A 115,343-nucleotide genomic window follows, 5' to 3' on the forward strand; every position below is an offset into this window, starting at 1 on the left:
AAGCGATTAAAGGTATTATCCTTAACGTCCTTAGCCGCGTAATTGATGTTGAGAAAATAAACCCATTAGTGCTTACATTGGGTATTTGCACGTTTATCGTTATTACGCTGGTTATTTGGGTTTCGTTCCGTGTTTCAGTGCTGGTATTCTTCCAGTTAGGCAGTCCGCTATATGGAATTGTGTCGTGTATTATTCCGTTTTTCTTGATCTATAAAGTGACGCAACTGGAAAAACTGCGCGGGCTAAAAACCTGGCTAATCCTGATCTACGGGATTTTGCTGTGCCTGTCACCACTGTTAAAACTGATTGAATAATCCGATTACAGCGCCGTCAATGTCTGGCGGCGCTTAACTCACACTCTCAAGCTGGTAGCTACGAATTTTGTTCAATACCGTGGTATGCGATACGCCCAGCGCCTTAGCAATATGCCGCGACGACACATTCTCTTCCACCATCTGCTCAATTATCTGACGCTCAGCGCACTGGACCTGTTCTTTAAACGGACGTTGGGTGTGGCGCAATTCGCCTGCCGACAGATTCGCCATCCCCAGCTCCTCCTGGGTAATAACATCAGATTCGGCCATCAGCATCAGACGAATAATCGTGTTTTCCAGCTCGCGTACGTTACCCGGCCAACTGTGCTGATGCAAAGCGTCAAAACAGGCTTTATCCAGAATAATTCGCCGTTGGAACTCCTTCGCGTATTTCTGCACAAAGTGGCGGATCAGCAGACTGATATCCTGTGGGCGCTCGCGTAAAGGTGGAATGGTGAGTGAAAGTACGTTGATGCGGTAATAGAGATCGGCGCGCAGCAGACGTTGCTCCACCATCTCTTCCAGATTCGCGTTAGTCGCCACAATAATACGCGCATTAACCGGAATGGTTTGCGCCCCGCCAACGCGACGGATCCCCCCATCCTGAAGGACACGCAACAATTTGGCCTGTAAGCTCAGCGACATTTCACCAAACTCATCCAGAAAAAGGGTGCCTTTATCAGCCATTTCAAACAACCCTTTTTTGCCTTTACAGTCCGCGCCACTGAAGGCCCCTTTTTCATAGCCAAAAAATTCACTTTCCATCAGCGACTCGGGAAGTGCTGAACAGTTAACCGGAATAAACGGATAAAAACGCCGTGGCCCGGAATTATGGATGGCCCGGGCAAGCAGTTCTTTACCGGTTCCGGTTTCACCACGCACCAAAACGGTATATTTGCTATCCGCTATTCTGATCGCTTTTTCTATCAGCAGTTGCATGCTCTGGCTGCTGCAAATAATGTCAGAAAAATAACGCGGACGTTCCGGTTCAGACATCGACAGTTCGGTTATCTCTTCGCACAGATAAGCAACGTTAATAATATCAGCACGCTGGCTTAAGCAGGATTGTACGCAGGAAATATCCTGCAACTGGCGACACCAGGATTTAATCAGAATGCGTCCAGGCGTAACTTTCATGGAGATGATATTGATATCACAGCAGGAAAATTCCTTCAGGACATCCTCAACCATCGACAGACGGTCAATTGTTTTAATATCCCAGCGTATCGTGACCACATTTGCTCCTGGTAGTTAGCAACTGCGAAGTAGATATTTCTGTGACAAAAGCCAACCTGACTACATTCTAAACACTATGGAATAATGTTCTGCCAATGGACTCACATTGTGGGAGTAAAAACGAATTATAAAAAAACCGGAGCACAAGGCTCCGGTTATTGGGTCATAACCCACGTTTATTGCTGCGGATTTTCATCCTGGTCAACGGCAAAGCACGCAACCAGTTGGCCGCCGTAGTCTTTCAGCTGTGGCTGGAGTTGGGTACAAGGGCCAAAGCGACGACGGCAACGGGCGTTAAACGCACAGCCCGGTGGCGGATTCAGCGGGCTTGGCAGCTCGCCAGTCAGCTTAATACGCTCACGGCGGTCATCCGGGTTCAGGCGTGGTGTCGCAGAAAGCAGCGCCTGCGTATACGGATGGCGCGGATTATTGAAGATCTGATCCTTGGTGCCCTTCTCCACACAACGACCCAGATACATCACCATCACTTCATCCGCAATATGTTCCACTACCGACAGATCGTGCGAGATAAAGACGTAAGACAGCCCCAGTTCCTGCTGCAGATCCATCATCAGGTTCAACACCTGCGCGCGCACGGATACATCCAGCGCGGAAACGGGTTCGTCGGCAATCACTACGTCCGGGTCAAGCATCAGGCCACGGGCAATCGCAATACGCTGACGCTGGCCACCGGAGAACATATGTGGATAGCGGTCGTAGTGCTCGGTTTTCAGACCCACTTTCGCCATCATCGCCAGCGCTTTTTCACGGCGCTGCTCTTTGCTGAGTGTGGAGTTGATCAGCAACGGCTCTTCCAGAATCTGCCCCACTTTTTTACGCGGGTTCAGCGAGCCATACGGGTTCTGGAACACAATCTGGATTTTCTGTCGACGCAGTTTCTGCGCCTGTGGGTCGTGCTTGAGCAGATCCTGTCCCTGGTAATACAGTTCACCGCCGGTCGGGACTTCAATCATCGTCAGCAGGCGTCCAAGTGTGGATTTCCCGCAGCCCGACTCACCGACTACCGCCAGTGTTTTACCGCGCTCTAAGGTAAACGAAACGCCGTCCAGCGCTTTCACCAGGCGTTCCGGGGCAAACATCCCCTTCTTCACCGGATAGTGTTTTTTCAGATCAATGGCCTGCAACAGCGGCTGTGGCAAAGCGGCCTTTTGCGTACTCATAGCCCAGGCCTCCCGGCATCATCAAGTGGGTAGTGACATTTCGACTGACGACCGCCTTCCAGCTGGTTCAGTTCGGGCTCAACGCTGCGACATTTGTCGGTTGCATAGGGGCAGCGAGGATTCAACAGACAACCGTTCGGGCGGTCATATTTCCCCGGAACCACACCCGGCAACGATGCCAGACGCGCTTTATCCTGAGCAAACTCCGGCAATGCACGCAACAACGCCTGGGTATACGGATGACGCGGCGCGCGGAAAATGTCGTGCGCGGCTCCGGTTTCCACCACCTGACCGGCATACATCACGATAATTTTATGCGCAGCCTCCGCCACCAGCGCCAGATCATGAGTGATCAGAACCAGCGCCATGTTCTCTTTCTGTTGCAGTTCCAACAGCAGTTCAATGATCTGTGCCTGAATGGTCACGTCCAGCGCCGTTGTCGGTTCGTCGGCAATTAGCAGCTTCGGACGACAGGCAATCGCCATCGCGATCATCACACGCTGGCTCATCCCACCAGACAGCTGGTGCGGATACACATCCAGACGCGAGGCCGGGTCAGGGATACCCACCAGCGTTAGCAGGTCAATTGCCCGCTGAACACGCGTTTTTTTATTTCCGCCCTGGTGCACCTTAATGGCTTCCATGATCTGGTAACCGACGGTGTAGCACGGGTTGAGGCTGGTCATCGGGTCCTGGAAGATCATTGCCACTTCCGCGCCTACCAACTGACGACGCTCTTTCTCAGAGATACGTTTCAGATCGCGACCGTTAAACTCCAGATTTTCAGCCATCACGCGGCCGGGGTAGTCAATCAGCCCCATAATCGCCAGCGAACTGACCGATTTACCGGAGCCGGATTCGCCCACAATGCCAACCACTTCACCCTGATTCACACTGTAACTAATACGGTCTACGGCGCGGAATTCGGAACCAACATCGCCGAAGTGCACCGATAATTTATCTACATTTAATAACGCCATCTCGAACCTCTTACTGCTTCAGTTTGGGATCGAGCGCGTCACGCAGACCGTCACCCATCAGGTTAAATGCCAGCACCGTCAGCAGGATCGCCAGACCCGGGAAGGTCACGACCCACCAGGCACTCTGCGCAAACTGCAACACGTCGGAGAGCATGGTTCCCCATTCCGGTGTTGGTGGTTGCGCACCCATACCCAGGAAGCCAAGCGCGGCCATATCGAGAATAGCGTTAGAGAAACCAAGCGACGCCTGAACGATCAGCGGCGCAAGACAGTTAGGAAGAATATTAACGAACATCTGACGCATCGCACCTGCACCCGCTACACGGGAAGCGGTAACGTAATCACGGTTAACTTCCACCAGGACTGCGGCACGCGTCAGACGGACATAGTGCGGCAATGCCACGAACGTCAGCGCCAGCGCGGCGTTACCAATAGAAGGACCAAATACGGCAACCAGCACCAGAGCCAGCAACAGGCTCGGCAGCGCCAGCATAATATCGACCACACGCATGATGACGTTATCGACGATACCGCCAAAGTAACCGGCAACCAGACCGAGCACCACGCCCATCAACAGGGACAGTACCACCACCAGGCAACCGACCAGCAGCGATAAACGCGCGCCATACATCAGACGCGACAGCACATCGCGGCCTACATCGTCAGTACCGAACAGATGCGCCATTGTGCCGCCTTCCTGCCACGCAGGTGGGGCCAACAGCGTATCGCGGAACTGATCAGCGGGATTGTACGGTGCGAGGACGTTGGCAAAGACCGCAATCAGGATCATCACCACCACATACACCAGCCCGACAACCGCGCCTTTGTTGCGTTTAAAATAGTGCCAGAACTCCTGCAACGGGGTCATCGGCACCGGTGCAGCAATAACTTTATTTTCAGTAACCTGTGACATGATGGCCCCTTACTTCTTATGCCGAATACGCGGGTTCACCACGCCGTACAGTAGGTCTACCAGCAGGTTGACGAGAATAATCATCGTCGCCACCAGTAATACCCCGCCCTGCACTACCGGATAATCACGGCGTTGCAGCGCATCAATCAGCCAGCGCCCCAGACCCGGCCACGAGAAGATGGTTTCGGTCAGGATCGCCCCCGCCAGCAGCGTACCGACCTGAAGACCAATAACGGTCACAACAGGCAGCATGGCGTTGCGCAGAGCATGAATGATGATGACGCGCATACGGGTCAACCCTTTGGCGCGCGCAGTACGAATGTAGTCTTCGCCCAGCACTTCCAACATCGATGAACGGGTCATACGCACAATCACCGCCAGGGGAATGGTGCCAAGCACCATCGCCGGCAGGATCATATGCACCAGCGCATCAATGAAATTGCCCTCTTCACCCCAGATGGCGGTGTCGATCAGCATAAATCCGGTCAGTGGATTGGAATCATCAAGGAACACCATGTCGCTCACGCGCCCGGAAACCGGCGTCAGATTCCACTGCACAGAAACCAACATGATCAGCATCATGCCCCACCAGAAGATAGGCATTGAGTAACCGGTCAGCGCCAGGCCAACGGCGGTGTGATCAAAAATAGAACCGCGCTTAACGGCGGCCAGTACACCGACTGGAATACCGACTGCAGTGGCGAAAATCATGGCGCAGACACCGAGTTCCAGCGTCGCTTTAAAGCGAGGCACGAACTCTTCCCACACCGGTAAGCGGCTTTTCAGCGAGATACCGAGATCACCATGCATAACCCCCCAAATATAATGGAGGTACTGCTGCCACATCGGCTTATCCAGACCAAGTTCAGCCAGCAATTGAGCGTGACGCTCAGGGGAGATCCCACGTTCACCCGCCATGATCATGACCGGATCGCCGGGGATCATATGGACGAAGGCAAAGGTGAGAAGAGTGATACCGATAAACGTGGGGATGACGAGTCCCAAACGTCGGAGAATGAACTGCAACATAACCCGGATTCTCTCTAATGACGCGCAGCCTGGTGACAGTGCGTCTGTATTGCTCACAAATCTTATCCCACGCAAACTGCATCGCGGGTAAAGCATTACGCCGGATGGCGCTGCGCTTATCCGGCCTACACAATACCGGGGCGCAGCGCTTCCTTAATTGCTTTTAATTATTCGACAGAAACGTTTTCGAAGTGGTGTTTGCCTAATGGATCAACCACATAGCCTTTGACTTCTTTACGCACTGGCTCGTACACGGTGGAGTGAGCAATGATCAGCGCAGGTGCCTGATCATGCATCACAACCTGAGCCTGTTTGTAGAGCTCAATACGCTTGTTGTGGTCATCGGTTGCACGTGCCGGCTGAATCAGATCTTCAAACGGCTTGTAGCACCAGCGGGAGTAGTTAGAGCCATCTTTCGCCGCAGCACAGCTAAACAGCGTGGCGAAGAAGTTATCCGGATCCCCGTTATCACCGGTCCAGCCCATCATTACAGCCTGATGTTCACCAGACTTGGCACGCTTGAGGTACTCACCCCATTCGTAGGTAACAATCTTGGCCTGAACACCAATTTTCGCCCAGTCAGCCTGGATCATTTCAGCCATACGGCGCGCGTTCGGGTTATACGGACGCTGTACCGGCATTGCCCACAGCTCAACGGTAAAGCCTTTATCCTGACCGGCTTCTTTCAGCAGTGCTTTCGCTTTCTCAGGATCGTAGTTGTAATCTTTAACGTCGTCGTTATAGCCCCACATGGTCGGTGGGATCAGGTTCTTCGCGGCAACCCCAGCTCCCTGATAAACAGCCTTGATGATCGCTTCTTTGTTCACCGCATAGGTCAACGCCTGACGAACTTTCACGTCATCAAACGGTTTCTTCTCGGTGTTGAAAGAGAGATAGCCAACGTTCAGACCGGCCTGCTCCATCAGATTGATATTTTTGTCCTGCTTCATGCGCGCGATGTCTGCCGGATTCGGATACGGCATCACCTGGCATTCATTCTTCTGCAACTTGGCATAACGCACGGAAGCGTCAGGCGTAATGGAGAAGACCAGACGGTCAATCTGCGGCTTGGTGCCCCAGAAGCCGTCGAACGCTTTATACAGAATACGAGAATCTTTCTGGTACTGTTGCAGCTGGAACGGGCCAGTACCGATTGGGTTCAGGTCAACTTTCTCCGGCGAACCAGCTTTCAGCATGTTGTCCGCATATTCTTTAGAAAGAATAGAGGCGAAGTCCATGGCCAGGTCAGCCAGGAACGGTGCTTCCGGACGGGTCAGTACGAACTGGACGGTTTTATCGTCGACCTTTTTCACTTCGCTGATCAGGTCTGGCAGACCCATCCCTTCGAAGTATTCGTAGCTGCCGCCAGAAACTTTATGGTACGGGTTCTGCGCATTTTTCTGACGATCGAAAGAGAACACCACGTCATCAGCGTTGAAATCACGCGTCGGCTTGAATTCTTTATTGTCCTGCCACTTCACGCCAGGGCGAAGGTGGAAGGTATAGGTTTTACCGTCTTCGCTGATTTCCCACTTCTCAGCAAGGCCGGGGATCACTTCGGTTGTACCGGTTTTGAATTCAACCAGCCGGTTATAGATCGGTACGGAGCTGGCATCATAGGTAGTGCCAGAGGTGAAAAGCTGTGGGTTAAAGCCTTCAGGAGATCCTTCTGAACAATAAACCAGGGTTTTAGCCTGTACGCTTGCGGCAACGGTCATAGCCACCAGGCTCAGACCAAGCTTCAGCATCCCTGACTTCTTCAAGGAAATACTCATTCTTCTGCTCCAAATGTGATGTTTGTTGTTTTACCCTTTGCAGTGGGTTTACACCGCCTGGCCTTTTTTGTTTTTTACCCGGCCGGGTCGGCGTTAAGAGGATGGGGATTCCGTTCACATAAGCGACTGAGTTGCAGTGCGGATTCTCCATGAAATGCCCCTCATACCCTACAATCTGTCAACAGAATGTGAAAACGTCAATACAGGTAACCGTGATTTACACCAACGGTGAGAATTGGCAAACAAAGATTAAAAAAAGTGCAGGCGGGTATTTTCAGCAGGGAAATTTGTGCTACGCGCACTATGCCAGAATAAATATCTTCATATTCAGAAACATTTGGTGATTAACATTTATGCAAATTATGAAAATTTTCTCAACACATGCTGCATATCTGAGCGATTAATACCATGAACGTTAAAACGCACAGCGGAAAATGCTGGGTTCAGCCATAAGTAACGCAAAAAAAGATTCAAGCAAATATAAAAAAAGGCAATGGAATATGTCACAGAATCGTTAACAGTCAGTGGGAAGTGATGCACAATTTTTGCAGATAAAATGAAGATCAAACGTGGGGTCGGAAAAACACAAAAAGCATCCTGCCAGCGCTTCGCCTGTAGGCCGGATAAGGCGCTTGTGCCGCCCTCCGGCGATGCCGACACCCACGCGCTTTAATTGCCTGATGACGCTGCGCTTATCAGGCCTACAAATCTTCGTCGGCTATAAAGCAAAAAACCCGCTCAAAGAGCGGGCTTTTCTAATTTGGTTGGTGATAGAGGATTACTCGCCACTTCGTGGCTCGCCCTGCGGGCCGTTGCTGACGCAACGTTCTCTCGCTCCGCTCGAGTCGAACCTCTTGCCCCCGGAGGTTCTCATCCTCATTAGCTATGATGCAAAAAACCCTGCTCGTTGAGCAGGGTTTTAAATTTGGTCGGTGATAGAGGATTACTCGCCACTTCGTGGCTCGCCCTGCGGGCCGTTGCTGACGCAACGTTCTCTCGCTCCGCTCGAGTCGAACCTCTTACCCCCGGAGGTTCTCATCCTCATTAGCTATGATGCAAAAAACCCTGCTCGTTGAGCAGGGTTTTAAATTTGGTCGGTGATAGAGGATTCGAACCTCCGACCCCTTCGTCCCGAACGAAGTGCGCTACCAGGCTGCGCCAATCACCGAATGCGGGGCGCATCTTACTGCTCAGGTGCGCGCCCGTCAATCCCTTAGTATCAAAATGCCATTCGATCGGCGAGAAAGTCAGCAGCCCATTACCGGGCTACAACCTTCTTGTCGTCCGGAATATGACACCAGTTGTTATTCTCATTTATACCGCCGTTTGGCGAGGTATATCCAAGGCAACCGAGAATGGTGTCGTACAGTTCAACATGGCGACGCGGAACCTTCATATCAGCCTCCTGCTTAAGGTGGGCGAAGGCTTTTGCATGATCGGGATCTTCCAGATACTTATCAGACATCCACACCAACATTGGAACGCGGAACTGCTCTGGCGGTGCCATTTTACGTGGCGTACCGTGCAGGTGTTCACGCTCGTTGATCGACTCACCGTGATCGGCAGCATAGAACACGATCGCTTTCTTATCGCGCATCTGGTCAAACACTTTGGTGATAAAGTGGTCAACATAGGTCACCGAGTTATCAAATGAGTTAATCATCTGCGCTTTCGAACAACCGCTATCAACATTGACACATTCCGGCTTCCACTGGGCATACTCACGGGTATAGCGCTGCGTGTAGTTAAAGTGCGAACCTTTGGTATGCAGGATAATCAGGTGCTTACCAGTATCGTCCGGTTTGATTGATTGCTGCATCTCAGAAATCAGCAGCATATCGTCAACCGTTTTGCCACGGTTACGCTGCTCAGCGCCAATCTGCTCACGATATGCAATGTTTTCCGCCATGGTGTTGCTGTAGAACCACATCTCACTTTGCATCGCGTAGAGATCGGCATTAAAACCTAGCTGGCTGAGTACGGAAAAGACGTTTTGTTCTTTCAGTGTACGCTGCGGGTTTTCCTCTGCTCCGCCTTCACGAACAAACATACAGCGTAGCGAAAGTTTGGTTGCCGTATCACACGAATATCCGCGGAAAGCGGCCAGGTTTTTTTCCTGAGCCAGCCTTGGCGTGGTATTTCTCTCGTAGCCAAAAATACCCATATGATCCCAACGGGTCGTTTCACCGATAATAAACACGACGTAGGTATCATCAATATTTCTGGGGGCGACGTAGGTAAATTTCTTCGCCGGATTCATCAGCGACTTGTTATCTGAAGACTCATCAACCTGCGCCCAGGCATACAGACCCAGCGCGGACAACCAGTTTGAAGGCAAATATGAATTTGCCACTACGCCACCGTAGCTGGGCAAATCAATACCCGTTTCCCGTTCAACCGATTTCTGCTGTATTCCAAGTAACCGAATCGGCGCCCACACCATCAAGCCAGCCAACAGAACAACAGCCACGCTACGCCATCTCATACCTGGCGTACGTATTTGTTTTAACAGAGTATAGCGGCAGCGGTTACTCCAGATAAGCAGCAGTGGCAAGATGCTGACCGAGACAAGCCACACAATAAAATGCCAGCCCACAACTTCCTTTGATAAATCAATATCGGTTGTCATGACCGAGGCAATAATGCCGTAGCCAATGACCACATTCAGGAAGGTCATGTAATAGCTGGCACCAGCGGAACACAGCACCACAAAGGTAGCCAGTACACGCCAGGCCCGCCGACCAAACAGAGACAGAAGACGAAGTAAAAAGAAGGTCACCAGCACGGTGCCGGCTAATTCAACAACCGCAGAGATTCCTTTCAGCGCGGTAAATTCCTGCACATAGCTGCCGAAGCGGCGATAAAAAACTGCGCAGTTCATAAACAGACCGATATAGAGCGCAAGCAAGAAGCTAAGCTTTTGCTGCGTCATCGATTTAATGTATCTCATGCAAAAAAACCCTGGGGATCGGGATAAAAACACCCTGTGAAGTGGTCAATCGAACCAAACAGGGAAAAATGCGACAACAGCAGAGATGAAATGTCTACGGGCGCGGCTAAGTAGACCACAGGAGGGGAGAAAAGTGCTTATGGAGAATGCAAACGGCGCATATATTTTTGTAAATATATGCGCCGTGTATAAATCAGACAAAGAGTAAAATCAGGCGTGTGCCTCAGTAAATACACTACGCTGCGGCTGGCGAATGGTCGTGGACAGCGCAAGCGAGATGATTAACAGCGCAAAGATAACGCAGAAGGTCACATAGAAACCGCCGAACAGCGAGGCGATAATTGACCCGCAGATGCTGCCAATCCCGAAGCCCAGGTAGATAACCCCATAGTTTTTCGCCAGGTTATTCAGGCCGAAGAACTCACTCACCAGTGACGGGAAGACCGTAATGGTGCCACCGAAGTTGAAGGCGACACAGGCAATGGCTGCGAAGAATGTCACTTCATTCAGCGGAGCAAAAAGCAGCGCCGCCATACCCACCAGCGAAACAACCTGACCAATGGTGATAACGCGAATACGGGACATTTTGTCGGACAGAATACCCAGAACCAGACGACCTGACAGGTTCGCGATAGAAATAACGGTTACCGCATTCGCCGCTGTCGCCACATCCATTTTTGCCAGGCTTTGGGCGATATCTTTCGCTACACCAATCACGTAAAGCCCGCTCATACACGCTGTCAGGAACATCACTGCCAGCATCCAGTACTGTGGTTTACGCATGGATTGTGCCAGCGTGTAGTCGTTCTCTACCACGCCATTTACGGCTTTAACTTCCTGGTTTGGCGCATCTTTCATCAGCGTGGAGCCAAAGACAATCATCACCAGTACAATCGCGCCCCAAATCATAAAGGTCTTTTCCAGACCCACAGTGCTCAGCAGTTGGCTGTCGATAAATTTAAAACCGAGGCTACCCAGGCCGTAAGAACCGATCGCAAAGGCGGAAATCAGCCCTTTACGCTCAGGGAACCATTTCACGCAGTTGGACAGGGTTAACAGGTATCCAGCACCGTCAGCCAGGCCAACCAGTACACCGGCACTTAGCCACAGCATAATCAGGCTGTCAGAATGCGCGGTTAAGAAGAAGCCCACACCCAGTAAGATACCGGATGCCATGGTGACACGTTTCACGCCGAAACGTTCCTGAAGCTTCCCGGCGATGGAAGAAGAGATCGCCAGACCCAGACTCAGCAAACCAAAGGAAAATGCAACCTGACTAACCGGTGCATCGAGTTTTGAAGAGAGTGCGCCATTGAACAGGCTCCAGGTATAAACAGAACCTAATGCAAATTGGGTAATGATGGTGCCGATCAGTGTCAGCCACCGGGTACGCTGATAATCAGAAGTTTTCATGGCAGTCTTCCTGCATAAACAAAATGGGAAATTCTCTGCCAACAACCATACCGAAACGCTTTTATGACCTGGGGAAAACGGCATGAAATGCCATCAGGACGGAATGAAATGCCTGGATTGCGGAATGAATGACGAGACAAAAAGTCGGGTTACTGAATTTTATTGCAGGAGTTAGTGCACGCTATCGCTGGAATGCGTGTGATTATTGATCCCAATATGTAACACAGATGTTTTAGCCAGGCTTTTTTTCGTTAAAATTTGGCACTCACTCCCATGGTGTACAGATAATCGCTGTTATTCGTACTGTTTTCTGCCTGAGAAAGTGCCGCATAGGCCGCCATATGCTGATTCAGCAGCATATCTGCACCGACTGTGACATCGACCCAGTTACCATCCTGACTCGCCGCCGCCATACGATTGAGACCCGATTGCGCCTTCCAGATATTCTCGCCAAATTGCTGGTTATAACTGATTTGCGCCCATGGCCGCACATCACCAAACTGCGAGTCGACCCGCCAGCCCAGGGTACTGACGCTGGCATGCCACATCGGATCGGTCAGCGTTAGCGAAGTCACAGTGTCGCCAAATTCGTTGTAGGTAGATGTGGTTGAACCATCATAATGCAGGGCTGCGACGGGCCCCGTCGTCACCTTACGGGAAAGGGGGAAATTCCAGCCCACACTCATACCGCTGATCACATCCAGAGCCGTTTGGTCCGCAAGATTCACCACCGGCCCCGCCACGTTCTGGGTGGAGCGAATGCGCTCTTCCAGGATGTCGTTATAACGTGGTTGGTGATCGCTGTCCCATGTATAACGTTCCGACGTATGACCGGACAGCGCATCAACGATATATTCTTGTTGCCAGCCATATGCCGTATTGGCAAACAGCGCACAGACGATGACGTTCGCCAGGATTAACCTCTGACGACCACTACTGTTTCTTATAATCATCAACACGACTCCAGAAAAGAGCCGAATTCGGCGATATTATTGTCATTGTTTAAAGGATATCGGGCACATGAGACCCTGTATTAAATATTGTCTTTTTAGCGGGCGCGTCAAGGCGGGCCGAATGAAATTTTTACGCCAGTAAAAACAGCGAGGAAGAGTATGCAGCGTTGCGGCTGGGTCAGTCAGGATCCACTATACATTGCCTATCATGACAAGGAATGGGGCGTCCCGGAAACCGACGGTAAAAAGCTGTTCGAAATGATCTGCCTTGAAGGCCAGCAGGCTGGGCTGTCGTGGATAACGGTGCTGAAGAAACGGGAAAACTATCGCCAGGCATTCCACCACTTCGATCCTGCAACCGTTGCGGCGATGACCGAAGAGGATGTAGAAAGGCTGGTACTGGATGCCGGTATTATCCGCCATCGAGGAAAGATCCAGGCCATTATCGGCAACGCCCGTGCCTGGCTGGCAATGGAGCAAAACGGCGAGCCGTTTAGCGAGTTCGTCTGGTCATTCGTCAATAACCAACCACAGTTAACCCGTGCCGCCAGTCTGAGCGATATCCCGACTTCAACACCCGCTTCTGACGCACTTTCTAAAGCGTTAAAAAAACGTGGATTTAAGTTTGTTGGCACCACCATCTGTTACTCCTTTATGCAGGCATGCGGCCTGGTCAACGACCATGTCATCGGCTGCATGTGCTACCCGGGAGAACAACATGATTCGTGAATCCAACGCTGACGATCTGGCACCCATTCTGGCACTGTGGATGGAAAGCACCATTTTTGCCCATCCTTTTATCGAAGAACGCTACTGGCGCGAGAGTGAGCCTATCGTACGTGATGTCTACCTGCCCGCTGCGCAAACCTGGGTGTGGGAAGAAAACGGTGCACTCAAAGGTTTTGCCAGCGTGATGGAAGAGCGCTTTTTAGGCGCGCTGTTTGTAGAGCCTGCCGCCATCAGAAGCGGCATCGGCAAAGCGCTGGTGCAACATGTGCAGCAGCGCTTTTCGTGGCTCAGCCTGGAGGTCTACCAGAAGAATCAATCAGCGGTAAACTTCTACCACGCACTGGGCTTTCGCATTGAAGACAGCGCATGGCAGGAAGAGACTCACCATCCAACCTGGATTATGGGCTGGCAGGTGGATCAAACGCGGTAAGAGTCAGCGTGGGCCCACTGTACTTCTCCAGCCACGCCAGCGCGGTATTGCCCGCACAGCCGTTCCCCAGCTTCGAGCTGGGGAGATCTTTTGTCAGCACGTTAACAGCACCATTTTTACAAATACCGTCGGCGGCCGGGTCCAAATCAGGCCAGGCCCCCTCGTGAATACAAATCACGCCAGGTTTGATCCCTGTCGTCACGACAGCACCTGCCAGGATATGCCCGCGGTGGTTCCACACCCTGACCGTATCGCCATCTACAATCCCCCGCGCTTGTGCATCCTGCGGGTGAATCGTCACCGGCTCCCGATCCGCCACCGCATACTGTTCGCGTAACGCACTGTAGTTGAGCTGGCTGTGCAAACGGTGAGCCGGATGGGCGGAGAGCACCTGCAGTTGGTCAGGTTCGGCATTGCCGAACCACTCGTCAGGCTCCAGCCACATCGGGTGTCCTGCACAATCCGCATAGCCGTAACCTGCAATTTTTGCAGAATAGATTTCAATTTTTCCACTGTCCGTTTTCAGCGGATGCGCCTGTGGATCGCGGCGAAAATCAGCAAAACGGATGAACTGCGTATTTGCGGCGTTTTCCGGCATTTCAATCAATGCATTCTTTTGCCAGAACTCAGCAAAGGGCGGCAGTGTAACCTGCTGGCTGGCACCACGCTGAGCGGCAATGTCGTAAAAAGTTTCCAGCCACGCCAGTTCGCTTTTCCCCTCAGTGAATCGGGTATACCCGCCCTGTTCCCAGCGCTCGCTAAGCTCGGCAAAAACATCAAAATCGTTGCGCGCTTCAGCCTGTGGCGGCACGACCTGCTTCATCGGCACCAGATGCTGGTTGCTGTAGTCTCCGGTCATGGTCAAATCGTTACGTTCAAAAGAGGTCGTCGCGGGTAACACGATATCGGCATGCTTCGCCGCAGCGGTCCAGAAACACTCCGAGATAACCACCAGCTCCGGCTTTTGCCAGGCACGGATCAAACGATTGGTATCCTGGTGATGCGTAAAGTTTGCGCCCCCGGCCCACCAGAGCATGCGGATGTCCGGGAAATGGCGATCCATACCGTTGTGCTGATAGAAACCGCCGGGGTTTTCCAGCGCCTCAACGATACGCGCCACCGGGATTTTATCCACCGCGTCAGTGCCGCCTTTGAGGCTCCCTTGCATCGAAGCCAGTACCGCCGCACGACGCGTCGGGTTCCCACCGTTCGCAAAATGATACGACAGTCCAAAACCACCACCGGGCGTGCCAATTTGACCAAGCATGGCGGCCAGCGTGACGATCATCCAGTGTTTTTGCTCGCCATACTGCTGACGCTGCATACCCCAACCGGCCATCAGCATGGTGGTATTTTGGTGAAATATTGCCGCAAGCTCGCGTATTTTCGCTGCCGGAATACCACAAATTTCCGCAGCCCATTCTGCCGTTTTCGCTATCCCATCGGATTCACCCAGCAGGTAGTCGGCGAACGCATCATATCCGGTTGTACAACGGGCGAGAAAATCCTCGTCGTGCCAGTCGTTTTCCACCAGCGTGTGCGCAATCCCCAACATCAGCGCAACATCAGTCCCCATATGCGGGGCGATCCATTCCATCTTATCGCCAAAGAACGCCACGCTTTCCGATCGCATTGGATCGATGCAGATCAGTCGCTTACCGCTATCCCGCAGCGCTTCAAAGTAAGCAATACCCTGCTCGTCAGAAGCATTCCAGGCAATTTTCAGCGTATTCAGCGGGTTAGCACTCCACAGCACCACCACATCGCTATGCTCCAGCACCATTGGCCAGCTGGTCTGCTGCTGGTAAACTTCGTTGCCACCTACCACATACGGCATGATGGCCTGTGCAGCCCCCGTAGAATAATCCCCCAGGTGCCCGGTATAACCCCCCGCCAGCGCCATATAGCGCTGCAGCAGGGTCGCCGCTTTGTGTAATACACCGTTCGACCGCCAGCCGTACGAGCCGGCAAAAATCGCGGCAGGACCGTAACTGTCACGGATGCGTTTATGCTGCACATCGATAAGATTCAGTGCATCGTCCCAGCTAACACGAACAAACTCATCCTGCCCGCGCACGCCTTGCGGATTATCCGGCGAGGCAAGGAATCCTTTACGCACCATGGGAAAACGTACCCGTGTTTTACTGTGTACCTGATCGCGTACCACGGTTTGCAACGAGTTGGGTTGTGAGGTGGGTAATGCCCCCCGGGATGAAAAAACAGTCTCGCCATCGGTTTCGACAAGAATGGGCCCCCAGTGTGCAGCAGTTAACACCGGGTAATGTGCAGGTGAATTAGCCAAGATGGCGCTCCTGAATGCGATGTGACGGCTTATTGTTATGCCGTTCAATGTTACTTACAAATTTCAGAGTCTTCCCTGGAATTTTCTTCATGTTCACACGTCATAATCAACCGCCACGGTCGCTGTGGTAAAGAAGAAAAAAGTCATTAAGGAATTAAGATGAAGAAACGTGTATTTGTTATTGCTGCCATCGTGAGCGGCGCCCTGGCGGTATCTGGCTGCACAACAAACCCTTACACCGGCGAGCGAGAAGCAGGGAAATCCGGCATCGGCGCGGGTATCGGTTCTCTGGTTGGTGCGGGTATTGGCGCACTCTCGTCTTCGAAGAAAGATCGCGGCAAAGGTGCGCTGATTGGTGCAGCGGCAGGTGCGGCTGTAGGTGGCGGTATCGGTTATTACATGGATGTGCAGGAAGCAAAACTGCGCGAGAAAATGCAGGGGACAGGGGTAAGCGTAACGCGTAGTGGTGATAACATCATTCTGAACATGCCAAACAATGTCACCTTCGACAGCAGCAGCGCCAACCTGAAACCGGCAGGCGCAAACACGCTGACCGGCGTGGCAATGGTACTGAAAGAGTACAATAAAACAGCCGTGAACGTGTTGGGCTTCACCGACAGCACTGGCAGCCAGGATTTGAACATGCGTCTGTCACAGCAGCGTGCCGACTCCGTCGCCAGTGCATTGATTACCCAGGGCGTAGCAGCGAACCGCATTCGCACTCAGGGTATGGGCCCGGCGAACCCCATCGCCAGCAACAGCACGGCTGAAGGTAAAGCGCAGAACCGTCGCGTAGAGATCACCCTAAGCCCGATTCAGTAACATTTTGTGCCGAATGGAGACAAACCGTCTCCATCCCGTAGGCCCGGTAAGCAACCACGCCGCCGGGCACATCGCCGGATGGCGGCTTCGCCTTACCCGGCCTACGTTATGAAGCACTTGCCATCGTTGATTTTCACGTTAAGGTGTTCACACTAAATCCAGGGAAATCAGCGATGAGCAAATCAACACGGGCAACCATCAGCGATGTAGCAAAGGCCGCAAAAACCGGCAAGACCAGCATTTCACGTTATCTCAACGGTGAAAAGCATCTGCTATCCGACGCGCTGTTAGCCCGCATTGAAAAAGCCATTGCCGAACTCGACTACCGTCCCAGCCTGATGGCCAGAGGCCTGAAGCATGGGCGTACCCGCCTGATTGGCCTGATTATCGCGGATATAACCAACCCCTACTCCGTCAACGTGTTAAGCGGTATTGAAGCCGCCTGCCGTGACAAAGGTTTTACCCCGCTGGTCTGTAACACGAACAACGAAGTGGATCAGGAGCTGCATTATCTCGACTTGCTGCGCAGCTACCAGGTCGAAGGGATCGTGGTGAATGCCGTCGGGATGCGTGAAGAAGGGTTGAACCGTCTGCAACAGTCTGCACTGCCAATGGTACTGATTGACCGTAAGATCCCGGATTTCGCCTGCGATATGGTCGGGCTGGATAATACCCAGGCCGCGACCGTCGCCACCGAACACCTGCTTGAACAAGGTTTTGAAGCCATTCTGTTCCTTAGCGAGCCGCTGGGGATGGTGAATACTCGCCGCGAGCGCCTGAGCGCCTTTCGCGCAACGCTCGCACAATACCCTGGTGTCATCGCACAAAATGCGGAAGTCCCGCTAACGGACAATACGCAACTTGATGACACACTGCGTCAGTTTCACCAACAGCATCGTGGGATGCGCAAAGCCGTTATCTCTGCCAATGGCGCCCTGACGTTGCAGGTTGCCCGTGCGTTAAAGCGTATTGGCCTCAACTGGGGCAGTGACATCGGTCTGCTCGGGTTTGACGAGCTGGAATGGGCCGAGCTGGCTGGCGTCGGTATCACCACGCTAAAACAACCCACCTGGCAGATTGGCTACACCGCCGTCGAGCAGGTAGTACGCCGAATCGATGGCGACTCAGACACAATCCAGGAACAGGTTTTTTCCGGCGAACTGATCGTTCGTGGCTCAACCGCTCGCTAAATTTCCTTCGTGATGGTGATCATAAATTCAACATCACAAGCTTTTCTTTGGAACCGGTTCCATCTAGCGTTATAGCAAGAACGCTAGTTTTGGAGTTTCCATGAAAAGAAAAATTATGGTGGTCACAGCCGCTTACGGTTACGACCAGGTACGCGCCGCAGGCGGGCAAACGGCCCTGCTGCCCATCATTGCCGAAGCCGGTGCTGACGGGGTTGAAATCCGCCGCGAGATGCTGACCGACGCTGAGCTAAAAACACTGCCAACACTGGCCTCTGCCATTGAAATTTTCGGTCTGCTGGCATGCTACTCCGCCCCCGAACCGCTGTTCACCGAAGACGGAAACCTTAATCCTCGCCTTCCGGAACTACTCCTGGAAGCGCAAGCCCTGCAAGCACTGTGGTTAAAAGTTTCCCTCGGTCATTTCGCCCATAGCGAACAGTTCGACGTGTTGCGCGAATGGCTGGACAACAGCGGAATGGAACTGGTTGTCGAAAACGATCAAACGTCCTGTGGACGCCTGCAACCAATGAAGCGCTTTAACGATGCCTGTCAGGCATTCAACCTGCCCATTTCTCTGACCTTCGATATGGGTAACTGGCTGTGGGTAGGTGATTCTCCGGAAGAGGCTGCACAGCAGTTGGCCTCAAGCGTTGGATATATCCATGTGAAAGCCGCCACACCACATCGTGACAGTTACCGTGCCGTACCGCCTGATCACGCAGAACCACGCTGGCTGGCGTTGCTAGACACGTTGCCCGCAGATGTTCTGCGCGGTATTGAATTCCCCCTGGAAGGGCAAGACTTAACGGCGGTTACCCGTCACTACGTCGCTCTGTTACGCAAGGAGTAACACATGAAAAAATCACTGGACGTTGTCACCATTGGTGAAGCGATGGCGATGTTTGTCGCCACGCAAACCGGTGATTTGGCAGACGTGGAGCAGTTTATTAAACGCGTTGCAGGCGCTGAACTGAATGTGGCAACCGGCCTTGCTCGCCTGGGTCTGAACGTAGGCTGGGTAAGCCGCGTGGGTAACGACAGTTTTGGCCGTTTTATTATTAAGTCGCTGGAGAAAGAAGGGATTGATGCGCAGGGAGTCACTCTGGACGGGCGCTACGCTACCGGCTTTCAGCTTAAATCTAAAGCCGAAAATGGAACCGATCCCATAGTGGAATATTTCCGCAAAGGTTCTGCTGCCAGCCATCTCAGCGTTGAGGATTATCACGATGAGTATTTCTCCAGCGCACGCCACCTGCACCTGAGCGGCGTTGCGGCTGCGCTGTCTGCCAGTTCATATGAACTACTGGCACACACCGCCCGCACCATGAAAGCCCTGGGCAGGACCATTTCGTTCGATCCAAATTTGCGTCCGGTACTGTGGAAAAGCGAAGGCGAGATGGTGGAAAAACTCAACCGACTGGCATTCCAGGCTGACTGGGTACTGCCGGGGTTAAAAGAGGGCATGATTTTAACCGGACAACAGACACCAGAAGCCATTGCCGACTTTTATCTGCGTCATGGCGTGAAGGCCGTCATCGTGAAGACCGGGGCTGATGGGGCCTGGTACAAAGCAGCTAGCGGCGAGCAGGGCTGCGTCGCGCCGGTAAAAGTCGACAACGTGGTCGATACCGTCGGTGCAGGTGATGGCTTTGCCGTCGGCGTTATCAGCGCACTGCTGGAAGGCCGAACGCTGCATCAGGCAGTGACCCGGGGCAATAAAATTGGCGCTCTGGCCATTCAGGTCCAGGGCGACAGCGAAGGATTACCCACACGTGAACAATTAGGGGAATAAACCCCGGCCCACTCTGTACCCTACATACAGAGGCGGCGTAACAGCATAACCAGAGGGCAGTCTATGAATAGCTCAACCAATGCAGCAAAACGCTGGTGGTACATCATGCCAATCGTGTTTATCACGTACAGCCTGGCGTATCTCGACCGCGCAAACTTCAGCTTCGCTTCCGCAGCCGGTATCAACGAGGACCTCGGTATTACCAAAGGGATCTCCTCTCTGCTGGGGGCTCTGTTTTTTCTCGGCTATTTCTTCTTCCAGATCCCTGGAGCAATCTACGCCGAACGCCGCAGCGTACGTAAACTGATTTTTATCTGCCTGATTCTGTGGGGCGCCTGCGCGTCACTGACCGGGATGGTCAGCAACATCCCTATGCTGGCCGCCATTCGCTTTATTCTTGGCGTCGTTGAAGCCGCGGTCATGCCCGCAATGCTGATTTATATCAGTAACTGGTTTACGAAGTCCGAGCGTTCGCGTGCTAATACCTTCCTGATCCTCGGTAACCCCGTCACCGTCCTGTGGATGTCCGTCGTGTCCGGATACCTGATTCAGGCGCTGGGCTGGCGTGAAATGTTCATCATTGAAGGTTTTCCGGCCATCATCTGGGCGTTCTGCTGGTGGGTACTGGTAAAAGATAAACCGTCGCAGGTAGGCTGGTTGTCGGAATCCGAAAAAGCCGCGCTGCAGGCCCAGTTAGAAAAAGAACAGCAGGGTATCAAAGCCGTGCGTAACTACGGCGAAGCGTTCCGTTCACGTAACGTGATTCTGCTGTGCATGCAGTACTTTGCCTGGAGTATTGGCGTCTACGGTTTTGTCCTGTGGTTGCCGTCAATTATCCGCAGCGGCGGTGCGAACCTGGGTATGGTAGAGGTCGGTTGGCTTTCGTCCGTTCCGTATCTGGCCGCAACGGCTGCGATGATCCTGGTTTCATGGGCTTCCGATAAACTGCAAAACCGTAAGCTGTTTGTCTGGCCACTGCTGCTGATTGCCGCTTTCGCCTTTATTGGCTCCTGGGCCGTTGGCGCAGACCACTTCTGGATTTCTTACACACTGCTGGTTATCGCCGGCGCGGCCATGTACGCCCCGTATGGTCCCTTCTTCGCCATCATTCCTGAGATGTTGCCGCGCAACGTAGCCGGGGGAGCAATGGCATTGATCAACAGCATGGGCGCATTAGGCTCATTCTTTGGTTCCTGGTTTGTCGGCTACCTCAATGGCACCACCGGCAGCCCGTCCGCCTCATACATTTTTATGGGGGTAGCGCTTTTTGTCTCAGTATGGCTAACTTTGATCGTTAAGCCTGCTAATAATCAACAGCTACCTATTGGCGCACGCCACGCTTAAATTTTAACTTACGGAGATTCGCATGAAGCCGTCCATTATTCTCTATAAAGCGTTACCTGACGATTTACTGCATCGCCTGGAAGAGCATTTTACTGTCACTCAGGTGCCTAACCTGCGTTCGGAAACCGTCGCACAGTACTCGCAGGCCTTCGCCAGTGCGGAAGGCCTGCTGGGCTCCAGTGAAGCCGTCAATACCGCCCTGCTGGAGAAAATGCCCAAACTGCGTGCGACCTCCACCATTTCCGTAGGCTATGACAATTTCGATGTTGAGGCCTTAAACGCACGTAAGGTGCTGCTGATGCACACGCCAACGGTGCTGACAGAAACCGTGGCGGACACGGTAATGGCGCTGGTGTTAAGTACGGCGCGACGCGTGGTGGACGTCGCTGAACGCGTGAAGGCAGGCGAATGGACAAAAAGCATCGGGGCCGACTGGTTTGGTACCGATGTTCACCATAAGACGTTGGGCATTGTCGGCATGGGACGCATTGGGCTGGCGCTGGCACAACGCGCGCATTTCGGCTTTAGCATGCCGATTCTCTACAATGCACGTCGTCACCATCAGGAAGCGGAAGAACGTTTCAACGCGCGCTACTGCGATCTGGATACACTGTTGCAGGAATCGGACTTTGTTTGCCTGATTCTGCCGTTAACAGACGAAACCCACCATCTGTTCAGTACCGAACAGTTTGCCAAAATGAAGTCTTCTGCCATTTTCATTAACGCCGGGCGTGGCCCGGTGGTGGATGAAAACGCACTGATCGCCGCTCTGCAAAGCGGGGAGATTCATGCCGCGGGCCTGGATGTGTTTGAACAAGAGCCGTTGCCGTCAGACTCACCGCTGCTGTCACTGCCGAATGTGGTGGCGTTACCGCATATTGGTTCTGCCACGCATGAAACACGCTATAACATGGCGGCTTGTGCTGTGGATAACTTAATTGACGCACTGCAGGGAAACGTTGAGAAGAACTGCGTGAATCCGCAAGTGGCCAAATAACACAAAAGGCCGGGTAGCATTGTGCTCACCCGGCCTTTAATGTGTCTTACCGTACGACTATTACTGCGCGGCATTCACCGCAGCAGTCCATGCCTGATTAAATGCCTGATGCTGAGCCGCCAGTGGGCCAATCAGCGTATTGTACTGACTGGCCTGTTGTGAGGTTGGGAACTGGATGCCGTTCGCAACAAAGCTCACCTGCGTATCCTGCTGCGCGATAAAATCGCCTACCTGCACCAACTGCTGCGTGAAAACTTGCGCGGCTGGGATCAGCGGCTGTAACGCCTCTGCCGGTGCGGTCACGACTTTGCTGTAAACCTGATCAAAGACAGGTTTCAGGTCATCACCCTGCTTCAGCGCGCCATGGGCAGCATCTGCCTGTAGCTTCGCATTCTGCAACTGTTGTCCTAACACGCCCAGCGCGCCATTTGCCTGACGCAGCGGTTCACGCTGAGTCATATAATCCTGAGGAACACGGATTGCGTTTACGCTATCAACCACCGGGCGCAGACCGGAGTCCATTGCCTGATTAACCTGCTGTGAATAGCCATAAAGAATCGCGTAATCGGACACAAACGGGCCAAACTGTTTTTTCTGATCGGCAGTAAGCGTCGGTAAACGCTCTCCGCTACGCATTGCAGTATTCTGCAGAAAATCGATAAACGCTTTGCGTTGATCGCCTTCTTTATCAAAACACCCACTCAGGCCAACTACCATTAAGAGCGCCAAAACAGGCGCAAACCAGCGAGAGCAGGACTTACCTGTCGCCATTTTAATACTCCTTTCACCCAAAAATGCGCACAACGACACCCGCGTGCCTGACGTTGACAAGGATAGTCCAGGTCAGCCCCGCAAGATACCCTTTCCGCGTAATCTTGTTGGGGAAAATAACGGTTTCCGCCGCCCTGTGTTTTGCTCAACAATGCTCCATTCACATAGCGGCGCTCTATTTTAGTCATCTTTACAATTGGAATTGTTCGATCGGAGATCCCGACCTTTATCAGTTCGTTAGCCAACTAAAGGTTGTCACCCGCGATTCGCTGAAACGAATCCACAACGCATACCTTAAATTCGTCTTCATTTTTTCCGACTACGCTTAATGAGCTTCGATGAAATTCACGATCCCGCTGTGTGATTTATAGGAGTTCTCAATGGAATACAAAGATCCTATGTTTGAACTGCTAAGCAGTCTGGAGCAGATTGTTTTTAAAGATGTATCGCAGACAGTTACTCAGACGCAAAAAACCAACCCTTTCGCTGAATTTGAACAACTACGACGAGGGACAGGTTTAAAAACAGATGATTTCGCCCGGGTGATGGGCGTGACGGTTGCGATGGTTCATGAATGGGAGTCTAAACGGGTGAAGCCATCCAGTACCGAATTGAAGTTGATGCGCCTGATTCAGGCAGACCCACGATTAAGTAAGCAGTTGATGGATTAGGTTATTTTCAAGTTTGATATAAGAGCGGTCCTGCAGAAGGGCCGTTCCTCCACTACTGATATCCACAAAAAAGAAAATAGTAGTTGCATCCATCTGCGTAAAATGAGTTAATGCGCTCAACGGTTTGACGTACAGACCATTACAGCAGTTTAGTAAGGCAAGTCCCTTCAAGAGTTATCGTTGATACCCTTCGTAGTGAGCATTTCCTTTACTGTTAAAAAATCTGTAAAGCACGCCATATCGCCGAAAGGCACACTTATTTTTTAAAAGGTAATACACTATGTCCGGTAAAATGACTGGTATCGTAAAATGGTTCAACGCTGACAAAGGCTTCGGCTTCATCACTCCTGACGATGGCTCTAAAGACGTGTTCGTACACTTCTCTGCTATCCAGAACGATGGCTACAAATCCCTGGACGAAGGTCAGAAAGTTTCCTTCACCATCGAAAGCGGCGCTAAAGGCCCGGCAGCTGGTAACGTAACCAGCCTATAAGCTTAAAAAGCTCAGAATTCAGGATCCCTGCCAAACGGCGGGGATTTTTTTTATTTGTTCTCAACGCCCCTCCCCCGAACGTGTCTTTGCATTACTTTACCCATCACACCTTTGACCTTTCCCTAAGGGCAAGCTTTATAGTGAGCGAGTTTATATTCCACAATTTTCACAAGGAATTGAAGCTATGTCGAAATCCTCACGGCTGTTATTTTTAGGTTTGCTCACAACCGGTACCGCCTTCGCGGCAACACCGGAAGCCAATTTTCTGGCTGAACACGGACTCAGCGGGAAATCCGTCGAGCAAATAGTCGAGACCATTGACCAATCACCTCAGAGCCGCCCGCTGCCTTACTCAGCCTCTGTCACCAGTACCGCGCTGAAACTGTCTTCGGGCGACCAGGTGTATACGATGCCGCTCGGCGATAAGTTTTATCTGTCGTTTGCCCCCTATGAGTGGCAAACGCACCCTTGCTTCAACCACAGCCTTTCCGGTTGTCAGGGAGAAATGCCTGGGAAAAAATTCAACGTCAAAGTGACGGATAGCAAAGGGGATGTGGTTGTACAAAAAGAGATGAAAAGTGGTCAAAATGGCTTCGTCGGGGTTTGGCTACCGCGCAATATGACAGGCACCATCGCGGTAAGCTACAACGGTAAAACAGCAAAGTATCCCATTAAGACGATGGAAGATAGCCAGACCTGCCTGACAAAATTACAACTGCGCTGACAGCATAAAAAAATGCCGGATAAGGCGGAGCCACCATCCGGCATTTTCTAAGTCAGCTCAGAACCGTTACTGCAGCAGCGAAATATCCGCAACGCGCAGGAACAGCTCGCGCAGTTTTTCGAGCATAGAAAGACGGTTAATACGCAGGTCTTTATCCTCTACGTTCACCATCACTTTCTCGAAGAACGCATCGACCGGCGCACGCAGCTCAGCTAATTCAACCAGCGCTTCCTGATAGTTCCCCGCGGCGAAGACAGGCTCCAGCTTGTCACGCAGCACAACCACCTGCATCGCCAGCGCAATTTCTTCTGGCTCTTTCAGCGTTGCCGCATTGACACGCTCATTCAGCGTTTCTTCGGACTTCGCCAGAATATTCGATACACGCTTGTTCGCGGCAGCCAGTGCAGAAGCGGCTTCCAGTGTACGGAAGTGCGAGACCGCCTTCATACGCGCGTCGAAATCAGCCGGACGAGTCGGACGACGCGCCAGCACGGCCTGAATGGTATCTACGGTATAGCCTTCATCCTGATACCAGGCGCGGAAGCGTCCCAGCATGAAGTCGATAACGTCATCCACCACGTTGGCGTTGGTCAGCTTGTCGCCATACAGACGTACCGCTTCTTCCGTCAGCGTTTGCAGATCCAGATTCAGGTTCTTCTCAACGATGATACGCAGCACACCCAGCGCGGCACGACGCAGTGCAAACGGGTCTTTGTCACCTTTCGGATGCTGACCGATACCGAAGATACCCGCCAGGGTGTCCATCTTATCGGCAATCGCAACCGCACAGGCAACCGGGTTAGACGGCAGGTCATCACCGGCGAAGCGCGGCTGATACTGCTCATTCAACGCGACGGCCACATCTTCCGCTTCGCCATCATGACGCGCGTAGTGCATACCCATTACGCCCTGAGTGTCAGTGAACTCGAAGACCATGTTGGTCATCAGGTCGCACTTGGACAGCAGGCCAGCACGCGTTGCATGGTTAACATCAGCGCCAATCTGTTCGGCAATCCAGCCTGCCAGCGCCTGAATACGGTCAGTCTTGTCACGCAGCGTACCCAGCTGTTGTTGGAACAGCACGGTTTGCAGGCGCGGCAGATTGTCTTCCAGACGTTTTTTGCGGTCAGTATTGAAGAAGAACTCGGCATCTGCCAGACGCGGACGAACGACTTTCTCGTTACCAGAGATAATTTGCTGCGGATCTTTCGATTCGATGTTGGCAACGAAGATAAAGTTCGGCAGCAGTTTGCCGTCGTTGGCATACACCGGGAAGTATTTCTGGTCACCCTTCATGGTGTAAACCAGCGCTTCAGACGGCACCGCGAGGAATTTCTCTTCGAATTTAGCGGTCAGCACCACCGGCCATTCCACCAGCGAGGTGACTTCTTCCAGCAAGCTTTCGCTTAAGTCAGCGTTACCGCCGATCTTACGTGCAGCCTCTTCAGCATCGGCTTTGATTTTGGCTTTACGCTCAGCGTAATCCGCGATCACTTTGCCACGCTGGCGCAGGATTTCTGGGTACTGATCGGCAGTATCAATAGTGAATTCAGGCTCGCCCATAAAGCGATGACCACGGATCACGCGATCGGACTGAATCCCCAGAATCGTTGCCGGAATCACTTTGTCGCCCAACAGCAGAGTCACAGTGTGAACCGGACGCACGAAGTGGACGTCAGACGCCCCCCAGCGCATCAGTTTCGGGATCGGCAGCTTCGCCAGCGAAGTCGCAATCATGTTCGGCAGCAGCGTTTCTGCGCTTTCGCCTTTCACATGTGCACGGTACAGCAGCCATTCACCTTTGTCAGTGGTCAGACGTTCCGCCTGATCGACGGTGATGCCGCAACCACGCGCCCAACCTTCTGCCGCTTTGCTCGGCTTGCCTTCCGCGTCAAACGCCTGAGCAATAGCCGGGCCGCGTTTTTCAACTTCACGGTCCGGTTGAGATTCAGCAAGGGCAGCGACTTTCAGCGCCAGACGACGCGGAGCAGCAAACCACTCTACGTTGCCGTGTGCGAGGCCAGCGTTGTCCAGCTCCGCAGTGAAGTTCGCAGCAAAGGACTCAGCCAGGCTGCGCAGTGCTTTTGGTGGCAGCTCTTCAGTGCCAATTTCCACCAGAAAAGTTTTCTCAGACATGGCCGCCTCTTATTTGTCTTTGTTGCACATCGGGAAGCCAAGGGCCTCACGGGAAGCGTAGTAAGCTTCTGCCACTGCTTTGGTCAGGGTGCGAATACGCAGAATATAGCGCTGACGCTCGGTGACGGAGATGGCTTTACGCGCATCCAGCAGGTTGAAGCTATGGGCGGCTTTCAGAATACGTTCGTAAGCAGGCAGCGGCAGCGGGTTTTCCAGCGCCAGCAGCTGCTGGGCTTCTTTCTCGTACTGCTCGAAGCAGGTGAACAGGAAGTCCACATCGGCGTATTCAAAGTTGTAAGTCGATTGCTCAACTTCGTTCTGATGGAATACGTCACCGTAGGTTGTTTTGCCCAGCGGGCCGTCGCTCCAGACCAGGTCGTATACGCTGTCTACGCCCTGAATGTACATCGCCAGACGTTCCAGACCGTAGGTGATTTCCCCGGTAACTGGCTTACATTCCAGACCACCCACCTGCTGGAAGTAGGTGAACTGCGTCACTTCCATGCCGTTCAGCCACACTTCCCAACCGAGACCCCAGGCACCCAGCGTCGGGTTTTCCCAGTTATCTTCCACGAAACGGATATCGTGAATGGTCGGGTCCATACCCAGCTCTTTCAGAGAACCCAGGTACAATTCCTGAATATTGTCCGGTGACGGCTTAATCACTACCTGGAACTGATAGTAGTGCTGTAAGCGGTTCGGGTTTTCGCCATAGCGCCCGTCGGTCGGACGACGAGAAGGCTGCACATAAGCAGTCGCCATCGGTTCCGGCCCCAGCGCACGCAGGCAGGTCATTGGGTGAGATGTTCCCGCGCCGACTTCCATGTCCAATGGTTGAACGATGGTACAGCCCTGGCGAGCCCAGTAATCCTGTAAGGTCAGGATCAAGCCCTGGAAGGTCCTGGTATCAAACTTTTGCATATTATTTCGTGCTGGATACGTGTGGATTTAAAGGAAGCGATCAGTATACCCGCTGGCTGCAAGATATACAGTACGAAACGGGAAAAAGGGGGAACTTAGCGCATGGAAAGGTGCAAAAACTGCCCGTCTGCGTCAAATGAGCAGACAAAACTCTCTTTACGGAAGGTAGAACCGCGCATCTCATAGCTACCCTGGAATTGCTCAAGACCAGTGATAGCAATTTTCTGGGCACCCGTATTATAAAGCTCCGATGCTTCACTTTTGCACAATGACTCCATATCCAGCGAACGCGTGGCAGTAATTTTGACCTTTTGCGCTTTCTGTACAGGTGCTGACGATTGTGAATCGGCGCACCCCGCCAGCAGCGTGAGGATTGCTGGAAAGAAATACTTCATCATCATTTTATTACCGCCTGGTTTGCTGGTCAGTCTTATTATTAGTGTCTGGAAACAGATCCTATTGTGAGAATCTCCCCACACCATCACAAGCTTTAGCGTAATAACTCGGATTAATCCAGTGAGCGACGTTCGCAAATACCAGTCAGACTTTTTTTAATGAAAACAGAGGAACTGATGCAGCCCAAAATTTTCTGGATTGATAACTTACGCGGGATAGCCTGTTTAATGGTTGTGATGATTCACACCACGACCTGGTACATCACCAATGCGCAAAGCGTCAGCCCGGTAACCTGGGATCTTGCCAATGTGCTAAATTCAGCTTCTCGCGTTAGCGTCCCGCTGTTTTTTATGATCTCGGGTTATCTCTTTTTTGGCGAACGCAGCGCCAGACCGCGACATTTCATCCGCATTGCGTTGTGCATTCTGTTTTACAGCACCGTGGCTCTGGCTTACATCCTGCTGTTCACCTCGATCAACGCTGAGCTATCGTTGAAAAACCTGCTGCAAAAACCGGTGTTCTACCACCTGTGGTTTTTCTTCGCTATTACCGTTATCTACCTGGTATCCCCATTGATTCAGGTGAAAAATGTCAGCGGAAAAATGCTGCTGGCATTGATGGTCGTGATTGGCGTTATTGCCAATCCCAATACCGTATCGCAAAAATTCGGCGGCTTTGAGTGGCTACCCATCAACCTGTACATCAGTGGCGATACGTTCTACTACATTCTGTACGGCATGCTGGGCCGGGCAATTGGCATGATGGAAACACAAAAGCGCTCAATCACCGGGCTCTGTGCAGCGTTATGTATCGTCGCCGTGTTTGTGATTTCCCGCGGGACGCTGCATGAGCTCCAGTGGCGAGGTAATTTTGCCGATACCTGGTATCTCTATTGTGGCCCGGCGGTATTTATCTTTGCTGCATCGCTCCTGACGCTGGTCAAAAACATGCTCAGCACACGCACACTGCCCATACTGGGGCTTATTTCCCGTCACTCGTTAGGTATTTACGGTTTCCACGCGCTGATCATTCATGCGCTACGTACCCGCGGTATTGAACTCAAAAACTGGCCACCGCTGGATATGTTATGGATTTTTAGCGCCACGCTGGCGGGCAGTCTATTGCTTTCCATGCTGCTACAGCGCATCGATACGCGCAGACTGGTAAGTTAGAGTTCATCAGAATGTGCCTCTTCCGTTGGGCGCATCAGCAAAATCAGCCCTGATATACACACACAGAATGCTGCCGGGTACAGCACCATTTCGAGGGGGGCTAACGGGGCATTCCACACCCCCACGAGCAGTAACCCGACCGTTATGAGCGCGACCATCTGACACACAGAAGCAAAGCGCTCATCACTCTGATTACGGTTTTCAGCTCGCTGGTAAGCGTACGTCACGAACAATCCGGTCATCAGAACACCTAAAAAGTAACCTTTTTCGCTGAGTGAGGGGCATGACCACCCCAGCCCTGTGCAGTAAATGAGTGCGCCGGAAAGAAACAATAGCCATGGCAATAGCCGCGTCGTCTTCATTGGGATCTCCTTATCCTCTACCACGGATACATTATGAATACCCCACTCAAGACAACACAGAAAAACGCTATTTCACTGAAATTTCAGAATACATTCATGCACGTGAATTATTGATTCAATGGAAACATATATGTGGAAAATCCCCTCTGCTCATCAGAGGGGAACACGATCAGGACATCAAGGGCAGCAATTGCTGATAGATACGACGGAAGGTTTCCCGACGTTGTTGATAGCGAGCATGATGCTCTGCATCAGGATAATGCGCCTGTTCCAGCCCCAGTTGAGGCAGTAAGTCAGAGAGTGGTTGCTGTGGATTCATCGCAATTTGCGCCAGCCGTGCTGCGCCCAGGGCAGGACCGACATCTCCGCCGGTACGGTAATCCAGCTGCAGCCCGCTGATATCGGACAACATCTGTCGCCAGTATTCGCTACGCGCCCCACCACCAATGAGCGTAATGCTGGCCGGTGTAACGCCACAGGCATGTACCACATCCATACCGTCAGCTAAAGCAAATCCCACACCTTCAAGTACCGCTCGCGCCAGTTCTGCCGGACCATGCTGATGCGTCAGGCCAAAAAAGACGCCTTTCGCCTGCGGGTTATTGTGCGGCGTACGTTCACCTGACAGATAGGGCAAGAACCAGACCGGTTCAGCCTGCTCATTTGCCTGCTGTGCGGCATCAATCAGCGCAGGTACGCTTGCCAGCCCGGTTAATTTTGCCGCCCAGTCGAGGCAGGATGCGGCGCTCAGCATCACTGACATCAAATGCCACCGTTCAGGCAGCGCGTGGCAGAAGCTGTGTACCGCACTTTCTGGTTTACTGAGAAAGCCGTCGCTTACAGCAAAGTAGACGCCGGACGTACCCAATGACAGCATTGCCTGGCCTGCATTCATCATCCCTACGCCAACCGCACCCGCCGCGTTATCGCCACCACCCGCAACGACCGCAACCTCTGACATGCCCCAGGATTGCGCGACACCAGGCAACAGAGTTCCGGTAATCGCACTGCCCTCATACAAGGTCGGCATATGTGCGCGAGTCAGTTGACACGCAGACAACATGACGTCACTCCAGTCACGCTTCGCGACATCCAGCCACATCGTACCTGCGGCATCCGACATATCGCTGGCAAACTCTCCGGTCATACGCAGACGCAGGTAATCTTTCGGCAGCAGGACTTTATCAACCTGGCTGAAAATGTCCGGTTCATGGCGCTGAACCCACAGCAATTTAGGGGCGGTAAAGCCAGGCATCATCAGATTGCCGGTAATCATACGAGATTGCGGCACCTGATTTTCCAGCATTACGCATTCTTCAGCGCAGCGACCATCGTTCCACAGGATTGCCGGACGCAGAACCTTCTGCTGCTTATCAAGCAGCGTCGCGCCGTGCATCTGCCCGGCAATACCTAACGCCTTTACCTCGCTGAGAGAATGTTGCTGACCCAACGCTTTTACAGCACGATCCGTCGCCAGCCACCACTGTTCAGGATCCTGCTCTGACCATAATGGATGAGGCCGGGAGACGGTCAGTTTCTCCGTGTACGAGGCCACCACATCGCCCTGCTCGTTCAGCAGAATGGCCTTTACGCCTGATGTACCAAGATCTATCCCGATATACATAGGGTATCGTTCCTTAAAGAAAGGCCCGGTAGCGAATCGCTATCCGGGCTTACGGACGTACTCAGCAGTCCGTTATTTGTCGAACAAATAATGGTTTACCAGATTTTCCAGCTGTTCCTGATGGCCGCTCTGATGCACCGGTGCCAGGTTATGTTGTTCAGCGTACTGCGCAATTTCCGTCAGCGTCATCTGACCTTTCAGAATTTGCTGGCCCAGCTCACCATTCCAACCGGCATAACGTTTTGCCACGCGCTGATCCAGGCCACCGTCCTCAATCATACGGGCCGCAATTTTCAGCGACAGCGCCATGGTATCCATCGCACCAATATGACCATAGAACAGATCGTATTTATCAGTACTCTGACGACGGACTTTGGCATCAAAGTTCAGGCCACCAGTGGTAAAACCGCCCGCTTTCAGGATTTCGTACATGACCAGCGCATTCTCTTCTACGCTGTTCGGGAATTGGTCAGTATCCCAGCCCAGCTGTGCGTCGCCACGGTTCGCATCGACGGAACCAAATAGCCCCAGAGCAATCGCCGTAGCGATTTCGTGGTGGAACGAATGACCTGCCAGCGTGGCATGGTTTGCTTCAATATTCAGTTTGATCTCTTTTTCCAGACCGAACTGCTTCAGGAATCCGTAAACGGTCGCGGCATCGTAGTCATACTGGTGTTTAGTCGGTTCTTGCGGCTTCGGTTCGATCAATAAGGTGCCCTGGAAACCAGTTTTGTGTTTATGCTCGACCACCAGTTGCATAAAGCGGCCAATCTGCTCACGTTCCTGACGCAGGTCGGTATTAAGCAGCGTTTCATAACCTTCGCGGCCGCCCCACAAAACGTAGTTCTCACCACCTAATCTATGTGTGGCATCCATGGCAGTCACGACCTGCGTAGCCGCCCAGCTAAAGACTTCCGGGTCCGGGTTAGTCGCCGCACCTGCGCCATAACGTGGGTTAGTAAAGCAGTTTGCCGTCCCCCACAACAGTTTCACGCCGCTCTGTTCCTGTTTTGCCGCCAGCACATCCACCATCTGGGCAAAGTTATTTTTATACTCTTTCAGTGACGCGCCTTCAGGCGAGACGTCAACATCATGGAAGCAGTAGTAAGGCACATTCAGCTTATGGAAAAACTCAAAAGCCACATCCGCTTTACGTTTTGCCAGCGCCAATGCTTCACCCGGCTGTTGCCACGGACGGTCGAAGGCCCCCATACCGAACATATCCGCGCCGTTCCAACAGAAAGTGTGCCAGTAGCAGGCGGCAAAGCGCAGATGATCTTCCATGCGTTTGCCCAGCACGATTTCATCAGGGTTGTAATGGCGAAATGCGAGTGGGTTAGTGGATTTTGTACCTTCAAAACGAACGCGATCGAGTTGGTCAAAATAAGCCTGCATAATAAGCTCCATAATCAGGTAATACGGCAAGTAAACTGCGATACAGCCATACTGGAATTTCCTGATTTATTGCTCAATTACGTTATTTCACACCGCCATTAAGAGAATACCCAAATGTGCGCTGGCTCCCAAAAATGCACACTGAATAAGCAATTAAAAAAGCGATCGCGATCGGCTCTTTATCAATAAACAAAAAACCGTAATACGCAGATAAGAAATGACAATTGTCTTCCTGGTCGTGGTGTGTGAATTTTGCGTAGCGTTACCCAAATAAGAAATTTGTCACGCTTCATCAAGTAGTCGCACCTGCGGTTTTGGTAGTATCGACAGGCCACGTTAACCTTTCAGGATAGGCTCTTATGTTTGATAAACGACACCGCATCACCCTATTATTTAATGCTAATAAAGCCTATGACCGCCAGGTGGTAGAGGGCGTAGGTGAATATTTACAGGCATCGCAATCTGAGTGGGATATATTCATTGAGGAAGATTTCCGGGCCCGTATTGATAATATCAAAGACTGGTTAGGCGACGGTGTTATTGCTGATTATGACGATGATGACATTGCGCAATTACTTGCCGATGTCGATGTTCCCATCATCGGTGTCGGTGGTTCCTACCATCTTGAAAGCGATTATCCACCCGTCCATTACATTGCGACTGATAACCATGCACTGGTGGAAAGCGCTTTTTTGCATCTGAAAGAAAAAGGGGTCAACCGATTCGCATTTTATGGTCTGCCCTCTTCCAGCGGCAAGCGCTGGGCCGCTGAGCGTGAATATGCCTTTTGCCAGTTGGTCGCCAAAGAGAAGTACCGTGGTGTTGTCTATCAGGGGCTGGAAACCGCACCAGAAAACTGGCAGCACGCGCAAAATCGACTGGCGGACTGGCTGCAAACTTTACCCCCGCAAACCGGTATTATCGCCGTGACCGACGCACGTGCGCGGCATGTTCTGCAGGCCTGCGAGCATTTGCATATCCCGGTGCCGGAAAAACTGTGTGTTATTGGGATTGATAACGAAGAACTCACCCGTTACCTGTCGCGGGTCGCTCTGTCATCCGTTGCTCAGGGCGCGCGACAGATGGGCTATCAGGCAGCCAAACTTCTGCACCGCTTACTGGCGAATGAAGAACTGCCGCTGCAACGCATTCTGGTGCCTCCGGTACGCGTCGTGAATCGTCGTTCAACCGACTATCGCTCACTGACCGATCCCGCGGTCATTCAGGCAATGCACTTTATCCGCAACCATGCCTGTAAAGGCATCAAAGTCGAGCAAGTGCTGGATGCCGTTGGGATTTCACGTTCAAATCTCGAGAAGCGCTTTAAAGACGAGGTCGGGGAGACCATCCACGCCGTGATTCATGCCGAAAAACTGGAAAAAGCGCGTAGCCTGTTGATCTCCACGACGCTCGCGATAAACGAAATTTCACAAATGTGCGGCTATCCGTCGTTGCAGTATTTCTATTCCGTTTTCAAGAAAGAGTACGACACGACGCCAAAAGAGTACCGTGACATGAACAGTGAAGGGATGCTGTAAGGGGAATTGTGCCGGATGGCGGTTTCGCCTTATCCGGCCTACAGAGCGACTCACAGGCCTGATAAGCGTCGCGCCATCAGGCCTGTGGAATTACATATGCGCGGCGATTAAACGCTGGTTATCCTGGTACATCGCGAACAGATAGTTATTATAACTCTGTCCTTTGGTGGAGTACCCCTTCAGCTTATGAATCATCGCGGTCGCTGTCACTTCCTGATCGGCTTTACGCAACTGCGCACGCGATTTACGGAAGGAAGAGTATGCCGGGTGCGTGTTCAGGTTAATGACATAGGCATTCACCGACTCTTTTACCGATTCAAACTGTGAGTAGCCTTTCACCTTACCGGGTGCATTGTTGCAGCGGCCTTTGACACATTTCATGCCAAACAGGTTGTTATTGCTACGCGCCAGTTTCGATGTGCCCCAACCGCTTTCAGCCGCAGCCATAGTCGCCACCATACTGGTAGGAATGATGTCTACGCGCTCAAGCAGCGTATTCCATGGAATTTTACGCGTGTTACCAGACCAGCTCACCTTGTAGCGTTTCGCGATGTCTTTCATACGCGCACGTTCAGTCGGTGACCAGCGATTCTGGTACTGCTTTGAGATCAGCCAGTTACGGTCCGCCGTAATGGCAGCATTTTGACTGGTAATATAAGGCATAACCGTCCGGAGAAACGCTTTTTTCCTTGGTGTTCCGGAAGGGTATTTTCGCAAATCAGGAAGTGAACTACTCTTTGCACTATTGCGAGAATACTCTTGTTTACTGCTTACCTGTGTATTACTTGCCTTGATTACCTGGGGCTTATGACTCGTTGTCGCCGTGTGTGTCTTTGCCAGCACCTCACCCGAAAATGCAATGGTGAGTAACATAAGAATCATTGCCCCATATCGTCGAATGGGAGTCAATATCATTAGGTCTCCTGGTCGGATTTAAACATTCCAACACCTTATATTTTTCACAAAAATGAGAGATGAATCTCAAATCATATCAAAAATAGCCGTCAAGAGCACCCAAAGGAATAGTCCAATTCTGAAACTATGTCACGTACAAACCGTTCCGGGTGCTGTTAATTCGAAGGAAATGTGGAGGTTATCGCAAAATCAGGTCGTTTTTTGCGCATGATCGCTCACCCTCATCTCTCATCCTGGCAGAATCGACGCTAAGGATGAGTTTCCGGTCTGATTTCACTGGCAAACTGGCGTAAATCGCAGCATCAAGGACAGCATTATGAAACTTGCCGCCGTTGCGCTGGTATTACTGCCCGGCATTGCCATCGCCTCATCATGGACTTCCCAGGGTTTCCCTACTTTCGAAGTGGAAGGTACGGGTAAATTTGTCAGCCATGCAGCGTTGACGAAGGGTACTCGCCCTTTGACCCTGAATTTTGACCAACAGTGCTGGCAGCCTACAGATGCCATTAAACTCAATCAGATGCTGTCGCTAAAACCTTGTGAAGGCACACCGCCACAGTGGCGTTTATTTAAAGACGGCGATTACACATTGGAAGTCGATACCCGCTCAGGTACACCGACGCTAATGCTGTCAGTAAAAAACGTGGCGGATCCCGTCACCGCCCGGATCCGCCAGTGTCCAAAATGGGATGGCTCGCCGCTGACGCTGGATGTGAGCCAGACATTCCCGGAAGGCGCCGTGGTACGCGATTACTATAGCCAGCAAATGGCAACGGTGAAAAACGGAACCATTACCCTGCAACCCGACGCGACCAGTAATGGACTTTTACTGTTAGAACGGGCGGAAACAAATGCACCCGCCGCTTTCGACTGGCACAACGCCACGGTGTATTTCGTACTGACAGACCGCTTTGAAAACGGCGATCTGACTAATGATCACAGCTATGGACGTCGCAATGACGGCATGCAGGAGATTGGTACCTTTCATGGCGGCGATTTACGCGGTCTTGCCAGCAAGCTCGACTACCTGCAACAGTTGGGGGTAAACGCCTTGTGGATCAGCGCCCCGTTTGAGCAGATTCACGGCTGGGTTGGCGGTGGCACTAAAGGTGATTTCCCGCACTACGCCTATCACGGTTACTACACCCAGGACTGGACCACGCTCGACGCCAATATGGGTAACGAGACCGACCTGCGTGCACTGGTTGACGGCGCGCATCAACGCGGCATCCGCATTCTGTTCGATGTTGTCATGAATCATACCGGTTACGCCACACTGGCTGATATGCAGGAGTACCAGTTTGGGGCGTTGTACTTGTCAGGTGAGGAACTGAAAAAAACGCTCGGTGAACGCTGGACGGACTGGAAACCCCTGTCCGGGCAAAGCTGGCACAGCTTTAATGATTACATCAACTTCAGTGATAAAGCCGCGTGGGAAAAGTGGTGGGGGAAAAAGTGGATCCGCACAGACATTGGCGACTACGACAATCCGGGTTTTGACGACCTGACCATGTCGCTGGCTTTCCTGCCCGATCTGAAAACGGAGTCTACTACGCCTTCAGGTTTGCCGAATTTTTATCAACACAAGCCGGATACCCGCGCCAAAGCCATCCCTGGTTATACACCACGAGATTATCTGATTCACTGGCTCAGCCAGTGGGTGCGTGACTACGGCATTGACGGGTTTCGGGTCGATACCGCAAAACATGTCGAGCTTCCTGCCTGGCAACAGCTAAAAGCGCAGGCCAGTTCAGCGTTGGCCGAATGGAAGAAAGCGAATCCAGACAAAGCGCTGGATGATAAACCCTTCTGGATGACCGGTGAGGCCTGGGGACATGGCGTCATGCAAAGCGATTATTACCGCCACGGTTTCGATGCGATGATCAATTTTGACTATCAGGAGCAGGCGGCCAGGGCCGTCGATTGTCTGGCAAATATCGATCTCACCTGGCAGCAGATGGCGGATAAGTTGCAGGATTTTAACGTCCTGAGCTATCTCTCATCACACGATACCCGGCTGTTCCGTGAAGGTGGAGACAAAGCCGCCGAACTGTTGTTGCTGGCCCCTGGCGCGGTACAACTTTTTTACGGTGACGAGTCCGCACGTCCTTTTGGCCCGACTGGCTCAGACCCGTTACAGGGTACACGCTCGCAGATGAACTGGCAGGACGTTAGCGGGAAATCTGCCGCCAGCGTCGCGCACTGGCAGCGCATTAGCCAGTTCAGGGCACGGCATCCCGCCATCGGAGCGGGTAAACAAACCACGCTTTCATTAAAGCAGGGATACGGATTTATCCGCGAACACGGCGACGATAAAGTCATGGTCGTGTGGGCCGGCCAACCCTGATCCCAACAAGCTTCTCGTGCTCAACAGCGCGGGAAGCCAGATTCAATATAAAAAACTATCCAGAAAAAAATCTGCAGCACAAAACATCAATTCTGCTCTGTAAGCCTGATTTGCACCCCACCATAGGTAGCGCTATGGTTAGCCACTTTAATACTGAGTTCGACAGACCACCTGCTATGACATTCTCACTTTTTGGCGACAAATTTACCCGCCATTCAGGCATCACACGCCTGATGGAGGACCTCAACGACGGCTTACGCACCCCAGGCGCCATCATGCTTGGCGGCGGTAATCCGGCGCAAATCCCACAGATGCAGGATTACTTCCAGTCTCTGCTGGCAGAGATGCTGGAAAACGGCAAAGCCACTGATGCGCTTTGTAATTATGACGGTCCACAAGGTAAAACCGAGCTACTGTCTGAGCTGGCGAAACTACTACGTGAGAAGCTGGGTTGGGATATCGAACCACAAAATATTGCACTGACAAATGGCAGTCAGAGCGCGTTTTTCTACTTATTCAACCTCTTCGCCGGACGTCGTGCCGACGGAACCACCCGAAAAGTGTTGTTCCCGTTGGCACCGGAATACATTGGTTATGCCGATTCAGGGCTCGAAGAAGACCTTTTCGTTTCAGCACGACCAAACATCGAACTGTTACCGGAAGGCCAGTTTAAGTATCACGTTGACTTTGAACACCTGCATATCGGCGAAGAGACGGGCATGATTTGCGTGTCACGTCCGACGAACCCAACCGGCAATGTGATCACTGATGAAGAGCTGATGAAGCTGGACCGGCTGGCCAATCAGCATGGAATTCCGCTGGTTATCGATAACGCCTATGGCGTCCCATTCCCAGGCATCATTTTTAGCGAAGCGCGTCCGCTGTGGAACCCAAACATTGTACTGTGCATGAGCCTTTCCAAGCTCGGGCTGCCGGGCTCTCGCTGCGGCATTATTATCGCCAATGAAAAAATCATCACCGCTATCACCAATATGAACGGCATTATCAGCCTTGCGCCTGGCGGCATGGGTCCGGCGATCATGTGCGAAATGATTAAGCGCAACGACCTTCTGCGTCTGTCGGAGACGGTTATCAAACCGTTTTATTATCAGCGCGTTCAGGAGACGATTGCGATTATTCGCCGCTATTTATCTGAAGATCGCTGCCTGATTCATAAACCAGAAGGCGCGATTTTCCTGTGGTTATGGTTCAAGGATTTACCGATTTCCACCGAACTGTTATATCAGCGTCTGAAAGCGCGCGGTGTCCTGATGGTTCCTGGCGACTACTTCTTCCCTGGGCTGGATAAACCCTGGCCGCATACGCATCAGTGCATGCGGATGAACTACGTACCGGAACCGGAAAAAATCGAGGCTGGCGTGAAGATTCTGGCTGAAGAGATCGAACGCGCCTGGCTGGAAGGCTGATGATTAGCCCGACCCAGGCTCGGGTCGGGCTAATTTCACAACGGCTGTGACCGCAGACGCTGCCGCTGAATACTAACAGCATCAATGCACTGCAACGCGCTGGTTGGGCAGGCTTCTACACACGCCGGGCCCGTCTCGCGATGCCAGCACAAATCACACTTAACCGCCTGCACCCGCGAGCGCTGTGCAACCACATTCATCGCCCCAAACGGGCAGACCAGCATACAACTCTTACAGCCAATGCAACGCGCCTGTTCAACGAAGATATGTCCACGTTCGCGACGAATAGCGTGGGTTGGGCAGACATTGGCACAGGGTGCATCTTCACATTGATGACAGCTAACCGCCGTGGTAAACGCGTCGTCTTTAATAACCCGAATGCGCGGGGTAAAGGCGCTGGAAGAGACCGCTGCGCAATCCTGGTTTTCCTGATGCGCGACGACGCAGGCCACTTCGCAGGTACGACATCCAATACATTTCGCCGCATCCGCCATAATAAACCCGTTCATTACCTTCTCCGTCGCCGTTAAAAACCACAGAGTGCCAGAGAGGCTGTCCCTGTCGCTTTGATCGGACAGGGGAAACGGTTAAATTTTGTCAGGTATGTGATCAACTCTGGCGTTTCGCCTAATCGCGAACGGTAAAGCCCAGTTCATTCGAAATTGCCTGAGCGGTCTCCCGCAGCGGCTTGAGTAAATTCTTCTCCCCAACCTGTTTCAGGCGAGAAGTGGAGAGTGAAATTGAAATCGAGTACGGCACGCGGCCATGAATATCAAACACCGGCACCGCAATGCAGGACACGCCAAGCTCATTCTCTTCCCGGTCCATTGCCATGCTGCTTTCACGGATCTGCGCCAGCTCATCGTACATCGCCGGTAAACCAGTAATGGTATTGCGGGTCAGTGGCTGGATAAGATCCTGGTGGCTCTCCCAGTAAGAGGCCACATAGTCCGGATGACCAAACGCCATATAAATTTTGCCCATCGCAGAGCAATACAACGGCATATGCTGACCAATATAGGCGCGGGTCCGCAGCATACCAGTGGTGGGTTCCAGCTTATAAATCAGAATCGCGTGGTCATCTTCACGACTGGAAAAGTTGATCGTTTCACCGGTGGCAATATTCAGCGCTTCAAGGTGCGGCGCGGCGACATGGATAATATTCAGTGACGACAGCGCCTTCTGCCCAACGGCGATGAATTTGGTGGTCAGGCGATAGCTCCCCGCTGCGGGCGCGGGCGTGACATATCCACAAGATTGCAGCCCTTGCAACAGCCGGTGTACGGTACTTTTGTTCAGCCCCGCCAGTTCGGACAGATGCGCCAACGGGCAACCATTCGGATAGTTGCTCAGGATCTCAATTAGCATCAAACCACGAAACAGGCTCTGACTTCCGGCTGGCCTCTCTTTTTCTTGTGTCATCTCATTCTCTTTTGTACCCATCACATCCGCTCCCCTTTTTGTCGCGCTCTGATGGTAGCGCAATGTGTGTTTCAGTTCACGATCTGAACCAAAAAAACATAACCATTTGATTTTGATGGATTTAAAAAACAGTCCGCCCCGTTGATCTGTCAAAATTTGATCGATATATTTGAAATCAGATTTCGCATAGTGAAATTAAGAGATAAAAAAGCGATCAAATTTAATTAAGGAAACGGGAATGAAAGTCACTTTTGAGCAGTTGAAAGAAGCGTTCAATCGGGTACTGCTGGCGCGCGGTCTTGCCGTTGAAACCGCAGATGCCTGTGCTGAAATGTTTGCACGCACCACCGAATCCGGCGTCCATTCGCATGGCGTGAACCGTTTTCCTCGCTTCATTCAGCAACTGGACAACGGCGACATCATCCCTGAGGCCATACCGCAGCGCATTACCAGCCTCGGAGCAATTGAGCAGTGGGATGCCCAACGCTCAATCGGCAACCTGACGGCGAAAAAGATGATGGACCGCGCCATCGAGCTGGCCTCCGATCACGGCATTGGCCTGGTGGCGCTGCGCAATGCAAATCACTGGATGCGCGGCGGTAGCTATGGCTGGCAGGCCGCAGAGAAAGGTTACATCGGCATCTGCTGGACCAACTCCATCGCCGTGATGCCTGCATGGGGTTCTAAAGAGTGCTGCATCGGCACTAATCCGCTGATTGTTGCCATCCCATCAACGCCGATCACCATGGTGGATATGTCGATGTCGATGTTCTCCTACGGCATGCTGGAGGTTAACCGTCTGGCGGGCCGTGAACTTCCGGTGGACGGCGGGTTCGACGATGCAGGTAATCTCACCAGAGAACCTGGCGTTATCGAGAAAAATCGCCGCATTTTGCCAATGGGCTACTGGAAAGGTTCAGGTCTGTCGATCGTGCTGGATATGATTGCCACTCTGCTTTCAGACGGCGCTTCTGTAGCCGAAGTCACCCAGGACAACAGCGATGAATATGGCATTTCGCAGATTTTCATCGCTATTGAAGTAGACAAGTTGATCGACGGCGCATCCCGCGACGCCAAACTGCAGCGCATTATGGATTTCATCACCACCGCTGAACGTGCGGATGAGGAGACCCCAGTTCGCCTGCCAGGTCACGAGTTTACAACGCTGCTGGAAGAAAATCGTCGCCATGGGATCACCGTTGATGACAGCGTATGGGCCAAAATTCAGGCGCTGTAAGGAGCAATACGATGATCTTTGGACATATCGCTCAGCCTAACCCGTGTCGTTTTCCCGCAGCCATTGAAAGGGCGCTCGACTTTCTGCGCCGCACAGACTTCAGTACGCTGGAACCGGGCGTGGTGGAGATCGACGGAAAAAATATCTTCGCGCAGGTTATCGATTTAACCACCCGCGACGCTGCCGAAAACCGTCCGGAAGTTCATCGTCGCTATCTGGATATTCAGTTTCTGGCCTCGGGCGAAGAGAAAATCGGTATCGCGATTGATACCGGCCATAACGAAATTAGCGAATCGTTATTAGAACAGCGCGATATTATTTTTTATCACGACAGTGAACACGAATCCTTCTTCGAAATGATTCCCGGAAGCTACGCCATATTTTTCCCGCAGGATGTTCACCGCCCAGGATGTCATAAAACGGTAGCAACAGCCATCCGCAAAATAGTCGTGAAGGTCGCTATTTCAGTTTTATAAAAAGGAGCACAACATGAACGTTAATAATGCCGGTTATATTATCGGTGCGTATCCCTGTGCACCCTCATTTCACCAACAGAGTGAAGAGAAAGAGAAGGAATTCTGGCGACAACTCGCGGATACCCCGAATATTCGCGGTCTTGAACAGCCCTGCCTCGAGCATCTTCACCCTCTGGGTGACGAATGGTTATTGCGCCATACGCCGGGCGACTGGCAAATTGTGGTCACCGCCATTATGGAGACCATGCGCCGCCGTGGCGGAAACAGCGGCTTTGGCCTGGCCTCCAGCGACGAAGAACAGCGTAAAGCCTGCGTAGAGTACTATCACCATCTTCAGCAGAAAATCAACAACATCAATGCCGCCAGGGCCGGGAAAGTGATCGCGCTGGAGCTACATGCCGCCCCGCTGGCGGGTAATCCGAACGTCGCTCAGGCCACCGATGCATTTGCCCGTTCGCTAAAAGAGATGGCTAACTGGGACTGGTCCTGCGATCTGGTACTGGAACACTGTGATGCCATGACCGGTCCCGCACCGCGCAAAGGATTTCTGCCATTAGACAACGTGCTGGAAGTGATAGCCGACTACGACATCAGCGTGTGTATTAACTGGGCACGTTCCGCTATTGAAGGACAGGATACAACGCTACCTTTGGCCCACACCCGGCAGGCCAAACAGGCCGGAAAGCTCGGCGCGCTGATGTTCTCCGGCACCACGCTGACCGGCGAATACGGCGAGTGGCAGGACTTACACGCACCGTTTGCCCCGTTCTGCCCTCAAAGCCTGATGATGACTAATCATGTTAAAGAATTATTTAATGCGGTGGAGCACACAACATTACTTTTTTCCGGTATTAAATTACTGGAAATCAATGCTAATGCTGATATTCAGCACCGCATTGAAATATTATGCGATGGCATTCGCGCATTAACTACGCCATAAAAACAGAACAAAGATATTCACTATATTTTCATACTTTAGCAATTGATATACACCATAAATTATAAATTCTAAAGGACTCATGATGAAGAGAATACTGGAGGGAATTCTGGCAATCATTATCGCCGTATTATCCTGTATTGTATTTATTAATATAGTTCTCCGCTATGGATTTCAGACAAGTATATTATCAGTCGATGAGCTATCCCGCTTCCTGTTTGTTTGGCTTACCTTTATTGGCGCAATCGTGGCCTTTATGGATAACGCACATGTACAGGTCACCTTCCTGGTAGAAAAACTGTCTACTGCCAATCAACGCCGTCTGGCGTTGCTAACTCACAGTTTAATTTTGCTTCTGTGCCTGGCTCTGGCATGGAGTTCTGTTCAGAAAACAATCCAGGACTGGAGCGACTTATCCCCTATCCTCGGCTTACCCGTCGGATTGATGTATGCCGCCTGTTTGCCCACCAGCGTGGTTATCGCACTGTTCGAACTGCATCGTTTATATCGGTTGGCTACCAATACTGATACCCCCCCGTTGTCACCGCAAGGAGATGAATAATGGCCGTTTTGATATTTCTTTGCTGCCTGCTTGGCAGCATTGCCATTGGCCTCCCCATCGCCTGGGCGTTACTGCTTTGCGGCGCAGCGTTAATGGCCTGGCTGGATATGTTCGACGTACAGATCATGGCGCAAACCCTGGTCAATGGGGCGGACAGTTTTTCTCTGTTAGCTATTCCGTTCTTTGTACTGGCGGGCGAAATAATGAATGCCGGAGGCTTGTCTAAACGGATAGTCGATCTGCCGATGAAACTCGTAGGGCATAAGTCCGGTGGTCTGGGCTATGTCGGCGTATTAGCTGCGATGATTATGGCGAGCCTCTCTGGCTCTGCTGTGGCGGATACCGCAGCGGTCGCGGCGTTGCTGGTTCCGATGATGCGTAGCGCCAACTATCCGGTAAATCGCGCAGCGGGGCTTATCGCCTCTGGCGGGATTATTGCTCCTGTTATCCCTCCCTCAATCCCCTTTATTATTTTTGGTGTCTCCAGCGGTCTGTCCATCAGTAAGCTGTTTATGGCGGGGATCGCCCCCGGTATAATGATGGGGGCTACGCTGATGCTCACCTGGTGGTGGCAGGCAAACCGTTTGGATCTGCCTCGTCAGCCTAAAGCGACGCCCCGTGAAGTCTGGCAATCATTGATTTCTGGAATCTGGGCGTTATTTCTCCCTGTAATAATTATTGGTGGTTTCCGCTCTGGCCTGTTCACTCCAACAGAGGCCGGTGCCGTAGCCGCATTTTATGCCCTGTTTGTCGCGGTGGTTATCTACCGGGAAATGACCTTTTCCAGCCTCTGGCATGTGCTGGTCGGGGCAGCAAAAACCACATCAGTCGTCATGTTTTTGGTTGCCTCTGCCTCTGTTTCCGCGTGGCTTATCACCATTGCCGAACTGCCGATGATGGTGTCCGATTTACTACAACCATTAGTGGATTCACCGCGTTTGTTGTTTATCGTCATTATGCTGGCAATTTTGCTTGTGGGCATGGTGATGGATTTAACCCCTACCGTTTTAATTCTCACCCCGGTATTAATGCCATTAGTTAAAGAAGCGGGCATTGATCCGATTTATTTCGGCGTCATGTTTATCATTAATTGTTCTATAGGATTAATTACCCCACCGATTGGTAATGTCCTGAACGTTATTTCTGGCGTAGCAAAACTTAAATTCGATGATGCGGTAAGGGGCGTTTTCCCCTATGTATTAGTTTTATATTTGCTGTTAACACTTTTCATTTTCATACCCGACCTAATCATCATTCCTCTGAAATGGATTAACTAAAAGGGAAATACCATGAAATTACGCTCTGTAACCTATGCATTATTTATCGCAGGACTGGCGACAATCAGCACATCATCCCTCGCTGCACAGTCGTTACGTTTTGGCTATGAAACATCGCAAACGGACTCGCAGCATATTGCGGCGAAAAAATTCAATGAATTATTAAAAGAAAAAACCAATGGTGACCTGGCGTTAAAACTGTTTCCTGATAGTACGCTGGGCAACGCACAGGCCATGATCAGCGGCGTGCGTGGCGGTACCATTGATATGGAAATGTCGGGTTCAAATAACTTCGCTGGCTTATCGCCGGTGATGAATCTGCTGGATGTGCCTTTCCTGTTCCGCGACACCGCCCACGCGCATAAAACCCTCGACGGCAAAGTTGGTGATGAGCTGAAAACCTCCCTTGAAGCAAAAGGCTTAAAAGTGCTGGCGTACTGGGAAAACGGCTGGCGTGATGTGACCAACTCACGCGCGCCAGTGAAAACCCCCGCCGATCTAAAGGGCCTAAAAATTCGCACCAACAATAGCCCAATGAATATCGCTGCCTTTAAGATCTTCGGTGCTAATCCCATTCCTATGCCATTTGCCGAAGTCTATACCGGACTGGAAACCCGCACCATTGATGCCCAGGAGCATCCCATCAACGTCGTATGGTCGGCGAAATTTTATGAAGTACAGAAGTATCTCTCTCTTACCCATCATGCCTATTCACCGCTTCTGGTGGTGATCAATAAAGCGAAATTCGATGGCTTAACCCCACAGTTACAGCAAGCGCTAATTTCATCAGCACAAGAGGCAGGAAACTATCAGCGCCAGCTTGTCGCTGAAAATCAGCAAAAAATCATCAACGGCATGAAAGAGGCCGGTGTTGAGGTTCTGGCGGAGATCGACCGCCAAGCCTTCAGTGATGCGCTTGGCAATCAGGTTCGAGACATGTTTGTGAAAGACATTCCTCAGGGCGCGGAGCTGCTGAAAGCTGTGGATGAGGTGCAATAAACAATGAGCAATTACTGGCTGGGGTTGGACTGTGGTGGTAGCTGGCTAAAAGCCGGATTATACGACGCTACTGGCCGGGAGGCAGGCGTTCAGCGCCTGCCGCTGCGCACGTTAAGCCCCAAGCCGGGCTGGGCTGAGCGCGACATGACAGAACTACGGCAATGCTGCCACACCGTCATTCGCGCGCTCCTCGACCATACCGGCATTGGCGGTTCACAAATCCTCGGCATCGGGATATCCGCGCAAGGTAAGGGATTATTTTTACTCGATAAAGAAGACCGCCCGCTCGGCACAGCCATTCTCTCGTCAGACAGAAGAGCCATCGAAATCGTGCGCTGCTGGCAGCAGGATGGTATCCCAGAAAAACTCTACCCGTTAACCCGACAAACCTTATGGACCGGGCATCCGGCCTCTCTTTTACGCTGGGTCAAAGAAAACGAACCCTCACGGTACCCCCAAATTGGCTGCGTCATGATGACGCACGACTATCTGCGCTGGTGCTTAACCGGTGTGAAGGGCTGCGAAGAGAGCAATATCTCCGAATCCAACCTCTACAACATGTCCAGCGGGCAATATGACCCGCAATTAACTGACTGGCTCGGCATCAGTGAGATCAATGGCGCGCTACCGCCCATTGTCGGCTCAGCAGAAATGTGCGGGGAAATCACCGCTCAGGCAGCCGCCATAACCGGTCTGGCGGCGGGTACGCCCGTCGTCGGCGGCCTGTTTGATGTGGTTTCCACCGCACTCTGTGCCGGTATTGAAGACGAACACACCCTCAATGCGGTAATGGGCACCTGGGCCGTCACCAGCGGGATCGCTCACGGCCTGCGCGACCATGAGGCGCATCCCTATGTCTATGGCCGCTATGTGAATAGCGGGCAATACATCGTTCATGAAGCCAGCCCGACCTCTTCCGGCAATCTGGAATGGTTCATCGCCCAGTGGGGCGAGATCTCATTTAATGAGATTAACCAGACGGTTTCCAGTTTGCCCAAAGCCGGTAGCGATCTGTTTTTCCTGCCCTTTTTATACGGCAGCAACGCCGGGCTGGAGATGACCAGCGGCTTTTATGGTATGCAGGCGCTGCACACCCGCGCGCACCTGTTACAGGCCATTTATGAAGGCGTGGTGTTCAGCCATATGACCCATCTTAATCGCATGCGTGAACGCTTTACCGACGTTCACACCCTGCGCGTGACGGGCGGCCCGGCGCATTCCGGCATCTGGATGCAAATGCTGGCAGACGTCAGCGGTTTACGTATCGAATTGCCGCAGGTGGAAGAGACCGGCTGCTTTGGCGCTGCGCTCGCCGCCCGCGTCGGCACCGGCGTTTACCCCAACTTTAGCGACGCCCAGCGCAGCCTACAGCACCCGATACGCACGCTGCTGCCGGACATGACCGCACATGCGCGTTACCAGCGTAAATACCGTCAATACCAGGATTTGATTACCGCACTACAGGGCTATCACGCCCGCATTAAGGAGCACGCATTATGAGCCGACCATTACTGCAACTGGCGCTCGACCACACCAGCCTTCAGGCAGCACAACGTGATGTCGCGCTGCTACAAGATCATGTCGATATCGTTGAGGCTGGGACCATCCTCTGTTTAACCGAAGGCCTTAGCGCGGTCAAAGCCCTGCGCGCCCAATGCCCGGATAAAATTATCGTCGCCGACTGGAAGGTGGCCGATGCCGGAGAAATCCTCGCACAGCAAGCCTTTGGCGCAGGTGCCAACTGGATGACCATCATCTGTGCCGCGCCGCTCGCCACGGTGGAAAAAAGCCACGCCGTTGCACTAACCTGCGGTGGTGAAATTCAGATGGAACTGTTCGGAAACTGGACGCTGGACGATGCCCGCGACTGGTGTCGTGTCGGGGTTCGTCAGGCGATTTACCATCGCGGGCGCGACGCGCAGGCCAGCGGTCAACAGTGGGGCGAAGCGGATCTGTCGCGGATGAAAGCGTTGTCCGACATCGGCCTTGAGCTATCGATTACCGGCGGCATTACGCCCGCAGACCTGCCGCTGTTCCGCGATATTAACGTTAAAGCCTTTATTGCCGGGCGCGCGCTGGCAGGCGCCTCCCTTCCAGCGCTGGTCGCCGGCGAGTTTCATGCGCAAATCGACGCCATCTGTCAACGTATCACGAAAAAATCGCCCTCTTCCATGAGGACAAACGGGTGAGGATCAGAAGCGCCAGCTCACCCCTGACAGGAAAGTGAAGCTGTCGTCGCGATCGACCATTGGGCTATTCTTAATATCATCCGGTAGCACGCTATAGTTGGCGCTTGCCAGCAACGTCAGATTAGTGGTTAACGCGTATTTCGCCGACAGCCCGACATAGGGCGTCCAGCTATCGCCTGGGGAATAACTTGATAACCCGCTACGGCGGGATTCATTGCCAGATATACCGTAGTAATATTCGTTGAAATTTTCGTCATAATAAAGAACACCAACAGCCGGAGTCAGCGTCAGCTTACCCATCGGCATTTGGCGGAACAGAGACACTTCCCCTACCCAACCATTGCTGTTGTCCAGAACATCCGCCGCCGCAGAAACTTTTACGCTGCCCCATTTCTCATGGTGATACCATGCAGCACCGGCCATCGCGGTACTGTCACGTTTGTCCAACTGCTTCATTGCACGATCATCGTTATCGGCAGGGTCAAACTCCAGCGGCATCCACGAAGCAGTAAGACTAAATTCATTACTTTTACTCTTCGACAGAATATAGCCTAACGTTGTTTGCCTAAAATAAAATGATTCACTTTCATAACTGACAAGCGGTACTGCGTGAACATTATCATTATATCCACGATAAGGCGATTCATTATATACAGCGCCACCGCCAATAGAAAATTCTGCGGCTGTCGCACTCGCCATAAAAGAAAAGGCAAATAGCGCCACAATATTGCGTTTAATTAACATGCCAACATTCCATTTTAAAATAAGCTACAAAGCGCGTGCATAATAATGCTTACAATTTCGTCGGTGCAACATCCATATTTATATAGTAATATATACAAACATATATATATTGGGTTTGGCGATGAACAAATTACAACTCAAACACCGGGAGCTGAAGATCATTTCAGTCATTGCTGCCAGTGAAAACATCAGTCACGCTGCCACCGTTCTCGGCATCGCACAGGCCAACGTCAGCAAATACCTTGCTGATTTTGAATCAAAAATTGGGTTAAAAGTCTTCGACAGAACCACCCGACAGCTTACCCTGACACCGTTTGGAACAGCACTACTGCCCTACATTAATGACATGCTGGATAGAACCGATCAGCTAAACAATTTCATTGCGGATTATAAGCATGAAAAGCGTGGTCGCGTAACAGTATATGCACCGACAGGAATAGTGACATACTTATCGCAACATGTTATTGCAAAAATTCAGAATATTGGCGGCATTAGTCTTTCGCTAAAAACATATAATCTGGAGCGCAAAGCATTTTATGAAGGCGTCGATTTCCCTGACGACTGTGATATTTTAATTACCTATACACAACCCAAAGATGAATCATTGGTTGCCAGTTTTATTACTAAATATGCGGTTTCTGCTTTTGCCAGTCAGGAATATCTCAATAAACATCCTATCAGTAGTCCTGAGGAACTGGAGGATCATTCCTGTATTCTTATTGATTCAATGATGATTGATGACGCGAATATCTGGCGATTCACCTCAGGCAAAGGTAAAGAATTACAAGACTATCGTGTAACGGGGAATTACGTCTGCGACAATACGCAGTCGGCACTGGCATTGGCACGTAACCATTTAGGCATTGTTTTTGCGCCAAATAAAAGCGTGCAAAAGGATACCCAAGCCGGAATGTTGGTTCCGTGCTTCTCTGAACAGCATGAGTGGTGGCTGGATCTTGTGGCCATTTTCCGCAAACGCGAATATCAGCCCTGGCGAGTACAGTTTATTCTTGATGAGATGTTAAATGAGATACGCCAGCAGCTTACTCAGGCGCAGCAACAGTCACCTGAGTAAGCGAGAAAGGTAAGCCAATAGCCGACGTTTAGTGGTCGAGATACAGGTAATGCACCCAACTGGTCATACGCAGCAGGACTTTGCGCATCACTGAGACATGGGCAAAATGGTCTGAGTAGACCGCGACCTGGGCGTAAATACCATCAGGCAGCGCATTCAAATCCACATTCTCATTCAATTCGATTGTGGCAATCACCCCTTCTGAACCAGGCGTAGAATTCAAAGATTGCAGCGCCCCATTCGACTGATATGTCCCTCCCGGAACGGCTGGGCTAATAGCCGCCAGCTTACCGCTAAACACTTTACCCGGCAGTGCATTAAACACCACTTCGGCTTCATCGCCGGGTTCCAGTCGCAGCAACGAATTTTGGCGGAACTGGGCGATAATTTGCCGTTTTTGCTCCGGGATAAACACCATTACCGGGCGCATCGGCAGCGCAGCGGCATAGGTTCCTGGCCGCATCAGCACCTGCGTAACGTAACCATCGCTGGGTGCGCGAACCACGGTTTGGTCAAGATTAAACTCCGCTTCAGCCAGCTGTGCTTTCAGGCTGGCAATTTGCGAATTTTCACCCAGCACCAGGCTGTCTAACTGACTCTGTATTTGCTGTTGTTCGGCAATCGAGGATTTTACCGACGCTTCCTGCGCCAGATAGTTTTGCCGCGCCGCATCAATATCGCGTTCAGAAAAAGGATTCACCTTCGCCTGACTCCCCTGCGCATAGCGTTGGTAATCTTTCGCCAGCTTGTCACGTGTGGCTTTTGCCCGCTGCGTATTTGCAGCCATTTCATCCAGCTGCGCAGCAAGAGCCTGCTCTTTATGCTGTGCCGTGACAATGTCGGCTTTCAGGCGGTCAACCCGCGCCTGATAACGCCCCGGATTCAGTTTAAACAGAACTTCGCCTTTTTTAATCAACGTGTTCTTCTTATCCGTGACTTCCGTTACCACTCCCGTTACTTGCGGCACGACGGGAATAGAAATTACCGCCTTTTGTGCTTTAAATGTATAAGGGTGGTTATAATTCATCAGTAATATAAGCCCGCAAACAATAAAAATACCGCCCAATGCCGCGGTAGGTACGGTCCATTTATTGACAGGGATTTTAAAAATTTTAAATACCGACCATGCGCAAGCCACATAGGTCAAAACGATCAGTAAATCCATCGATATTACTCCGCCGGAGAGGGGGTAGCCTCACCCAGTTTCTTTTCCAAATCTGCTACCCGCGCCTGAAGCAGGGTCAGGGAAGAGTCAACACTCTGACTTTGCATGCCCCACCCACGCTCCGGGCGATAAAGCGTTGCCCAGATCCATAAAAAGGGCCAAATCACATGCAATGTAAACAAACTTACCCAGCCAGCAACATGTATTGCATCGGCATGAGGATGGTTACGTTTTTTTGCGATTAAATAAGGGATATCATGCAAAATAATAACCCCATAAAAAATGACCAGGAATACAAAAATAAGCACTCCTAATGCAAAATAATCAAGAAACATATTTGCCTCAGAGATTTAAAATTAATAAATTCGGATGCTGATTGTTTTCAACAATAGAGTTGATAATACTAGTGGCATGACCAGATCGCATGCAATGGTCTTATTTATATAACGATATATGAGTTTATATATACCTGCAGAAATGCGGAAGGCCCGGCTCGCTATGCGATACCGGGCAATGATATGACATGAGATTAAAACAGTCCCAGCGGTTTATCCGAGTAGCTCACCAACAGGCACTTGGTTTGCTGATAATGCTCGAGCATCATTTTGTGTGTCTCGCGCCCGATGCCCGACTGCTTATAGCCACCAAACGCGGCGTGGGCCGGGTAAGCGTGGTAACAGTTGGTCCAGACACGGCCTGCCTGAATACCGCGTCCCATCTTGTATGCTAAATTACCGTTGCGACTCCAGACGCCGGCGCCTAGCCCATATTGCGTGTCATTGGCGATTTCCAGCGCCTCATCCATGGTTTTAAAGGTAGTGACCGCCAGTACCGGGCCAAAGATCTCCTCCTGAAAAACACGCATGTTGTTCTTACCAAACAGAATGGTAGGTTCGAGGTAGTAGCCTTCTTTTAGCTCCCCCTCCAGCTGCTTACGCCGTCCGCCGGTCAGAACATCCGCCCCTTCTTTCTTACCAATATCGATGTAATTCAGAATGGTTTCCAGTTGACCATGGGAAACCTGCGCCCCCATTTGTGTGACGCTGTCTAGCGGGTTGCCACTGCGGATACTCTCTACGCGACGAATCGCTCTTTCCATGAAACGTTCGTAAATGGATTCCTGTACCAGTGCGCGGCTTGGGCAGGTACATACCTCACCCTGGTTAAATGCAAATAACGCGAAGCCTTCCAGCGCCTTGTCGAAGAACGCATCTTCTTCATCCATCACATCAGCGAAGAAGATATTTGGCGACTTACCGCCCAGTTCCAGCGTGACCGGGATGATGTTTTGCGTTGCGTACTGCATGATCTGCTGCCCGACTTCCGTCGAACCGGTAAACGCCACTTTCGCAATGCGTTTTGACGTCGCCAGATACTCCCCGATTTCCCCACCCGCACCGTTGACCACGTTCACCACACCCGGCGGGAGCAAATCACCGATGACTTCCATCAGCAGCAGGACCGACAGCGGCGTCAGACGAGCAGGTTTCAACACCACGCAGTTCCCCGCCGCCAGCGCAGGCGCCATCTTCCAGCTCGCCATCAGCAGTGGGAAGTTCCACGGAATAATTTGCCCTACCACGCCAAGAGGCTCGTGGAAGTGATACGCCACAGTGTCGCTATCAACTTCACTGATTCCCCCTTCCTGTGCGCGGATACAGGAGGCGAAGTAGCGGAAATGGTCAATGGCCAGCGGCACGTCAGCGGCGCTGGTTTCGCGAATCGGTTTGCCGTTATCCCAGGTTTCTGCGGTGGCCAACAGCTCCAGGTTTTGCTCCATACGGTCGGCAATTTTGAACAGAATCGCCGCCCTGTCCTGCACCGAGGTATGTGCCCACTGCTCTTTAACTTTATGCGCAGCATCCAGTGCCAGGTCGATATCCTTTTTGCCGGAAGAGGCCACTTCGCACAGTAATTGCCCGGTGACTGGCGTCAGATTCTGGTAATACTCACCGTCCACCGGTGCGACCCAGTCGCCGCCGATAAAGTTATCGTATCGCGCCTTTAACTTCAGGGGGTAACCATACTCGCCGGGATAAATACGCGTTGAAGGGGGGTTATTGGTCATGACCGTCTCCTTGCTGTAGGGGTATTACAAAGGTAGACGGGACTGGCGAATTATTCGCCAGCCTTTTACGGCTTTACGACAGATATCACGAATTACATTGCCGCGCGGTAGATCGCCATGATGTCCTCATGGGTCGCCAGCACAGCAAAGTCTTCTTCCTTAACGTTCAGCTCACGCAAACCTGCCGGAATTTTCACTTTCTGGGCCAGTTTGCGGATTGCCGCGGCGTAACATGCTTATCCACAATCGCCATTTTGATGTGGCGTACTTCGTCGGTAATGATGCCAAAACGGGTCATTTCAGATGCCGTTCCTGCAGCGCTTTTTGAATTTCACTCGCTATACCGAATTTCGCCAGCATGGAATCCGTGACAATTAACGTACGACGAAATCCATATTCCGCCATTGTACGATCCTTAATTACTCAAAAGAGGAAGGAAGCATACGAGTGATAATCTCAACAAAATATGATCGTGGTTGTTATTTTAATAGCATCAGAAATTAAAAAGCACATTAGTGTTCGTAATCTAATGTGCTTATTTAAATCAATGTTTATTTTGTATTAATTCATCTTATTCCTGAATTAATTATTTCGTTACTTTTCGGGAAACAGTAACGCATCGCGCAATAAATGATCATTTCCCCGACGACGAGTAAAGCCGATACGGTCAAAATATTCCAGAATCTGGATAGCCAGTTTGCGTCCGACATTGAGTCTGTCGCGAAAATCGGCAGCGCAGGTCGACCCTCTTTCCTGATCCAGTTCGCGGATCAGATTCGCAAAGGCCACAATCCGATCGTTACGATAATAGCGATCTTTGACGATCGCCGTAATAATGCCCTGCTGCGCCGCCTGCCGTAGCGCCAGACGCATCGCCTGCTCGTCCGTTCCCGTTTCTTTCGCCAAATCTCGCACCCACCACGGCTCATCACCAAACAGAGGTTCTACTTTTTGCCAGATAGCCCGCTGCTCATCGCTGAAACCGGCCTTATGATCTGGCAAATGTAACCAGCCATGATGGCTATGAATAGCACCGCTATCGCGCATCTTTTCAATCAGCAGCAGGACCAGCGCTTCATCTTCCATCGGCAGGGCCATACGACGCAGGCGTTCACGTCCAGGCCCTGGCTCATCACGATGTTGCTCATGGTAGGTCGCCAGCGTATCCAGAATCTTACGTTGCCAGCGTGCAGCAACGGGCGCATTCAACAGACTATACCCGGCGCGAATAAATCCATGTTGCTCAATCAACGGACGCATGCCATCGCCATTGAGCTGGCGTGCCCACGCGAAATCGGGAATGTTCACCGCGCCGCGCGTCAGATGCAATGCCAACGCTTCACCATTATTCTGTGCATTTTCCAGCGCCGACAGCCACTGTAAATACTCCGGCTTACGCTTCCCACGACGCGGTGGATTCAGTGTCACAACACGTGCGCCTGCCAGCGTCGTACGGGCAGAAATATCACGCAGCACCAGCCTGTCGTTATCAGCCAGCCACAGCGGTGTATCAAACACCAGTTCCGCCAGCGTCCCTTCGAGCAGTGAGATGCGACCGGTCACATGGCTGGCTGCGTGGTGGATATGTAGCGGCTGCCACTGCATCAGGGGGGCCGAGTGTTCTAAAGAGACAATAACGCGTGAGAAGGCCTCCGGCGGCGCATCAGCAAGCAACCAGTCACCACGGTTAATCTCTTCTTTTTCCGCATCACCGGCAATGTTCAGCGCAATTCGCTGTCCGGCGTGAGCATGTTCGGTCGGCTGATTTTGCGCATGCAGGCTACGTACGCGCATCGGTTTGTTAACCCCGGTCAGCCACAACGCATCCCCGACATTCACTTCTCCGCTGAGCGCCGTTCCCGTGACAACCAGACCTGCGCCTTTTACCGTGAAAGCGCGGTCAATGGCCAGGCGGAAGGTGTGATCGCGGGCCAGCTCACGCGGCGTCAACTGCAGCAAATGGTCACGCAGCGCTTCGATACCACGGCCTTCACTGGCGGCCGTCACGAACAGTATCGCATCGGCAAAACCATAGTTACCCAGCGTGGTTTGCACTTCAGCACGTACTTCGTCAATGCGTGCTTCATCAACGCGATCGGCTTTGGTCAGCGCCACGGTAAGTTGTGGGTTGCCTGTCAGTTGCAGGATTTGCAAGTGTTCACGCGTTTGCGCCATCACGCCATCATCACAGGCCACCACCAGCAGCGCGTGGTCGATACCACCGACACCCGCCAGCATGTTGGACAGAAACTTTTCGTGGCCAGGGACATCGATAAATCCCAGTACCCGCCCATCCGCCTGCGGCCAGTAGGCATAGCCGAGGTCGATAGTCATGCCGCGCTTTTTTTCTTCCGGCAGTCGGTCGGCATTCACGCCGGTAATCGCCTGTAATAACGTTGTTTTTCCGTGGTCAACGTGTCCGGCGGTTGCAATAATCATTTCAGCATCATCTCCATAAACCGGGTCTCGTCTTCAAGGCAGCGCAGATCCAACCACAAGCGACCATCATAAATTCGCCCAATGACCGGCACGGGCAGCAGACGCCAGCGGGCGGCCAGCGCTTCGAGGCGGCTTCCACGCCCGTCATGCGGGGCAAAGGTTAATGCCACGCTCGGCAGCCTATCAACCGGTAACGAGCCGCTACCAATCTGCGACAGGCAAGGCATGACATTCAACGCAAACTCGGCACCATAATGTTCTGTCAGTTGTGCTTGTAATCGTAGTGCCTGCTCGTGGATCGCCTCTTTCGTGCGGGTGAGCTGGCGTAGCGTTGGCAATTTCTCCGCCAGCGCTTCTGGGTGCAGATAGAGCCGCAGCGTGGCTTCCAGCGCTGCCAACGTCATTTTATCAGCCCGTAATGCACGTTTCAGTGGGTGTCGTTGTAAGCGGGCGATCATCTCTTTTTTACCCACAATAATGCCAGCCTGCGGCCCGCCCAACAGCTTGTCACCAGAGAAACTCACCAGGCTCACACCGGCGGCAATGAGCTGCTGCGGCATCGGCTCCTGCGGCAAACCATACTGACTGAGATCGACCAGCGAGCCGCTACCCAGATCCGCCACTACCGGCACATCCAGCTCCTGACCAATAGCGGCCAACTCCGTTTCATCCACCGCTTTCGTAAAGCCTTCAATGCTGTAATTACTGGTATGTACCTTCATCAGCAGGCCCGTATTTTCATTAACCGCCTGACGATAATCACTGGCATGGGTACGGTTGGTGGTGCCAACCTCGCGCAGGATACATCCAGCCTGAGACATCACGTCGGGAATACGAAACGCGCCGCCAATTTCGACCAGCTCGCCGCGTGATACCACCACGTCTTTGCCCGCCGCGGTGGCCGCCAGCATCAGCAGAACCGCAGCGGCATTATTATTGACGATACAGGCATCTTCCGCGCCGGTCAGGCGGCAGAGTAAATCCGCCAGCGCCCGGTCGCGATGTCCACGCCCGGCATCAGTCAGGCTGTATTCCAGCGTCACCGGCGTACGCATCGCCTGCACCACCGCAGCAATCGCCTCCTCAGCTTGTGATGCACGCCCAAGATTGGTATGCAGCACAGTCCCCGTCAGATTAATAACCGGACGCAGTGCACTTTGCGATTCTCGCTCGAGCCGGGCGCTAGCCTCTTGCGCCCAGTCTTCCCCCCATGCTGGAAGCGCCTGCGTGTCGCGAATCGCCTCTCTGGCTTCATCGAGCATATGACGCAGCAGGTCCACCACGCGGGTATGACCGTGGGACTCACGTAAAACCTGGAAGGCGCTATCGCGCAGTAAACGATCGATAGCAGGAAGCTGGCTGTAGAGTGAACGCATGTCGGTTGTCATGAAAGGGCCTGGCTGTTGGTGGCCCCCTCCACCGTGGAGAGGGATATCGATATGCAGGGGATTGTACCGTGACTTTACTCAGGCGGACATAATACGCATCAAGCCTTTGGCGGTTCTGTGCGGGCGAAGCTTTCTCGTTGAAAGAGTGTTTCCACCAGTTTCACCAGACGTGGTCGGTCAACACACCAGCCAGGTGCAACCCGACGAAAATTGAGATAGCCCACGGCACAGGCAATCGCAATCGTTGCCAGATTAACCGTATCCGTTTTCAGCGTACCGTCCGCCAGATAACCTTCCAGCACATCCAGGCTGCGGGTAATTTTTTCGCGCTGGCGTAGCAATTCAGTTTCTGACTGCTGCGCAGCGGGGCGCGCCTGCTCACGTACCGACACCAACCCGGCATCCATAATACCGTCCGCCAGTGCTTCCAGTTGCCGTACTTTCAGCGCTGCCAGCGGCTCACGCGGAAGCATAGCGGGTGCAATATCCAACAGCTCTATATATTCAGCAATGATCGGTGAATCAAACCAGTACTCTCCCTCATCAGTGACCAGCGCGGGCACTTTGCCTAACGGGTTATATCGCGCCACGCCGTTTTCCGCGTTATAGGGGAGTTCATTAACGAATTCGAAGGTGATGCCCTTTTCCAGCAACAGAATAGAAATTTTACGCACAAAAGGGCTGGTATAGCTGCCAATGAGTTTCATGCCGTGTCCTTTTTGCCAACAAAAAAGCGGTGTCCAACGAATGTCTGGACACCGCTTAGTATGGCTCAGGCCACGACAAATGGCAGGTGATGACGGTCTCAATGATCCAAATAAAGATAATGCATCCAACTGGTCATACGCAGCAGCACTTTACGCATCACTGACACGTGAGCGAAATGGTCGGAATAGACCGCCACCTGGGCATAGATACCGTCCGGTAGTGCATCCACATCGGCATTGGGAGCCAGCTCAATCGTGGCCAGCACGCCATCGGTACCTGGCACCACCGTCAGGGACTGCAACGCTCCCTGAGCCTGATAAGAACCGCCCGGCACAACCGGCAGAATGCTGGTGAGCTTGCCGGGGAATACCTGGCCTGGCAGCGCGTTGAAGACGACTTCCGCTTCATCACCCGGTTTAAGACGCAGCAACGAGTTCTGGCGGAATTGCGCCACGATTTGCCGTTTTTGTTCGGGAATAAACACCATCACCGGGCGTAGAGGCAGCGCGGCGGCGTAGGTCCCGGGCCGAATAAGCACCTGCGTAACATAGCCATTGCTGGGGGCACGGACGATAGTCTGCTCAAGATTGTATTTGGCTTCAGCGAGCTGAGCGCGCAGAGACGCGACCTGAGATTGCTCCCCGTTGACCATACTGTCTAACTGACTCTGAATCTGCGTCTGTTCGGCAACGGAGCCTTTTACCAGCGCATCCTGTGCCAGATAGTTCTGCCGGGCGTTGTCGATATCGCTTTCAGAGAATGGATTAACCTTCGCCTGACTACCCTTCAAATAGCGTTGATAATCTTTATACAGGCGGTCGCGTTCAGCGGAAACGCGGGTGGTATTGGCGACGGCTTCAGAAAGTTGGGCTTTCAGATTGTCGATATTGTGCGTGGCGGTCACCAGGTCGGCCTGCAGTCGGTCCACTCGCGCCTGATAACGCACGGGATCGAGTTTAAATAACACCTCGCCTTTATTAATCAGCTGATTATTTTTATCTGTCACCTCACTCACAATTCCCGTGACCTGTGGGGTTACAGGAATTGAAATAACCGCCTTTTGCGCCGTAAAGGTATACGGGTGGTTATAGTTCATTAATAAGATGAGTCCCGCCACAATAAACACCCCACCTAACGCGGCGGTGGCAAGCGTCCATTGGTTTACCGGAATACGGAATATTTTAAAGATGGCCCAGGCAAATGCCACGTAAGTCAGGACAATCAACAAATCCATGATCAAATCTCCGGAAAGGTGGAGTTATCGTCTTTTTTCTCCCCATCCAGTCTTTTTTCCAACTGGGTGATACGCGTAGCCAGCGCGGCAATTTCAGGGTCAGGTTCCTTCCCGGTCGGCGTAATGTGTGACTGCATCCCCCAGCCTCGTTCTGGCTGATAGAGCGTGGCCCAGATCCACAGGAACGGCCAGATAACATGCAGTGTAAAAAGACTCACCCAACCCGCCGTATGGATGGCATCGGCATGGGGATGGTTACGCTTCTTAGCCATGTTATAGGGAATATCATGGATGGCGATGATTCCGTAAAACAGAACCAGAAAAACGAAGATCAGCACACCTAACGCGAAATAGTTTAGAAACATACCCGCCTCGTATTCACGCTAATCAGAGCTTTCAATTGCAGGCAGCCGAAAGGAGTCATGGCTGGTAATTTGAACATAATTGCAGTTCGCCATTTCCGCCATACCACCAGGGTATAAATTTGCAGGTTGACGGCTCGCGAGGTAGCGGCAAGAAATGGGTGATGAAACAGAATCCGCGCAAGATCACACCAGGAGAAATCCAGGCAAATATTTATTGCGAAGTAGATCACAAATACCCAACAAACAGCCAAAGCAAAAACGTGAACAAGTTCACATTTAAGTGCCTTTTACAGCCCATCCTCGGGTGGTGATGTTTTTTTATACCGGTAATTTGTGATCAAAATCACATTAAGTAATACCGTGAACCCTATATTTACGTGACACTGATCACACTAAAAGTCGTCGACTGGACAGTTGAACGATTCAGTGCCAGATTTCGCAGTATCTACAGGGTCCGGCTACCTCCTGCCGCTACATTAACAAACCTCGGGCTTTTAGCCTGCGCGACAGCAAACATAAGAAGGGGTGTTTTTATGTCATCCGATATTAAGATCAAGGTGCAAAGCTTTGGTCGATTCCTCAGCAACATGGTGATGCCAAATATCGGCGCGTTTATCGCGTGGGGTATTATCACCGCATTATTCATTCCGACAGGGTGGTTGCCGAACGAAACGCTGGCGAAGCTGGTCGGCCCGATGATCACCTATCTGCTACCGCTGTTGATCGGTTATACCGGTGGTAAGCTGGTTGGCGGCGATCGCGGCGGTGTCGTCGGCGCTATCACCACCATGGGCGTGATCGTCGGTGCGGATATGCCGATGTTCCTCGGTGCAATGATCGCCGGTCCTCTGGGCGGCTGGGCTATCAAACACTTTGACCGCTGGGTAGACGGTAAGATCAAATCCGGCTTTGAGATGCTGGTGAATAACTTCTCCGCCGGCATCATCGGGATGATCCTCGCCATTCTGGCCTTCCTCGGTATTGGCCCATTGGTTGAAGCCCTGTCCAAAATTCTGGCGGCCGGCGTTAACTTCATGGTTGTCCATGACATGCTGCCGCTGGCGTCTATCTTCGTTGAACCGGCGAAAATCCTGTTCCTCAACAACGCCATCAACCACGGTATTTTCTCACCGCTGGGCATTCAGCAGTCCCATGAGATGGGTAAATCCATCTTCTTCCTGATTGAAGCAAACCCAGGCCCGGGTATGGGTGTTCTGCTGGCGTACATGTTCTTCGGTCGCGGCAGCGCTAAACAGTCTGCGGGCGGCGCGGCTATCATCCATTTCCTGGGTGGTATCCACGAAATTTACTTCCCATACGTGCTGATGAACCCGCGTCTGATCCTGGCCGTTATCCTCGGCGGTATGACTGGCGTATTTACGCTGACTATCCTCAACGGCGGCCTGGTGTCTCCGGCCTCTCCGGGTTCTATTCTGGCCGTACTGGCAATGACGCCTAAGGGTGCTTACTTCGCCAACATCGCGGCAATTTGTGCGGCAATGGCGGTCTCCTTTGTGGTCTCGGCGATTCTGCTGAAAACCAGCAAAGTGAAAGAAGAAGACGACATTGAAGCCGCAACCCGTCGTATGAACGACATGAAAGCGGAATCCAAAGGTGCATCTCCGCTGGCGGCTGGCGACGTTACCAACGACCTGAGCCACGTGCGTAAAATCATCGTTGCCTGCGATGCCGGTATGGGTTCCAGCGCCATGGGTGCGGGCGTACTGCGTAAGAAAGTGCAGGATGCCGGTCTGTCGCAGATTTCCGTTACCAACAGCGCAATCAACAATCTGCCGCCGGATGTGGATCTGGTCATTACCCACCGTGACCTGACCGAACGTGCGATGCGCCAGGTTCCTCAGGCTCAGCACATTTCGCTAACCAACTTCCTCGACAGCGGTCTTTACACCAACCTGACTGAGCGTCTGGTTGCGGCACAGCGCCACAACGTTAACGAAGAAAAAGTACGCGATCACCTGAAAGACAGCTTTGATGAGGGTGATAACAACCTGTTCAAACTGGGTGCGGAGAATATCTTCCTGGGCCGTAAAGCCGCCAACAAAGAAGAAGCGATTCGCTTTGCCGGTGAGCAACTGGTGAAAGGCGGCTATGTTGAGCCAGAATACGTCGAGGCGATGCTGGACCGCGAAAAACTGACCCCAACCTATCTGGGTGAGTCCATTGCGGTGCCACACGGTACAGTGGAAGCCAAAGACCGCGTGCTGAAAACAGGTGTCGTGTTCTGCCAGTACCCGGAAGGCGTACGCTTCGGTGAAGAAGAAGACGACATTGCCCGTCTGGTCATTGGTATCGCCGCACGTAACAACGAGCATATCCAGGTCATCACCAGCCTGACCAACGCCCTGGATGATGAATCGGTGATTGAGCGTCTGACAAAAACCACCAGCGTGGATGAAGTTCTGGAGCTGCTGACGGGTCGTAAGTAAACCCCGTTGCCCGATGGCGCTACGCTAATCGGGCCTACGGTTTCCTCTCCCGCAAGGGAGAGGGTTTGGGTGAGGGGAAATCTATGCAGTCCCTCACCCCAGCCCTCTTGGGTAAAAACATTAATGAAGGTTAATACTATGAAAGCATTACATTTTGGCGCAGGTAATATCGGTCGTGGCTTTATCGGCAAACTGCTGGCGGACGCGGGGATACAACTGACGTTCGCGGATGTAAATCAGGTCGTGCTCGATGCCCTGAATGCCCGTCATAGCTATCAGGTTCATGTAGTCGGTGAAAACGAGCAGGTTGATACCGTGTCCGGCGTCAATGCCGTGAGCAGCATCGGCGATGATGTCATTGAACTGATTGCCCACGTAGATTTAGTCACCACCGCCGTCGGTCCGGTCGTGCTTGAGCGCATCGCACCGGCCATCGCCAAAGGGCTGCTTAAACGCAAGGCGCAGGGCATCGCGACTCCGCTGAATATCATCGCCTGTGAGAACATGGTGCGTGGAACCACACAGTTGAAAGGCCACGTTATGAACGCGCTGGCAGATGAAGACAAAGTCTGGGTTGAAGAGCATGTTGGTTTTGTCGATTCCGCCGTCGACCGCATCGTTCCCCCTTCAGCTTCCGCAACCCACGATCCTCTGGAAGTGACCGTGGAAACCTTCAGTGAGTGGATTGTCGACAAAACGCAGTTCAAAGGCGTGTTGCCAACGATCCCAGGAATGGAATTAACTGATAACCTGATGGCATTTGTCGAACGTAAACTCTTCACGCTGAACACCGGGCATGCTATAACCGCGTACCTCGGAAAATTGACCGGTCATCAGACCATCCGTGACGCGATTCTCGACGAGAAAATCCGCGCAGTGGTAAAAGGTGCAATGGAAGAGAGCGGCGCGGTACTGATCAAACGCTATGGCTTTGATGCAGCAAAACATGCGGCATACATTCAGAAAATCCTCGGTCGTTTTGAAAACCCGTACCTGAAAGATGACGTTGAGCGCGTGGGCCGTCAGCCGCTGCGTAAACTGAGCGCAGGCGACCGTCTGATTAAACCACTGCTGGGCACGCTGGAGTATGGTCTGCCGCACGTTAATCTGGTTCAGGGTATCGCCGCTGCGATGCATTACCGCAGTGCAGAAGATCCGCAGGCGCAGGAACTGGCTGCACTGATTGACGAAAAAGGCCCACAGGCCGCGCTGGCGCAAGTGTCCGGACTGGATGCCAACAGTGATGTGGTTGCGGAGGCGGTTAACGCATATAACGCAACCAAATGATACAGAATACGGCGCAGGTCATCCTGCGCCGACATGACAGATTGTCAGATATGCAGGCAATAATGGAACAAACACAGGCCTTTGAAAATCGTGTGCTTGAGCGTCTGAATGCTGGCAAAACCGTACGCAGCTTCCTCATCACCGCCGTAGAATTACTCACCGAGGCGGTGAATATCCTGGTGCTTCAGGTATTTCGCAAAGACGACTATGCGGTGAAATATGCCGTAGAACCGTTACTCGACGGCGATGGTCCACTGGGCGATCTTTCAGTGCGTCTGAAGCTGATCTACGGCCTGGGTGTACTCAGTCGTCCGGAGTATGAGGATGCGGAACTGTTGATGGCACTGCGTGAAGAGTTAAATCACGACGGCAACGAATATGCGTTCACCGATGACGAAATTCTTGGGCCATTTGGTGAGCTGCACTGCGTGACGGCGCTCCCGCCGCCACCACAGTTTGATACCTCAGACTCGGGCCTGCACGCCATGCAAATCCAGCGCTACCAGCAAATGGTACGCTCCACGATGGTGCTTTCCCTGACCGAGCTGATTTCTAAAATCAGCTTAAAAAAAGCCTTTCAAAAATAAAGCGGAGCGCTTTACTTCCCTTCCTGCTGTGGCCGGTATAGCTGTCGATAGTAGGCCAGGCGCTGCAGGTACAGCTCGGCATTCTCTTGCGGAACTTCAGAAGGGACAACGTTTCGCGGCGGTGTTTTATTCAAATACTCGCGGAAAGCCTGGCTTGAAGCCATAAAATCGATAGTTTTATCAATAAGAATAGAGACGTTCTCACCTATTTTCGCCATGATGACCAATCCTCCATGTATTCTCCGCGTACGGCCTACGCGGTCGATGATTTAAGTTTAGGATCAGGTGGGCGATTATATTGAGGAAAACGTGCTTCACTATGAACCCGCAAATAAAAAGCACCATCGCTGATCTTATCGCTTAAAATTCCATATTAATCAAAGCACTAGCATTATCATTAGCGGAGTAATACTTGCGGTATTTGATTATTTATCTTCGATTAGTTGTGAATAATCTCGCTCTGCGCGCATACTATAGGATATTCATCCTATTTTTATCAGAAGCTATCCTATGAAAGAAGTCGAAAAAAACGAAATTAAACGTCTCAGCGATCGTCTGGACGCTATCCGCCACCAGCAGGCTGACCTCTCGCTGGTTGAAGCCGCCGACAAATATGCCGAGCTGGAAAAAGAGAAAGAAACGCTGGAAGCAGAGATTGCACGCCTGCGTGAAGTGCATGGTAAAAAGCTGAGCAAAGAAGCACAAAAGCTCTCTAAGCTCCCCTTCCGCCGCGCCATCACCAAAAAAGAACAAGCAGACATGGGTAAGCTGAAGAAAAGCGTGCGCGGCCTGATTGTTGTCCACCCGATGACCGAACTGGGCCGTGAAATGGGCCTGAAAGAGATGACGGGCTTCGCGAAGAGCGAGTTCTAATCGCCTGCCGGGCAGCTTCCGCTTGCCCGGCCCTGTACTTCCCCCGCCAATTGGCCCTACCAATTATCACCAGATCCGAATACCCCCTCACATTTCGTTAAAATTAGCCTACAATACCGTTGCCAATAAATAACATCTGGTTAACCATTCGTTGTCATTATCCCTACACAACAATATTGGCAGGGCCACTTTTACACATAGTGTGACAAAGAGATGAGCAAAGACTCATTCCATTATGTTGAAGGCCCTCAGGAGACCTGCAATGAATCTCTGGCAACAAAACTACGACCCGGCTGGCAATATTTGGCTTTCCAGCCTGATAGCATCGCTACCTATCCTGTTCTTTTTCTTCGCGCTGATTAAGCTCAAGCTGAAAGGCTATGTTGCGGCTTCATGGACGGTCGTGATTGCCCTGTCGGTTGCCCTGTTGTTCTATAAGATGCCGGTCGATCACGCCCTGGCCTCCGTGGTATACGGCTTCTTTTATGGTCTGTGGCCGATAGCCTGGATAATCATCGCAGCGGTATTTGTCTATAAAATCTCGGTGAAAACCGGGCAGTTCGACATCATCCGCTCATCCATTCTCTCAATTACCCCTGACCAGCGTCTGCAAATGCTGATTGTCGGTTTCTCCTTTGGGGCATTCCTCGAAGGGGCCGCGGGCTTTGGCGCACCGGTGGCGATAACCGCCGCACTGCTGGTTGGTCTTGGTTTTAACCCACTGTATGCAGCAGGCTTGTGCCTGATCGTAAACACCGCGCCGGTAGCGTTTGGCGCGATGGGAATTCCTATTCTGGTTGCCGGTCAGGTCACCGGGCTGGACAGCTTTGAAATTGGTCAGATGGTTGGCCGCCAACTGCCATTCCTGACGATTATCGTCCTGTTCTGGATCATGGCGATTATGGATGGCTGGCGTGGCGTGAAAGAGACCTGGCCTGCGGTGATGGTCGCTGGCGGTTCGTTCGCTATAGCGCAGTACCTCAGCTCTAACTTTATCGGGCCAGAACTGCCGGACATTATCTCTTCTCTGGTTTCCCTGGTGTGTCTGACGCTGTTCCTGAAGCGCTGGCAGCCAGTACGCATCTTCCGTTTTGGCGATATGGGGGCTTCGCAGGTCGATATGGACCTGTCGCGCACCCGCTACACCGCCGGGCAAATCATCCGCGCCTGGTCCCCATTCCTGTTCCTGACCGCCACCGTCACACTGTGGAGCGTACCGCCGTTTAAAGCGCTGTTTGCACCTGGCGGCGCGATGTACCACTGGGTCGTCAACATTCCGGTTCCGTTCCTCGATAAGCTGGTTGCTCGTATGCCACCGGTAGTACACGAGGCCACAGCTTATGCCGCAGTGTACAAATTTGACTGGTTCTCAGCGACCGGCACCGCCATCCTGTTTGCCGCCCTGCTGTCTATCGTTTGGCTGAAGATGAAACCTTCTGCCGCTCTGCAGACCTTTGGCAGCACGCTGAAAGATCTGGCGCTGCCGATCTACTCCATCGGGATGGTACTGGCATTTGCATTTATCTCTAACTACTCCGGGCTCTCTTCAACGCTGGCGTTAGCACTGGCTCACACGGGCAGCGCGTTCACTTTCTTCTCACCGTTCCTCGGCTGGCTGGGGGTATTCCTGACGGGCTCTGATACCTCGTCAAACGCCTTGTTCGCGGCGCTACAGGCAACGGCGGCGCAGCAAATCGGTGTTTCTGACGTACTGATGGTAGCGGCAAATACCACTGGCGGCGTAACCGGCAAGATGATCTCTCCGCAGTCTATCGCCATCGCCTGTGCGGCAGTGGGACTGGTTGGCAAAGAATCTGATCTGTTCCGCTTCACCGTCAAACACAGCCTGATTTTCACCTGCATGGTGGGTGTGATCACCACACTGCAGGCCTATGTCTTAACCTGGATGATTCCATGATTGTGATGCCCAGACGCCTGTCAGACGACGTTGCATCTCGTGTGCGGGCGCTGATTGAAGAACAACAGCTGGAGGCGGGCATGAAGTTGCCCGCTGAGCGCCAACTGGCCGTACAGCTCGGCGTATCACGCAACTCGCTGCGTGAGGCGTTAGCCAAGCTGGTGAGCGAAGGCGTGTTGATCAGCCGCCGCGGCGGTGGGACGTTTGTCCGCTGGCAGCATGAGGCCTGGTCTGAACAAAACATCGTTCAGCCCCTGAAAACGCTGATGGCAGACGATCCCGATTACAGTTTCGATATTCTGGAAGCCCGTCACGCCATCGAAGCCAGCACCGCCTGGCATGCCGCCATGCGTGCCACTGCCGCCGACAAAGAGAAAATCCGGCTCTGTTTCGACGCCACGCAAAGCGAAGATCCCGATCTCGCCTCGCAGGCAGACGTGCGCTTTCACCTCGCTATTGCCGAAGCGTCGCACAACGTGGTGCTGTTACAAACTATGCGCGGTTTCTTCGACGTCCTGCAGTCTTCGGTAAAACAGAGCCGCCAACGTATGTATCTGGTACCGCCCGTCTTTTCACAGTTGACGGAGCAACATCAGGCTGTACTGGATGCCATCGTTGCCGGGGATGCCGACGGCGCACGGAAGGCCATGATGGCGCACCTTAGTTTCGTCCACACCACGATTAAACGATTTGATGAAGACCAGGCCCGCCAGGCGCGTATCACCCGCCTGCCCGGTGACCCTATTGAGATTAGCAGGGAGAACAACACATGATTATTTCAGCAGCCAGCGATTATCGCGCCGCAGCCCAACGCATTCTGCCCCCCTTCTTGTTCCACTACATTGATGGCGGCGCATATGCTGAGCACACCCTGCGCCGCAACGTGGAAGACTTATCGGAGGTGGCACTTCGTCAGCGCGTGCTGAAGAACATGTCCGACCTTAGTCTGGAAACCACCCTGTTCAACGAAAAATTGTCGATGCCGGTGGCATTAGCCCCGGTCGGTTTGTGTGGCATGTATGCGCGTAGGGGTGAAGTTCAGGCCGCCGCCGCCGCCGACGCCAAAGGTATTCCATTTACGCTTTCTACGGTTTCCGTCTGCCCGATTGAAGAAGTCGCCCCGACCATCAAGCGCCCAATGTGGTTCCAGCTGTACGTCCTTCGCGATCGCGGATTTATGCGTAATGCACTGGAGCGCGCCAAAGCGGCAGGCTGCTCCACACTGGTCTTTACTGTCGATATGCCCACGCCTGGCGCCCGCTACCGTGATGCCCATTCCGGTATGAGCGGCCCGAATGCGGCGCTGCGCCGTTACTGGCAAGCGGTCACCCATCCACAGTGGGCATGGGACGTTGGTCTGAACGGTCGTCCGCATGATTTAGGCAATATTTCGACTTATCTTGGAAAACCTACCGGTCTTGAGGATTACATCGGCTGGCTGGCAAATAACTTCGATCCGTCTATTTCCTGGAAAGACCTCGAGTGGATCCGCGAATTCTGGGATGGTCCGATGGTGATCAAAGGGATCCTCGATCCGGAAGATGCCCGTGACGCCGTAAGGTTTGGCGCAGATGGCATTGTTGTTTCTAACCACGGTGGTCGCCAGTTGGATGGTGTACTGTCTTCTGCTCGTGCGTTGCCCGCCATTGCCGATGCGGTGAAAGGCGATATCGCGATTCTGGCAGACAGCGGCATTCGTAACGGTCTGGACGTGGTGCGCATGATTGCGCTGGGTGCCGATACCGTTCTGTTGGGTCGCGCTTACCTGTACGCGCTGGCGACACACGGACAGGCTGGTGTGGCGAATTTGCTGAACCTGATCGAAAAAGAGATGAAAGTGGCAATGACGCTGACTGGCGCGAAATCCATTAGCGAAATCAGCCGTGACTCGCTGGTTCAGGAACTGGGCAACACCCTGCCCACCGCACTGCCTCCGCTTGCTCGTGGTGATGCTGCATAATCACACCCTCATACCCCCTTCTCTTAATGGTCGGCCTGTTTTTCAGCCCGACCATTTTTTATGCAAAAGTAACGATTACTTAACATTTACAGCCAATATATTTGACAACTTTTTATTCGCCTGCCAAATGTATATACACGCTAATACAAGAACAATTCTCACGTATATCTACCATCATAACGGGCGAGGGTGACATGGTTTATTCCGGCAAAGTGAATATCCAGCAGGCGATAGATGACAGTCGTTTTTCACGGTTTCACTGGGTCATTATTGTCCTGGGCTTTCTGGTTTTAGCCATTGACGGCTTCGATACGGCGGCAATGGGCTACATTGCCCCCACGCTCTCTGCCGACTGGGGTATCAAGAAACAAGATCTTGGACCTGTATTGAGTGCCGCGCTATTGGGACTCTCATTTGGCGCACTGCTGGCCGGGCCAATTTCCGATCGTATGGGACGTAAGCGCGTACTGGTCTTTTCCTGCCTGTTTTTTGGACTCGCCAGTCTGGGTACAGCGTATGCAGAGACGCTAAATATGTTAACGTTCTGGCGGTTCCTCACCGGCCTTGGACTCGGTGCAGCAATGCCAAACGCCATCACACTGGTCTCAGAATTTGCCCCTAAACGCTGCCGTTCAATGGCGATCAACACCATGTACTGCGGCTTCCCTCTTGGTGCGGCAGGTGGCGGAGTTATCTCCTCCTGGCTCATCCCCAGTTACGGCTGGCACAGCGTACTGCTGGCTGGCGCAATCGCCCCGCTGGCACTCACCGTGTTATTGGTACTGTTTCTGCCTGAATCGGTGAAGTATTTGGTTCACCGTGGCAAAGAAATCGCACACATCAAACGCATTGCCCAACGCTTTATGTCGGGGAGCCTGGCGCAGGTCACCCAGTTTTACCTGGAAGAAGATCGGGTGGCGGTCAAAAAAGGCAGCGTAGCGCAGCTATTCAGTATGCCCTGGTTACCGGGCACGCTGATGCTGTGGATGACCTACTTTATGGGGCTGGTAATCTATTACGTACTGCTCAGTTGGATGCCAACGCTGATGCTGGGAATGGGCTACCCGCTGGCAGAGTCCGCCTGGCTAACATCGCTATTCACCTTCGGCGGCACGGCAGGGATCCTGCTGGCCGGCTGGTTGATGGATCGCTGGGAAGCACACAAAGTGGTTTCACTTGGCTTTATGCTGACGATGCTGTTTGCCCTCGCACTCGGCTTTGAGCATAACAACATCGTTCTGTTCGGCGCCCTGATCTTCCTGATGGGAATTACCATGAACGGCGCGCAGTCCGGGCTACAGACGCTGGCTGCCACGTTTTATCCCACGCATTGCCGCGCAACCGGCATTGCCTGGATGCAGGGCGTGGGCCGCTTTGGTGGCGTGGCCGGCACCATGATGAGCGCCCAACTGCTCTCCCTGCAATGGCAGGCCGACAGCATCTTGATGTTCCTCAGCCTTCCAGCGCTGGTCGCCGCTGCCGCGACGGTTTATAAGCTGCAACGCTATAAACCGCAGTCTCTGACCGTCGCATAGTCCCCCTTATTTCTGCTATTCTGCCCCCCGCTATTAAGGGGGCAGTATGCTTAACATCGTATTATTTGAACCAGAAATCCCGCCAAACACCGGTAATATCATTCGCCTTTGCGCCAATACCGGTTTTCGTCTGCATATCATTGAGCCAATGGGCTTTACCTGGGATGACAAGCGCCTGCGTCGCGCGGGGCTGGATTACCACGAATTTACCGCCGTGCTACGCCACCCTGATTACACCGCTTTTGTTGCCGCAGAAAATCCACAGCGTCTGTTCGCCCTGACGACCAAAGGTACGCCTGCACACAGTGCGGTAAGCTATCAGGATGGGGATTACCTGATGTTTGGCCCGGAAACACGCGGTCTTCCAGCCAGCATTCTTGATGCCTTGCCTGCCGGACAAAAAATTCGTATTCCGATGATGCCGGACAGCCGCAGCATGAACCTGTCAAATGCAGTGTCGGTGGTGGTGTATGAGGCCTGGCGCCAGTTGGGGTATCCTGGCGCGGTATTACGTAGTTGATTTTAGTCGGATGGCGGCTGATGCCTTATCCGACCTACATTAATTTGATGAAATTCATTTCGGGCGTTATTGGCGCAGCCAGATTGGACACGGACTGCGCTTGTCTACCTGCGCGTACACGCAGTACGTGAGGATGATGAGCACAGTCCTGGTTCAATATGGCAAGTAAGATAGCCCGAAATCAGATGCCGTCACCATACTCAAAAGTATGATGTATCCCGTTGAAATGCTGATCCATATCCATGGACGGTTTATCACTGTCGGGCTTGCCGACAATACGCGCCGGAACGCCTGCGGCGGTAGTGTGCGGCGGTACAGGCTGGAGAACGACAGAGCCTGCACCAATCTTCGCGCCGCGTCCAACCTCGATATTGCCAAGGATTTTCGCGCCAGCGCCAATCATCACGCCTTCACGAATTTTCGGATGACGGTCGCCGCCTGCTTTACCGGTCCCGCCAAGCGTGACGGATTGCAGAATAGATACGTCGTTTTCAATGACCGCAGTCTCACCCACGACAATGCCTGTAGCGTGGTCGAGCATAATACCGCGACCAATTTTTGCCGCCGGATGGATGTCCACCTGGAAGGTAACAGAGACCTGATTTTGCAGGAAGATCGCTAATGCCTGACGCCCCTGATGCCATAGCCAGTGGCCGATGCGATAGGCCTGCAGCGCATGGAAGCCTTTCAGGTACAGAAGTGGGGTGGAATATTTATCGACTGCCGGGTCACGCGTGCGCACAGCCTGGATATCACAGGCCGCCGAGGCAATCATTTCAGGATCGGCCGCATAAGCCTCTTCCACAACTTCGCGAATCGCAATGGCGGGCATGATCGGAGAAGCGAGTTTGTTCGCCAGCATATAGCTCAGCGCACTGCCGAGGTTTTCATGCTTGAGCAGCGTTGCGTGGTAAAAACTGGCCAGCATTGGCTCACATTCCGCCAGTGCCCGGGCTTCCGCTTTAATATTTTTCCAGACAATATCCAGTTCTTCACACGGCATTGCGTACTCCAGAAGGTAGCAAAACGACCGACCCGTTCTTCGCGGGTCGGGTCGTTATATTCAACAGTTTCCTTGCAGCTAGTGGCGACTCAGCTCGTCCTTGCGTGCACGACCTAATAATGTCAATGCTGCCTCGCGCGCGTTTTTTCCGCAATACAATACTTGATAAATTTCCTCGGTTATTGGCATTTCGACACCAAAACGGTGCGCCAATTCACGAACTTCTTTTGTATTACGGTAGCCTTCAACTACCTGACCAATCTTGTCCTGCGCGCCCTGCACATCCATACCCTGACCGAGCATCATGCCAAAACGACGGTTACGCGACTGGTTGTCGGTACAGGTCAGCACCAGATCGCCTAAACCTGCCATCCCCATAAAGGTGGCAGGATCAGCGCCCAGTGCCGCACCAAGCCGCGACATTTCGGTAAGCCCCCGGGTGATCAATGCCGTACGTGCGTTTGCACCAAAGCCGATACCGTCAGACATCCCTGCGCCAATCGCAATCACGTTTTTCACCGCGCCACCAAGCTGCACACCAATAAAATCCGGGTTGCTGTAGACGCGGAAGCTTTTGCCGCAGTGCAGTAACTGCTGAAGGTCATCAGCAAAGGTATCGTCCGTTGAGGCCAGCGAAATCGCCGTAGGCATGCCCGCCGCCAGTTCTTTAGCAAATGTTGGACCGGAGATAACGGCCAGCGGAATTTCATCCCCCAGCGCTTCACGCGCGACATCCTGTAACAGACGTCCCGTTTCTGCTTCCAGTCCTTTTGTCGCCCAAACCAGACGCGCATCAGCACGCATCAGCGGTTTGATGTTACGCAGCACTTCGCCAAAGACATGGCTCGGCACCACCACCAGAATATTACGGCTGGCAGCCAGCGCAGTGGCTAAATCACTTTCCAGGCGCAGCGTTTCGGGAAATGGCACATCAGGTAGGAACGCAACGTTGCAGCGATCGTGCTCAAGGGTCGCGATATGTTTTGGATCGTGGCCCCACAGGACAACCTGGTGGCCGTTTCTTGCCAGGGTAATGGCAAGAGCGGTGCCGTACGAGCCGGCACCAATCACAGTCATTGAAACATTACTTTGGTTCATCAGGCATCCTGATGTTCTTCAGTACCTTCGCCAGCCTGCTGCTGTAAATAGTTCATGAACAGCGCATCAAAGTTGACCGGCGCAAGGTTCAGTTGCGGGAACGTACCGCGTGAAACCAGGCTGGTGATGCATTCGCGGGCATACGGGAACAGAATGTTCGGGCAGTATGCCCCCAGGCAATGCGCCATCTGAGTCCCTTCAATACCACTGATGGAGAAAATACCGCCCTGCTGAACTTCGCACAGGAATGCAGTTTCTTCGCCCAGAGAAGCCGTTACGGTGACACGCAATACCACTTCATACACATCATCTGCCAGTTGGGTAGATGCGGTATCAAGATCCAGTTTAACCTCTGGCTGCCAATCTTTCTGGAAAACATGCGGTGCATTTGGCGCTTCGAAAGACACATCCTTGGTATAAATACGTTGGATCTGGAAAGCCATTTCAGTGTTATTTTGTTCTGACATGTTTAGAAAACCCTTTAGTGTTGTCCTTTAAATACTTCGGTACGCCTTAACGCAGCAGGGGATCCAGTCCACCACGCGCATCCAACGCATACAAGTCGTCACAACCACCAATGTGCTGTGCATCAATAAAAATCTGCGGAACCGTTGTACGGCCACTGCGCTTGATCATCTCTTCGCGCTTCACGGCATCACCGTCAATCGGGAGTTCCTGGAAACTCACACCCTTGCTGTTCAACAGTGCTTTTGCGCGATGGCAAAACGGACAGGTTGCTTTGGTGTAGATCTCGATGTTGGCCATAACTTTTCTCCAGTCTTTTTTACCCTATGGGTTTCATGTTGCAGCCAGGCTGGCAACATTATGAATCCCAGGAGCTTACATCAGTAAGTGATTGGGATGAATAATAGCAGCCAACACCCACGCAACATGAAAAACGGCGGGTAAATTACTTGCCGCGCACCAGTGGCAGGTTTTCACCACTCCAGCCTGCTACACCATCTTTCAGTACAGAGACCTGCTCGAAACCGGCTTTAATCAGCACAGTTGCAGATTCCTGGCATTGCATACCGGAGCCATCAACCACAATAACAGGCTTACTTTTGTGTTTTTCCAGCTCGCCAAAATTGTTGGCTTTGATTTCGCTCGGCAGCAGGTTCGTGGAGCCTGCGATATGACCTTTGCGGAAGTCGTCGCGCTGGCGTAAATCCACAATCACCGCATCTTCTTTATTGATTAGACGTGTCGCTTCGCCGCGTGTAATCACCTTCACTTTTGAGGTCAGGCTTTTAAACGTGGTAAACAATACCGCCGCCAGTAACGCAATCCAGGCGATACTCAAGACAGGGTGGCGGCTAACAAATTGCATGATTTCTTGCATGGGGGGTAACAACTCCCGACTCAGTGATTAAAAAAACCAGGAAAGGAGTATACCTGCGCGTTGGCGCAAATACAGCCAGAGCATGCATTGGATTGCATTTTTGCGGGGCGCTACGGAAAAAAAAACACAAATCGCCCCCCCACCCGAACCGCTCTGGTCGATTATTTGATCTTCTGGGGCTATTTTATCGATTCAGCTGTAGTAAAATTACGCAATTATTTTGTCTATTGAGTGTGAGGTTGTCGCAATGTCGGTTTCTAAAAAACCTATGGTACTGGTAATTCTGGATGGCTATGGCTATCGCGAAGACAGCCAGGATAACGCCATCTTTAATGCCAAAACCCCGGTAATGGATGCTCTGTGGGCAAAACGTCCGCATACCCTGATTGATGCGTCTGGCCTGGAAGTCGGCTTGCCCGATCGTCAGATGGGCAACTCCGAAGTGGGTCACGTTAACCTGGGCGCGGGCCGTATCGTGTATCAGGATCTGACCCGTCTGGATGTGGAAATTAAAGAACGTACTTTCTTCGCTAACCCGGTGCTGACCGCCGCAGTTGACCAGGCAAAAAATGCCGGCAAAGCGGTACACATCATGGGCCTGCTGTCTGCCGGTGGCGTACACAGCCACGAAGATCACATCATGGCGATGGTTGAACTGGCAGCTGAGCGCGGCGCAGAAAAAATCTATCTGCACGCCTTCCTTGATGGCCGTGATACGCCGCCGCGCAGTGCTGAACACTCACTGCAAAAATTCGAAGAGAAATTTGCGGCACTGGGTAAAGGCCGTGTAGCGTCCATCATCGGTCGTTACTACGCCATGGACCGCGACAACCGTTGGGATCGCGTTGAGCAGGCTTATGACCTGATGACGCTGGCACAAGGTGAATTCCAGGCCGATACCGCAGTAGCGGGTCTGCAGGCTGCCTATGCTCGCGACGAAAACGACGAATTCGTAAAAGCGACCGTGATCCGCGCTGAAGGCCAGGCAGATGCCGCAATGGAAGACGGCGATACGCTGATTTTCATGAACTTCCGTGCTGACCGTGCGCGTGAAATTACCCGTGCGTTTGTAAACGCGGATTTTGATGGCTTCGCACGTAAAAAAGTCGTTAACCTCAACTTTGTGATGCTGACTGAATACGCAGCTGACATCAAAACCGCAGTAGCTTACCCACCAGCGTCTCTGGCTAACACGCTTGGTGAGTGGATGGCGAAGCATGACAAAACCCAGCTGCGTATTTCTGAAACAGAAAAATACGCGCACGTGACCTTCTTCTTTAATGGCGGTGTAGAAGAACCGTTCAAAGGCGAAGAGCGCATTCTGATCAACTCGCCAAAAGTCGCCACCTACGACCTGCAGCCAGAAATGAGCTCTGCAGAACTGACTGAGAAGCTGGTGGCTGCGATTGAGAGCGGTAAATACGATACCATCATCTGTAACTACCCGAACGGCGACATGGTTGGCCATACCGGGGTGATGGAAGCGGCAGTTAAAGCGGTTGAAGCGCTGGATCACTGCGTTGAGCAAGTGGCTAAAGCTGTTGAATCCGTTGGCGGCCAACTGCTGATCACCGCAGACCACGGTAACGCTGAGCAGATGCGTGATCCGTCTACCGGTCAGGCACATACCGCGCATACCAACCTGCCGGTTCCACTGATTTATGTGGGTGGCAAAAACGTCAAAGCAGTCGAAGGCGGTAAACTTTCTGATATCGCCCCAACAATGCTGACGCTGATGGGTATGGAAATCCCGCAAGAGATGACTGGTAAGCCGCTGTTCATCGTGGAATAATCCCTCCCCATGAGGGGAAAGGCGATTAATACCATCACATGGGCCGTGAAACTGCCGAAGCTTTCAGTCAGGCCCTTGTTCTACGCCAGCGCGCTTAGCGCTGGCGTATTGCTGTGCGCCTTTTCCGCCCACGCGGACGAACGCGATCAGCTCAAATCAATTCAGGCCGATATCGCGGCAAAAGAACGCGCGGTACGCCAACAACAACAACAACGCGCCACCCTCCTTGCTCAGCTTAAAGCTCAGGAACAAGCCATTGCCGCGGCTGCACGACAGCTACGCGAAACGCAAAACTCCCTGGCACAGCTGAATGCACAAATCGCCGGGATGAACGCTTCTATTGCGAAGCTGGAAAAGCAGCGGGCAGCGCAAGAGCGCAGTCTGGCAGCCCAGTTAGATGCTGCGTTTCGCCAGGGTGAACATACCGGTATTCAGTTGATCCTCAGCGGTGAAGAGACTCAGCGCGGACAACGCCTGCAGGCCTATTTCGGCTATCTGAACCAGGCGCGCCAGGAGACTATCGCACAGCTGAAACAAACTCGCGAAGAGGTCGATTCGCAGAAAGCCGAGCTGGAAGATAAGCAAAGCGAACAGCAGACACTGCTGTACGAACAGCGTGCTCAGCAGGCAAAACTCGAGCAGGCGCGTAATGAACGCCAAAAAACGCTCGCGGGCCTGGAATCATCCATTCAGCAGGGCCAGCAGCAGTTAGGCGAGATGCGAGCCAACGAATCCCGTCTGCGCAACAGTATTGCGCGAGCCGAAGCCGCCGCGAAAGCCCGCGCGGAGCGTGAAGCACGTGAGGCGCAGGCTGTGCGTGATAAGCAGCAGGAAGCATCACGCAAAGGCTCGACCTATAAGCCAACTGAAAGCGAGAAATCACTGATGTCTCGTACCGGCGGGTTGGGCTCACCACGTGGTCAGGCATTCTGGCCTGTTCGTGGTCCAACGCTGCATCGCTATGGCGAACAGTTGCAAGGTGAACTACGTTGGAAAGGGATGGTTATTGGTGCCTCCGAAGGTACCGAAGTCAAAGCCATCGCCGATGGTCGCGTCATTCTGGCAGACTGGTTGCAGGGTTATGGACTGGTCGTCGTGGTTGAACACGGTAAAGGCGATATGAGCCTGTACGGTTACAACCAAAGCGCATTGGTCAGCGTGGGTACGCAGGTTCGCGCTGGGCAGCCTATTGCACTTGTGGGTAGCAGCGGTGGTCAGGGCAGGCCAGCGCTCTATTTCGAAATTCGTCGCCAGGGTCAGGCGGTCAATCCACAACCGTGGTTGGGAAGATAAGTTTTGCCTCATTTTCGTCGTACTTTGCTCTCACTCGCCAGCCTGCTGGCATTCGCAACACCTGTTTTCGCCGGCAAACTTGCTATCGTCATTGATGATTTCGGTTATCGTCCGCAAACGGAAAACCAGGTGCTGGCAATGCCTTCCACTGTCTCCGTTGCCGTACTGCCAAATGCGCCGCATGCACGTGAAATGGCGACTAAAGCGCATAACAGTGGGCATGAGGTGTTGATCCACCTGCCGATGGCACCGCTGAGCAAGCAACCGCTGGAGAAAGACACGTTACGCCCGGAGATGAGCAGCGAAGAAATTGAACGGATTATTCGCGACGCGGTAAGCAAAGTACCGTATGCAGTGGGACTGAACAACCATATGGGTAGTGCGATGACGTCCAGCCTGTTCGGCATGCAGAAGGTGATGCAAGCGCTGGAACGCTACGATCTCTACTTCCTCGACAGCATGACCATCGGCAACAGTCAGGCAATGCGCGCAGCGTCAGGAACCGGTGTGAAGGTCATTAAACGCAAAGTCTTCCTGGACGACACGCAAAACGAAGCGGATATTCGCCGTCAGTTTAATCGTGCAGTCGATCTTGCTCGCCGTAACGGGTCAGCGATTGCCATCGGGCACCCTCACCCTTCTACGGTACGCGTGTTGCAGCAGATGCTGTATAGCCTGCCAGCCGATATTACGCTGGTTCGTCCGAGCAGCCTGCTTAATGAGCCGCAGATCGATACCTCCAGACCTAACCTCACCCCACCGAGAAACGGTACGCCAGATGCGCCCCGTAATCCTTTCCGTGGGGTGAAATTGTGCAAACCGAAGCAACCTCTGGAGCCGGTTTACGCCAACCGATTCTTTAGCGTGCTGGGGGAAAGCATCACTCAAAGTACGCTGGTTCAGTATATGAAACTGCAGTGGCAGGGCTGGGGGAACACATCTTCACCCAGCACAATGAACGCTAACGTAGATTAAGTGCTTTTCGGGCAATACGCGAAGGCGATGATGTTTTATCGCGCCATTTCCATAGACGGAATGACCATAGCAGTGCCTGGTACAATACTTTGGCACTGCGTACGTTAGTTATCATACGCTTATACATACCAGAGACAAAAATCTCTGCGATCATACGCTGACGAATATGCACATCCTGTTCTTTACGGACTGCATGGCATACGCGCAATGCTTCATAGGTGACTTGCTGATGAAATTCCGGATAAATAGTAATCCGATCGGCATATTCACGATTCAACCTATCCAATAACCGCGTAATTTTAATATAGTGCCGCTGGTAGTTGAGATTTTTTAAACCTTGTCGTTTAAGACGGCTGATTGATTGATCATGTAAGAAGTATTTATATAAAGATTGCTCGGTATATCGTACACGTACAGCGTTAAACATAAACTCCGTCGTCCAGACAATATCCTGGTGATGTAACCCCGGAATAAATGTTATTTTATTTCTCTCAATAACATCCCGGCGATAAATTCCCATCCAGACCACATGTGTCCAGCGGCGTGAAGCCAACGCCATACGTAACCAGTCAGGGCCGGTCAACACCCCCGTAGACCGAAGACGATCCGTCGGTATTGATTGCCAGGTGTGTCCCGTTTCAAGAATGCACCAGTCGGAATTACACTGTGCTAAATCCAGGTCATCCTGAATTGCCATGGTCATCAGGGTTTCGTACATATTGGGATAAACCAGGTCATCGGCATCGACAAATGCAACATAATCCCCTTTGGCCGCTTCCAGGCCACGATTACGCGCTACGGATGCCCCTGCGTTCGCCTGATGCAACAACCGTACGTGGGGATAGTTGTCCGCATAGTGTTGTGCAATATCAACAGAGTTATCCGTTGAACCATCATTCACAATGATGATCTCCAGCGCATTCCATGTCTGTGCGATCAAAGATTCCATGCAATCCCGAAAACTATCACCCGCGTTATACAACGGAATAATAACACTCAACATATTTGTGCAGTTTCTCATCAGCTAACCCAGGTTTGTCATTACGCTGATGACTTTTACTACAGTTTCATTAAGGAATTATTAAGGTTAGAACGTATTTATGGGCAGAGCGCTGCAGCGAAAGCATCCGGTTTGAGAAAGATGCCCTGCTACGCCTGCGTTCAGCAGGTTGCTGATAGCTCAGATCGTCTACATATCGGGGTACACAACCTGTATACTCTGTCCCTATGAATTAACGTACTCTATAGGCTGATATTGAGGGGAAAGATGGCCATCAGTAAGACACACGAAAAAGGTTATACGGTCTATTGCAAAGAGACCAGAAATGACCTTAAGTCACTGATGAATAAATACATCAAAAAAGAAATCAGTGGCAAACCGCTGAGCAGTGGTAACGCATTGCGCAGCGTGGAGCTGGTCGAGTACAACTCACAAAAATATATCATCAAAAACGACCGTGAAGTTGATCCACGATTTGAGAAAAAATTACAGAACTTTACCTCCGGTCCTTTCTATTCCCGGCTGATCCGGAAATTGGACAGGCTCCCGCCGGAAATGCGCATCTGTACAGCCGATCTCTACTATGCTGCTGAGAAAACACGCTTTCGCCTGTGTCATGATGTTTATACTATTCATGAATATATTGAAGGTGTTCCTTTAAAGGAAATTAACCAGAAGAATGCTGACGAGGTAAAGCAATGCGTGCTGCAACTCCACAAGGCCGGACTGGCATCAAATGATGTTCACCCAGGGAATTTCATTCGCACACCAACGGGCAAGTTAAGGATTATTGACCTGTCCTGTAAGGGAAATATGAAGGTCTGTCAGGCAAATGACATTCTGGCATTACAACGAAAATATAATATTAACGTTAAAGGCAGAGGGTTAATTTATAAACTCATCCTGCTTAAAGAAAATATAAGATCGTTATCCAGGAAGATCCGCGGAAAATAAAATGTATGGTTTATACGGCCAGATAGCGATATCTGGCCATAATTAACACTGAATGCACGCTGCGCATTCAATCCCAGCTCAGGAGCACTTTCCCGGACTGGCCTGAACGCATGGCATCAAAGCCCTGCTGGAACTCATCAATTGAGAACCGATGGGTGATGATCGGCGACAGATCAAGACCGGACTGGATCAGTGCAGCCATCTTGTACCAGGTTTCAAACATTTCGCGACCATAGATACCTTTAATAAACAGCCCCTTAAAGATAACTTTCGTCCAGTCTATCGACATGTCTGATGGCGGTATCCCCAGCATGGCAATACGGCCACCGTGGTTCATGGTGTCCAGCATGGTACGAAACGCTGGCGGCGCCCCAGACATTTCCAGCCCCACATCGAACCCTTCGGTCATCCCCAGTTCGGCCATCACGTCGGTCAAGTTCTCTTTCGAGACGTTGACTGCGCGGGTAATGCCCATTTTACGCGCCAGTTCCAGACGGTACTCATTAACATCGGTAATCACTACGTGGCGTGCACCAACGTGCTTCGCTACCGCGGCAGCCATAATGCCTATCGGACCCGCACCGGAAACCAGCACATCTTCGCCAACCAAATCAAATGACAGCGCCGTGTGTACCGCGTTACCGAATGGATCGAATATGGACGCTAAATCATCGGAGATGTTGTCCGGGATTTTAAAGGCGTTAAACGCCGGGATCACCAGGTATTGAGCAAAACAGCCTGGACGGTTTACGCCGACACCGGTCGTATTGCGGCACAGGTGAGTACGGCCACCGCGGCAGTTACGGCAATGTCCGCAAGTAATATGGCCTTCACCAGAAACGCGATCGCCGATTTTGAAGCCTTTAACTTCCTGGCCGATGCCAACAACTTCACCGACATATTCATGCCCTACAACCATTGGAACCGGGATGGTTTTTTGCGACCACTCATCCCAGTTATAAATGTGAACGTCAGTCCCGCAGATGGCTGTTTTACGGATTTTAATCAGCAAATCGTTATGACCTACTTCCGGTTCAGGAACGTCGGTCATCCAAATGCCTTCTTCCGCTTTCAGTTTGGATAACGCTTTCATTTCACATCCTCAGGCAATTACGCCCAGTTGTTTACCAATGCGTGTGAACGCGTCGACTGCACGCGTAATCTGCTCAGGGGTATGTGCCGCAGACATCTGGGTACGAATACGCGCCTGGCCTTTTGGAACCACTGGATAAAAGAATCCAGTAACGTAAATCCCCTCTTTTTGCAGCTCGCGGGCAAACGCCTGCGCAACAACCGCATCACCCAGCATTACCGGAATAATCGCGTGATCGGCCCCTGCCAGCGTGAAGCCTGCTGCGGACATTTGCTCACGGAATTGACGCGCATTCGCCCACAGACGATCGCGCAGGTCGCTACCCGCCTCAACCATCTCCAGCACCTTAATGGACGCAGCAACAATTGCCGGAGCCAGTGAGTTGGAGAACAGGTACGGACGAGAACGTTGACGCAACCATTCAACAACCTCTTTACGTGCCGCAGTGTAACCACCAGATGCGCCGCCGAGTGCTTTGCCCAGCGTACCGGTGATGATGTCCACACGGCCCATCACGTCGCAATACTCATGAGAGCCGCGCCCGTTCTCACCAACAAAGCCTACTGCGTGGGAATCATCAACCATCACCAGCGCATCATATTTATCTGCCAGATCGCATACGCCTTTCAGGTTAGCGATAACGCCATCCATAGAGAACACACCATCGGTGGCGATCAATACGTGACGGGCTCCTGCTTCACGCGCTTCTTTCAGACGCGCTTCCAGCTCCTGCATATCGTTGTTGGCGTAGCGGAAACGCTTCGCTTTGCACAGGCGCACACCATCGATAATAGAGGCGTGGTTCAGGGCATCAGAGATGATGGCATCTTCTGCTCCCAGCAGCGTTTCGAACAGGCCGCCGTTGGCGTCAAAGCAAGAAGAGTAAAGAATGGCATCTTCCATACCCAGGAACGCAGCCAGTTTTTGCTCCAGTTGCTTATGGGTGTCCTGAGTGCCACAAATAAAGCGCACCGAGGCCATACCAAATCCGTGAGAATCCATACCCGCTTTTGCCGCTGCAATCAGTTCCGGGTGATTAGCCAGCCCTAAGTAGTTGTTCGCACAAAAGTTAATAACGTGACTTCCGTCAGCCACGGTGATATCCGCCTGCTGAGCAGACGTAATAATGCGCTCTTCTTTAAACAACCCTTCCGCGCGTGCGGTTTCCAGATCGTTCGTTAACTGCTTATAAAAATTCCCACGCATTGCAATTCTCCAGACTGGGCAAATTTCAGCATATATTACCCAATGCTATTGGTTTGTACGAGATGACTCATCATGACTTATCTAAAATGCAGCATAAATCACGTGTACCCACATAACCTTTCAGGAATGACAGACCTGGCATCACGACCTGACTTACGTTGTCGCGTCATCAATGACCTGAGACGCTGATGGTGGTGCTATAGTAAATCCTGCCATAGCAAAGGCCTTATTAACCTTAATGATATAGTTGTCCTCGTAGAATTCCTCAATCGCCTGCTGAATCTGCTCGCCGGCAGGCAACGCTTTTCCATCAACAATTCCCTGTAGCAAGGAAACAAATTTTTCCGGTTCATCAGTAGGGTATAAATTACCGTTTACCCCTTCTTTGATAATGTCTGCAGGCCCCGTTTCACAATTAGAGCTAATGGCATAAACACCGTGAGCACTGGCTTCAACCAGAACCATAACGAAACCTTCAAAATGAGAAGTTAGCAGCAGGCAGGTGATATTTTTTAGCGTGTTCTGAATATATTCCCATGGTGATTTCTGCCAACCATGCCAGTGAATATTTCCACTAATTCCCAACGTTTCAGCTAATGCCGTTAAGGTATCAACATCCGGACCGGTGCCGACAATATCCAGGGACCACTTCCCTTTTAGTTGAGCCAACCCGTTGAAAAGACTACGTACATTTTTTTGTCCATCTGCCACAACCCGACCTACATACACAAACCGGGCATGCTTCTCAGGGGTAGGGATACGGATATCGCATCGCGCAACGGGATTGTAAATCGTTGCAATAGTGCTTTTCTCTATTCCCATCTCAATGAGCTGCTGAGTTATCCCTGAGCTAATTGAAAGATGATAGTCGGCTTTATTAATGTACTTGATTTTTTTCTTGTAATTATTTTTGTAGAAGTTAAAAATGGAGAAGTGGAACCATGAAAATATTTTAACCTGCTTGCTTGTATATTTTCTTGCAACGTGACTGATGTAACATGAAAGCGTATCCAGAGATATAATTACATCTGGACTTTCCTGAAGAATAATTCTTCGCAAACCATAAGCAAAACTGAGTCTTCTTAATTTAGTTATTTTTATATTAGAAGAAAGATGACAATAGCGCTGCCCCGTGAGCCAGTCATTATTGACATTGCTATTATTATTTTTCTTAAAAAAAACAAAAGAGACATCAATATCAGGGTCTTGCATCCGCAGCAGCTTCACCAGATTAATACATACCGTCTCCATGCCGCCGAGGCCACTGGTTTCATAACCTGTAATAATTATCTTCTTAAGTTGCATATATTATTTTCATTCCAACGACTATTGTCAGTCCCAACACAGTACTCTGCCTTGCTTATCCATTCGTTGATGGCTCCGAAAAAGCCGGCACCGCACACTTGAATACTCATTCATGACGTGAATCATACACCACTCTGCCTACGCTATTTCAATCAAGAGTATAAACAATGAAAACAATAACCAACACAAATGCCACACGCCACATAACGCGACGTACTGCTGAAGCCGAAGCCATGTAGTGATATGATTAGAGACATTCGTGTCTGAGATTGTCTCTGACTCCATAATTCGAAGGTTACATTTATGATCATCGTTACCGGCGGCGCGGGATTTATCGGCAGCAACATCGTTAAGTCTCTGAATGACAAAGGCATCACCGATATTCTGGTGGTGGACAACCTAAAAGACGGCACCAAGTTTGTGAATCTGGTGGATCTGAATATTGCTGACTATATGGATAAGGAAGACTTCCTGATCCAGATTATGGCTGGAGAAGATTTCGGCGATATCGAGGCAATTTTCCACGAAGGCGCGTGTTCTTCCACGACCGAGTGGGATGGCAAGTATATGATGGACAACAACTATCAATACTCCAAAGAGCTGCTGCACTACTGCCTGGAGCGTGAAATTCCTTTCCTGTATGCCTCTTCTGCAGCAACGTACGGCGGTCGTACCTCTGACTTCATCGAATCTCGTGAATATGAGAAACCGCTGAACGTCTATGGCTACTCAAAATTCCTGTTCGACGAATATGTACGCCAGATCCTGCCAGAAGCAAATTCTCAGATCGTTGGCTTCCGTTATTTCAACGTCTACGGGCCGCGTGAAGGTCACAAAGGCAGCATGGCGAGCGTAGCTTTCCATCTCAATACTCAGCTCAACAACGGCGAAACACCCAAGCTGTTCGAAGGCAGTGAAAACTTCAAACGTGATTTCGTCTATGTCGGCGATGTTGCAGCAGTAAACCTGTGGTTCCTGGAAAACGGCGTTTCCGGCATCTTTAACCTCGGTACTGGTCGCGCAGAGTCTTTCCAGGCCGTCGCGGATGCCACACTGGCATACCACAAAAAAGGCAGCATTGAGTACATTCCGTTCCCGGAAAAACTGAAGGGCCGCTATCAGGCATTTACTCAGGCGGATCTGACTAACCTGCGCGCTGCGGGCTATGACAAACCGTTCAAGACCGTTGCCGAAGGCGTGACGGAATATATGGCCTGGCTGAACCGCAACAACGATACAAATTAACAAAATCATTCGAGCGGTATCAAGGCGGCAACTACGTGACAAATTCGTCTGGAACGAATTTGAACTGCCGGAGGCTGCCTTTGGTGAGGGACACGGATGTCCCTCATTCATTCCGGGAGCTTACAAGAGTAAGTGACCGGAGTGACAAATCTGTCTGGAACAGATTTGAACGTTGCTTGCAGCGGCCCCGAAGAGGGGAGGCCCAGGGATGGGCCGAGTACCCCGCAGCCAACGCAGAGACAGCTTGAAGGATGAAGTGAATGAAGATATTGGTGGTTGGCCCGTCCTGGGTGGGTGACATGATGATGTCACAAAGTCTCTACCGCACGCTCAAGGCGCGCTATCCCCAGGCAATAATCGACGTGATGGCACCTGCATGGTGTCGTCCGTTATTATCGCGCATGCCTGAAGTCAACGATGCTATCGCCATGCCGCTTGGACACGGCGCACTGGAGATTGGCGAGCGCCGCAAACTGGGCCACAATTTGCGTGATAAACGCTACGATCGCGCGTACGTCCTGCCGAACTCGTTTAAATCCGCACTGGTACCTTTCTTCGCGGGTATTCCTCATCGTACCGGCTGGCGTGGCGAGATGCGTTATGGTCTGCTGAACGATGTGCGTGTACTGGATAAGGAAGCCTGGCCACTGATGGTCGAGCGCTATGTCGCGTTAGCGTACGATAAAGGCGTGATGCTCACAGCCAAAGATTTACCACAGCCGCTGCTGTGGCCACAATTGCAGGTCAGTGAAGGCGAGAAGTCACTTACCTGTAGCCAATTTTCCCTCTCGGCTGAACGTCCAATCATCGGTTTCTGCCCGGGTGCAGAATTTGGTCCAGCGAAACGTTGGCCACATTACCACTATGCTGAACTGGCAAAGCAGCTGATCGACGAAGGCTATCAAGTTGTCCTGTTTGGCTCGGCTAAGGATCATGAAGCTGGCAATGAGATTCTGGCTGCACTGAGCGTTGAACAGCAGGCATGGTGTCGGAACCTGGCTGGTGAAACGCAGCTGGAGCAGGCCGTTATCCTGCTCGCTGCCTGCAAAGCCGTGGTCACCAATGACTCCGGTTTGATGCACGTGGCTGCCGCACTAAATTGTCCGCTGGTCGCGCTGTATGGCCCCAGCAGCCCGGATTTCACTCCACCACTTTCCCACAAAGCTCGCGTGATTCGCCTGATTACGGGCTATCATAAGGTGCGTAAGGGGGATACTGCACAAGGGTATCACCAGAGCCTGATTGACATCACACCTCAGCGCGTACTGGAAGAACTGAATGACCTGTTGTTACAAGAGGAAGTCTGACGGATGCGGGTTCTGATCGTTAAAACATCGTCAATGGGCGATGTGCTGCATACATTGCCCGCATTAACAGATGCGCAGCAGGCCATTCCGGATATTCAGTTTGATTGGGTAGTGGAAGAAGGGTTTGCTCAAATCCCCTCCTGGCATCCGGCCGTTGACCGTGTGATCCCGGTGGCGATTCGCCGCTGGCGTAAAGCCTGGTTTTCCGCCCCCATTAAAGCTGAGCGCACAGCTTTTCGCGATGCGGTGCGTTTACAGAACTATGACGTCGTTATCGATGCACAGGGGCTGGTAAAAAGCGCCGCGCTGGTCACACGTCTGGCGCATGGCATTAAGCATGGTATGGACTGGAGTACCGCGCGCGAACCGTTGGCGAGTCTGTTTTATAACCGTAAGCATCATATCGCCAGACAACAGCATGCTGTTGAACGTACTCGTGAGCTGTTCGCGAAAAGTCTGGGATATGCCAAACCCCAGTCGCAGGGTGATTACGCTATTGCACAGCATTTTGTGAATGGACTCAATGCTGATGCAGGGCAGTACGCCGTCTTCCTGCACGCCACCACTCGTGATGACAAGCACTGGCCGGAAGCGAAGTGGCGGGAGCTCATTGGCTTATTAAATCACGCAGAAATACGTATTAAGCTCCCCTGGGGTGCTCCGCATGAAGAAGCGCGAGCCAGACGACTGGCAGAAGGATTTGATTACGTAGACGTTTTACCGCGAATGAATCTTGGGGATGTCGCCCGGATATTAGCTGGCGCTAAGTTTGTGGTATCCGTTGATACCGGATTAAGCCACTTGACCGCCGCACTGGATCGGCCGAATGTTACGCTATATGGCCCTACGGACCCGGGGTTGATTGGGGGATACGGGAAGAATCAGGTCACATGTCGTGCCCCGGAAGGAAAACTTGCTATGCTTGAACCCACTCAGGTTTATTCTCACATAGCGCTGCTGTAATTATTCAGATATCGCAGATATGTTAAATTCATTCTTATACAATCGCTTTGCTATTTAACATATCTGTCGCTGACCAAAACTATGCACTATATCGTATTTCATCCACGGTTACGCATTGTTGCATTCATCTACTTCCACCAACATAATCCGAGAATCATTCGTCGGGTATGCCAGTATGAGGATGAAATTTTACGTCTGAGAAGTGATTTCTGCTTTTTCTTGTGACTCTTTATCTCTTTACGTTCTTTCTCTAACCAGCTCCCGGACAACTCTTCAGGGTGATGGACAAAGTTTGCCAGGTATATATCAGAAAAATAGCCCTGGCGCATCAGATATGCCCATTCATCTATGATGAAAAAGTTATTTTCAAAACGGGAAACAAGTTTTTGAGCTGTTACAGAATTCATTAAATAACCGCAGGCTCGTAAAACATACCCATGACCAAATATGACCTTACCGAAGGTCTGGCCACCAATTTTCTTGAGCTTAACCAAATTTAAGACAACTTTATTCTTATACCTTAAACCATCCTGCCCACCAAGTAGGTATAACGCGTCTTTATTGAGAACACTTTCATCGACAGTCGATATAAATTCCTTAAAATTCTGATCAATTATCGCGTCATCCTCAAGAATACAAACCCAATCTTGTCCACTCTGCCCAAACTGTTTGAATGCCTTCATATGGCTTAGTGAGCAACCCAGTTCACCATCAGTAGGCGTATGATTTTCCCTGTGCTGAAAGTCAGTTAACCGTATCTTGCTCTTATCTTCGGCAGACAAATTTTTTCCATAGATAGCATCAACGAACGAATACTCGATATTTAATTCATTCATTATATCTGATACGCGTTTTCGTCGGGCATCGTCAAAAGGAAGCGAAATGACCAGCACGTGCATGAGTTCAAACCCTCTAATATAATTAAGCCAGCACAGTCATCGTGAAGTAAAGATTAACAATTACTGGCCAGCTGAATAAACTTAATTAACTATTCTATGTAGCTATACAAAGTCTATTACTTCATATTTATAGTTTATTTTTTGATGTATGATTAATAATTTTATTAGTTTTTCTTGCATAGCTTGCAAAGAGATCAGACTCATCATGAATGATTGTATTAATGTCTTTTTGAAAGTATATCTTCAAAAATCTAACGTAGTCTCTTTGCGTTAACCCGATGTTTAACGAGGAGAAGTACAAACCAATCAGATCTTTATTTCGCCAACGAATAGGAACCGCATTTCTTATCTGAGCCCGGTGCAGATCAATAACCGACAGTTTGAACGTATTATCCTCAAAATTGGCCGGTTGATGTAATAAGAAGTGACAGAGATAGCAATCACGGTGATTAACGCCTCCCTGATGCATCCTTCTGACCATAATGGCAAGACGCTCAATTAATGCCATTTTCACTTTTCGCGAAGGCGGATTCACCAGCCAATCTGCGCAATAGTCTTCCAGGCTAACCGCCGGACTCAGATCTTCCGTTATAATAAATGAGATACGGTTGAGCGGATTTATACCTTGTTGCCCGAAACCAACACCATGCATTGTATCAACATCCAGTTCCTGCAAACGGTGTATAGCATTCCATTCTCTATCAGCACCGAGTACCGGCAAACGTAAAGAGAATAAGTTCTTGATAACTTCCTTCAGTTTAGTTCCCTGGTGCCATTTCAGGAAATAGCTTTTACCTGCAATCTCAAACCTTATCGTTCTACGCGTTTCGAGCTGTCTAAATGTTTCTCCCTGCAGCTTCTGCACTTCAGAAAAAGCATCTTTCCCTTTCCACAAGGATAAAAATGGTTCTTTTAAATCAACCATGGGTACCACCTATAATAATATCAGCTGCTTTCTCAGGTAGACTATAAAGGTCTTGAGTATCAGCAAAGTGTTGTGCATTATCTTTCCATGCTTTTCTCTGCCCTGAGTCAGTTAAAGAAAAATAAACAGCTTCATCTAATAATTTTTGTTCGAACGGTTCATCAATAACAATGCCGCACTCAGCATCTTTAATATAATGGGCATATCCGCAAACTGCCGTTGTTATAACAGGTAAACCTGCTGCAATAGCTTCAACCAGCACGATCCCTGCGGCTTCCTGGTATGCCGGATGAATCAATAGATCGGCCGCTGCCATTAACTCTGAGACATCATTACGGCCAGGGAAGAACTTGATATTGTCAGCAACACCATACTCTGCTGCCAGCTTTATATAGCGTTCAGGCTTATCCTGGCCCACAACAAACAGAATCGTTTGCTTGCGGACAGCTTCCGGTAAGGAAGCGATCGCCTTGATAGTTCTGTCGACACCCTTACGGGTAAAATCAGAACCAATTTGTATAATTAAATACTGGGAATCACTGATATCATTTTCTTTCCTGAAGCTAGCTCTACAATTTTTTGGCTGATAGCTGTATTTTCTGTCAGGATAAATCCCCGGAGGAAGGATATGAAAACGCGCTTGCTCAGTATGATAGTGCTTCTGAAAATCCGCAATTTGCTTATCTGTTAGCATCAACAGCTGTGTTGATTTTCCCTCAGCAAATGTTGCTTCCTCAAAGGCAGCATAATGCCGATATCGTGGTGTCAGACGATAGAGCAAACCTTTTTCTTGCGCGACTTTTTCTGCGTAACAAACATCAGCAGCATAATAAACATCTAATCCAGGCATTTTATTGAACCCAACGACCCGGTCTACTGGATTACTCTCAAGATGTTTACTAACCCATCGATGATACTCAGCATTTTTCCCGTTGTTGGAGCAAGACTTCACAGGAACAATGATGATTTCCAGGCTGTCTGGAATATTTCCTTGCCATGATTGTGTGTAAACCCGAACATGATGTCCACGTGATGCGACTGTCGATGCTATGCGTAAAAAATCACGCTGCAACCCACCGAAAGGGAAATATTTATACAAACAGAAGGCAATAACCATTTTAATATCCGAATGCTTTATTAATCGAGTTTAGGTAACCGTGACGCTATGGCTGCAATCACGTCTTCCGCAGGTATAACAGATAAATATTTCTTACTTCGATCAAGTTTTTCACGCACAGGCATTGGTTGGTAATCACCAGCCCAAAATTGAACCACATCATCAGACCATGGTCGCCAGGCGATATGATCGGTAGCGCCAAAAAGACAAATGATGGGCGTTTTAACCGCTGCGGCAATATGCATCGGAGCAGAGTCGACGCCAATGAAAAGTACAGCATGATCAATCAATGCAGCAAGCTCAGGGAATGTTGTCTTCCCGGCGATTCCAGTTAAAGGTTTCGTTTCACACGCCCTGGCGATCTCATCGACGCAGGCAATATCGCTGGCACCGGGTCCAGAAGTCAGTACAACCTGATACCCCAAATGATGTATCGCATCAATCACCAGTGAGAATCTATCATTCTCCCACGACTTGAATTCTTGTCTCGCCGTAGGCTGTATAACAACATACTTCTGGGTATCAACCTGAGGAAGTTTTTTCCGAACAGATTGCCAGACCTGCTCACCATAAACCATTTTCAATACCGGGACGGATTCTTTTAGGTTTAATGGCGTCAGCACAGACAAATTACGTTCAACCCAATGATCGCCACTTAGAGGAACGTGATGAGTAAAACTGTCGCGCCAGAATTTCTTATTTCTGTGCGAAAAATCATGCGTCAACTTTATTGGGCAATCCAGGAAGCGACACAGTAAAGCAACAATCCACTGATCGGTAAGGTTGACCACTAAATCATAATGATTACCGCGTAGTGCCTTGATCAGTGATAAGAAATTTTTTGCTTTCTCAAAAGCAGAGCTCTTTTTATTTTTTATGCCATACAAAGCATGGATATCGGGATTTTCAGATAAAATAGGAATGGTATCTTCGTAGAGTAAAACATCAATATCAGCATCAGGATAATTTTTTTTAAGCGTGCTGATGACCGGTGTGGTTAGCAACATATCGCCATGAAAGCGCATTTTTATTACCAGGATCTTTTTCACACTCTACCCTTTCAGGTTATTGTTAATTTTCAAATCACGCTACCGCCCCAGGCTCAACAGCTACCTGTGTACTGCAGAACACACCATCTTATTTTATCGTTTATATTATACCACTATTCACTTGACAATTCGATATCTATGAAAATTTTCTATGTGAACGAGAGAATAAATGAATACGAACAATACATGAGACTATCTATCATGTTATGAATATTGAGCCTATATTCTCAACTACGTCACATAGGCTCATTTTAATGTTAATTCATTACTCTGCCGATTCATTTTTGTCATACAACATCAGGATAGCTATGCTGTATAACAAAAAGACATTTATAAACATTTTTTCAAATAAACAATATATAAGAATGTAGCCAACGAGAGAACACAGTAATGAAATGCTAAAAATATCCTTTTGGTTTCTGGCACGGGCGTATATATCTTTAAAGGTAATAAAAAACGCTGCAATAAATAAAAGCAGACCGATGCTCCCGACATTATAAAAAATTATCATAAAAAATGGTTCATCTATATTATAACTCTTATTCCGTTCAGAATATACCCCACCATTTTTCGGCGCGTTATGGTCCTCTAAATACTGGTTGTATGTAGAATTTCCATACCCAATGCCAAAGACGGCATTGTTGATATTTTTCATTACTAAAGGGAAACGGTCTGAGATGATTTCATCACGACTGGATGTGACGTTATTCATTTGCAGAGTTTGATCGACTTTCATTTTTACCTGACCCACTGTGTTGTAGGCCCCGGTAAGCAAAGCAACCATTATAAATAGCAAGCCGCAGGTAGCAGCCATAAATCTCTTGATGGTTTTACTCACCAGAAATGAAATCAGGAAAATCTCTACAACAACTGCTAAGATTCCTGCCCGACTCCCGGTGTATGATAAAAAAACAAATGCAAGCGCAGAAATGATATACAATACTGTTTTCAGAAAGTGATTCTTGAATAAGATCGCCCCTGTTAATACAAAGGGAAATAGCATAACAACATAGAATGCGAAGCCATAGCGAAGCTGTAAATACAGTTCCTGTGGGTTATTTTTTATAATTCTTAAAATTGGTACCACTAAGACAATATAGGATAGAGTCAGTATCGCACCAATGACAAAAAACTGTCTCAGTGAGGTGATATGTTTACTGAATGCTCCGAAAAATAACATCATCACTAGCGGGTAACGCCAGTCTTTTATCAATATGATAAAGGCATCAAGAGATTTCTCTTTATAGGTAAAAAACACAATACAAAAAATACACCACAGCGTGAAGAGTAACAATATTTTTCTCTTCTGCACAAGGTCGATGACAATATTCTTAATGTCTATTTTATTGGCTCTAATATAATAAATAGATAAACCTACAGCGAGCAAAGAGGTCATATTTAGCACCCCTTGATTATCTATCGTAAATAAACCAAAAATCATTAAGATCAATACAACTTTGCTTAAAATCAAGATATTACCATTTTGACTGTATCTTACTTGATTCATAGAATTCAAATCTCACTTCTTCAAATAGCCTTGTTAATCAACAACAAACACTTGCTCACATGATTTATGGGGCATATCTTATTATATAACATCGTAAAAATCCCCCATTAATTTTAGTCTCTTCCTCTCACTGTGTTTCTTCGTTCTACCCACAAAAAAAACACAACATAACATCATGATTAATCAATAGAATTTAGCCACCAAGTATCTCTTTCCTTCCTTTACAGTTTGTTCTATTCTATGCCCACAGGAGAGCCATTTTGTCTTACATAAACACGCGTGCACTCTGAAAGAATCAAAAGGAAAAAGATGTGAAAGCAAATATAATAAAATATATTAAGAATGCACATATTAATAATGACGATAACAACATTACATGTGTCAATATTACCTATGGCGCTGACAAACCGTTTCTTTATGGTACGGGCGTTTCAATTACATCGGTACTTTTAAATAACCGGGATCTGAACTTCCACTTCCATATTTTCACTAATTATCTTGACGAACATCAGCTTCATCTTTTTTCAGTCCTGGCAAGTCAATACAATACCCATATTACATTTTATGTGCTGGATGATGATGAATTAAAAAATCTACCTACAGCATCTAAGGCATGGAATTATTCAATCTATTTCAGACTTATTGCAATCGATTATTTTGCCGATAAACTCAGCAGCATTATATATCTTGACTCTGATATTATATGTAAAGGAAGCCTGACCTCGTTACTCACGGAAAAATTTAATGGCAATGTATTAATGGCTGTCCATGATAGCTTTGTCGATACGTCTGCTGTTGCCGGTATCAATCCAGGCCTGTACTTCAACTCAGGCTTTATGTATTTTAATCTTCCAGAATTAAAAGATACTAATCTGACTCTGCAGGTCATTTCAAAGGTCAATGAAAACCGTTTCTCACATCCCGATCAGGATGCGTTGAACGTTCTCTTCAATGATCGCGTAAAAATTCTGGACCATAAATTCAACTCATTCTTTAACATCGATACGTTAGCCAAGAAAGGTGGTGATGCCTTTAAAATCACATCACAAACGGTATTCATTCACTATGTCGGCGTCACTAAACCCTGGCATGACTGGGCGCAATATTACGCTGAGGTCGAATACTTCAAAATAGCCAGAGAGAATTCGCCGTGGAAAGATATTCCTTTATTGGCACCCACTACGTATAAACAGCTATCGCGGAAAAGCACACATTTAAAACACAATGGTCAACTCCTCGGTGCTTTTATTTTCTATGTTAAGTATTTAATTAACAAATACCAAACACAGAAAAAACGCTAATACTTTGATATTATTGTCTTTTCAGGAGTGGTTATGTCTCTGGCATATTCCATAAAAAGATCGATTTTTATGACCATAACCATTCCGTTTTTAGCCTTCCACAGCAGAGATTACAAAGTGGGACAACACAACTCAGCCCCCCTTTCTCGTGATCCGTACAGTTTCCTCAAAAAATCAGCAAAAATGATGGTAAAGCCATAGTTAAATACATAGAATCCCCAGCACATCCATAAGCCAGCTACTATTATGCTAGAATTGCTTTACACCGCCCTTTTCTACCTTATTCAGCCTCTGATCTGGATACGGCTTTGGGTGCGCGGACGTAAAGCTCCGGCGTACCGTAAACGCTGGGGTGAACGCTACGGTTTTTATCGCCGCCCACTGAAACCTGGCGGCATCATGCTCCATTCAGTATCCGTGGGTGAAACACTGGCAGCAATCCCATTAGTCCGCGCTCTGAGACATCGTTATCCCGATTTGCCGATCACGGTTACCACCATGACGCCAACCGGTTCTGAGCGCGTGCAATCTGCTTTTGGCACAGACGTTCAACATATCTATCTTCCCTATGATTTACCGGATGCTTTGAACCGTTTCCTGAATAAAGTTGACCCCAAACTGGTGTTAATTATGGAAACCGAGCTCTGGCCAAATCTGATCGCTGCACTGCATAAGCGCCATATCCCGCTGGTCATCGCCAACGCGCGCCTTTCCGCGCGTTCAGCCGCAGGCTACGCTAAATTAGGGAAATTTGTTAGCAGGCTATTACGCCGCATTACGCTGATTGCTGCACAAAACGAAGAAGATGGCGCTCGCTTCATTACATTGGGAGCCAGGAACAATCAGGTCACCGTCACCGGTAGCCTGAAGTTTGATATTTCCGTCACCCCACAGCTGGCCGCTAAAGCGATTACGTTACGACGCCAGTGGGCTCCTCATCGCCCGGTATGGATTGCGACCAGCACGCATGACGGGGAAGAAAGCATCATCATTGCAGCTCATCAGGCGCTGTTACACCAGTTCCCGAATCTTTTATTGATTCTGGTTCCCAGACACCCTGAGCGCTTCCCGGATGCTATTAACCTCGTACGCCAGGCTGGTCTAAGCTTTACCACACGCTCTTCTGGCGAAGTTCCGTCCTCAAGTACCCAAGTGGTTATTGGCGACACGATGGGCGAGCTGATGCTGCTGTACGGAATTGCCGATCTTGCTTTTGTCGGCGGCTCTCTGGTTGAGCGTGGGGGACACAACCCCCTGGAAGCAGCGGCACATGCCATTCCTGTATTGATGGGCCCGCATACCTTTAACTTCAAAGATATTTGCGCCCGACTGGAACAGGCAAGTGGGTTGATCACCGTCACTGACGTCACCACGCTGGTGAAAGAGGTTTCGTCCCTACTGACCGATGAAGATTATCGAAATTTTTATGGTCGCCATGCTGTTGAAGTACTGTACCAGAATCAGGGCGCGCTACAGCGTCTGCTGCAGCTGCTGGAACCATACCTGCCACCCAAAACGCATTGAGGGCTGTCATGCAAAAACGGGCGATTTATCCAGGAACCTTCGATCCCATAACTAACGGCCATCTTGATATCGTGACACGTGCGACAAGCATGTTTGATCACGTGATCCTGGCAATTGCCGCAAGCCCCAGTAAAAAACCGATGTTCACGCTGGAAGAACGCGTTCAGCTGGCACAGCAGGCAACGGCGCATCTGGGTAATGTAGAAGTCATGGGATTTAGCGATTTAATGGCCAACTTTGCCCGCGATAATCAGGCTAATATTCTGATTCGTGGCCTGCGTGCCGTGGCTGATTTTGAGTATGAAATGCAGTTGGCGCACATGAACCGCCACTTAATGCCTCAACTGGAAAGCGTCTTTTTGATGCCTTCTAAAGAGTGGTCGTTTATTTCATCATCGCTGGTTAAAGAAGTCGCCCGCCACCAGGGTGACGTGACCCACTTCCTGCCGAAAAATGTTCATCAGGCGCTAATGGATAAGCTGAAGTAGTGCATTTAGCCGGGTAAGCCGACAAGGTTTATCCGGCCTGCCAAGAATGTTATTTCTGACAGCGACGGCAGTAGAACGTCGTTCGCTGAGCGTGCTTAGTCGCAACTATTGGCGCTCCGCATACGCGGCAAGGCTCACCTTCACGTCCATAAACCTGTAATTCCTGAGCAAAATAGCCTGGCTTACCGTCACTTTGCAGAAAATCTTTCAGCGTCGTTCCACCCTGCTCGATAGAGCGCAGCAATACAGCCTTAATAACGCGTACCAGCAGCTCACACTCATCTTTCGACAGCGATGATGCCAGGCGGTCAGGGTGGATGCCAGCCGCAAAGAGGGACTCACTGGCGTAGATATTGCCCACCCCCACCACCAGCTTGTTGTCCATCAGCCAGGGTTTTATCGCCGTTTTCTTCTTTGCGCATTTCTGCTGGAGATAAGCGGCGTTGAAATCGTCGCTCAGCGGCTCTGGGCCAAGATGAGCGAGGACATTATGTCCATCCAGTTCTTTCGTCCACAGCCAGGCGCCAAAACGTCGGGGATCGGTATACCGCAGGACTTTGCCATTACTCATCACTAAGTCGACGTGATCATGCTTTTCTGCGGGAAGTTCTTCAGGAAGAATACGCAGACTACCCGACATCCCCAGATGAATGATAATCCAGCCATCCGCCAGTTCCAGCAGCAGGTATTTCGCGCGGCGCTGTACGCTCAATACAGGTTTATCACTCAGGCGGTAGATTTCCTCAGATACCGGCCAGCGCAAACGGCCATTACGTACAGTGGCGTGTAAAATCTTCGCCCCTACCAGATGCGGCTCAATACCACGACGACTGGTTTCGACTTCAGGTAATTCAGGCATAGCATCTCCGGCGCTGTAACAGGTCTCATTAATATGGGGACGGCCAGAAAACAAAAAACCCCGCCGAGGCAGGGTTTTTCTTTACATCAAAGCGAAATTATTTGATTTTCGCTTCTTTGTATAAAACGTGCTGACGAACAACTGGATCGAATTTTTTCAGTTCCAGTTTTTCCGGCTTAGTACGTTTGTTCTTCGTAGTGGTATAGAAGTGACCAGTACCAGCAGAAGAAACCAGCTTGATTTTCTCACGAATACCTTTAGCCATGATTTATTTCCTCTTAGTACTTAGTACTTTTCGCCACGGGCACGCAGTTCGGACAGAACTGTTTCGATGCCTTTCTTATCAATTACACGCATACCTTTAGCAGATACACGCAGGGTGACAAAACGCTTCTCGCTCTCAACCCAAAAACGGTGAGAGTGCAGGTTAGGCAGGAAACGGCGTTTAGTCGCGTTCAGTGCGTGGGAACGGTTGTTACCGGTCACCGGACGCTTGCCAGTAACTTGGCAGACTCGGGACATGTCTATTCTCCAAAAATCAAATTAGCTCGAGCTTCGTATGGGGTATTGGCGCCTCGTCAGGCTTCTCAGCCCGGTTATCGCAGTTCAATACACTTAATCGTTCATACTGCAACGTCGTTGGATGCCGAATGAATGATTTTATGTATTTGCGAACTCTCGATTGCCAGGCCCAAATGCCAAACCCGAGATTCTCAAAGGTGGCGTAGTATACGCTGAGTCAGCGATGTGCTCAAGTCCCGAACAGACAAAGATCCCGATGGATCGCGTAAAGTGCGTTAAATCCAACCGCGTTCCGCTAAAGAAACGTACTCTCCGCGTCCAATTATCAGATGATCAAGCACCCGGATATCCATGAACTGACAGCATTTCACAACACGCTCGGTGATGAGTTTATCTGCTTTGCTCGGCTCTGCACACCCCGAGGGGTGATTATGCGCAAGGATCACCGCCGACGCATTCATTTTTATCGCTTCACGAACAATTTCTCGCGGATGCACCTCTACATGGCTAAGCGTCCCGGAAAAAAGTTTGCTGTGTTTTATCACTCGATGTTGCGAATCCATGAAGATCACCAAAAAGATCTCGCGCTCTTCTTGCGATAGCTGACTTTGCAGAAACTCGCGTGCCATTTTCGGGCTAAGTATCGACCTTTCTTCTATCACCCGCACGTCGTAGTAGCGTCTTGCCAACTCAGCAATGCCCTTAAGCTGAGCGTACTTCGCAAGGCCAATGCCTTGAACCAGGCTAAAATCCATGTAGTCAGCCGACAACAAGCCGTAAAGCGAATCAAACTGCTGTAGCATTTCTTTCGCCAGCGTCAGGACATCTTTTCCCCTGATTCCAGTGCGTAAAAACAGCGCCAGTAACTCGACGTCCGTCAGTGAATTGACCCCAAACTCCATCATCTTTTCCCGGGGCATCAAACATCCTGTATTTTTCATGCATCCCCTCCCTTTTGCATCCGCATGGTGGCATAACACCAGCGGTGGATCGACGCTCTGTTATCCATTCCTCGTGGCGCTTCGCAAAGTGGATCATGGTCAAAAGCACGATAAATGATGGAGTGTGATAAAATATCCGCCTTCTGGTGTAACCCAACAGGAAAGATCATGATGAGCCTGGCCGGTAAAAAAATTGTACTTGGCGTCAGTGGCGGCATTGCTGCGTACAAAACCCCTGAGTTGGTGCGTCGTTTACGGGAACGTGGCGCAGACGTCCGCGTAGCAATGACTGAGGCGGCAAAAGCCTTTATTACTCCCCTGAGCTTACAGGCAGTTTCGGGCTACCCGGTATCCGACAGCCTGCTTGACCCCGCGGCTGAAGCCGCAATGGGTCATATTGAACTGGGTAAGTGGGCCGATTTAGTTATTCTGGCCCCCGCCACGGCAGATCTGATTGCTCGCGTCGCAGCAGGAATGGCCAACGATCTGGTTTCAACAATCTGTCTGGCAACCCCTGCTCCTGTTGCAGTGCTGCCGGCCATGAACCAGCAAATGTACCGCGCCGCCGCAACTCAACATAATCTTGGCGTCCTCGCCTCCCGCGGTTTGCTCATTTGGGGACCCGACAGTGGTAGTCAGGCATGTGGCGACATCGGTCCTGGCCGTATGCTGGATCCCTTAACAATTGTGGATATGACGGCAGAACATTTTTCTTCTGTAAACGATCTGCAACATCTTAATATCATGATAACCGCGGGCCCAACGCGCGAACCGCTTGATCCTGTGCGTTATATTTCCAACCATAGCTCCGGGAAGATGGGATTTGCTATCGCCGCCGCCGCAGCCAAACGCGGGGCGAATGTCACTCTGGTATCGGGCCCCGTTTCGCTGCCCACACCTGCTTTTGTACAGCGCGTAGATGTCATGACGGCATTAGAAATGGAAGCAGCCGTGCAATCTTCAGTGCAGCAGCAGCATATTTTTATTGGCTGCGCCGCAGTTGCTGATTATCGCGCAGAGACCGTCGCCCACGAAAAAATCAAAAAGCAGGCGACGCAGGGCGATGAATTAACAGTAAAAATGATCAAGAACCCGGATATTATTGCAGGCGTTGCCGCACTGGATGTTAACCGTCCTTTTGTCGTTGGGTTTGCCGCCGAAACAAATAATGTGGAAGAATATGCCCGGCAAAAACGCCTACGCAAAAACCTTGATGTGATCTGTGCGAACGATGTTTCGCTTTCTACTCAAGGATTTAACAGCGACAGCAACGCATTACACCTTTTTTGGCAGGATGGAGATAAAGTCTTACCGCTTGAGCGCAAAGAACTCCTGGGCCAATTATTACTCGACGAGATCGTGACCCGTTATGATGAAAAAAATCGACGTTAAAATTCTGGACCCGCGCGTCGGGAAGCAATTTCCGCTCCCGACATACGCCACCTCTGGTTCTGCCGGACTTGACCTGCGTGCCTGTCTTGATGACGCCGTAGAATTAGCGCCTGGCGCAACGACGCTGGTGCCAACCGGGTTAGCCATCCATATCGCCGATCCCTCACTGGCCGCAGTGATGTTGCCGCGCTCTGGTCTGGGTCATAAGCACGGTATCGTACTGGGTAACCTGGTCGGTTTGATTGATTCCGACTACCAGGGTCAGCTGATGGTGTCTATCTGGAACCGTGGCCAGGATAGCTTCACCATTGAGCCTGGCGAACGTATTGCGCAGATGGTCTTTGTACCGGTTGTGCAGGCTGAATTTAATCTGGTGGAAGAGTTTGAAGCCACCGATCGTGGCGAAGGCGGCTTCGGCCATTCCGGGCGCAAGTAACCCGTAGAGAAGCATCCCTCAGCGTAATAATGCAATAACATACCGCAAACAGTCGTTTGCGGTCGCTGTGTGGATGCCTGCCTGGCAAGTGCTTATTTTCAGGGGTATTTTGTAACATGGTAGAAAAGCAAACTGCGAAAAGGAATCGTCGCGAAGAAATACTTCAGTCTCTGGCGCTGATGCTGGAATCCAGTGATGGAAGCCAGCGTATCACGACAGCAAAACTGGCAGCCTCTGTGGGCGTTTCCGAAGCGGCATTGTATCGCCATTTTCCCAGCAAGACCCGCATGTTCGATAGCTTGATTGAGTTTATCGAAGATAGTCTGATTACCCGTATCAATCTGATCTTAAAAGATGAAAAGGACACCAACGCACGTCTGCGTCTGATTGTTCTGCTGATTTTAGGGTTCGGTGAACGTAACCCCGGTCTGACGCGCATTCTGACCGGGCATGCGCTCATGTTTGAACAGGATCGTCTGCAAGGCCGTATTAACCAGCTTTTTGAACGCATTGAGGCACAGTTGCGCCAGGTTCTGCGAGAAAAAAGAATGCGTGAAGGCGAAGGTTACACTGTAGATGAAACGCTGCTGGCCAGTCAGTTACTGGCTTTCTGTGAAGGTATGTTATCTCGTTTTGTGCGCAGCGAATTTAAATACCGTCCAACGGATGACTTTGACACCCGCTGGCCGTTAGTCGCGGCACAACTACAGTAATACAGTTGCCGGATGGCGATTTCGCCTTATCCGACCTACATAACTGTAGGCCGGATAAGCGTAGCGCCACCCGGTAATTGAATTACACCCCGAACTCTTCGCGATATGCTCGCACGGCTGCCAGATGTTCTGCCATTTCAGGCTTCTCTTCCAGATATGCAATCAGGTCTTTCAGGGTAATAATAGAAATCACCTTACAACCATAGTCACGCTCTACTTCCTGGATAGCTGAAATCTCACCACGCCCACGTTCCTGACGATCGAGAGAAATCAATACACCAGCAAGCCGTGCGCCATTCGCCTGGATAATCTCCATTGACTCGCGAATCGCTGTCCCGGCGGTGATCACATCATCAACCAACATCACACGTCCTTGTAGCGCGCTCCCTACCAGGTTGCCGCCTTCACCGTGGGTCTTAGCCTCTTTACGGTTAAAGCAGTACGGTAAATCTTTGTCGTGATGCTCCGCCAATGCAACCGCTGTTGTGGTAGCGATAGGAATACCTTTGTACGCAGGGCCAAACAGCAGATCAAAATCAATACCGGAATCCACCAGCGCCTCGGCATAAAAACGGCCTAACAGTGCCAGATCGCGCCCGGTATTAAACAGCCCGGCGTTGAAGAAATAGGGGCTTTTGCGCCCGGATTTCAGCGTAAATTCGCCAAACTTTAGTACCTGCTTGCTAAGCGCAAACTCAATAAACTGGCGCTGATACGGTTTCATGGATTCGCTCCTCATCTCACTTTATTACAGACAAAAAAAAGGCGACTCATCAGTCGCCTTTAAAATCAATTTTCTAACGCCGCCTTCTGCGTCGCTACAATGGATTCGATTCCCCCTCGGGCCAATGCCAGTAGGGTGAGTAGCTCTTCGTGGCTGAACGGCTCACCTTCTGCCGTACCTTGCACCTCAATAATGCGACCGTCCTCGGTCATTACCACGTTCATGTCGGTTTCTGCGGCAGAATCTTCAACGTATTCCAGGTCGCAGAGCGCTTCGCCATTTACAATACCTACGGAGACCGCCGCAACCATCCCTTTCATTGGGTTGGTTTTCAGCTTACCGCTTGCTACCAGTTTGTTCAGCGCGTCAGCCAAAGCGACACAGGCACCGGTAATGGATGCGGTACGCGTACCACCATCAGCCTGGATAACATCGCAGTCCAGCGTAATGGTGAACTCGCCAAGGGTTTTCAGGTCAACTGCGGCACGCAGCGCACGCGCAATAAGACGCTGAATCTCCATGGTACGGCCACCCTGCTTACCTTTTGCCGCTTCACGTGCGTTACGGGTATGCGTGGCACGAGGCAGCATGCCATATTCTGCGGTGATCCATCCCTGGCCCTGGCCTTTCAGGAAACGCGGAACACCTTCATCAATAGACGCGGTGCACAACACTTTGGTATCACCAAATTCGACCAGCACGGAGCCTTCAGCGTGTTTTGTATAATTACGGGTCAGGGTGACGGGACGCACCTGATTGGCACTACGACCTGCTGGACGCATGATAAAATCTCCGGCTTGAAACGAATGTGGCTGCGCATTATACGGACTTCCGACGGTTATTCCTATCCTGACAAGACGTGGATGGCTATAATCCTCCCATCTCATCTTCAAAAACAGGAACGTCTATGATCCGCAGCATGACCGCCTACGCCCGGCGTGAAATCAAGGGTGAATGGGGTAGCGCTACCTGGGAAATGCGCTCGGTAAACCAGCGTTATCTGGAAACCTATTTTCGTCTGCCGGAGCAGTTCCGTAGTCTTGAACCTGTTGTGCGTGAGCGCATCCGCACACGTCTGACACGTGGTAAAATCGAATGCACACTGCGTTTTGAACCTGATGCCAGCGCACAAGGCGAGCTCATTCTGAATGAAAAACTCGCTAAACAGCTCGTTAGTGCTGCTAACTGGGTCAAGATGCAGAGCGATGAAGGCGAAATTAATCCGGTCGATATCCTGCGCTGGCCGGGTGTAATGGCTGCTCAGGAGCAAGACCTGGATGCTATTGCCGCTGAAATCCTCGCCACGCTTGACGGTACACTGGATGATTTCATTGTCGCGCGTGAAACTGAAGGCCAGGCCCTGAAAGCACTGATCGAGCAACGTCTGGAAGGCGTTAGCGCTGAAGTGGCGAAGGTACGTGCACATATGCCGGAAATTCTGCAGTGGCAGCGTGAGCGTCTGGTCGCCAAACTGGAAGACGCGCAGGTCCAACTCGAAAATAACCGTCTTGAGCAAGAATTGGTGCTGATGGCACAGCGCATCGATGTGGCGGAAGAGCTCGATCGTCTGGAAGCCCACGTCAAAGAAACCTACAACATCCTGAAGAAAAAAGAGGCGGTAGGTCGCCGTCTGGACTTCATGATGCAGGAATTCAACCGTGAGTCGAACACCCTGGCATCGAAGTCTATCAATGCAGAGGTCACTAACTCCGCGATTGAACTGAAGGTATTGATCGAACAAATGCGCGAGCAGATCCAGAACATCGAGTAAGTCACCATCTCACGTAGCCCGTCGATAAACGGCGGCGCTACGTGTTTTTTCCAATGAGCGTGTTTATAACCCCTCACTACGCATTATATTTTCTCATCATTTATCACCATCAATAATATAATGAAGCGCATGCCATATGGCATTTTCATCAAGCCAGCATTAGCTGTAGTTATTAAAATCACTTCGCCTTAGAAAATCTCAATCGTGACAGTGCGCACAAATCGTTAACCTTAGCCCCCAGCAAATCAGGGGGAAGACATGCTGTTACACGTTTTATATTTAATTGGTATCACTGCTGAAGCCATGACGGGTGCGCTTGCGGCAGGTCGTCGTCGTATGGATACATTTGGCGTCATTATTATTGCCACCGCGACAGCCATTGGCGGTGGATCAGTTCGCGACATTCTTCTCGGCCACTATCCGCTCGGCTGGGTGAAACACCCTGAATATGTCATTATCGTAGCCACTGCCGCGGTACTGACAACGATTATTGCTCCCGTGATGCCCTACCTGCGTAAAATCTTCCTCGTACTGGATGCGCTGGGCCTGGTGGTCTTTTCTATTATCGGTGCACAGGTTGCACTGGATATGGGACACGGGCCAATTATTGCCGTGGTTGCAGCGGTTACCACCGGTGTCTTTGGCGGTGTATTACGCGATATGTTCTGCAAACGTATTCCACTCGTCTTCCAGAAAGAACTTTATGCCGGCGTGTCATTTGCCGCTGCCGTGCTTTACATCGTGCTACAACATTATGTCTCCAGCCATGATGTTGTGGTTATATCTACCCTACTGTTCGGCTTTACAGCACGTTTACTGGCACTTCGCCTGAAGTTGGGACTACCGGTATTTTATTATCGCCATGAAGGCCATTAAGGCATAAAACCCGCGATACGCTGAGCAGCTAACCAGTTGCTCAGCGCTATTACCTCCCTGTTTTTCAGCCATTGCATCACCAGCCGGGCCCGCCGCTCACCCATAGACGGAAGCTGTCGCCAATCTTTTTCATCGCGTTGTTGTAGTTGCTGCCAGGCGCTATCACCGCTGGCATTCACTGTGTCCTGGGTTAACGGTATGCCCATCGCACCAACCCAGCGGTTGAAGGGAAGACGACGAGACTGATTAAACTGATGCCACAGCCTCTCCCCTTTGCTTATCCCAAATGTGGATCGTAACTGTTCCTGGGTTAATCCGAGCCAGGAAAAAATGTGCTCAAAGCGATATACCTGATGCAACTCCCGCCATCCCGCCTCACCTATCCCCTGCAGATCCAGCACCTCTTTTGCCCCAACCCAGATCAGCCTGGCCACAAACTGCTCGTAACACTCGGGCGCGGCATAAAAACAGGTCAGTGAATTAAAGTGCCCATCAGGTGGTATTGGTTTAATGCGCTGGGTACTACGCCAGACAACCTCATCAATGCGGGGAATACCTTGTCCGGCCAGACTCACCAGAATGTGATCGCCAGGCGCAATGTCCCATTCATTCCAGCGTCGTACAGATCCAACATTGACGCGCTGTACCCGTTTATCATCCAGCATGAAGGGTGCCAACACAGCAACAACGGCAATTTTTCCACTCTTACCAACAGAGAACTGAATACCTGTTACTTCAGATACCCGGGAAACTGGGGGGTATTTCCATGCCGCCAGCCAGTCTCCCTGCCCAGGAAACCAATGCCGTGCTTGCGGCTCTTTTTCTGCGCGAACCACCACCCCATCCGTCACGAAAGGCAATGCCGAAGTCCACCATCTGGCGCGGGCATGCTCAACCTGATCCGCATTTGCCACCGACTGCGTATAGCGTTGAGTGAGGCTGAACCCCGCATCAGTGAGTTGCCGTAGTCTTTCCGTCATCTCCACAGGACCATCAGGCCAGGCCCAAATAAATATGTTCAGAGAGCGTAATAACTCCGGCGTGTTCTGCCGCATCATCATACCGGCAACCTTAGAACGGGCATTCACACCGCCTTTCTTTTGCTGGATATGCCCATCCAGCTGCAAAAAAATCTCCCCCTGCAGCGTGCTGTTCGCAAGCAGTCCTCGGACAGTCCGCGGTACCGAAGGCATCTGGAGAACCTTATCCGTCCAGTCTTCACCTTTGAGGCCGTTACCACGGCTAATCGCCTTAATCAGATTGCCATCCCGATAAACCAACGTTACCGCAACACCGTCTACCTTTGGTTGCACCCAGAGATCGCTACGCGTCTGCATCCATTGCTGCACCGCTTGCTTATCTGCCAGCTTACGAACCCCCGTATGAGGTACAGGGTGCAATATTGAGCCGTTTATCGGTGGCGCAGACAGGTCTGTCGGTGAATCACCTCCGAAACAGCGTTGCCACTGGCGTAGTTGCGCATTCAACTGATCATAAATACCGTCATCTACGGCACTCACACCCTGCTTCCAATAACTATCATTCCATTGCGTTATCTGCTGTTGTAGTCGCGACATTTCCTCGTTTGCCCGATCCGCAGACCAGGTGGGACACGCGGCCCCGGCCCGCAAATAGCAGAACAGCAACACCAGCACAATGCTTTTCCATAACCCCATACCACCTCCGCCTGAAAATGCGTTTCCCGGCAGGTATAGCGCAAAGACACATCAAAACAGAGCGGCAAAAATTCATCATGCGAGCAGCTTTCCTGGGCATTTTCACTTTTTGCAGCAAACCCCCAGTAAAACAGGAAACTGGTACGCAAAACGCAATAAACATGCGCAAAAAGTGTGACAAAGGCTACGTAGCAAAGCGGCTACGTGTATAATAAGCCCGTATGTAGGCTCTCTTTCGACAATCACATACATTAAGATACTCATGGCTCAAGGCACGCTTTATATTGTTTCTGCCCCCAGTGGGGCGGGTAAATCCAGCCTGATTCAGGCTTTATTAAAGACCCAACCGTTGTATGACACCCAGGTTTCTGTTTCACATACCACGCGCGCACCGCGCCCGGGGGAAGTGCATGGTGAACACTATTTCTTTGTGAACCATGATGAATTCAGAACCATGATTGGCAGAGATGCGTTCCTGGAACACGCAGAGGTTTTCGGCAATTATTACGGCACCTCGCGTGAGACCATTGAGCAAGTATTAGCATCCGGCGTAGATGTCTTTTTAGATATCGACTGGCAAGGTGCGCAGCAAATTCGTGAAAAAATGCCGCATGCGCGCAGTATTTTTATTTTGCCGCCCTCTAAAATTGAGCTGGATCGCCGTCTTCGCGGCCGCGGCCAGGATAGTGAAGAGGTCATCGCGAAACGTATGGCGCAAGCAGTTGCAGAAATGAGCCATTACGCCGAATATGATTATCTTATTGTGAATGATGATTTCGATACTGCCCTGGGCGATTTGAAAACCATCATTCGCGCCGAACGTCTGCGCATGAGCCGCCAAAAGCAGCGTCATGACGCTTTAATCAGCAAACTGTTGGCAGACTGAACCCACATTCAGTATCATGCCCAGTCATTTCTTCACCTGTGGAGCATTTTAAGTATGGCACGCGTAACTGTTCAGGACGCTGTAGAGAAAATTGGTAACCGTTTTGACCTGGTACTGGTCGCCGCGCGTCGCGCTCGTCAGATGCAGGTAGGCGGAAAGGATCCGCTCGTACCGGAAGAAAACGATAAAACTACCGTAATCGCGCTGCGCGAAATCGAAGAAGGTCTGATCAACAACCAGATCCTCGACGTACGTGAGCGCCAGGAACAGCAAGAGCAGGAAGCCGCTGAATTACAAGCCGTTACCGCTATTGCTGAAGGTCGTCGTTAATCACAAAGCGGGTCGCCCTTGTATCTGTTTGAAAGCCTGAATCAACTGATTCAAAATTACCTGCCGGAAGACCAGATTAAGCGTCTTCGGCAGGCGTATCTCGTTGCACGTGACGCTCACGAGGGCCAAACACGTTCAAGCGGTGAACCCTATATCACGCACCCGGTAGCGGTAGCCTGCATTCTGGCCGAGATGAAACTCGACTATGAAACGTTAATGGCTGCGCTGCTGCATGACGTGATTGAAGATACCCCTGCCACCTACCAGGATATGGAACAGCTTTTTGGTAAAAGTGTTGCTGAACTGGTAGAAGGGGTATCAAAGCTTGATAAGCTTAAGTTTCGCGATAAGAAAGAGGCGCAGGCCGAAAACTTTCGCAAGATGATTATGGCGATGGTGCAGGATATCCGCGTCATTCTCATCAAACTTGCCGACCGTACCCACAACATGCGCACGCTGGGCTCATTACGCCCGGATAAGCGTCGCCGCATCGCCCGTGAAACACTCGAAATCTACAGTCCGCTGGCACACCGTTTAGGTATTCATCATATAAAAACCGAGCTGGAAGAGCTGGGGTTTGAAGCGCTGTACCCGAACCGCTATCGCGTGATTAAAGAAGTGGTTAAAGCCGCTCGCGGCAACCGTAAAGAGATGATCCAAAAAATCCTCTCAGAAATCGAAGGGCGTTTGCAGGAGGCTGGCATTCCGTGTCGTGTAAGTGGACGCGAAAAGCATCTGTACTCTATCTATTGCAAGATGGTACTCAAAGAGCAGCGTTTTCACTCGATCATGGATATCTACGCTTTCCGCGTTATTGTTCATGACTCCGACACCTGCTATCGCGTACTCGGCCAGATGCATAGCCTGTACAAACCACGTCCTGGTCGCGTTAAAGACTATATTGCCATTCCGAAAGCGAACGGATATCAATCTTTGCACACCTCAATGATCGGCCCACACGGTGTCCCGGTTGAAGTACAAATTCGTACTGAAGACATGGACCAGATGGCGGAGATGGGGGTTGCAGCACACTGGGCGTATAAAGAGCACGGCGAAACCAGTACTACGGCACAAATCCGCGCCCAACGCTGGATGCAAAGCTTGCTGGAGCTGCAGCAAAGCGCCGGTAGCTCATTTGAATTTATTGAAAGCGTCAAATCTGATCTCTTCCCGGATGAGATTTATGTTTTCACACCGGAAGGGCGGATTGTCGAATTGCCTGCCGGTGCAACACCTGTCGACTTCGCCTATGCTGTGCATACCGATATCGGTCACGCCTGCGTTGGTGCCCGCGTAGACAGGCAGCCTTACCCACTTTCGCAGCCGCTCTCCAGTGGCCAAACTGTTGAAATCATTACCGCGCCAGGCGCTCGCCCCAATGCGGCATGGCTCAACTTTGTGGTCAGTTCAAAAGCTCGCGCCAAAATTCGCCAACTGCTGAAAAACCTTAAGCGCGATGATTCCGTCAGTCTGGGTCGTCGTCTGCTCAACCATGCCTTAGGCGGTAGCCGTAAACTGGCAGAGATCCCGCAAGAGAGCATCCAGCGTGAGCTTGAGCGCATGAAGCTCGCCACGCTTGACGATCTGTTAGCTGAAATCGGCCTGGGTAACGCCATGAGCGTGGTCGTTGCGAAAAACCTTCAGCAGGGTGAGGTGTCGGCAAATACTCCAGCACAATCTGGTCATGGTCATCTGCCTATTAAAGGCGCAGACGGCGTGCTGATCACCTTCGCGAAATGTTGTCGTCCAATTCCGGGCGATCCAATCATTGCCCACGTCAGTCCGGGTAAAGGTCTGGTGATCCACCATGAGTCCTGCCGTAACATCCGTGGCTACCAGAAAGAGCCTGAGAAGTTTATGGCGGTTGAATGGGATAAGGAAACCGAGCAGGAGTTCATCACTGAGATTAAGGTGGATATGTTTAACCACCAGGGTGCTCTGGCAAACCTGACGGCGGCAATCAACACGACCACCTCCAATATTCAAAGTCTGAATACTGAAGAGAAAGACGGCCGCGTCTACAGCGCCTTTATTCGCCTCACTGCCCGCGATCGCGTACATCTGGCGAACATTATGCGCAAAATCCGCGTCATGCCGGACGTGATTAAAGTCACCCGTAACAGAAACTAGTCTTTTATGAATGAACAGCGTTATGCACGTATCCGCGAGATGCTCGCGCGGCGTCAGCCTGATCTGACTGTCTGCATGGAGCAAGTCCACAAACCTCATAACGTTTCTGCGATCATTCGTACCGCGGATGCCGTCGGCGTGCATGAAGTCCACGCCGTCTGGCCGGGTAGTCGTATGCGTACCATGGCCTCCTCTGCCGCGGGCAGCAACAGTTGGGTGCAGGTGAAAACTCACCGCACTATCGGCGATGCCGTCACGCAGTTAAAAAGCCAGGGCATGCAAATTCTGGCAACTCACCTCTCTGACAAAGCTGTCGATTTCCGCGAGATTGATTACACGCGGCCAACCTGCATCCTGATGGGCCAGGAAAAAACCGGTATCACCCAGGAAGCATTAGATTTGGCAGATCAGGACATCATCATTCCGATGATTGGTATGGTGCAGTCGCTGAATGTCTCGGTCGCCTCGGCGCTGATTCTGTACGAAGCACAACGCCAGCGGCAAAACGCCGGGATGTACCAACGAGAAAACAGCATGCTGCCGGAAGACGAGCAGCAACGTTTGCTGTTTGAAGGGGGATATCCCGTGCTGGCCAATGTGGCGAAGCGCAAAGGACTCCCCTATCCCCACGTGAATACGCAGGGCGAAATTGAAGCCGATGCAACGTGGTGGGCCACTATGCAGTCTGCGAGATAAACACGATGAAAGGCCGTTTACTGGATGCTATCCCACTCAACTCTCTGACGGGCGTTGGCGCAGCACAAAGCAGTAAACTGGCTAAAATTGGCCTGCACACCGTGCAGGACCTCCTGTTGCACCTTCCTCTGCGCTACGAAGATCGTACTCATCTTTACCCAATTGGCGAACTCTTACCCGGCGTCTACGCCACCGTTGAAGGCGAAGTGTTGAACTGCAATATTACCTTCGGTGGCCGCCGGATGATGACCTGCCAGATAAGCGATGGCTCGGGTATTCTGACGATGCGCTTCTTCAATTTCAGCGCCGCGATGAAAAATAGCCTCGCTACCGGAAGACGGGTACTGGCCTATGGCGAAGCTAAACGTGGGAAATATGGCGCTGAGATGATCCACCCGGAATATCGCGTACAGGGCGATCTCAGCACGCCGGAACTCCAGGAAACGCTCACTCCGGTTTACCCGACAACCGAAGGCGTGAAGCAGGCAACACTGCGTAAACTAACCGATCAGGCGCTGGATTTGCTTGATACCTGCGCCATTGCCGAACTGCTACCACCGGAATTACTACAAGGGATGATGAGCCTGCCAGAAGCCCTGCGCACACTGCACCGTCCACCGCCGTCACTCCAGCTAAGCGATCTGGAAACCGGACAACATCCGGCACAGCGACGTTTGATTCTGGAAGAACTGCTGGCACACAACCTCAGCATGCTGGCGTTACGCGCCGGAGCCCAACGTTTTCACGCCCAGCCGCTGAGTGCGAACGATACGCTGAAAAATAAGCTGCTGGCAGCCCTCCCCTTTAAGCCAACCGGCGCACAGGCGCGGGTAACCGCCGAGATTGAACGCGACATGGCGCTGGATGTCCCGATGATGCGACTGGTACAGGGTGATGTTGGTTCCGGGAAAACGCTGGTTGCAGCACTTGCTGCTCTACGGGCGATTGCACATGGCAAGCAAGTTGCGCTGATGGCCCCCACCGAACTACTGGCTGAGCAGCACGCAAATAACTTCCGCAACTGGTTTGCACCGCTGGGTGTTGAAGTGGGCTGGCTGGCTGGCAAGCAAAAAGGTAAAGCGCGTCAGGCACAGCAGGAAGCTATTGCCAGCGGCCAGGTCCAGATGATTGTCGGCACTCATGCTATTTTCCAGGAACAGGTTCAGTTCAATGGACTGGCCCTGGTTATCATCGACGAACAACACCGCTTCGGCGTTCACCAACGTCTGGCACTGTGGGAGAAAGGACAGCAGCAGGGTTTCCACCCGCATCAGCTGATCATGACCGCCACACCAATCCCGCGCACGCTGGCGATGACCGCCTACGCCGATCTCGACACATCAGTGATTGATGAACTGCCTCCAGGGCGTACACCGGTCACCACCGTCGCGATTCCGGATACCCGGCGCAGCGACATCATTGACCGTGTGCGTAACGCCTGCACGCACGAAGGACGTCAGGCGTATTGGGTCTGCACGTTGATTGAAGAGTCTGATTTACTGGAGGCCCAGGCAGCAGAGGCCACGTGGGAAGAACTTAAACTCGCTCTGCCGGAGCTTAATATTGGCCTGGTGCATGGGCGCATGAAACCTGCCGAGAAGCTGTCTGTCATGGCTGCGTTTAAACAGGGTGCAATGCATTTACTGGTCGCCACTACAGTGATTGAAGTCGGTGTAGACGTACCAAACGCCAGCCTGATGATTATTGAAAACCCGGAGCGTCTGGGCTTAGCGCAGTTACACCAGCTGCGCGGCCGCGTCGGTCGCGGTGCAGTCGCTTCTCACTGCGTCCTGCTGTACAAATCACCGCTGTCAAAAACAGCGCAAAAACGTCTGCAGGTGCTGCGAGACAGCAACGACGGATTCATTATTGCGCAAAAAGATTTGGAGATCCGCGGCCCCGGTGAACTGTTGGGTACACGCCAGACCGGAACGGCGGAATTTAAGGTAGCGGATTTACTGCGCGATCAGGCCATTATTCCGGAAGTTCAGCGCATTGCCCGCCATATTCACGAACGTTATCCACAGCAGGCAGTGGCGCTGATAGAGCGCTGGATGCCAGAAACTGAACGCTACTCCAACGCATAACCCTCTTCATCGCGGCGGTTATCACACCGCCGCACGGCCTTTATTGCGCAAAAATCGGCAACAGCAGATACAGCTTAATCACCAGTGCGTTGACGATATCGATAAAGAACGCCCCCACCATCGGCACCACCAGAAACGCCATATGTGATGGGCCAAAACGTTCGGTAATCGCCTGCATGTTGGCAATCGCTGTCGGCGTTGCGCCGAGGCCAAAGCCACAGTGCCCGGCTGCCAGAACCGCCGCATCGTAGTTCTTACCCATCAGGCGCCAGGTGACGAAAATCGCATACAGCGCCATGAAAACGGTCTGTACGACAAGGATTGCCAACATTGGCAGCGCCAGCGAAGCCAGTTCCCATAGCTTGAGGCTCATTAACGCCATTGCCAGGAACAGCGACAGGCTGACGTTACCAAGCACCGAAACCGCACGCTCAAACACCCGATAAAAGCCCAGTAGCGCCAGACCATTACTCAGGATCACACCAACAAACAGTACGCAGACGAAGGTCGGCAGTTCCAGCACCGTTCCCACCAACATTTGCGCAACGATTTTGCCCACCGTCAGGCAGATAGCAATCAGCGCGATAGTTTCAATCAGCACCAGCGAGGTGATCATGCGCCCAACATCCGGCTTTTCAAACGCAGTCGGTACTGCCTGATCGTCCGGCATACCATCCGGAGTCGTGGAGTGTTTAACCAGATAGCGCGCGACAGGACCACCAATCAAACCGCCCAGCACCAGGCCGAACGTTGCGCATGCCATTGCCACTTCAGTTGCATTAGCGAAACCATAGCGTTCAATAAACAGCTTGCTCCACGCCGCTCCGGTTCCGTGCCCACCAGAGAGCGTTATCGAACCGGCAATCAGGCCCATCAACGGGTCGAGACCCAGCAGGCTTGCCATACCGATACCGATGGCGTTCTGCATTAATAGCAGCCCAACAACCACAATCAGAAAGATGCCCACCACGCGGCCGCCAGCGCGCAGGCTGGCAATATTGGCATTCAGGCCGATAGTTGCGAAGAACGCCAGCATCAGCGGATCGCGCAACGTCATATCAAAATTGACCTCCCAGCCCATGCTTTTTTTCAGCACCAGCAACGCGATCGCCACCAGCAATCCACCTGCTACAGGTTCGGGAATCGTATATTTTTTCAGGAAAGAGACAGACTGGACGAGCTTACGCCCCAGCAGCAACACCAGGGTTGCAGCAACCAGTGTTGATAATGTATCGAGGTAAAACATATACAGCTCCATTAGTGCGCTTTGCAGTTCTGCTACGCACGATTCATTCCAGGTCGATTTTTAGCTCTTAATGAGTTATCGGGGTGGATTTTAAGCAGAAAATGATGAAAAGTTATATAAAAATGTTTGTTTATCCGTTTTAAATATTAAGAATAGTTACTCGCAAACGTTTGCTTTTCTGCCCTGGTCAGATAAAATCACCGCTTTTCCACCATGGGATTGCCTCTGATGTCCGTTAACGCCGTAGAGTCGACCAATGCGCAACCGGTTGCGCAGACTCACAACAGTGAACTGATTTACCGTCTTGAAGATCGCCCCCCGCTAGCCCAAACCCTGTTTGCCGCCTGTCAGCACCTGCTGGCCATGTTCGTCGCGGTAATCACGCCTGCTCTGTTAATCTGCCAGGCGCTCGGTTTACCGGCTCAGGATACTCAACACATTATCAGTATGTCGCTGTTCGCTTCTGGCGTAGCTTCTATCATTCAGATTAAAGCCTGGGGACCGGTGGGTTCAGGGCTGTTATCCATTCAGGGCACCAGCTTTAACTTTGTTGCGCCGCTGATTATGGGCGGTACGGCGCTAAAAACCGGTGGCGCCGATATCCCAACCATGATGGCGGCGTTGTTTGGCACACTGATGCTGGCAAGCTGCACCGAGATGGTTATCTCGCGTGTACTGCATCTGGCACGTCGTATTATTACTCCGCTGGTCTCAGGGGTGGTAGTAATGATCATTGGTCTGTCACTGATTCAGGTGGGTCTGACATCGATTGGCGGCGGTTACGCCGCAATGAGCGACAATACCTTTGGCGCACCGAAGAATCTGATGCTGGCGGGTGTCGTGCTGGCGCTGATTATCATTCTTAATCGCCAGCGCAACCCGTACCTGCGCGTTGCGTCACTGGTGATTGCCATGGCTGCGGGCTACCTGCTGGCCTGGTTTATGGGCATGTTGCCGCAAAATACCGCTCCGGTAAGTCAGGATCTGATCATGGTACCAACGCCGCTGTATTACGGTCTGGGTATCGACTGGAGCTTACTGCTACCGCTGATGCTGGTCTTTATGATCACCTCGCTGGAGACCATCGGTGATATTACGGCCACCTCCGATGTCTCCGAACAACCGGTCTCGGGTCCGCTGTACATGAAACGTCTGAAAGGTGGAGTACTGGCGAACGGCCTGAACTCGTTTGTTTCTGCCGTGTTCAACACCTTCCCGAACTCCTGCTTCGGTCAGAATAACGGGGTCATCCAGTTAACCGGCGTTGCCAGCCGCTATGTTGGTTTTGTGGTGGCGCTGATGCTGATCGCACTGGGTCTGTTCCCGGCAGTCAGTGGCTTTGTACAACATATCCCTGAACCTGTTCTGGGCGGGGCAACGCTGGTGATGTTCGGGACTATCGCGGCCTCCGGGGTACGTATCGTGTCACGTGAACCGCTGAACCGCCGTGCCATTCTGATTATTGCACTGTCGCTGGCTGTCGGCCTCGGCGTCTCCCAGCAACCGCTGATCCTGCAGTTTGCGCCTGACTGGGTGAAAAACCTGCTCTCTTCTGGCATTGCTGCTGGCGGTATTACCGCTATTGTTCTGAACCTGATTTTCCCGCCAGAGAAAGCGTAAGCGAAATGCGGCGTTGATTCAGAATCAACGCCGCTGTAACGCTCTTTCACCATTCCCGCCTTGAGGATTGCGCGTAAATCGTGCATAACTTGACTATGTGCACTTCGCGGGATGGAAGACCATGAAATTTATTGGAAAGCTGCTTATTTACGTGCTGATCGCCTGTGCAGTGGCGATCCTCGGCCTTTATTTTCTACTGCAAACCCGTTGGGGTGCAGAGCATGTCAGCGCCTGGGTGTCAGAGAACAGCAGCTACCACCTGGCTTTTGATGCCATCGATCACCGGTTTTCCTCCCCATCCCATATTCTGTTGAAAAATGTCACTTTTGGTCGTGATGGGCAGCCTGCCACGTTGGTCGCAAAAACGGTTGATATTGGCCTGAGCAGTCGTCAGATCA

At 51.3% G+C, this 115,343-nt stretch carries 109 protein-coding genes, 1 tRNA gene, 2 other RNA genes and 1 pseudogene (2 of these 113 running past the window's edge); 56 read left to right on the forward strand and 57 right to left on the reverse strand.

What is annotated here, in order from left to right; all coding sequences use genetic code 11:
- Window positions 1-314: the 3' end of a transporter gene (locus tag ACLJXE_RS03800; RefSeq protein WP_410750124.1), read on the forward strand. Its footprint begins 985 nt before the window's first position; 314 of the gene's 1,299 nt are visible here — the last part of the coding sequence; its start codon lies beyond the left edge, outside the window; it ends in the stop codon at window positions 312-314.
- 33 nt (window positions 315-347) lie between these two features.
- On the opposite strand, the gene ACLJXE_RS03805 is transcribed toward ACLJXE_RS03800, so the two are convergent.
- The 13 genes from ACLJXE_RS03805 to ACLJXE_RS03865 all read right to left on the reverse strand — a co-directional run bounded on the left by ACLJXE_RS03805 (window position 348) and on the right by ACLJXE_RS03865 (window position 12,744).
- Complete coding sequence (locus ACLJXE_RS03805) at window positions 348-1,550, reverse strand: sigma-54 interaction domain-containing protein (RefSeq protein ID WP_410750125.1); 1,203 nt, start codon at window positions 1,548-1,550, stop codon at window positions 348-350.
- Between the two features lie 176 nt (window positions 1,551-1,726).
- Window positions 1,727-2,731 (reverse strand): dipeptide ABC transporter ATP-binding subunit DppF, encoded by a 1,005-nt coding sequence (gene dppF / locus ACLJXE_RS03810; RefSeq protein ID WP_043018667.1) that lies wholly within the window; start codon window positions 2,729-2,731, stop codon window positions 1,727-1,729.
- Window positions 2,728-3,711 carry a dipeptide ABC transporter ATP-binding protein gene (dppD, locus tag ACLJXE_RS03815; RefSeq protein WP_286629939.1) on the reverse strand — a complete coding sequence of 328 codons (984 nt, stop codon included), beginning with the start codon at window positions 3,709-3,711 and terminating at the stop codon, window positions 2,728-2,730. Before dppD ends, dppF begins: the two co-directional genes overlap by 4 nt.
- A gap of 10 nt (window positions 3,712-3,721) precedes the next feature.
- On the reverse strand, window positions 3,722-4,624 hold the full coding sequence (dppC, locus tag ACLJXE_RS03820) for a dipeptide ABC transporter permease DppC (protein ID WP_137382040.1): 903 nt from the start codon (window positions 4,622-4,624) through the stop codon (window positions 3,722-3,724).
- Window positions 4,625-4,633: 9 nt separating this feature from the next.
- Window positions 4,634-5,653, reverse strand: coding sequence for a dipeptide ABC transporter permease DppB (gene dppB / locus ACLJXE_RS03825; RefSeq protein WP_286629940.1), 1,020 nt, complete (start codon window positions 5,651-5,653; stop codon window positions 4,634-4,636).
- A 167-nt stretch (window positions 5,654-5,820) separates the two neighbouring features.
- Complete coding sequence (gene dppA, locus ACLJXE_RS03830) at window positions 5,821-7,428, reverse strand: dipeptide ABC transporter periplasmic-binding protein DppA (protein ID WP_286629942.1); 1,608 nt, start codon at window positions 7,426-7,428, stop codon at window positions 5,821-5,823.
- Window positions 7,343-7,579 carry a hypothetical protein gene (locus ACLJXE_RS03835; protein WP_286630086.1) on the reverse strand — a complete coding sequence of 79 codons (237 nt, stop codon included), beginning with the start codon at window positions 7,577-7,579 and terminating at the stop codon, window positions 7,343-7,345. The genes dppA and ACLJXE_RS03835 overlap by 86 nt, the downstream gene beginning before the upstream one ends.
- A gap of 610 nt (window positions 7,580-8,189) precedes the next feature.
- Window positions 8,190-8,323, reverse strand: a non-coding RNA gene (locus tag ACLJXE_RS03840) — RtT sRNA.
- 31 nt (window positions 8,324-8,354) lie between these two features.
- Window positions 8,355-8,488: non-coding RNA, RtT sRNA (locus ACLJXE_RS03845), on the reverse strand.
- A 31-nt stretch (window positions 8,489-8,519) separates the two neighbouring features.
- Window positions 8,520-8,596: transfer RNA gene (locus tag ACLJXE_RS03850), tRNA-Pro, on the reverse strand.
- Between the two features lie 90 nt (window positions 8,597-8,686).
- The gene (eptB, locus tag ACLJXE_RS03855; RefSeq protein ID WP_410750126.1) at window positions 8,687-10,378 is read right to left on the reverse strand and encodes a kdo(2)-lipid A phosphoethanolamine 7''-transferase; all 1,692 of its coding nucleotides are present in this window, start codon (window positions 10,376-10,378) and stop codon (window positions 8,687-8,689) included.
- A gap of 210 nt (window positions 10,379-10,588) precedes the next feature.
- On the reverse strand, window positions 10,589-11,791 hold the full coding sequence (locus ACLJXE_RS03860) for an MFS transporter (protein WP_286629945.1): 1,203 nt from the start codon (window positions 11,789-11,791) through the stop codon (window positions 10,589-10,591).
- Between the two features lie 251 nt (window positions 11,792-12,042).
- Complete coding sequence (locus tag ACLJXE_RS03865; protein WP_410750127.1) at window positions 12,043-12,744, reverse strand: autotransporter domain-containing protein; 702 nt, start codon at window positions 12,742-12,744, stop codon at window positions 12,043-12,045.
- A 159-nt stretch (window positions 12,745-12,903) separates the two neighbouring features.
- On the opposite strand from ACLJXE_RS03865, the gene tag reads away from it, so the two are divergent.
- Both tag and ACLJXE_RS03875 read left to right on the forward strand, forming a co-directional pair.
- Complete coding sequence (gene tag, locus ACLJXE_RS03870; protein ID WP_410750128.1) at window positions 12,904-13,473, forward strand: DNA-3-methyladenine glycosylase I; 570 nt, start codon at window positions 12,904-12,906, stop codon at window positions 13,471-13,473.
- Window positions 13,463-13,903, forward strand: a complete 441-nt coding sequence (locus ACLJXE_RS03875; RefSeq protein ID WP_410750129.1) for an N-acetyltransferase — start codon at window positions 13,463-13,465, stop codon at window positions 13,901-13,903. The genes tag and ACLJXE_RS03875 overlap by 11 nt, the downstream gene beginning before the upstream one ends.
- Here ACLJXE_RS03875 and ACLJXE_RS03880 read toward each other — a convergent pair.
- Window positions 13,872-16,205, reverse strand: a complete 2,334-nt coding sequence (locus ACLJXE_RS03880) for a molybdopterin guanine dinucleotide-containing S/N-oxide reductase (RefSeq protein WP_410750130.1) — start codon at window positions 16,203-16,205, stop codon at window positions 13,872-13,874. The genes ACLJXE_RS03875 and ACLJXE_RS03880 overlap by 32 nt on opposite strands.
- 159 nt (window positions 16,206-16,364) lie before the next feature.
- On the opposite strand from ACLJXE_RS03880, the gene ACLJXE_RS03885 reads away from it, so the two are divergent.
- The 6 genes from ACLJXE_RS03885 (at window position 16,365) to ghrB (ending at window position 22,350) form a co-directional block, all read left to right on the forward strand.
- Complete coding sequence (locus ACLJXE_RS03885; protein ID WP_003827397.1) at window positions 16,365-17,027, forward strand: OmpA family lipoprotein; 663 nt, start codon at window positions 16,365-16,367, stop codon at window positions 17,025-17,027.
- A gap of 173 nt (window positions 17,028-17,200) precedes the next feature.
- The gene (locus tag ACLJXE_RS03890; RefSeq protein WP_410750131.1) at window positions 17,201-18,217 is read left to right on the forward strand and encodes a LacI family DNA-binding transcriptional regulator; all 1,017 of its coding nucleotides are present in this window, start codon (window positions 17,201-17,203) and stop codon (window positions 18,215-18,217) included.
- A gap of 100 nt (window positions 18,218-18,317) precedes the next feature.
- On the forward strand, window positions 18,318-19,067 hold the full coding sequence (locus tag ACLJXE_RS03895; RefSeq protein WP_410750132.1) for a sugar phosphate isomerase/epimerase family protein: 750 nt from the start codon (window positions 18,318-18,320) through the stop codon (window positions 19,065-19,067).
- A 3-nt stretch (window positions 19,068-19,070) separates the two neighbouring features.
- Complete coding sequence (locus ACLJXE_RS03900; RefSeq protein ID WP_410750133.1) at window positions 19,071-20,009, forward strand: sugar kinase; 939 nt, start codon at window positions 19,071-19,073, stop codon at window positions 20,007-20,009.
- A gap of 63 nt (window positions 20,010-20,072) precedes the next feature.
- Entirely contained in the window at window positions 20,073-21,353 is a 1,281-nt protein-coding gene (locus tag ACLJXE_RS03905) for an MFS transporter (protein WP_040231622.1), read from the forward strand.
- Between the two features lie 22 nt (window positions 21,354-21,375).
- Window positions 21,376-22,350, forward strand: a complete 975-nt coding sequence (gene ghrB, locus ACLJXE_RS03910) for a glyoxylate/hydroxypyruvate reductase GhrB (RefSeq protein WP_410750134.1) — start codon at window positions 21,376-21,378, stop codon at window positions 22,348-22,350.
- A gap of 60 nt (window positions 22,351-22,410) precedes the next feature.
- On the opposite strand, the gene ACLJXE_RS03915 is transcribed toward ghrB, so the two are convergent.
- On the reverse strand, window positions 22,411-23,121 hold the full coding sequence (locus ACLJXE_RS03915) for a DUF3053 domain-containing protein (protein WP_048213663.1): 711 nt from the start codon (window positions 23,119-23,121) through the stop codon (window positions 22,411-22,413).
- Between the two features lie 380 nt (window positions 23,122-23,501).
- Here ACLJXE_RS03915 and ACLJXE_RS03920 point away from each other — a divergent pair, with 380 nt between their 5' ends.
- The 3 genes from ACLJXE_RS03920 (at window position 23,502) to cueP (ending at window position 25,009) form a co-directional block, all read left to right on the forward strand.
- Window positions 23,502-23,792, forward strand: coding sequence for an HTH-type transcriptional regulator (locus ACLJXE_RS03920; RefSeq protein ID WP_048213664.1), 291 nt, complete (start codon window positions 23,502-23,504; stop codon window positions 23,790-23,792).
- Between the two features lie 280 nt (window positions 23,793-24,072).
- Window positions 24,073-24,285 (forward strand): RNA chaperone/antiterminator CspA, encoded by a 213-nt coding sequence (gene cspA, locus ACLJXE_RS03925; RefSeq protein WP_000014594.1) that lies wholly within the window; start codon window positions 24,073-24,075, stop codon window positions 24,283-24,285.
- A 184-nt stretch (window positions 24,286-24,469) separates the two neighbouring features.
- Complete coding sequence (gene cueP / locus ACLJXE_RS03930; protein ID WP_410750135.1) at window positions 24,470-25,009, forward strand: copper-binding periplasmic metallochaperone CueP; 540 nt, start codon at window positions 24,470-24,472, stop codon at window positions 25,007-25,009.
- 66 nt (window positions 25,010-25,075) lie between these two features.
- Here the strand turns inward: cueP and glyS are convergent, their stop codons facing one another.
- From glyS to ACLJXE_RS03945, 3 genes are all read right to left on the reverse strand, one after another.
- Window positions 25,076-27,145, reverse strand: a complete 2,070-nt coding sequence (gene glyS / locus ACLJXE_RS03935) for a glycine--tRNA ligase subunit beta (protein ID WP_410750136.1) — start codon at window positions 27,143-27,145, stop codon at window positions 25,076-25,078.
- Window positions 27,146-27,154: 9 nt separating this feature from the next.
- Entirely contained in the window at window positions 27,155-28,066 is a 912-nt protein-coding gene (glyQ, locus tag ACLJXE_RS03940) for a glycine--tRNA ligase subunit alpha (RefSeq protein WP_001168551.1), read from the reverse strand.
- A gap of 95 nt (window positions 28,067-28,161) precedes the next feature.
- A complete protein-coding gene (locus tag ACLJXE_RS03945; protein ID WP_410750137.1) occupies window positions 28,162-28,467 on the reverse strand; it encodes a YsaB family lipoprotein in 306 nt (101 codons plus the stop codon).
- Window positions 28,468-28,638: 171 nt separating this feature from the next.
- Between ACLJXE_RS03945 and ACLJXE_RS03950 the strand changes: the two genes are divergently transcribed.
- Window positions 28,639-29,634 (forward strand): acyltransferase, encoded by a 996-nt coding sequence (locus ACLJXE_RS03950; protein ID WP_410750138.1) that lies wholly within the window; start codon window positions 28,639-28,641, stop codon window positions 29,632-29,634.
- Here the strand turns inward: ACLJXE_RS03950 and yiaB are convergent.
- From yiaB to xylA, 3 genes are all read right to left on the reverse strand, one after another.
- Window positions 29,631-29,996 carry an inner membrane protein YiaB gene (gene yiaB / locus ACLJXE_RS03955; RefSeq protein WP_410750139.1) on the reverse strand — a complete coding sequence of 122 codons (366 nt, stop codon included), beginning with the start codon at window positions 29,994-29,996 and terminating at the stop codon, window positions 29,631-29,633. The two genes, ACLJXE_RS03950 and yiaB, sit on opposite strands and share 4 nt — an antisense overlap.
- A gap of 169 nt (window positions 29,997-30,165) precedes the next feature.
- Window positions 30,166-31,620, reverse strand: a complete 1,455-nt coding sequence (gene xylB / locus ACLJXE_RS03960; protein ID WP_410750140.1) for a xylulokinase — start codon at window positions 31,618-31,620, stop codon at window positions 30,166-30,168.
- Window positions 31,621-31,692: 72 nt separating this feature from the next.
- Window positions 31,693-33,015: a xylose isomerase gene (gene xylA, locus ACLJXE_RS03965; protein ID WP_410750141.1), complete on the reverse strand. Its 1,323-nt coding sequence runs from the start codon at window positions 33,013-33,015 to the stop codon at window positions 31,693-31,695.
- A gap of 359 nt (window positions 33,016-33,374) precedes the next feature.
- Between xylA and xylR the strand changes: the two genes are divergently transcribed.
- Window positions 33,375-34,553, forward strand: coding sequence for a D-xylose utilization transcriptional activator XylR (gene xylR / locus ACLJXE_RS03970; protein ID WP_410750142.1), 1,179 nt, complete (start codon window positions 33,375-33,377; stop codon window positions 34,551-34,553).
- A gap of 90 nt (window positions 34,554-34,643) precedes the next feature.
- Here xylR and ACLJXE_RS03975 read toward each other — a convergent pair whose 3' ends face one another.
- Window positions 34,644-35,468, reverse strand: coding sequence for a protein bax (locus ACLJXE_RS03975; protein WP_410750143.1), 825 nt, complete (start codon window positions 35,466-35,468; stop codon window positions 34,644-34,646).
- A gap of 316 nt (window positions 35,469-35,784) precedes the next feature.
- Here ACLJXE_RS03975 and malS point away from each other — a divergent pair, with 316 nt between their 5' ends.
- Both malS and avtA read left to right on the forward strand, forming a co-directional pair.
- Window positions 35,785-37,815 carry an alpha-amylase gene (gene malS / locus ACLJXE_RS03980; RefSeq protein ID WP_410750144.1) on the forward strand — a complete coding sequence of 677 codons (2,031 nt, stop codon included), beginning with the start codon at window positions 35,785-35,787 and terminating at the stop codon, window positions 37,813-37,815.
- 176 nt (window positions 37,816-37,991) lie between these two features.
- Window positions 37,992-39,242 carry a valine--pyruvate transaminase gene (avtA, locus tag ACLJXE_RS03985; RefSeq protein WP_410750145.1) on the forward strand — a complete coding sequence of 417 codons (1,251 nt, stop codon included), beginning with the start codon at window positions 37,992-37,994 and terminating at the stop codon, window positions 39,240-39,242.
- Window positions 39,243-39,277: 35 nt separating this feature from the next.
- Here avtA and ACLJXE_RS03990 read toward each other — a convergent pair whose 3' ends face one another.
- Both ACLJXE_RS03990 and yiaJ read right to left on the reverse strand, forming a co-directional pair.
- Window positions 39,278-39,751, reverse strand: a complete 474-nt coding sequence (locus tag ACLJXE_RS03990) for a 4Fe-4S dicluster domain-containing protein (RefSeq protein WP_286629962.1) — start codon at window positions 39,749-39,751, stop codon at window positions 39,278-39,280.
- 118 nt (window positions 39,752-39,869) lie between these two features.
- The gene (gene yiaJ / locus ACLJXE_RS03995) at window positions 39,870-40,685 is read right to left on the reverse strand and encodes an IclR family transcriptional regulator YiaJ (protein ID WP_410750253.1); all 816 of its coding nucleotides are present in this window, start codon (window positions 40,683-40,685) and stop codon (window positions 39,870-39,872) included.
- 217 nt (window positions 40,686-40,902) lie between these two features.
- Between yiaJ and yiaK the strand changes: the two genes are divergently transcribed.
- The 8 genes from yiaK to ulaD all read left to right on the forward strand — a co-directional run bounded on the left by yiaK (window position 40,903) and on the right by ulaD (window position 48,341).
- Window positions 40,903-41,901 carry a 3-dehydro-L-gulonate 2-dehydrogenase gene (gene yiaK, locus ACLJXE_RS04000; RefSeq protein ID WP_410750146.1) on the forward strand — a complete coding sequence of 333 codons (999 nt, stop codon included), beginning with the start codon at window positions 40,903-40,905 and terminating at the stop codon, window positions 41,899-41,901.
- Window positions 41,902-41,912: 11 nt separating this feature from the next.
- Window positions 41,913-42,377, forward strand: coding sequence for a YhcH/YjgK/YiaL family protein (locus tag ACLJXE_RS04005; protein ID WP_410750147.1), 465 nt, complete (start codon window positions 41,913-41,915; stop codon window positions 42,375-42,377).
- A gap of 13 nt (window positions 42,378-42,390) precedes the next feature.
- The gene (locus tag ACLJXE_RS04010; RefSeq protein ID WP_410750148.1) at window positions 42,391-43,317 is read left to right on the forward strand and encodes a DUF4862 family protein; all 927 of its coding nucleotides are present in this window, start codon (window positions 42,391-42,393) and stop codon (window positions 43,315-43,317) included.
- Between the two features lie 82 nt (window positions 43,318-43,399).
- Complete coding sequence (gene yiaM / locus ACLJXE_RS04015) at window positions 43,400-43,876, forward strand: 2,3-diketo-L-gulonate TRAP transporter small permease YiaM (RefSeq protein ID WP_410750254.1); 477 nt, start codon at window positions 43,400-43,402, stop codon at window positions 43,874-43,876.
- On the forward strand, window positions 43,876-45,153 hold the full coding sequence (gene yiaN / locus ACLJXE_RS04020) for a 2,3-diketo-L-gulonate TRAP transporter large permease YiaN (RefSeq protein ID WP_410750149.1): 1,278 nt from the start codon (window positions 43,876-43,878) through the stop codon (window positions 45,151-45,153). The genes yiaM and yiaN overlap by 1 nt, the downstream gene beginning before the upstream one ends.
- 12 nt (window positions 45,154-45,165) lie before the next feature.
- Entirely contained in the window at window positions 45,166-46,152 is a 987-nt protein-coding gene (gene yiaO / locus ACLJXE_RS04025; RefSeq protein WP_410750150.1) for a 2,3-diketo-L-gulonate TRAP transporter substrate-binding protein YiaO, read from the forward strand.
- Between the two features lie 3 nt (window positions 46,153-46,155).
- Entirely contained in the window at window positions 46,156-47,652 is a 1,497-nt protein-coding gene (locus ACLJXE_RS04030; protein WP_410750151.1) for an FGGY-family carbohydrate kinase, read from the forward strand.
- Window positions 47,649-48,341: a 3-keto-L-gulonate-6-phosphate decarboxylase UlaD gene (ulaD, locus tag ACLJXE_RS04035; protein WP_410750152.1), complete on the forward strand. Its 693-nt coding sequence runs from the start codon at window positions 47,649-47,651 to the stop codon at window positions 48,339-48,341. Before ACLJXE_RS04030 ends, ulaD begins: the two co-directional genes overlap by 4 nt.
- Window positions 48,342-48,344: 3 nt before the next feature.
- Here the strand turns inward: ulaD and ACLJXE_RS04040 are convergent, their stop codons facing one another.
- On the reverse strand, window positions 48,345-49,085 hold the full coding sequence (locus tag ACLJXE_RS04040) for a MipA/OmpV family protein (RefSeq protein ID WP_410750153.1): 741 nt from the start codon (window positions 49,083-49,085) through the stop codon (window positions 48,345-48,347).
- Window positions 49,086-49,206: 121 nt separating this feature from the next.
- Here ACLJXE_RS04040 and ACLJXE_RS04045 point away from each other — a divergent pair, with 121 nt between their 5' ends.
- Complete coding sequence (locus ACLJXE_RS04045) at window positions 49,207-50,160, forward strand: LysR family transcriptional regulator (RefSeq protein WP_410750154.1); 954 nt, start codon at window positions 49,207-49,209, stop codon at window positions 50,158-50,160.
- Between the two features lie 28 nt (window positions 50,161-50,188).
- On the opposite strand, the gene ACLJXE_RS04050 is transcribed toward ACLJXE_RS04045, so the two are convergent.
- From ACLJXE_RS04050 to ACLJXE_RS04090, 9 genes and pseudogenes are all read right to left on the reverse strand, one after another.
- Window positions 50,189-51,325: an HlyD family secretion protein gene (locus tag ACLJXE_RS04050; RefSeq protein WP_410750155.1), complete on the reverse strand. Its 1,137-nt coding sequence runs from the start codon at window positions 51,323-51,325 to the stop codon at window positions 50,189-50,191.
- 5 nt (window positions 51,326-51,330) lie between these two features.
- Entirely contained in the window at window positions 51,331-51,660 is a 330-nt protein-coding gene (locus ACLJXE_RS04055) for a DUF3302 domain-containing protein (RefSeq protein ID WP_410750156.1), read from the reverse strand.
- A gap of 194 nt (window positions 51,661-51,854) precedes the next feature.
- On the reverse strand, window positions 51,855-53,393 hold the full coding sequence (aldB, locus tag ACLJXE_RS04060; protein ID WP_410750157.1) for an aldehyde dehydrogenase AldB: 1,539 nt from the start codon (window positions 53,391-53,393) through the stop codon (window positions 51,855-51,857).
- 208 nt (window positions 53,394-53,601) lie between these two features.
- A pseudogene (locus tag ACLJXE_RS04065) lies at window positions 53,602-53,715 on the reverse strand (L-threonine dehydrogenase); the annotation flags it as partial.
- Window positions 53,716-53,987: 272 nt separating this feature from the next.
- Window positions 53,988-55,832 carry a selenocysteine-specific translation elongation factor gene (selB, locus tag ACLJXE_RS04070; RefSeq protein ID WP_410750158.1) on the reverse strand — a complete coding sequence of 615 codons (1,845 nt, stop codon included), beginning with the start codon at window positions 55,830-55,832 and terminating at the stop codon, window positions 53,988-53,990.
- Window positions 55,829-57,220 (reverse strand): L-seryl-tRNA(Sec) selenium transferase, encoded by a 1,392-nt coding sequence (selA, locus tag ACLJXE_RS04075; protein ID WP_410750159.1) that lies wholly within the window; start codon window positions 57,218-57,220, stop codon window positions 55,829-55,831. Before selA ends, selB begins: the two co-directional genes overlap by 4 nt.
- Before the next feature lie 98 nt (window positions 57,221-57,318).
- Window positions 57,319-57,927 (reverse strand): glutathione S-transferase, encoded by a 609-nt coding sequence (locus ACLJXE_RS04080; RefSeq protein WP_271454727.1) that lies wholly within the window; start codon window positions 57,925-57,927, stop codon window positions 57,319-57,321.
- Window positions 57,928-58,025: 98 nt separating this feature from the next.
- Window positions 58,026-59,162 (reverse strand): HlyD family secretion protein, encoded by a 1,137-nt coding sequence (locus tag ACLJXE_RS04085; RefSeq protein WP_286629970.1) that lies wholly within the window; start codon window positions 59,160-59,162, stop codon window positions 58,026-58,028.
- Between the two features lie 2 nt (window positions 59,163-59,164).
- Complete coding sequence (locus tag ACLJXE_RS04090; RefSeq protein WP_286629971.1) at window positions 59,165-59,527, reverse strand: DUF3302 domain-containing protein; 363 nt, start codon at window positions 59,525-59,527, stop codon at window positions 59,165-59,167.
- Between the two features lie 533 nt (window positions 59,528-60,060).
- Between ACLJXE_RS04090 and mtlA the strand changes: the two genes are divergently transcribed.
- From mtlA to mtlR, 3 genes are all read left to right on the forward strand, one after another.
- Complete coding sequence (mtlA, locus tag ACLJXE_RS04095) at window positions 60,061-61,974, forward strand: PTS mannitol transporter subunit IICBA (RefSeq protein ID WP_410750160.1); 1,914 nt, start codon at window positions 60,061-60,063, stop codon at window positions 61,972-61,974.
- Between the two features lie 138 nt (window positions 61,975-62,112).
- Window positions 62,113-63,261, forward strand: coding sequence for a mannitol-1-phosphate 5-dehydrogenase (mtlD, locus tag ACLJXE_RS04100; protein WP_410750161.1), 1,149 nt, complete (start codon window positions 62,113-62,115; stop codon window positions 63,259-63,261).
- Window positions 63,258-63,848 (forward strand): mannitol operon repressor MtlR, encoded by a 591-nt coding sequence (gene mtlR, locus ACLJXE_RS04105; protein WP_271440361.1) that lies wholly within the window; start codon window positions 63,258-63,260, stop codon window positions 63,846-63,848. Before mtlD ends, mtlR begins: the two co-directional genes overlap by 4 nt.
- A gap of 11 nt (window positions 63,849-63,859) precedes the next feature.
- On the opposite strand, the gene ACLJXE_RS04110 is transcribed toward mtlR, so the two are convergent.
- Entirely contained in the window at window positions 63,860-64,066 is a 207-nt protein-coding gene (locus tag ACLJXE_RS04110; RefSeq protein ID WP_271440360.1) for a hypothetical protein, read from the reverse strand.
- A 292-nt stretch (window positions 64,067-64,358) separates the two neighbouring features.
- On the opposite strand from ACLJXE_RS04110, the gene ACLJXE_RS04115 reads away from it, so the two are divergent.
- From ACLJXE_RS04115 to trmL, 6 genes are all read left to right on the forward strand, one after another.
- Window positions 64,359-64,721, forward strand: coding sequence for a YibL family ribosome-associated protein (locus tag ACLJXE_RS04115; protein ID WP_271440359.1), 363 nt, complete (start codon window positions 64,359-64,361; stop codon window positions 64,719-64,721).
- A gap of 262 nt (window positions 64,722-64,983) precedes the next feature.
- Window positions 64,984-66,639 carry an L-lactate permease gene (gene lldP / locus ACLJXE_RS04120; RefSeq protein WP_137382086.1) on the forward strand — a complete coding sequence of 552 codons (1,656 nt, stop codon included), beginning with the start codon at window positions 64,984-64,986 and terminating at the stop codon, window positions 66,637-66,639.
- Entirely contained in the window at window positions 66,636-67,412 is a 777-nt protein-coding gene (lldR, locus tag ACLJXE_RS04125; RefSeq protein ID WP_286629975.1) for a transcriptional regulator LldR, read from the forward strand. The genes lldP and lldR overlap by 4 nt, the downstream gene beginning before the upstream one ends.
- The gene (gene lldD, locus ACLJXE_RS04130) at window positions 67,409-68,599 is read left to right on the forward strand and encodes an FMN-dependent L-lactate dehydrogenase LldD (RefSeq protein WP_410750162.1); all 1,191 of its coding nucleotides are present in this window, start codon (window positions 67,409-67,411) and stop codon (window positions 68,597-68,599) included. The genes lldR and lldD overlap by 4 nt, the downstream gene beginning before the upstream one ends.
- Before the next feature lie 194 nt (window positions 68,600-68,793).
- Window positions 68,794-70,134 (forward strand): MFS transporter, encoded by a 1,341-nt coding sequence (locus ACLJXE_RS04135; protein WP_410750163.1) that lies wholly within the window; start codon window positions 68,794-68,796, stop codon window positions 70,132-70,134.
- Window positions 70,135-70,180: 46 nt separating this feature from the next.
- Window positions 70,181-70,654, forward strand: a complete 474-nt coding sequence (gene trmL, locus ACLJXE_RS04140) for a tRNA (uridine(34)/cytosine(34)/5-carboxymethylaminomethyluridine(34)-2'-O)-methyltransferase TrmL (RefSeq protein ID WP_286629978.1) — start codon at window positions 70,181-70,183, stop codon at window positions 70,652-70,654.
- Between the two features lie 181 nt (window positions 70,655-70,835).
- Here trmL and cysE read toward each other — a convergent pair whose 3' ends face one another.
- From cysE to ACLJXE_RS04165, 5 genes are all read right to left on the reverse strand, one after another.
- On the reverse strand, window positions 70,836-71,657 hold the full coding sequence (gene cysE / locus ACLJXE_RS04145; RefSeq protein WP_003024160.1) for a serine O-acetyltransferase: 822 nt from the start codon (window positions 71,655-71,657) through the stop codon (window positions 70,836-70,838).
- Window positions 71,658-71,735: 78 nt separating this feature from the next.
- Window positions 71,736-72,755, reverse strand: coding sequence for an NAD(P)H-dependent glycerol-3-phosphate dehydrogenase (gene gpsA, locus ACLJXE_RS04150; RefSeq protein ID WP_410750164.1), 1,020 nt, complete (start codon window positions 72,753-72,755; stop codon window positions 71,736-71,738).
- Complete coding sequence (gene secB / locus ACLJXE_RS04155) at window positions 72,755-73,222, reverse strand: protein-export chaperone SecB (RefSeq protein ID WP_003024155.1); 468 nt, start codon at window positions 73,220-73,222, stop codon at window positions 72,755-72,757. Before secB ends, gpsA begins: the two co-directional genes overlap by 1 nt.
- A 46-nt stretch (window positions 73,223-73,268) precedes the next feature.
- Entirely contained in the window at window positions 73,269-73,520 is a 252-nt protein-coding gene (grxC, locus tag ACLJXE_RS04160; RefSeq protein WP_003024152.1) for a glutaredoxin 3, read from the reverse strand.
- 145 nt (window positions 73,521-73,665) lie between these two features.
- Window positions 73,666-74,097, reverse strand: coding sequence for a rhodanese-like domain-containing protein (locus ACLJXE_RS04165; protein WP_286629981.1), 432 nt, complete (start codon window positions 74,095-74,097; stop codon window positions 73,666-73,668).
- A 247-nt stretch (window positions 74,098-74,344) separates the two neighbouring features.
- On the opposite strand from ACLJXE_RS04165, the gene gpmM reads away from it, so the two are divergent.
- Genes gpmM through ACLJXE_RS04180 form a run of 3 tightly spaced genes read left to right on the forward strand, consistent with a single transcriptional unit; the run spans window position 74,345 to window position 78,157 of the window.
- Complete coding sequence (gene gpmM / locus ACLJXE_RS04170) at window positions 74,345-75,889, forward strand: 2,3-bisphosphoglycerate-independent phosphoglycerate mutase (RefSeq protein WP_410750165.1); 1,545 nt, start codon at window positions 74,345-74,347, stop codon at window positions 75,887-75,889.
- A 33-nt stretch (window positions 75,890-75,922) separates the two neighbouring features.
- Window positions 75,923-77,182, forward strand: coding sequence for a murein hydrolase activator EnvC (envC, locus tag ACLJXE_RS04175; RefSeq protein WP_410750255.1), 1,260 nt, complete (start codon window positions 75,923-75,925; stop codon window positions 77,180-77,182).
- Window positions 77,183-77,185: 3 nt separating this feature from the next.
- The gene (locus tag ACLJXE_RS04180; protein WP_410750166.1) at window positions 77,186-78,157 is read left to right on the forward strand and encodes a divergent polysaccharide deacetylase family protein; all 972 of its coding nucleotides are present in this window, start codon (window positions 77,186-77,188) and stop codon (window positions 78,155-78,157) included.
- Here the strand turns inward: ACLJXE_RS04180 and ACLJXE_RS04185 are convergent.
- Window positions 78,144-79,178, reverse strand: a complete 1,035-nt coding sequence (locus ACLJXE_RS04185; RefSeq protein WP_410750167.1) for a glycosyltransferase — start codon at window positions 79,176-79,178, stop codon at window positions 78,144-78,146. The genes ACLJXE_RS04180 and ACLJXE_RS04185 overlap by 14 nt on opposite strands.
- Before the next feature lie 246 nt (window positions 79,179-79,424).
- Here ACLJXE_RS04185 and rfaY point away from each other — a divergent pair, with 246 nt between their 5' ends.
- Window positions 79,425-80,111: a lipopolysaccharide core heptose(II) kinase RfaY gene (rfaY, locus tag ACLJXE_RS04190; RefSeq protein WP_286629985.1), complete on the forward strand. Its 687-nt coding sequence runs from the start codon at window positions 79,425-79,427 to the stop codon at window positions 80,109-80,111.
- 67 nt (window positions 80,112-80,178) lie between these two features.
- On the opposite strand, the gene tdh is transcribed toward rfaY, so the two are convergent.
- From tdh to ACLJXE_RS04205, 3 genes are all read right to left on the reverse strand, one after another.
- Complete coding sequence (tdh, locus tag ACLJXE_RS04195) at window positions 80,179-81,204, reverse strand: L-threonine 3-dehydrogenase (protein ID WP_410750168.1); 1,026 nt, start codon at window positions 81,202-81,204, stop codon at window positions 80,179-80,181.
- 9 nt (window positions 81,205-81,213) lie between these two features.
- Entirely contained in the window at window positions 81,214-82,410 is a 1,197-nt protein-coding gene (gene kbl / locus ACLJXE_RS04200; RefSeq protein WP_061066827.1) for a glycine C-acetyltransferase, read from the reverse strand.
- A gap of 153 nt (window positions 82,411-82,563) precedes the next feature.
- On the reverse strand, window positions 82,564-83,715 hold the full coding sequence (locus ACLJXE_RS04205; protein ID WP_410750169.1) for a glycosyltransferase: 1,152 nt from the start codon (window positions 83,713-83,715) through the stop codon (window positions 82,564-82,566).
- A 303-nt stretch (window positions 83,716-84,018) separates the two neighbouring features.
- On the opposite strand from ACLJXE_RS04205, the gene rfaD reads away from it, so the two are divergent.
- From rfaD to rfaC, 3 genes are all read left to right on the forward strand, one after another.
- Window positions 84,019-84,960 carry an ADP-glyceromanno-heptose 6-epimerase gene (gene rfaD / locus ACLJXE_RS04210; RefSeq protein WP_410750170.1) on the forward strand — a complete coding sequence of 314 codons (942 nt, stop codon included), beginning with the start codon at window positions 84,019-84,021 and terminating at the stop codon, window positions 84,958-84,960.
- Between the two features lie 260 nt (window positions 84,961-85,220).
- Window positions 85,221-86,267 carry an ADP-heptose--LPS heptosyltransferase RfaF gene (gene rfaF / locus ACLJXE_RS04215; protein ID WP_410750171.1) on the forward strand — a complete coding sequence of 349 codons (1,047 nt, stop codon included), beginning with the start codon at window positions 85,221-85,223 and terminating at the stop codon, window positions 86,265-86,267.
- Between the two features lie 3 nt (window positions 86,268-86,270).
- Window positions 86,271-87,230: a lipopolysaccharide heptosyltransferase RfaC gene (gene rfaC / locus ACLJXE_RS04220; protein WP_410750172.1), complete on the forward strand. Its 960-nt coding sequence runs from the start codon at window positions 86,271-86,273 to the stop codon at window positions 87,228-87,230.
- 128 nt (window positions 87,231-87,358) lie between these two features.
- On the opposite strand, the gene ACLJXE_RS04225 is transcribed toward rfaC, so the two are convergent.
- The 5 genes from ACLJXE_RS04225 to ACLJXE_RS04245 form a co-directional block, all read right to left on the reverse strand.
- Complete coding sequence (locus tag ACLJXE_RS04225; protein ID WP_410750173.1) at window positions 87,359-88,129, reverse strand: glycosyltransferase family 25 protein; 771 nt, start codon at window positions 88,127-88,129, stop codon at window positions 87,359-87,361.
- 127 nt (window positions 88,130-88,256) lie between these two features.
- A complete protein-coding gene (rfaP, locus tag ACLJXE_RS04230) occupies window positions 88,257-89,054 on the reverse strand; it encodes a lipopolysaccharide core heptose(I) kinase RfaP (protein ID WP_286629992.1) in 798 nt (265 codons plus the stop codon).
- Window positions 89,047-90,171: a glycosyltransferase family 4 protein gene (locus ACLJXE_RS04235; RefSeq protein ID WP_286629993.1), complete on the reverse strand. Its 1,125-nt coding sequence runs from the start codon at window positions 90,169-90,171 to the stop codon at window positions 89,047-89,049. Before ACLJXE_RS04235 ends, rfaP begins: the two co-directional genes overlap by 8 nt.
- 20 nt (window positions 90,172-90,191) lie before the next feature.
- On the reverse strand, window positions 90,192-91,196 hold the full coding sequence (rfaQ, locus tag ACLJXE_RS04240; protein ID WP_410750256.1) for a lipopolysaccharide core heptosyltransferase RfaQ: 1,005 nt from the start codon (window positions 91,194-91,196) through the stop codon (window positions 90,192-90,194).
- Between the two features lie 289 nt (window positions 91,197-91,485).
- The gene (locus tag ACLJXE_RS04245) at window positions 91,486-92,727 is read right to left on the reverse strand and encodes an O-antigen ligase family protein (protein ID WP_410750174.1); all 1,242 of its coding nucleotides are present in this window, start codon (window positions 92,725-92,727) and stop codon (window positions 91,486-91,488) included.
- 311 nt (window positions 92,728-93,038) lie between these two features.
- On the opposite strand from ACLJXE_RS04245, the gene ACLJXE_RS04250 reads away from it, so the two are divergent.
- From ACLJXE_RS04250 to coaD, 3 genes are all read left to right on the forward strand, one after another.
- Window positions 93,039-94,028, forward strand: coding sequence for a glycosyltransferase (locus ACLJXE_RS04250; RefSeq protein WP_410750175.1), 990 nt, complete (start codon window positions 93,039-93,041; stop codon window positions 94,026-94,028).
- Between the two features lie 246 nt (window positions 94,029-94,274).
- A complete protein-coding gene (waaA, locus tag ACLJXE_RS04255) occupies window positions 94,275-95,552 on the forward strand; it encodes a lipid IV(A) 3-deoxy-D-manno-octulosonic acid transferase (protein WP_286629997.1) in 1,278 nt (425 codons plus the stop codon).
- A gap of 8 nt (window positions 95,553-95,560) precedes the next feature.
- On the forward strand, window positions 95,561-96,040 hold the full coding sequence (coaD, locus tag ACLJXE_RS04260; RefSeq protein ID WP_271442023.1) for a pantetheine-phosphate adenylyltransferase: 480 nt from the start codon (window positions 95,561-95,563) through the stop codon (window positions 96,038-96,040).
- Between the two features lie 49 nt (window positions 96,041-96,089).
- Here coaD and mutM read toward each other — a convergent pair whose 3' ends face one another.
- The 4 genes from mutM to radC all read right to left on the reverse strand — a co-directional run bounded on the left by mutM (window position 96,090) and on the right by radC (window position 98,362).
- Complete coding sequence (mutM, locus tag ACLJXE_RS04265; RefSeq protein WP_410750176.1) at window positions 96,090-96,899, reverse strand: bifunctional DNA-formamidopyrimidine glycosylase/DNA-(apurinic or apyrimidinic site) lyase; 810 nt, start codon at window positions 96,897-96,899, stop codon at window positions 96,090-96,092.
- Between the two features lie 97 nt (window positions 96,900-96,996).
- On the reverse strand, window positions 96,997-97,164 hold the full coding sequence (gene rpmG, locus ACLJXE_RS04270) for a 50S ribosomal protein L33 (RefSeq protein WP_003024094.1): 168 nt from the start codon (window positions 97,162-97,164) through the stop codon (window positions 96,997-96,999).
- A gap of 20 nt (window positions 97,165-97,184) precedes the next feature.
- Entirely contained in the window at window positions 97,185-97,421 is a 237-nt protein-coding gene (gene rpmB, locus ACLJXE_RS04275) for a 50S ribosomal protein L28 (protein WP_003024071.1), read from the reverse strand.
- Window positions 97,422-97,696: 275 nt separating this feature from the next.
- The gene (gene radC, locus ACLJXE_RS04280; RefSeq protein WP_410750177.1) at window positions 97,697-98,362 is read right to left on the reverse strand and encodes a RadC family protein; all 666 of its coding nucleotides are present in this window, start codon (window positions 98,360-98,362) and stop codon (window positions 97,697-97,699) included.
- 171 nt (window positions 98,363-98,533) lie between these two features.
- Here radC and coaBC point away from each other — a divergent pair, with 171 nt between their 5' ends.
- The 3 genes from coaBC (at window position 98,534) to slmA (ending at window position 100,903) form a co-directional block, all read left to right on the forward strand.
- Complete coding sequence (coaBC, locus tag ACLJXE_RS04285; RefSeq protein WP_410750257.1) at window positions 98,534-99,754, forward strand: bifunctional phosphopantothenoylcysteine decarboxylase/phosphopantothenate--cysteine ligase CoaBC; 1,221 nt, start codon at window positions 98,534-98,536, stop codon at window positions 99,752-99,754.
- Window positions 99,732-100,190 carry a dUTP diphosphatase gene (gene dut / locus ACLJXE_RS04290; RefSeq protein WP_061066835.1) on the forward strand — a complete coding sequence of 153 codons (459 nt, stop codon included), beginning with the start codon at window positions 99,732-99,734 and terminating at the stop codon, window positions 100,188-100,190. Before coaBC ends, dut begins: the two co-directional genes overlap by 23 nt.
- A gap of 116 nt (window positions 100,191-100,306) precedes the next feature.
- Entirely contained in the window at window positions 100,307-100,903 is a 597-nt protein-coding gene (slmA, locus tag ACLJXE_RS04295; RefSeq protein WP_003827257.1) for a nucleoid occlusion factor SlmA, read from the forward strand.
- Window positions 100,904-100,985: 82 nt separating this feature from the next.
- On the opposite strand, the gene pyrE is transcribed toward slmA, so the two are convergent.
- Entirely contained in the window at window positions 100,986-101,627 is a 642-nt protein-coding gene (gene pyrE / locus ACLJXE_RS04300) for an orotate phosphoribosyltransferase (RefSeq protein ID WP_271442020.1), read from the reverse strand.
- Window positions 101,628-101,692: 65 nt separating this feature from the next.
- Window positions 101,693-102,409 (reverse strand): ribonuclease PH, encoded by a 717-nt coding sequence (rph, locus tag ACLJXE_RS04305; protein WP_003024054.1) that lies wholly within the window; start codon window positions 102,407-102,409, stop codon window positions 101,693-101,695.
- A gap of 125 nt (window positions 102,410-102,534) precedes the next feature.
- On the opposite strand from rph, the gene ACLJXE_RS04310 reads away from it, so the two are divergent.
- Window positions 102,535-103,398 carry a YicC/YloC family endoribonuclease gene (locus ACLJXE_RS04310; protein WP_202037398.1) on the forward strand — a complete coding sequence of 288 codons (864 nt, stop codon included), beginning with the start codon at window positions 102,535-102,537 and terminating at the stop codon, window positions 103,396-103,398.
- Between the two features lie 258 nt (window positions 103,399-103,656).
- On the forward strand, window positions 103,657-104,274 hold the full coding sequence (locus ACLJXE_RS04315) for a trimeric intracellular cation channel family protein (RefSeq protein ID WP_003024049.1): 618 nt from the start codon (window positions 103,657-103,659) through the stop codon (window positions 104,272-104,274).
- Here ACLJXE_RS04315 and ligB read toward each other — a convergent pair.
- Window positions 104,271-105,950 carry an NAD-dependent DNA ligase LigB gene (gene ligB, locus ACLJXE_RS04320; RefSeq protein ID WP_410750178.1) on the reverse strand — a complete coding sequence of 560 codons (1,680 nt, stop codon included), beginning with the start codon at window positions 105,948-105,950 and terminating at the stop codon, window positions 104,271-104,273. The genes ACLJXE_RS04315 and ligB overlap by 4 nt on opposite strands.
- Before the next feature lie 262 nt (window positions 105,951-106,212).
- On the opposite strand from ligB, the gene gmk reads away from it, so the two are divergent.
- Genes gmk through recG form a run of 5 tightly spaced genes read left to right on the forward strand, consistent with a single transcriptional unit; the run spans window position 106,213 to window position 112,079 of the window.
- Window positions 106,213-106,836 carry a guanylate kinase gene (gene gmk / locus ACLJXE_RS04325; protein ID WP_137382115.1) on the forward strand — a complete coding sequence of 208 codons (624 nt, stop codon included), beginning with the start codon at window positions 106,213-106,215 and terminating at the stop codon, window positions 106,834-106,836.
- Between the two features lie 54 nt (window positions 106,837-106,890).
- The gene (gene rpoZ, locus ACLJXE_RS04330; protein ID WP_000135058.1) at window positions 106,891-107,166 is read left to right on the forward strand and encodes a DNA-directed RNA polymerase subunit omega; all 276 of its coding nucleotides are present in this window, start codon (window positions 106,891-106,893) and stop codon (window positions 107,164-107,166) included.
- A gap of 18 nt (window positions 107,167-107,184) precedes the next feature.
- Window positions 107,185-109,296: a bifunctional GTP diphosphokinase/guanosine-3',5'-bis pyrophosphate 3'-pyrophosphohydrolase gene (gene spoT / locus ACLJXE_RS04335; RefSeq protein ID WP_410750179.1), complete on the forward strand. Its 2,112-nt coding sequence runs from the start codon at window positions 107,185-107,187 to the stop codon at window positions 109,294-109,296.
- A gap of 6 nt (window positions 109,297-109,302) precedes the next feature.
- Complete coding sequence (gene trmH, locus ACLJXE_RS04340) at window positions 109,303-109,992, forward strand: tRNA (guanosine(18)-2'-O)-methyltransferase TrmH (RefSeq protein ID WP_137382117.1); 690 nt, start codon at window positions 109,303-109,305, stop codon at window positions 109,990-109,992.
- Between the two features lie 5 nt (window positions 109,993-109,997).
- Window positions 109,998-112,079, forward strand: a complete 2,082-nt coding sequence (gene recG, locus ACLJXE_RS04345) for an ATP-dependent DNA helicase RecG (RefSeq protein WP_410750180.1) — start codon at window positions 109,998-110,000, stop codon at window positions 112,077-112,079.
- Between the two features lie 40 nt (window positions 112,080-112,119).
- Here the strand turns inward: recG and gltS are convergent, their stop codons facing one another.
- Entirely contained in the window at window positions 112,120-113,325 is a 1,206-nt protein-coding gene (gene gltS, locus ACLJXE_RS04350; protein ID WP_271442014.1) for a sodium/glutamate symporter, read from the reverse strand.
- 228 nt (window positions 113,326-113,553) lie between these two features.
- On the opposite strand from gltS, the gene xanP reads away from it, so the two are divergent.
- Window positions 113,554-114,945 (forward strand): xanthine/proton symporter XanP, encoded by a 1,392-nt coding sequence (xanP, locus tag ACLJXE_RS04355; protein ID WP_271442013.1) that lies wholly within the window; start codon window positions 113,554-113,556, stop codon window positions 114,943-114,945.
- 121 nt (window positions 114,946-115,066) lie between these two features.
- On the forward strand, window positions 115,067-115,343 hold the 5' portion of the coding sequence (locus tag ACLJXE_RS04360; protein ID WP_410750181.1) for an AsmA family protein. Its footprint extends 1,451 nt past the window's final position; 277 of the gene's 1,728 nt are visible here — the first part of the coding sequence; its start codon is at window positions 115,067-115,069; its stop codon lies beyond the right edge, outside the window.

Origin of the sequence: Citrobacter sp. U14242 (assembly GCF_046555775.1) — a bacterium.
In the GTDB taxonomy this organism is placed as follows: domain Bacteria; phylum Pseudomonadota; class Gammaproteobacteria; order Enterobacterales; family Enterobacteriaceae; genus Citrobacter.

Coding starts and splice junctions, on each gene's coding strand:
- ACLJXE_RS04005 (WP_410750147.1), top strand. CDS start 41,913: ATGATCTTTGGACATATCGCTCAGCCTAACCCGTGTCGTTTTCCCGCA.
- rfaQ (WP_410750256.1), bottom strand. CDS start 91,196: ATGCGCTTTCATGGCGATATGTTGCTAACCACACCGGTCATCAGCACG.
- slmA (WP_003827257.1), top strand. CDS start 100,307: ATGGTAGAAAAGCAAACTGCGAAAAGGAATCGTCGCGAAGAAATACTT.
- rfaD (WP_410750170.1), top strand. CDS start 84,019: ATGATCATCGTTACCGGCGGCGCGGGATTTATCGGCAGCAACATCGTT.
- yiaK (WP_410750146.1), top strand. CDS start 40,903: ATGAAAGTCACTTTTGAGCAGTTGAAAGAAGCGTTCAATCGGGTACTG.
- ACLJXE_RS03945 (WP_410750137.1), bottom strand. CDS start 28,467: ATGATGATGAAGTATTTCTTTCCAGCAATCCTCACGCTGCTGGCGGGG.
- ligB (WP_410750178.1), bottom strand. CDS start 105,950: ATGGGGTTATGGAAAAGCATTGTGCTGGTGTTGCTGTTCTGCTATTTG.
- dppA (WP_286629942.1), bottom strand. CDS start 7,428: ATGAGTATTTCCTTGAAGAAGTCAGGGATGCTGAAGCTTGGTCTGAGC.
- ACLJXE_RS04225 (WP_410750173.1), bottom strand. CDS start 88,129: ATGCACGTGCTGGTCATTTCGCTTCCTTTTGACGATGCCCGACGAAAA.
- dppF (WP_043018667.1), bottom strand. CDS start 2,731: ATGAGTACGCAAAAGGCCGCTTTGCCACAGCCGCTGTTGCAGGCCATT.
- waaA (WP_286629997.1), top strand. CDS start 94,275: ATGCTAGAATTGCTTTACACCGCCCTTTTCTACCTTATTCAGCCTCTG.
- ACLJXE_RS03875 (WP_410750129.1), top strand. CDS start 13,463: ATGATTCGTGAATCCAACGCTGACGATCTGGCACCCATTCTGGCACTG.
- gpsA (WP_410750164.1), bottom strand. CDS start 72,755: ATGAACCAAAGTAATGTTTCAATGACTGTGATTGGTGCCGGCTCGTAC.
- selB (WP_410750158.1), bottom strand. CDS start 55,832: ATGATTATTGCAACCGCCGGACACGTTGACCACGGAAAAACAACGTTA.
- ACLJXE_RS04245 (WP_410750174.1), bottom strand. CDS start 92,727: ATGAATCAAGTAAGATACAGTCAAAATGGTAATATCTTGATTTTAAGC.
- ACLJXE_RS04045 (WP_410750154.1), top strand. CDS start 49,207: ATGAACAAATTACAACTCAAACACCGGGAGCTGAAGATCATTTCAGTC.
- selA (WP_410750159.1), bottom strand. CDS start 57,220: ATGACAACCGACATGCGTTCACTCTACAGCCAGCTTCCTGCTATCGAT.
- rpmG (WP_003024094.1), bottom strand. CDS start 97,164: ATGGCTAAAGGTATTCGTGAGAAAATCAAGCTGGTTTCTTCTGCTGGT.
- ACLJXE_RS04315 (WP_003024049.1), top strand. CDS start 103,657: ATGCTGTTACACGTTTTATATTTAATTGGTATCACTGCTGAAGCCATG.
- cysE (WP_003024160.1), bottom strand. CDS start 71,657: ATGCCGTGTGAAGAACTGGATATTGTCTGGAAAAATATTAAAGCGGAA.
- recG (WP_410750180.1), top strand. CDS start 109,998: ATGAAAGGCCGTTTACTGGATGCTATCCCACTCAACTCTCTGACGGGC.
- ACLJXE_RS03915 (WP_048213663.1), bottom strand. CDS start 23,121: ATGGCGACAGGTAAGTCCTGCTCTCGCTGGTTTGCGCCTGTTTTGGCG.
- ACLJXE_RS04080 (WP_271454727.1), bottom strand. CDS start 57,927: ATGAAACTCATTGGCAGCTATACCAGCCCTTTTGTGCGTAAAATTTCT.
- xylA (WP_410750141.1), bottom strand. CDS start 33,015: ATGCAGGCTTATTTTGACCAACTCGATCGCGTTCGTTTTGAAGGTACA.
- ACLJXE_RS04085 (WP_286629970.1), bottom strand. CDS start 59,162: ATGGATTTGTTGATTGTCCTGACTTACGTGGCATTTGCCTGGGCCATC.
- ACLJXE_RS04185 (WP_410750167.1), bottom strand. CDS start 79,178: ATGAGAAACTGCACAAATATGTTGAGTGTTATTATTCCGTTGTATAAC.
- lldR (WP_286629975.1), top strand. CDS start 66,636: ATGATTGTGATGCCCAGACGCCTGTCAGACGACGTTGCATCTCGTGTG.
- ghrB (WP_410750134.1), top strand. CDS start 21,376: ATGAAGCCGTCCATTATTCTCTATAAAGCGTTACCTGACGATTTACTG.
- ACLJXE_RS04030 (WP_410750151.1), top strand. CDS start 46,156: ATGAGCAATTACTGGCTGGGGTTGGACTGTGGTGGTAGCTGGCTAAAA.
- yiaB (WP_410750139.1), bottom strand. CDS start 29,996: ATGAAGACGACGCGGCTATTGCCATGGCTATTGTTTCTTTCCGGCGCA.
- aldB (WP_410750157.1), bottom strand. CDS start 53,393: ATGACCAATAACCCCCCTTCAACGCGTATTTATCCCGGCGAGTATGGT.
- ACLJXE_RS03890 (WP_410750131.1), top strand. CDS start 17,201: ATGAGCAAATCAACACGGGCAACCATCAGCGATGTAGCAAAGGCCGCA.
- tdh (WP_410750168.1), bottom strand. CDS start 81,204: ATGAAAGCGTTATCCAAACTGAAAGCGGAAGAAGGCATTTGGATGACC.
- tag (WP_410750128.1), top strand. CDS start 12,904: ATGCAGCGTTGCGGCTGGGTCAGTCAGGATCCACTATACATTGCCTAT.
- trmH (WP_137382117.1), top strand. CDS start 109,303: ATGAATGAACAGCGTTATGCACGTATCCGCGAGATGCTCGCGCGGCGT.
- coaBC (WP_410750257.1), top strand. CDS start 98,534: ATGAGCCTGGCCGGTAAAAAAATTGTACTTGGCGTCAGTGGCGGCATT.
- ACLJXE_RS03900 (WP_410750133.1), top strand. CDS start 19,071: ATGAAAAAATCACTGGACGTTGTCACCATTGGTGAAGCGATGGCGATG.
- mtlA (WP_410750160.1), top strand. CDS start 60,061: ATGTCATCCGATATTAAGATCAAGGTGCAAAGCTTTGGTCGATTCCTC.
- grxC (WP_003024152.1), bottom strand. CDS start 73,520: ATGGCCAACATCGAGATCTACACCAAAGCAACCTGTCCGTTTTGCCAT.
- ACLJXE_RS04090 (WP_286629971.1), bottom strand. CDS start 59,527: ATGTTTCTAAACTATTTCGCGTTAGGTGTGCTGATCTTCGTTTTTCTG.
- ACLJXE_RS03860 (WP_286629945.1), bottom strand. CDS start 11,791: ATGAAAACTTCTGATTATCAGCGTACCCGGTGGCTGACACTGATCGGC.
- gmk (WP_137382115.1), top strand. CDS start 106,213: ATGGCTCAAGGCACGCTTTATATTGTTTCTGCCCCCAGTGGGGCGGGT.
- mutM (WP_410750176.1), bottom strand. CDS start 96,899: ATGCCTGAATTACCTGAAGTCGAAACCAGTCGTCGTGGTATTGAGCCG.
- ACLJXE_RS03920 (WP_048213664.1), top strand. CDS start 23,502: ATGGAATACAAAGATCCTATGTTTGAACTGCTAAGCAGTCTGGAGCAG.
- gltS (WP_271442014.1), bottom strand. CDS start 113,325: ATGTTTTACCTCGATACATTATCAACACTGGTTGCTGCAACCCTGGTG.
- dppC (WP_137382040.1), bottom strand. CDS start 4,624: ATGTCACAGGTTACTGAAAATAAAGTTATTGCTGCACCGGTGCCGATG.
- ACLJXE_RS04050 (WP_410750155.1), bottom strand. CDS start 51,325: ATGGATTTACTGATCGTTTTGACCTATGTGGCTTGCGCATGGTCGGTA.
- pyrE (WP_271442020.1), bottom strand. CDS start 101,627: ATGAAACCGTATCAGCGCCAGTTTATTGAGTTTGCGCTTAGCAAGCAG.
- ACLJXE_RS03835 (WP_286630086.1), bottom strand. CDS start 7,579: ATGGAGAATCCGCACTGCAACTCAGTCGCTTATGTGAACGGAATCCCC.
- dppD (WP_286629939.1), bottom strand. CDS start 3,711: ATGGCGTTATTAAATGTAGATAAATTATCGGTGCACTTCGGCGATGTT.
- dppB (WP_286629940.1), bottom strand. CDS start 5,653: ATGTTGCAGTTCATTCTCCGACGTTTGGGACTCGTCATCCCCACGTTT.
- xanP (WP_271442013.1), top strand. CDS start 113,554: ATGTCCGTTAACGCCGTAGAGTCGACCAATGCGCAACCGGTTGCGCAG.
- radC (WP_410750177.1), bottom strand. CDS start 98,362: ATGAAAAATACAGGATGTTTGATGCCCCGGGAAAAGATGATGGAGTTT.
- mtlD (WP_410750161.1), top strand. CDS start 62,113: ATGAAAGCATTACATTTTGGCGCAGGTAATATCGGTCGTGGCTTTATC.
- dut (WP_061066835.1), top strand. CDS start 99,732: ATGATGAAAAAAATCGACGTTAAAATTCTGGACCCGCGCGTCGGGAAG.
- rfaY (WP_286629985.1), top strand. CDS start 79,425: ATGGCCATCAGTAAGACACACGAAAAAGGTTATACGGTCTATTGCAAA.
- rph (WP_003024054.1), bottom strand. CDS start 102,409: ATGCGTCCAGCAGGTCGTAGTGCCAATCAGGTGCGTCCCGTCACCCTG.
- ACLJXE_RS04165 (WP_286629981.1), bottom strand. CDS start 74,097: ATGCAAGAAATCATGCAATTTGTTAGCCGCCACCCTGTCTTGAGTATC.
- ACLJXE_RS04010 (WP_410750148.1), top strand. CDS start 42,391: ATGAACGTTAATAATGCCGGTTATATTATCGGTGCGTATCCCTGTGCA.
- malS (WP_410750144.1), top strand. CDS start 35,785: ATGAAACTTGCCGCCGTTGCGCTGGTATTACTGCCCGGCATTGCCATC.
- ACLJXE_RS04235 (WP_286629993.1), bottom strand. CDS start 90,171: ATGGTTATTGCCTTCTGTTTGTATAAATATTTCCCTTTCGGTGGGTTG.
- rpmB (WP_003024071.1), bottom strand. CDS start 97,421: ATGTCCCGAGTCTGCCAAGTTACTGGCAAGCGTCCGGTGACCGGTAAC.
- ACLJXE_RS03950 (WP_410750138.1), top strand. CDS start 28,639: ATGCAGCCCAAAATTTTCTGGATTGATAACTTACGCGGGATAGCCTGT.
- yiaJ (WP_410750253.1), bottom strand. CDS start 40,685: ATGGGTACAAAAGAGAATGAGATGACACAAGAAAAAGAGAGGCCAGCC.
- ACLJXE_RS04135 (WP_410750163.1), top strand. CDS start 68,794: ATGGTTTATTCCGGCAAAGTGAATATCCAGCAGGCGATAGATGACAGT.
- ACLJXE_RS03990 (WP_286629962.1), bottom strand. CDS start 39,751: ATGAACGGGTTTATTATGGCGGATGCGGCGAAATGTATTGGATGTCGT.
- coaD (WP_271442023.1), top strand. CDS start 95,561: ATGCAAAAACGGGCGATTTATCCAGGAACCTTCGATCCCATAACTAAC.
- ACLJXE_RS03895 (WP_410750132.1), top strand. CDS start 18,318: ATGAAAAGAAAAATTATGGTGGTCACAGCCGCTTACGGTTACGACCAG.
- mtlR (WP_271440361.1), top strand. CDS start 63,258: ATGATACAGAATACGGCGCAGGTCATCCTGCGCCGACATGACAGATTG.
- secB (WP_003024155.1), bottom strand. CDS start 73,222: ATGTCAGAACAAAATAACACTGAAATGGCTTTCCAGATCCAACGTATT.
- ACLJXE_RS03905 (WP_040231622.1), top strand. CDS start 20,073: ATGAATAGCTCAACCAATGCAGCAAAACGCTGGTGGTACATCATGCCA.
- ACLJXE_RS04205 (WP_410750169.1), bottom strand. CDS start 83,715: ATGCAACTTAAGAAGATAATTATTACAGGTTATGAAACCAGTGGCCTC.
- glyS (WP_410750136.1), bottom strand. CDS start 27,145: ATGTCTGAGAAAACTTTTCTGGTGGAAATTGGCACTGAAGAGCTGCCA.
- lldD (WP_410750162.1), top strand. CDS start 67,409: ATGATTATTTCAGCAGCCAGCGATTATCGCGCCGCAGCCCAACGCATT.
- gpmM (WP_410750165.1), top strand. CDS start 74,345: ATGTCGGTTTCTAAAAAACCTATGGTACTGGTAATTCTGGATGGCTAT.
- ACLJXE_RS03865 (WP_410750127.1), bottom strand. CDS start 12,744: ATGATTATAAGAAACAGTAGTGGTCGTCAGAGGTTAATCCTGGCGAAC.
- ACLJXE_RS04040 (WP_410750153.1), bottom strand. CDS start 49,085: ATGTTAATTAAACGCAATATTGTGGCGCTATTTGCCTTTTCTTTTATG.
- xylB (WP_410750140.1), bottom strand. CDS start 31,620: ATGTATATCGGGATAGATCTTGGTACATCAGGCGTAAAGGCCATTCTG.
- yiaM (WP_410750254.1), top strand. CDS start 43,400: ATGAAGAGAATACTGGAGGGAATTCTGGCAATCATTATCGCCGTATTA.
- lldP (WP_137382086.1), top strand. CDS start 64,984: ATGAATCTCTGGCAACAAAACTACGACCCGGCTGGCAATATTTGGCTT.
- yiaN (WP_410750149.1), top strand. CDS start 43,876: ATGGCCGTTTTGATATTTCTTTGCTGCCTGCTTGGCAGCATTGCCATT.
- eptB (WP_410750126.1), bottom strand. CDS start 10,378: ATGAGATACATTAAATCGATGACGCAGCAAAAGCTTAGCTTCTTGCTT.
- cueP (WP_410750135.1), top strand. CDS start 24,470: ATGTCGAAATCCTCACGGCTGTTATTTTTAGGTTTGCTCACAACCGGT.
- ACLJXE_RS03885 (WP_003827397.1), top strand. CDS start 16,365: ATGAAGAAACGTGTATTTGTTATTGCTGCCATCGTGAGCGGCGCCCTG.
- xylR (WP_410750142.1), top strand. CDS start 33,375: ATGTTTGATAAACGACACCGCATCACCCTATTATTTAATGCTAATAAA.
- rfaP (WP_286629992.1), bottom strand. CDS start 89,054: ATGGTTGATTTAAAAGAACCATTTTTATCCTTGTGGAAAGGGAAAGAT.
- rfaF (WP_410750171.1), top strand. CDS start 85,221: ATGAAGATATTGGTGGTTGGCCCGTCCTGGGTGGGTGACATGATGATG.
- kbl (WP_061066827.1), bottom strand. CDS start 82,410: ATGCGTGGGAATTTTTATAAGCAGTTAACGAACGATCTGGAAACCGCA.
- ulaD (WP_410750152.1), top strand. CDS start 47,649: ATGAGCCGACCATTACTGCAACTGGCGCTCGACCACACCAGCCTTCAG.
- yiaO (WP_410750150.1), top strand. CDS start 45,166: ATGAAATTACGCTCTGTAACCTATGCATTATTTATCGCAGGACTGGCG.
- ACLJXE_RS04055 (WP_410750156.1), bottom strand. CDS start 51,660: ATGTTTCTTGATTATTTTGCATTAGGAGTGCTTATTTTTGTATTCCTG.
- trmL (WP_286629978.1), top strand. CDS start 70,181: ATGCTTAACATCGTATTATTTGAACCAGAAATCCCGCCAAACACCGGT.
- ACLJXE_RS04310 (WP_202037398.1), top strand. CDS start 102,535: ATGATCCGCAGCATGACCGCCTACGCCCGGCGTGAAATCAAGGGTGAA.
- cspA (WP_000014594.1), top strand. CDS start 24,073: ATGTCCGGTAAAATGACTGGTATCGTAAAATGGTTCAACGCTGACAAA.
- rpoZ (WP_000135058.1), top strand. CDS start 106,891: ATGGCACGCGTAACTGTTCAGGACGCTGTAGAGAAAATTGGTAACCGT.
- glyQ (WP_001168551.1), bottom strand. CDS start 28,066: ATGCAAAAGTTTGATACCAGGACCTTCCAGGGCTTGATCCTGACCTTA.
- ACLJXE_RS04110 (WP_271440360.1), bottom strand. CDS start 64,066: ATGGCGAAAATAGGTGAGAACGTCTCTATTCTTATTGATAAAACTATC.
- avtA (WP_410750145.1), top strand. CDS start 37,992: ATGACATTCTCACTTTTTGGCGACAAATTTACCCGCCATTCAGGCATC.
- ACLJXE_RS03975 (WP_410750143.1), bottom strand. CDS start 35,468: ATGATATTGACTCCCATTCGACGATATGGGGCAATGATTCTTATGTTA.
- rfaC (WP_410750172.1), top strand. CDS start 86,271: ATGCGGGTTCTGATCGTTAAAACATCGTCAATGGGCGATGTGCTGCAT.
- ACLJXE_RS04115 (WP_271440359.1), top strand. CDS start 64,359: ATGAAAGAAGTCGAAAAAAACGAAATTAAACGTCTCAGCGATCGTCTG.